This is a genomic window from Microscilla marina ATCC 23134 (genome assembly GCF_000169175.1).
Classification (GTDB): Bacteria; Bacteroidota; Bacteroidia; order Cytophagales; family Microscillaceae; genus Microscilla; species Microscilla marina.
On the sequence record NZ_AAWS01000019.1, the window covers coordinates 57,672 to 147,891 of the forward strand.

The window sequence follows — 90,220 nt, forward strand, 5'->3', positions numbered from 1 at the left end:
CGCAAAGTGGTGATCAGGTCATCCAGGCGAGGAATAACGCTATTTTCTATTGCCCAACGGGTATAATAAAAAGGAACTCCTGGAGCAGTGGCTATGGTGGCGTCTTCGGTGGTGAGGGTAGCCGTACATCCTGATACTGTAATGCTCTTGCCCGAACCCATGTATACCACTTCTGCATTGCCAATAAACATATCGCTTTGTGCACCTGGCAAGGGGATGACTCCGGAAGGAGTAGAAATGGCTTGATTAAAAGTAAGGCTGTAACTATTAGTGGTCTCTCCGCCAGAGGTAAACTCAAAGGTTCCTTCCCCCCCTTGCTCTAATTCTATTTCTACTGCTTTGTCAAGCGCTCCTATACCCCCTATATAAGTTTCTTTTGAATACCCATAACTGAATTTAGTAGCACTTTTTATATGTTGGTTGTCTCCAAAAGAAGTTTGGTAGTTGATCTCACTGCCCTTTGCCCAGGTAACACTGCTACCATCACCAGGAGGGTCATACAATACCTGCTTTATGCTGGGGTAAGTCAAGGTAAAGTTTTGGTTTTCGTCTTGTACGGTACCCGTTACCCAAGCCGTAAGCGAGGTGCTGGTATTTTGGTCGGTCACATTCACTCGTAAGCTACGAGTATGCTCTCCAACAAAATTAGGGTAGTTGGCCCATATCACCACGGTATCTTGCCCACTAGTCGAGGTAAATGGTGCATCAGGCGAACTCCCCACTACGTCGTCTTTGCCGTGGTACTGAGGCAAATCTCCTGACACATAATAGTTGGTACCAGACTTGTAACATTTACTGCTGCCATACTCCTCATAAAACTCCAGTGCCACCTGGTATTGGGTTTGTTGCTCCAAGGTGTAATGGTCGTTGCTGCTACAATACTGGTTGGTAGCCAAGTCTTGAAAGGTGTTATCTTCATCCAGTACTTTTATCACCTTGGCGGCTACTTGCAAGGGGCTGTTGTAAGCCACATTCATGGTGTTCCAGCCCTGGGTAATGTCTACCCCAAACTCTGTCTTGACAATAGAATTATCATCTTGATTGGTGAGCTCTACTTTATATATGCCAGGCAATAAGCCCTCTACAGTAAACACCGTGCCTTCGCTGTTGAAAATATCGGCAGCAGAGGGGGTAGTGCTTGCGGTAAATGTTTTTTGGTAAGCAGGTTGCTGTACATCAGTACGGGTGATGGTCACATCCCACAGCCCAATGTTGTTGTTGCAGGGAATGGTAATGTTGCCCGTAATGCCATAGCGGGTGTGGTTATAAAAATTAATACTCGATGCGGGCTCGGTTACATTCCATACCTGTTGCTCGGTTTGGGCATAGTTACCTTGTGCGGCGTACTCGTATTTGTACTGGCGTACATAAGGATTGATAGTAGTAGTACTAAACGCAGGCATGGTAGACTCATCGGATGGGTCAACCAGTCGGTTCAGGGCAAGGTCTTGGCTATCCGTCGTTTTACTCACCAACCGTAAAACCTCACTACCCGCCAGGTTTTCATCAAAACTAAACGATGCCACCAGCAGGGCTTCATCTCCGGCAATGTAGTTGCCTGCTTTCAAATCAGCCAAGTTACTCAAGCCATAAGCCTCGCTGCGCTGTTCTATCAAATGCAAATGCCCTTTGAAGTATTCGCTGCTGCCGTCTTTGGCTCCCAGGTAGATGTGCCCACCCAGTGCGTCAGGAGTCACAGTAGCAGAAGCAGTGGCCTGAAGGCTGGCATCGGCATACAACAACAACTGCTGGCTAGAGGCATTGTAGGTAAAGGCAAAAAACTGCCAGTCGGTGCTGCCGCCAAAAGCCACTTCTGCCAGAGAGGTATTGTTTTGGTACAGTGCCAGGTACGCATTGTCACGCAAAACCACCCGAATGTTCCCCGCTTGCAAAATGGTTTGCAAGGTAGGCACGGTAGTCCCACTAAAATCTCCTCGCTTGACAAAACCCGACCAGGTAATGCTGCGGGTGGAGGTTGACCAGGCATTGGCCGATTTTACATAATCGTTTTCGCCGTCAAATTGCAGGCTTTGTGCGCCAAACGTACGGTTGCGCAAGGGGTTGGCTACCCTAAAGTGCTGCAGACCAATGGGTAGGCTCAGGTTGTATTGACCAAAGGCATCGGTACCTACTGGGGTACTACTTCCATCATAAATGGTTTGGTAGTTACTGGCCGAGGGATTGCTGCCTGAGGCAAATTCAAACGTTTGATCTATGGGCACAGGGTACTCTACCCCACCTTCGTGGTAATATACATTGCCCGATACATTAAAATTAGACTCATCGGTAAAATCTATATCTTCCCTGTCGTGGTTATTCGACGTTTGCAGCGTGATGTTCTGATACGTTGGGTTAAAGGTATGGTTGGTTTTTATTGGCTCCACCTGTAGCGCAAGGCTTCCATTGCCAAAGTTGATACGCTCCATCGTATACTCACCTCCGCTGTTGGTATAGGCGACATATTTCAGTACAGGGACATCGGTGTCATTTAGATTGGCGCTGCTTGTAGCAGTATAGCCTCCCTGGGTGTCTTCTGCTTGGTTGTATACCTCCTGGCTGGTGTTGTCGCTCTTGAGTAAGTCAAACCGGTAATACAACAATAAGTCGTTGTAAGCAGTGTTGTTACCACTGATCATATATGCCCAATGCTTGTGTACCTGGGCATCCAAGCGTGCGTTTAGTTCATCGTCGGTTTCAGGGCGTTCGTTGCCGTCAATATTGACATTTTCACGGTTTACCGCCCATATTCTGAGCTCGTCCAGGCTGTAAGCCGATCCGGTAGCGGCGTTGATTTCAAACGAACTTACTGACCCAATGCCATTGTGGGTGTAGGTGGTAGCATTTGTTGCCTGGGCAGTAAGGATGGCTGCCGATCCGGTGCCTACCGTTTTGCCCTGGTCTACATAAATGCGTCCTCCGGTTTGGGCAAATACTATAGCGTAATGATGCCAGTTGTTATCGGTGACTGCATTGGTGTTCAGACGAATATACTCGCTTCCGTTGCCATGCAGGGCACGTATGGCACCCGTGCTCAACATTTGAATTTCTACATTGCCCGTCTTAAACACCGTATTGTTGCCGCCAGCGCTTCCTTTGTACCAAAACTCTACCATAAAGTCTTGGGCAATCCCTGCGTTTCTGAACACATCGGCATTGTTTACTATAAGGGGAGCCGAACTGTTATTTAATTGCAGGGCACTACCTGGCAAGGTTGGGTTGCCCATAGTAACCGCTACATTGGGGGTACCTACCTGGCTCGAAGACTGAATCTTACCCGATAGAGTACCGTTGTGAAAAACAAAGCCATGGTCGCTCCCCGTAGCGTCCACTCCTTGAGCCACTACTGTGTACAAAGCTACCTGACCGGGCACTATTACATTGGAGAGGCTACTTTGAGCCGCCACATCAAAGGTAAGCAAATCGCCCGGAGCCGTTGTCCCAGATGCCAGGCTACCTATGGGGGTACCATTTATCTGCACTGCATAACTATTTACCCCATCTATATGAGGCCAGGAAAGCACTACAGTATTGGTATGCGTACCTTTGGTGGCACTCAAAAACACGTTTTGATTTTTCAATATAGGATGTTCTATGTCGTTGCGTACTTCCATCAGGGTTTGGGTGTTGTATTTGTGTACCCCTGTGCCTCTACGGTTGGCATCGAGCAAATCGCCCCAGTGCAGCACCTCTAGTTGGGAGTTGATGGTGGCCGCAGCTGTGCTTGCTGTGCTGTGCTCTCCCAATAGGGCATGCAGCCCTTGGTTGCTTTTCAGGTCATTGAGTTCCGAAGTACTCATTTTGGCAAAGCTTCGCCAGTGATCGCGGGCAATCTCATTGTTGCTACGGGTACGGTTCCAGGCGCGTATTTCTGCTATTTCCAGTAGCTTGCTATTGTTGGCAAGGCGGTAAAAATACAGGTAACGGTGGGTTAATGTGGGCATAGTAGCTACAAACTCGCCCACTTTATTGCCGTTGAGGTACAAGCGTACCACCCCTGCCTGAAAGCTCATGGCCACATGGTGCCAGAGATTGTTAGTTACTCCAGTACTACTTATGTCTATGATTTTGTTCGTGCTCCCCAGCTTAAACTGCAGCCGATTGTTGCTGAGCGTTTTTAAGGTTAAAGAGCTGCTATTGCCCGACATATCGGTCAGTTCCCAATAGTTGGCATCATAGGTAGAGCGTACCCAAAACTCTATGGTGGCTTGCCCTGCAGTGCCTTGGCTAAGCGCCTGCTGCAGGTCTATTCCGGTATTAAAATGGGTGGCGTATTTTGACCCATTCATGCGAAGAATGCCGTATTCTTGCGCTTGGGCGTTGCTATACCCGGCTATAGAAAGCCAGGCAAAGAGCAACAAATATATCCTTGAAAATTTGAGATCTTTCATAAGAAATGTTACTTTGTGTATTATAATTTTAATAATTGTATGTGGTGGGAGAAATCAGTTTAGTCGCTTTATTTTTCCCACTTCTTTTTGTATGCTGTAATCCATACAGCCTGCACTGTTTATCTGAGTTGCACCTCCTTTCATTTTGATGTGATTTTTTGATATACCTTCCTTATAAGTAATGACAAGCCAGGCATTGCTCACCAAAGCCTCTGACAATACCTACTGGTAAACCAGTAAGAAGCACCTAAAAGACTCAGGTAGATAACCATAAAGTACTTGTTATTTTGAAAGAAGGTCTGCCTTGGTAAAAACTGTTAGGTTTTTACCCAATGAAGCATTGTGTATAACCGGAAGAGCACTTTAAATGTAGGCAATGGCTTAAATGCCCTGTAGGTAGTTCATGTAGACTTGCTTTGATAACAAGGGTAGGCATTGTTGCAAATGTCGCGAGTAGATTTATAAAACCAGTTGTTGTGTTGTGGTATAAATTTTTCATAAGACGATGATCTTTTAACTAAAAGCAGGTGTTGTGTTATTGTGTAGTACAAACATTGTTATTTACCTTCAATATTTTGCAATTATAGGTTATACAAAAGATATAAGCCCTTGTACAAAAAGTTAACAAAGTAGGTTAATGCACTATTAGTCAGTAGATTGTAGTTGATCTAATGGGTTGTGTAACCCTTCTGGTAATTTTACTGAGCCTGCTATCAAAGGTCAATGAAAAGAGGAATAGTTGTATATATTATGTTTGTGCAGCTATTTTATGTCCAATGCTTACCCTTGCTACTACCTGGTACTTTCAAGCTGGCAGGCAGGCAAGCTTGTCTGATAAATTACTCTCCCCCAAAGCAAGCATATCTTTTTGCAAGTAAGTGCTTTATGCCCGATTGTTGCCAAATTGTACTCTCCCCCCGCTTTTATGTAATGTCTTGCTTGAGGTGTTTTTAATTAATAAGTACCAAGTTGTATGCTACCTGCCAGTCAGGTAGCATTATTCAAATAAACCCTTACTTATTATGCAAGAACATATCAAACCATCACAAAACGAACATATTGGGGAGCAACCTAAACTGCCTCCTGTATTGCAAAAGGTCATCCACCCCACGCCCTTGCAGACAGGGCAGCAGCCTATTCAGCGTAAACACAACCAACTGGGTCCTATCCAGAGCAAACAAAGCAAACTAGGGGGACCCATCCAGAGCAAGCAAGGCAAACTGGGTCCCATCAAAGCCAAACAACGCCCCATTCAAAGGGCTACCCAAGGCACCTCCTCTAGCCAGTGCAGCTCTACCGAAAGTCAGCTCAAACACAACGTAAGTCAGCTGATGGGGGTAGATGTAACCAATACCCAGGTGCATTACAACTCTGACAAACCCACCCAACTCAAAGCCGAAGCTTATGCCCAAGGCAATGAGGTACACCTGGCACCCGGCAAAGAGCGCCACCTGGGGCACGAGCTCGCTCATATTGGGCAACAAAAACAGGGACGGGTAAAGCCTACCCTACAAATGAAGGGAGGCACCTCGATCAACGATGACCCCCAACTAGAGCAAGAGGCAGATAAGATAGGAGATAAAGCCCTGCAAATGAAACTCCCCCAAGGGAGCACTTTGCCTCTGCCGCAAAAAAGTACCCCAAGCGGAAGCAATGCCCCAGTGCAAAGGGTCATTAAAACCAAAGATGGTGAAAGTTATGACAAGCAGTATTTAAAGAAAACCGCCTATAGCCACCATGACAAGGTAAAAAAAATGATGCTTGGCTCTGAGACTTTTCTTATTAAAGGATTCAAGTCTGAATTACCAGAAGAACACAAAAGTGATCCGCATTATAAACTTGACAAACTGGAAGGGCGTCACGAGTTAAGTACCTTAGATGCTGCCTTGCATCAAAAAAAGTCCAATTACAGGAACATGGAAATACTTCCTCCAGCTCGTCACCTCATTGGGGAAGATCATAGTAAATCACAGTTTGCGCAAGCCAAAAAAGATTGGTGTGATGGCTGGGTTGGTGGAGGTGCTTTTCAAGGGCTGGAAACGTTTGAAAGCCATGGGCATGAAGATTTACAACTATGGGAAAAAAAAGAAAAAGATTCAAGATTGTTTCCACTGGAAAACATTATTGCCAAGTCATTTACTTCACTCTATTATGCGTTGCAACAAGTAGATACGTTTGAGAGCCAAAAAACATTCCCGACCAAATTTGATAATAGAAAATATAATTCTAAAGATGAACTTTGGATAGGTGAATTCAAAGATTTTTTTGTGAATTATATAAAAGGTATAGGTATAGTTCCAATCATGACGATGAAAGCATACCGCCTACACCAGAATGGCAAAAATATGAGCAAACAATTGAAGATAATAAACGATGCAAAGACAAAGTTTGATGCAGCCAAAGAACTTATAGAAAAAAACGTAAAGTTTGCAGGTTTAGGTTTTATGCAACTTAAGGGTGCCTTGGGACTATTACTTCCTGAAATGATGGATATTGTACAAACTGATCAGCCAAAAGAGTGGAAAAAAGTTAGTAAAGGCTTTGAAAAATCAGGCATTGATGAGCAAAATAAACGTGCCGATCAATTGCGTGAAATACACATGAAGCGCTATATCGCCAAAATGTCCAAACCTACCATTGTAAAAATCGGTTTTCAACATGTGAAAAACCTATATAACGATAAGGATTTTCTTCATGAGAATCACGTGGCAATGTACATGAAGTACAAGTATTTTAAGGAGGCTACAAAGGCCGAAGAGGTAATAAAGCGTATTTGATAAACCATTAAAAACCCGGCAAACAAGTAACACTTATTTGCCGGGTTCTATATGAAGGGAGAGGAGATTCATTTAATTGCCAGGTAGATTTAATTTTTACATTCTAAAACCCATCAGCAAAATGTCGTCCCTTTGCTCAGTGTGTTGCATATGCTTTTCCAAAAAATTCAGCAAAAACTGTTGTTGATTTGCCAGGGTAAGCGACTGCACATGTTGCAACAGCTGCAAAAACAACAATTGTCCAATCTTGTTTCTTTGCGCATCATTTTGATCCACATAACCATCACTACAGAGATAAAAAGTACTGCCAACCGGCAAGCGTACACACTGGTTGGTAAACGAAATATTTGTACGCTGAACTCCCCCTATAGCCTTAGGGGTACCCTTAAGTGTTCGAATATTTTGCTCGTGAGGGTGGGTATAGTATACTGAGTGTTTGGCACCAGCAAACGTAAGCAGGTTTTGCTCTGGGCTTATTTTCTCAAATTTGCAAATAGCTATGTCCATCCCACTCCGGTCATCAGACACCTCCTGGTGCAACACCCTTCTTACCTCGGTGTTGAGTGCTTCCAGAATTTTGGCGGGGTGATATTCACGTTTTACCTTCACAATCCGGTCGAGCAAAGTAGCCCCTACCAGGCTCATAAACGCCCCTGGCACCCCATGACCCGTACAATCTGCCACTACCATAAACACTTGGTTATCTACCTCCTCTACCCAATAAAAATCCCCCGACACAATGTCTTTAGGCCTGTACAACACAAAGTAGTCCTGGCATACCTGCTGTATTTCTTGCGAGGTAGGCAATATCACTTGCTGTACCCTTTTGGCATAGCGCAAATTGGCTATGATTCGTTCGTTGTATCGCCAAAGTTTTTTATGCGCCAAAGCTATTTCGTCTCGTTGTGCCAATAACGCCTGCTGGCTTTGCTTCAATTCGGTATTTTGAGTAGTAATTTCTACCTGTTTTGCTTTCAACAACCTATTGTGTTGCTCTATGTTTGCCGTTGCCTGTTTGAGTGCTTTATTTTGTTCATTGATTTTATTTTGCTTGATTTCCAACAATGAATTCTTTTGCTGAACTTCTTCATTCTTAAGCACCAACTCTTGTCGCTCGGCAGCTACTGTCTTTAGCTTAAGGCGCAACTCTAGTTGAGTGATCACTTGGGTAGCAAGGGTCTGAAGGGCTTGCTTTTGAGCCAAACTCAGTTGCCGGGGTTTTTGATCTATTACACACAAAGTGCCCAAACGAAAGCCTTCTGGGGTGGTAAGCGGCATACCAGCGTAAAAGCGAATGTCTGGACTATTGGTTACCAAGGGATTGTCCCAAAAGCGTTCATCTTTTGTGGCGTCTTCTATTACAAATAAGTTTGGGGTATGAATGGCGTGAGCGCAAAAAGCCTGACTTCGAGGGGTTTCTTGCATTTCTAGTCCTACTTTAGCCTTAAACCACTGTTTGTTTTCGGCCACCAATGAAATGAGAGAAATAGGTGCCTCGCAAATATAAGAGGCAAGTTTTACCAGGTCATCAAACTCTTTTTCAAAACCTGTGTCCAGGATATGGTAACGATGAAGTGCCTTTAGGCGTGCTGATTCGTTGATTGTTATAGGAGCTGTTTTCATGATAAGCTGTGTACGAAATAATGTTGTAAAGACTTTTGTTTTCTCAAAAAAGAAACAGAAGCCGCCTATTTATTCTCACCAGTAGTGAGTGGTATAACGACCTCTGTTTTATAAGACAGTACCTATAGAATAGGGGAGTATTCCTGGTAGACACTGTGTTTTGAGGGGTTGATCGGTATGGTTTTATTATGAGTAGCAGTTGACCTTAAGAGACCAGTGGCTTGTATAAATGTAACCAGCGGTTAATATCTGATGCCTGAGCAAAAACTGGGTAAGTTAAAGAACCTACATACTTTTTACCTTCCCCCATTTTCTGTAGTTTTATGCCTAGTGTGCGGTAAATACGGTATGCCAATGCATCTGACTCTCCTATCAGAATATTGTCATCGTGTTGAACCATTGCCCCAAACGATTGCTTCAATAGCTTGATAAGTATAGGCAAAGAAGAGCCTGAGAACCCAGCATTTGCAAGCACATGCTTATCGATGGCCAACCGCCCCATGTGCCATATATCGTTGACTGGAATGTTGGCTTGCTGGAAGTAGTTTTGCAAATTATAGCCAAACTCGGTCTCTATAGGAAACTGTAGGGAGGGACTTTGTTTGGTGATTTTTACCCCACCTGCCATTTCTCCGGTGTGGGTTCTGAATGCAAAATAATAAGATTGAGAAAACTGCTGAGCATCTTCTTCTTTCATGTAAGTCAGCTCTTCCTCGTCAGATTGCCAACCGTGTTTTTTACTGTAGTTGTCTACATATACATTATATACAAACTCTGTATATTCTTCCAAGTTTTTTTGTCCTAGCTGATAAAGTATCAAATGCTCTGAACATTCTATTACTCTATCTTCCTGAAGTATCTCTGACTTGGGTGCCTGATTGTCTTGCTTTGGGTTCATGATTTATCAATTTTTCTTATGTGGTAAACTAAACTATATTTTTAGAGTTGTGTATAGCACCTGTTACCAATACACAACACAGCAGTATATTCTTTTACAATGAAGGTCAGGGGGCTGTTTTATGGGTACAGCACCAATAAAAGCACTCAGTTTATGAAGCATCTCTTACTGAACCTGTAACCTGTTTAAAAGTAAATCTTGTCATTAATTAAAAAAGTTTGATCACTCAACTGATGATTAACTATTTATTTGAGAAGCTGGTGTTAAAGCTAAATATGCTGGTTTTTGATAAAAAGTTGAAGGATAAAACCATTGTTTTAGACAACATCTGTTATAAAAGCGTTTCTTTCATTTCTGGTTAAAAAAATTGATGGAAGTTGTTGGTTCCAGAGCCCCCATCAATTTGGTACAGTGTAAATCACTTCTATATGCTTATTAACTATTGACACAAATATGCATCAAGTATTCAGGGAAAACACAAAATAAATTACTACAAAAAGTCGTAATGGGTATACAAATAGTTAACAGATGTGTGTAAGTGTGTGTTAATTAGAAGGTTATGTGAATTTGCTGCTATTCCTAAAGCATTGAGATGAAGCCTTACCCCTATAGGAAGGGGTAGGGGGGAAGTGGGAGTTTGAAGCATTTTAATGAGCCATTGTTGCACTTTGACTGCCCATTTGTTGTGGCAATACAAGAGAGTAGCACCTTTATGCTACTGCGAACAAAACAACTTACGTTAAAAGTTGACTGTCAAAACAAGCTTCTGGTTAACTAATTTACTTTCAATAATAACAAAACCTAAACTCACAGTTTGTTTATAATTTGGACTCAACAGGAAAACCTAAGGAAATTTTGCGGCTTACAGGCTAACATCAATAATATGAGCACAATTATTTAATTTGAGCTGATTACTACAATACTCCGCAGTGATTTTAGTCAAAGTTGGTTGCTGTTTAACTTTGTTGAGCACCGATATACATCGGTATCTAAGGACTCGCCAGAGGCTCGGTTATCAGTTATTGATGAATTGAAAAACTATTTAATTGGGTGTTTAGGCATACAACCGAAACACTTTTAAAAATAAAGTGAGTACGCAATCTTAATATAAAATACTGGTTTACAGCATTTAACAAGGTGAACATTTACTCGAATGGACTATCAACTAAATACTTTTAACTACGCTTTTCATAAATCACTGAAAATCAACGTGATATAAAAGTGTAGTTACTTGTGGAACAGGGTCTAGTTTGCGACTTGTCGCTTAAAGCTTGCCCCCTGTCGGGGCTTTTAACTACACTTTTTGTAAGATACTGAAAATCAACGTGATACAAAAGTGTAGTTACCTGTGGAACAGGGTCTAGCTTGCGACTTGTCGCTTGAAGCTTGCCCCCTGTCGGGGCTTTTAACTACGCTTTTTGTAAGCTGCTGAAAATCAACGTGATACAAAAGTGTAGTTACCTGTGGAACAGGGTCTAGCTTGCGACTTGTCGCTTGAAGCTTGCCCCCTGTCGGGGCTTTTAACTAACAAATTCATAAACCACTGAAAATAAGTATACTATGATTTTGTTAGTTGTCTCTGGAACAGGAGGCAACTTGAAGCACCGATATACATCGGTATCTAAGGACTTGTTGCTTAAAGCTTGCTCCTGTCGGTGCTATGGACTATTGTACTAATGATCAAAAAAAAACGCCTACTTCATCGAAGTAGGCGTTTCCATTAAAAATAATAAAGTGTTAAACAGGTGTATTTGAATAAAATTCTTTTGTCACTTATACATTCTACCAAGAATGAAAAAGTAACCGGAATAATAAAACTATCTTAAACTTTTTTTGATAAAACTTATGATTTACGAGTTAAAACGTTGAATATCAATGCTTTATTTTTATAAAAAAAATCTGTTTTATTAGAAAAAAGATTCAAATAGAGATACAAACCTATTAAATTTTGTTTACAAACAGTTATACAACCTTTATTTTTGTAAAATATTTTTCTTAGCCTAAATTTTTTATACAGAAAATACTATTCCACTTTCTAAAGATTTTTAGGTAACATTTATAAATTTGCGAAAAATGAATAGCAGTATTGAGCATATTTGTTTGTATCAAAAATGTTGCTGACATCAAAAATTCAATCAATGTGGTAGCTTTCCTGATATATCAGGAAGATCACCATTTGGCAGGGAGCTGCCCTATGGAACACTTAATTAAAACAATTATTCAATACTCAAATGGTTAGTGAATATGAGCGTAGAAACTAAAAATCCACAGGCCACTCAGGTTCTTTCTGAAAGAATCAACCGTTTGGCAGAGTCTGCCACCATCGCCATGGCAAAAAAAGCCCGTGAACTGGAAGCTAAAGGGCAGGCTGTAATTAAACTTAACTTTGGTGAGCCTGATTTTCAAACCCCTGATCACATCAAAGCTGCGGCTAAACAAGCAATTGATGATGGTTTTACTTTTTATACGCCTGTTTCAGGGTATCCACAGCTTCGTCAGGCCATTGCCGATAAGCTAAAGCGAGACAATGGGCTTAAATGGGAAGCTGAAAATATTGTGGTTTCTACTGGTGCCAAACAGTCACTTGCCAACGTATTGATGTGCTTGCTTAATCCAGGCGATGAGGTAGTAGTATTTACTCCTTATTGGGTAACTTACCGCGAGATAATCAAAGTAGCCGAAGGTAAGCCTGTAATGGTGAGTGGAAGCCTTGAAAATAACTTTAAAGTTACTCCAGAACAGCTTAAAGCTGCCATTACCCCCAAAACCAAAGCCATTTTATATTCTTCGCCCAGTAACCCTACTGGTTCGGTATACAGCAAAGATGAGCTCAGGGCTTTGGCTGATGTGCTCAAAGCACATGAAGATGTATTTGTAATTGCTGATGAAATCTATGAGTATGTGATTTTTCAGGACGAATACGTAAGCATGGGGGCATTTGAAGATATGCATGACAGAGTAGTTACTGTCAATGGTTTTTCAAAAGGCTTTGCCATGACTGGATGGAGAGTGGGGTATTTGGCTGCACCTACCTGGTTAGCCAGTGCTTGCGACAAGCTTCAAGGGCAATTTACCTCAGGTACTTGTTCTATTGCCCAAAAAGCCGCGTATGCTGCCATTACTGGTGATTTGGCACCTAGCCACGACATGGCTAAAGCTTATTTGCGTCGCCGTGACTTGGTGCTTGATTTGATGAAAGACATCAAGGGTTTTAAAACTTATTTGCCTGATGGGGCATTTTACATATTCCCTGATGTGAGCTATTATTATGGCAAAAGCGATGGTGAAAATACGATTAATAACTCTATCGACTTGTGTATGTACATTTTGAACAATGCACACGTATCATTAGTACCTGGCGAAGCCTTCGGAGCTGATAACTGCTTGCGTTTTTCGTTTGCAGCATCTGACGAAGACTTAAAAACAGCCATGCAACGGATTAAAACAGTATTAGAGAAACTAAACTAGAAGTAAGCTGTTAGCCTCAGCGACAAGTTACAGGTTGCATTATACTACCTGTAGCTTGTACTTTGGCAAAGTAGGCTAAACAGCTCATTAAGATATGCAATACGACTCGATAGAAGCAATATTTGACGCTTTTTCTCAGCAAAGGATATTAATTATAGGCGATGTAATGGTAGACTCCTACCTTTGGGGAAAAGTTGAGCGTATTTCTCCTGAAGCTCCAGTGCCCATTGTGCAGGTTCAACAGCGCGAAAAAAGATTGGGTGGAGCCGCCAACGTAGCGATGAATATACAGGCATTGGGCGCTGAGCCTGTGCTATGCTCGGTGATAGGGAATGATGGCAGTGGTACCGATTTGCTCAATTTGCTTGATGCTCACCGACTACCCAAAGAAGGTATGCTACAAAGTAAAGAGCGCATTACCACTATCAAACACCGTATTTTGTCGGGGCACCAACACATTCTGCGGGTAGATCATGAACACACAACAAACCTTACTCCTACAGAAACCCACAGTTTGTTGGCGTTGGTTAAAAAACTGGCTGCCTCTTGTCAGGCCATTATTTTTGAAGATTATGACAAAGGGGTGTTGGGTGAAGAGTTGATCCAGGGGGTCATCGAATATGCCAATGCAAAAGGGATTCCTACCATTGTCGATCCTAAAAAGAAGAACTTTTTGAATTACGCTGGCGCTACTTTGTTTAAGCCTAATTTAAAGGAACTAAAAGATGGATTGAAAATTGAGTTTAACGCCAAAGATGCCAACGAATTAAAAGACGCAGTGGTCAAGCTTAAGCAAACACTTCAGGTAAAACAAGCCCTTGTAACTTTATCAGAGCTAGGCGTTTATATGGACAATGGGAAAGACAAAGTACACATCCCAGCACACTTGCGCTCTATTGCAGATGTATCAGGGGCAGGTGATACACTTGTGAGTGTAGCAGCCTTGTGTTTGGCATTGAATACCTCTCCTCGATTTACTGCTGCCTTGTCGAACCTGGCAGGTGGACTCGTTTGTGAACATCTTGGAGTGGTATCTATAGATAAGCAATTGTTATTGAACGAAGCAATCAAACATAATATACTCCAGCCATGAATCAAAGAGCAAGGTTTACAGAACAACTCAATCACCTGTTGTATAGTAATCAAGAGCGTATTGCCCATATTTTACGCATCATTAATAATGTCAACACCTCAGCCATTATAGTGTTGCTATTGTATTGTTATGGAGCAGACCTCGAAGCAGATGATATATCGTCAGTGTTTAACTGGCTGGAGTTGAACATTTTTGTCTATGCCTTGCACTTCTTAGTTCGTTGGCTATATGCGCTCAATAGGCGAGTATTTATTACAGGAAACCTCTTTGAAACCATATTAGTAGGTGTTTTCTTATTCGTAGGACTCACCAATGCCTTGGGATTATACCTGTTTTATAATATTTTTCTTTTACTGGAGTTTGCCGATTATCGGGTATTCTATGAATCGATCATTGCTACTTATTTGGTGGCATTGTTGTCTTACTCGGTGGTGCGTTCCAGTCAGGCAGTTTCTGACCTTAAAATTAACCCAGCCACCACCTTCATAGCAAGTTTTATTCTCTTGATACTGATAGGTACCGGCTTGTTGATGATGCCGGCAATGTCTACTGCTCCTGGCGGAGTCAACTTTCTGGATGCCTTGTTTACCTCTACCAGTGCTTCTTGTGTAACCGGGTTGTCGGTGATTTCGGCAGCATCAGATTTTAGCGTCAAAGGGCAAATCGTGATCCTGTTTTTGATTCAATTGGGAGGAATTGGAATTGTGTCGTTTGCCACTTTTTTTGCTACTTTTTTGAGCCAGGGAGTAGGTATCAAGCAGCAGGCGATCATTCAGGATGTGTTAAGTAGCGAAAACCTTTCATCGGCACGCAACCTTTTGAAGCAGGTAATTGTGCTTACTTTTATTATTGAGGTTTTGGGTAGTATTGCCGTGTTTATGACCTGGAACAAGGATGTAGTCTTTTACACCCCTGAATACAAAGAAGAATTTACCCTCAAAAAACCTTTTATTGATACTACAGGCACTGGGCAACCTGGCTTGGTAGATACAGTGAAAATTGATACTGCTGAGATAAACATTGATGAAGGTTTGCCTACTTTTGGCGAAGAAAAAGAAGTGACTCAAGTATCTACTGACAGCACCCAAAAAAACGACACTAATACAAGTAGTGTGGCAAGTACCGACCCCTCTAACACTGGAGTACCCGCCAATTTAAGAATCAACAATAGCCTGGGCAATAAGATCTATTTCTCTGTTTTTCACTCCATTTCGGCGTTTTGTAACGCTGGGTTTAGTTTGTTTCCTGATGGTTTGTACCAAAAAGGAGTACGCAGTAGTTATATTCTACATTTGGTGTTTGTGCTCATCATTACCTTTGGTAGTTTGGGCTTTTCAGCAATACAAGATATTTTTTCACCTAAAAACATGCGTGAAAGACTGGCAATGCCCTGGAAACAATGGTCATTGGGTACCCGTATTGCCGTAAACATGACCTTATTTCTAACTATTTTGGGGGCTGTAGGTTTCTATTTCTTAGAGCAAGGCAAACCAGCCCTTCAGGATAAAAACTTGCTAGAGTCAATCATTACATCTTTGTTTCAGTCTGCCACTACCCGTACTGCAGGTTTCAATACGGTTGAACTTGGACTGTCTACCCCTTCTTTACCCAGTTACATTATGATCATATTTCTGATGTTTATTGGAGCTGCTCCCGGGTCTACCGGAGGAGGAATTAAAACTACTACTTTTCTGCTTTTAATTATGTCGGCAATAGCCAATATACAAGGCAAGAAAACCGTAGATTTAGGGAGGCGCCAAATTGCTCAAGACGTCATTTCGCGCGCTTTCTCTATTGTGGCCTTTGCTATTACCTACAATTTTGTTTGTATGTTTATTTTGGCCATTACCCAACCCAATGCCCCTTTACTACAGCTGTTCTTTGAGCAAATCTCAGCATTTGCTACAGTAGGTTTAAGTACAGGCATCACAGGCAACTTAACCGAAGGAAGCAAAATTGTGATCATTACTAGTATGTATATAGGCAGGGTAGGAACATTGACGCTTGCACTTGCCTTAAGTAAAAAAGTAATTAGTACCTCGTATAAATATCCTACTGCACATGTAATGGTAGGTTAGAACGAACTCAACTTGAGTTAAACCCAATAAAAAAAAGCCTGTATTTTCAGTCAATTGTTTTGGCTTAGTTTGGTCATTCTGACTCAATGCTACTGCTTTGCCTGGTTTGAATTAGAAGGCATTTATTTTGTGATATTTCAAATATACCCAACGGCTAACAATTAGGTTGACACATTCCAGTTCAACAACATCTTTTAGTATCTAATAAGTGATCATTCATCTCAAAGGCTTCCTGCATCTTACTTGAGGTTATTACTAACTATCTACCAGCTTTCCAGCCCTAATAATGCATTGATGACCTCTTTGTTTTCCGGTAATTGTATAATTTGTTCTTGTATTAATCGTAAATTAATTAGGTGTTAAAACTTTAATGAGTCATGAAACATCGCATAAAAATAACCCCAATGCTTAAAAACGGCTAATAATTGTACCTTTAGTAAAACACTTAGACTTTTAAGAAGGCCAAAGTCAGTACTTTCAAGTGAGTTTACTCAAAACTCACGTTTTGCTAATTGTTTAGAAATCCATTGAATAAGAAAAATTTGTATATTTACCACATACTACTTAAAGGCTTGGTTAAATTCTGTTGCCAGTGGTAAAGTCATTTTTTTAGCCTGAATTGTAAGGTTTGACCAAATTTTAAAACATATAAGTACCAAGGCAGCATTAAACATACCTAAAGAGTAGGTGTAACTACCTTATGATGAACAAGTTGCTCTTACTTGTAGCACCGATATACATCGGTATCTAAGGACTTATAGCTAATTACTTGCTGCTACTTACTCCATATAACTTTTACTCAAAACAATGAATTCAGAAAATAAAAAACGCATTATTCAAACCAGTGACATAGCCAAAACTTACCATATGGGAAGTGAAGTAGTCAAGGCGCTTAAGTCTATCTCTATTGATATTTATCAGGGAGAGTATGTGGCTTTTATGGGACCTTCGGGTTCGGGCAAGTCTACACTGATGAATATTATAGGTTGTTTGGATACGCCCACCAGTGGCACTTATATCCTGAACGACAATGATGTAAGTGACTTGACTGAAAACGAGTTGGCAGAGATTAGAAATAAAGAAATTGGGTTTGTTTTCCAGACATTTAACTTATTACCCCGAAATACTGCCCTTGAAAACGTAGCCTTACCACTGATATATGCGGGCTATAATAAATATGATCGGGAGGAAAAAGCCTTGTCTGCCCTTACAAGCGTAGGTTTGGGCGATCGTTATCGGCATAAACCCAACGAAATGTCAGGAGGACAACGCCAACGGGTGGCAATTGCCAGGGCTTTGGTAAACGATCCCAGTATTATCCTTGCAGATGAGCCCACGGGTAACCTGGACTCTAAAACCTCTTATGAGATTATGGATTTGTTTGATGAGTTGCACCAAAAAGGAAATACCATTATCATGGTAACACACGAGGACGACATAGCCCATTATGCACATAGAATAGTACGTTTACGCGACGGGTTGGTAGAAACAGACATCATCAATACCAATGTTACTCGTCCCGAAAAACCTACTTCTATGCCTGAGTAGAAAATAAAAAAAGAAACATAAGAACGCCTGAGTTGAGATAAAATTAATAGCATTGAGTAGCATACCCAATACTCCGCAGTGATTTTAGTCAAAGTTGTTTGCTGGTTATCAGTCATTGATGAATTTAAAAACTATTTAATTGTGTGTTTAGGCATAAAACCGAAACACTTTTAAAAATAAAGTGAGTACGCAATCTTAATATAAAATACTGGTTTACAGCATTTAACAAGGTGAACATTTACTCGAATCAGCTATGGACTATTGACTAAATACTATGGACTATTGATACCTAAATAAGTAAACAAACTGATCAATTAATAGCACTATAAACATTCATGAGAGCATGCTGATGACCAGATGCTTATCAAGTATTATTAACCAATTATTACAATGACACCACTTGTTGCCGAATTACAGGATTTGGAGGTATTTGAACAATTTGTGCTGGATGAAGCCCATCACCTCGAAAAAATTGAGCAATACCTCAATCGTTTTAACTTGTTTGAAGTATTGGGGGTTGATACACAAACCCAACAGCATTCTAACTTTATTGCCTGGTTGCTTGATCCTAAAGGCTCGCATGGTATCGGGCAGTTTTTTTTGAAGCAACTTATCACTCACTTTCATTATTTGAGCAAACCTGACAAAATCAGGTATAGCTTGGGCGATTTTGAGAAAACCGAAATATTAAGGGACTATGAGGGAGTAGATATATTGGTGTTGAATGATGAAGTAAAGTTTACTATTTGCATCAAAAACTTTTTGGACATACCATTGTACAACGCTGAAGAGGTACTGCAACACAATTACAAATTGATAGAAAACCGATGGCCAGGTGATGAATATACCAATTACTACCTGTATATTACCCCCCGACATCCTTTGAGATTTATCAAACAAGAGGTTTATTTTCAACATTTGGCTTATAGTACCCTTAGGTCAATGATAAACCAGGTGCTGACGCATGCTTACCTGGACACTCAAGTAGCATTTTTTATACAGTCATACATTGATAGTGTAGATAAAAACATGATGGAGGACGACGAACACATTCGCCTGGCACAGCAAATTTATAAACGGCACCACAAGGCAATTGAGTTTATCATGCAGCATAAACCCAACCTGTCAGGAATATTTACGCAAGTAAGGCAGTATTTTCTTGCCGAACGCCATACCGAGTATAAGTTGCTTACGCCTAATGATGCACGGGTGATAAGAATATTGCCCCAGGAGGTGTACCCTATTTTTGTGCGCGAGCAATTTGCTTCATGGGAAGGCTCAGGAGCTATGTTTGCCATTGAACTATTTTTTGAAGCAGAGCGTATTTGGGTTCAATTCTGCTTTGGGGGTATTTGGGGGCATAAGAACAAACCAGAAGAAAAGCATCGCCTACAACAAATCAAAACCAGGTATTTTGATCGAATGAAGACTTTTTCTTCATTACAAAGTGCGTTGGTACGTGATGCAAAACCTACCTCTAGCTATCCATCCATTGCTAACTTTACTTTGCTTAAAGCTGAAGAACTTTCGTTAGATACCCCTGATATGTTTGATGTGTTTTTAGAACGTTTCAAGTACTTCGAGCAAGAGGTTATTCGGCATTGGAAACATGAAGTTTTGCTTCACTTGCCCTAATAAGGATTAAAGATTTTTTTTGCCAAACTTTATTTTTGTAAATATGGTGCTAAGCTTTCAAACATTTTGTACAAACCCAGGGCTTGTACAAAATGTTTTTTGAAATACAGATAGCCCGTTTTCAATGACTTGGGATGGCTCTAAGAGAATTGATATTTATAGTAGATATAGTTATATTTGTCTTGCAATTTAATAGGCTAAATGAAAATATATACCAAAACCGGAGACAAAGGAAAGACATCGTTGATTGGAGGAACCAGGGTGTCAAAATCGCACTTGAGAATAGAAGCTTATGGCACAGTAGACGAGTTAAACTCTTATATTGGGCTGTTGAGCGATCAGCCAGTGAATAAACCACATCTGGCAGTATTGAAGGAAATCCAAGACCGCCTGTTTACCATTGGGTCATCGTTGGCGTCTGATCCTGAAAAGTCTAAAATGAAAATTCCTGATTTGCTGGAAACGGACATTGCTTTGCTGGAAAGCGAAATGGATAAGATGAATGCAGTATTGCCTGAACTTAGGGCGTTTGTATTGCCAGGAGGACACTCATCTATCTCGTTTGGACACATTGCACGAACAGTATGTCGACGAGCAGAACGAATGGTCATTGCTTTGCAAGAAGTAGATTTTGTGGCTGATTTGGTGGTACAATACCTCAATCGCCTTTCTGATTACTTGTTTACTTTGTGTAGGGCAATGCACCAATACATGGAGATAGCAGAAACCCCCTGGCAGCCCCGGATGGCTAAAAAGTAACCCCGGGTAAAACCTGATAAAAAATGATCATTTTACAGGTAGACAACATTCCTTGAGTTGATATAAGTTGCGACTCTATTTTAGTAAGTGTTACAAAGTTATAACACAGATATTCACGTAAAAAAATCACATAATGACAGAGACAGTAGAAGAAAAGTTAAGCATTAGGACAGAGAAAGTAGAAAAGTCACGTTTGCCTGAAGTTGATTTTGAAAATTTACCATTTGGGCGTGTGTTTTCTGATCACATGTTTGTTGCTGATTATAAAGATAATGGATGGCACGACCTAAGAGTTGTTCCTTATGCCAATATATCTTTTAGTCCGGCAATGTCTACTTTGCATTATGCACAGTCTATTTTTGAAGGAATGAAAGCTTATAAGCGAGCCGATGGAGGGGTATACTTATTCAGGCCAGACGAAAACTTTAACCGTATGAATATTTCGGCAAACCGTATGTGCATGCCCGAAATACGCGAAGAAGTTTTTATGGACGGCTTAAAAGAGCTCATTAAACTTGATCAGGGTTGGGTCCCAGGGCAAGAAGGAAGCACGCTTTACATTCGTCCGTTTATGTTTGCAGCTGATGATTTTATTGGGGTGCGTCCATCAGATACCTACAAGTTTATGATTTTTACTTGTCCGGTAGCCAGTTATTATGCGGAGCCGGTGCGGGTGCGTATCGAAACTGACTATACCCGTGCTGCAAAAGGAGGGGTAGGCTACGCCAAAACTGCCGGAAACTATGCAGCATCTTTGTATGCTGCACGCAATGCCCAAAAAGATGGTTATCACCAAGTGATTTGGACTGATGGAGCCGAACACAAATACATTGAAGAGTCAGGAACAATGAACTTGTTCTTTAAAATAGATGGAACCCTTGTTACTGCGGCATTGGGCGATAGTGTTTTGAATGGAATTACCCGTAAAAGCATTATACAACTGGCAAAAGACTTTGGACAACCTGTAGAAGAACGTCGCATTAGTGTAGAAGAAATAGACAAAGCACTGAAAGAGGGGAGGGTAGAAGAGGCTTTTGGTGCAGGTACTGCTGCAGTAGTATCTTCTATTAAAACCGTAGGGCACCAAGGGACTGATTATGACTTACCACCAATGGTAGAAGGAACCTTTGCTTATAAGGTAAAAGAAACTTTGCACAACATTCGTATGGGCAAAGTAGAAGATAAACATCAATGGATGGTGAAAGTAAACTAAATAAAATCAACCATAAAAGACCACAAACTTGCAAGTTTGTGGTCTTTTGGTTTACAGGCATAAGACTTAAACGAATACAAAAAAACTGGCAAAGTACCTTGTTTTACGATCAGACTTTTATAAATTGTACACAGTATCTTTCATAAGGTGCTACTACTAAAATTACCAACCAAATATTAAAATAAAGGTAGTTGAGCTTGTTTCACAATCTCTAAATCACCTATTGTATGGTAGAAATAATCAGTCTTGAAGGAACCGAAGATACTCCAAAAATCGTTTTAGATCCTAAAAATGGAGTATTTGAATTTACTGGCAGGTCTTTACCAGAAGACGCCATGGATTTTTATGAACCAGTAGTAGAATGGTTTGGCAGGTATAAAAACAATCCCAATGCCCAAACCAAAGTAGTCTTTAAACTAGAGTATATCAACTCAGCTTCTACCAAAGCTTGTGTAGATGTACTGAAAGCCTTAGAACCTATCCCTCATACACAGGTGGTATGGGTCTATGACGACGAAGATATAGAAGACCTGGGAAAACAATTTGCCCGCTTGGTGGAAGTCCCCTTTCAGGTTACCCGAGAAGAAATGTAGCTGTAAACTGGCTGAATTACTCACAAAAAACTGCGATTATCCTTTAGGGTAATCGTTTTTTTGTTTTCATACAAAAAAAATAAAAATTTAAATAATTGATTTTAAGAGGGTTATATATTATTTGAATGTTTTCATACAAAAAAAAGCCAGGCTGTTAAACCTTTGCTCTACATTACACTCTAAGGGGCATAAGTTTATTAAAAACGAAGAACAAAATTTTTATCTTATTATTTAAAAATTTACACAAATGAAATTGACTAAATATTTTCTCGGATTTTTCTTGGCTTTTGCCCTTACTGTAGCGTTCAATAGCCAAACCCAGGCTCAGTCTACCCCCAAAGTAAAAAAGCGTCAGGTAAACCAAAAGAAACGTATTCGCAACGGAGTAAAATCTGGGGAGCTTACTAAAAAAGAAGCTGCCAAACTTCGCAAGCAACAAAGAAATGTCAAAGCCACCAAACGTGCTGCCAAAGCCGATGGTAAAGTGACCAGAAAAGAACGTAAACAAATTAAACGTAAGCAAAACCGAGCAAGCAAAAATATTAAACGTAAAAAACATAATAACCGCAAACGCAAAGGCAATTAAATCTTTACAGTTTGATTGATCAGAAGACCGAAGGTAACAGCTTTCGGTCTTTTTTTGTTTGTATGATATTGCCAAAAATGTGTAGGTAACCTTATTACCTGAAATAGGTAAGTGAGTTGGTTGGAAAACACGCTTTACCTTGCAATGCTTTAGAACGATGACAAACATTACCAGTGATTAGGTACAGGAAAGAACCAGTGTTTTAAGTATTTGAAATTGAGTATATGAATGTTTTTTTTTATGACTCTATAAAACTTATCATCCAATAACTTTCCTGGTTTTTTCTCTTGTAAACATAGTGTTAGCTTCTGTACCTAAAACCTGGCAATTTCGAAGGCAAAATTTAGATGAAAACTGCTTACTTTGCTGCAAGCAGTTTGAAAACAGGTTTACCTCACTACAAAAGGTTTACTTACATGTTGTTTATCTGTAACTACGTGTAAAATATACATGCCTTTGTGTTGCTGAGCATTATTCCAGGTAAAGGTTTGCTTACCTGGCAATAGCTTACCTTTGAACACCTGAGCAATTTTTTTACCTTCCATACTCATCACCTGTACTACCCCATAAGCAGCCTGTGGCACATTGAGTTGCAAATGAATGCGGCCTTGTGAAGGATTGGGGTACAACGTAGTGATAGTGGCAGTATTTTCGGGCGATAAACCTACCGGATCATCTTTACGGTATTCAAATGCCCCTATGTCAAAAGTGGCACTGTTGGGGCGGTTAAAACCACTAAAATCAGCGTTGACTCCAAAACTTTTAGCTGCATCCAAACCTGCATCTATTGCTTTAGACCCCTCCATTAGTTTAAAATTGTTGGCGTTGGCTTCTGGGTTTTTGGCATTGGCAAAATTTACCTCACTTATAGTAGGAGCAAAAATATTGTTTTTGATAAACTCTTTAGCAGCATCACGTAACTCTTTAGAATTAAAATCTATATAGTTCTCATCAAATCCCTTCCAGAACGATTCTTTTTCATATTTGATGTTAGGTGCCACAATCAAGTTGTTATAAAAAATCCGGCGCCAATCAGCTTTTTCGTCCTGTTGTAAGGCAGAAGAAGAGTTGTAAAAAATACCTGACACTCCTGCTCCAATAATGGTGTTGTTGATAAAGTAATAGCCCTCTCTGAAGTCAAGCCTATGCCTTGACAAACGGTTGTGAGCAAAAATGCCATGTCGTTCTGAATTGACAATGATGTTGTTATAAAAGAAGGTATCTTGATTAGAAATGATCTGCACTCCTGAGCCCTTGAGTTGATTGGGATCATTAGAGTTATTTTTGTAGGCACTGAGTTGGTAAATAAAGTTGGAGTAAAACCTGCCTTTGGTGCCGCCACCAATCGAAAAGCCAAAGTTTTGGAACAGTTCTTTTTCAGTTCCATAGCCTATCACTGTATTGTTGTATACCCTGGTATCTTGTACAGCAAGGTTGATTTGTATGCCATCCCAACCTGCCCTTTCTATCAGATTGTTATAAATATGTACTGATTTTAGCAAGTGGGCATACATAGGCTTGCCACTACAGTATTTGTTGGTATTTTCATAACCACCAGTATGACCAATATACATTCCTTCGCCTTCGGTATCGTGAATGTAGCAATCATGTATTTTAAGGTCTTGCAGCGTAAAATTAGGGCGCCAAGTTTCAGCTTTGTTACACTCAGGGTCAGTTTTTGCCATAATTCCGGCAAACCCAGTGTTTTGTACCTCCACATTTTCTACTTCTATATTGGTAGATAACCCCTTGATATCAACCCCTGTACCCACCGCTTTTTGTACTTTAAACCCATATTTTACCGAAGCATCACCTGCTCCAGACAACTTGACATAGCGACTGGCTAAAACCCGGATGCCATCATTTGTCACTACCTGCCCTCCACAGTTTTTAATAATCACTGGTGCACCATTGCCCCCTACTATATTAATAATCCGGAGACCGTTATACACCCCAGCTTCAATACACAAGGTGTTCCCTTGACGTATTTTGTCATAAGGAGGTTGAGTACCGTCTATTTGACTAAAACCATTGACAACATCACTGGGCTTAAACGTAAAGTCGCAACCACAGTCTTGTGCAAGGGTAGCCTGTAAACAAAGTAAAGAGAAAAGCGAAAGGAAAAAAAGACGTTGAACATTCTGTATGTGAAACATGACGTTTTCTTGATGCAAGAACTGCCAAACCACCTTATGTCATATTCTATACCTCAATATTGCTTAACAAAACACATAGCAATGCTATCTGGTGATAGTTTTCACTATTTTTGGTGCAGCAATATGTAATTAAAATTCAGGTAATTTTTTTTTGTGATAAATGCACAAAAAAAGAAGAGGTTTAATATAAAATTCATCAGGCGCAAAACAGTTCTTTTGTGATTAGGATACTTAAGTATAGTTTTAGGTTGTTAATTCTGCAAGCAATGTGTTTTCAACCAAAATAACGAATATAAGAGCAACTTGTTCTTAAAAACACTCCTAAATACTTAGAGATGTGCTTTTTTATGGCAGAGTGTATTACGAGGAGTGTTGGTTGTGATATATGACTACTTAAATCGTTTTTTGACGATGAAAATAGAGGTAAGGTGTGTGTCCGGTTGTGTATGAAAGCAAATAATTAGAAAGGTTAGTTCATCAACTTTATATTGATAAGCCCTATTATTGGGGTAGGGTGCCAGGCTTACTTTTAAACCGTCTCTCAACCTGATTGTATAAAAAGTAAATGAAGCAAATTTTTATAGCGTATTAAAGCTACCCCCCTAAACAGTAGAACCCCAACAGTACTCTACCCTACTATTTTTCACCCTGATTTGTGTCTCCACAACCGAGTTTACGAGTCCTTAGATGCCGATAAATATCGGTGCTCAGCAAAGCTAAATCAAACCATCCACAAGCCTAAAAAACGACTTATTTTAGAGTTTCGATCGGTTGGTGAAAACACCATAGCCGTCAGGTTAAGAGAAGTATAATAAAAAATGTAGAAAATTCACTCAAAAATACCGTCACCGCCTCAGCCAGTGTCCCCACGCGCTGATCGAATCGCCAAAACTTGGTCACTGAAAGATGTTTTACGGAGTGAAAAAAATAGTAGCCTGACGGCTATGGTGAAAACACACAACCGAGGCGAGGACGGTACTTTTTTAAAAACCGAAGCTACATTTTACTGTGTTGAGCTCAACGAAGTTAAAAGCTGGGTAGAGTACCCCAACAGTTGTAATGCATACACCCCAAGGAAGTTGTGTAACATTAGATCATAATAAATTTACTCGTATTATAGTTTCCTATTGTAACATTAATTCTATAAAATCCCCGGCGGGCATTATTCCAATTAAAAACACGTTGCCCAGCCCTTAAATAACCACTGAACAACTGGTGTACTTGCTGTCCACCTATTCTTTCTATCTTAATAAACCCTTTGCCTGATAACTTAAAATTACATTTAAAGCTTACTCTATTTCCTGCTTTGTTGGCAAAAATGAACACTTTTGCCTGGTTGCGTCCGCTGTACTCAAACGCCCCTGCATCAGGTTTTCCCCCTGTACCTCGACTTACCCCATTAAAGTCAGTACTAAACCCAAAGCTACGAGTATTGCCACGCCCAGCATTAATACCCTGAGCACCCTTTGTCAAACGGTAATTGTTGGCGTCAATGACCAGGTTGTTAGCACTGGCAAATCTTGCTTGTTGAGCACTTGCTATCAATACATTTTTTTGTATGCTGGCTTTGGCATTGTCTCGCATAGCCTTACTGTTGAAATCTATGTAATTTTCGTTCATTCCTTTCCAGGTACGGGTTTTATGGTGGGCAGCACGTGGGGCAACAACTAAGTTATTGAAAAATATTCGTTTCCAGTTGAGCTTTTCGTCTTTTTGGTTAGTAGATGCCGAATTATAAAATATACTTGACAAACGTGCCCCTACCAAGGTATTGTTCAGGAAGTAGTAGCCTTCCTTAAAATTGAGCATTCGACGAGACAAACGATTATGAATGAAAATAGCGTGGCGTTCAGAGTTTACAATCACATTGTTGTAAAAGAAAGTATCTCCGTTAGAAATAATTTGAATTCCTGAACCTTTGAGTTGGTAAGGGTTACGTGCCTGGCTTTTAAAAGAGTTGAGCTGATAAATAAAGTTCGAGTAAAACCTTCCCTTAGTACCACCACCTATCGACCAGCCAAAGTTTTGATGGGCTCTCTTTTGTGTACCATACCCTATCACTGTGTTACGATAGACCCTTACATCTTGTACTGCAAGATTTAACTGAAAACCATCCCAACCTGTGCGTACAATGATATTATCATAAATGCGTACTGATTTAAACAAATGCCCAAATATTTGACGTCCTCCACAACGACGGTTAGATTTTTCATACCCTCCGGTATACCCTATATACATCCCTTCACCGTGGGTGTCATGAATATAACAATCGTGTATCTTTAGGTTATAAAAGGTAAAGTTCTTACGCCAGGTTTTAGGTTTGTTACATTGAGGGTCTGTTTTTGCCATAATGCCGGCAAATCCGGTATTTTGCACCTCTACATTTTCTACCTCTACATCCGACGATAAGCCCTTGATATCTAGTCCTGTGCCTTTAGCCCGGTTGATTTTTATCCCATATTTTACCGAAAAGTGTCCAGCTCCCGAAATCTTAAGGTAACGACTGCTTAATACTGTAATACCGTTGTTGGTAGTTACTTTTCCCCCACAGTTTTTGATAGTAATAGGTTTACCTTTACTTCCCCTGAAGTTTACAAACCTCAACTCTTGATAGTTACCCGATGGAATACATAAGGTGCCCCCTGTGTGTAGTCGGTTATAAGGCGCCTTGCGTCCATCAAGAATATTTATTCCTCTTGGATTGTTGGTTTTAAAAGTAAGGGTACAGCCACAGTTTTGACCTCGCGAAGTGCTGTAGTTGATCATAGATAAAGTTATGATCAGTAATAGATACTTTGAAGCTTTGCAGTAATACATGAAACCTAGGGTTGTGAGTAAAATATAGTGGAAGCTGACTGTGAGTAGATATAAATGTGAATTTACGATTCATTTATGGATTTACGAACTTTTAGGAGGCTAAACGATGCTTAATCATTGGAGATGATGCATGATATTAAGACGAGGTAAGGGTTTTGGAATAGTCTGTTTATGGGTACTTTAGTAGAATGACTCAGGTAGGGGAGGGGCAACAAAAAAACCCGTTTGATAAAAACGGGTTTCTTGATAAAATTTTATACCGATTAATAGTTGAGTTTTTTCTCTTTGTGTTTTTTCAACTGTCTTCTAAGGCTTTCAACTGCCTGATCGGTAGCTGCTTCGAATGAAGTAGCGTGTTCTTTGGTAAATAGAATAGTTCCGGGAATATTCAGTTTTATCTCTATTACTTTATTATCATAACGGTGTTCATTTTTTTCCAGTCGAAGAAATACTTCACCGTCTATAATTCGGTCGTAAAAAGTTTCCAGTTTGTTGGCTTTTTGCTCTATAAATTCTGTGAGCTTGGGGTCCGCATTGAAATGTACGGAATGAAATTGTAGTTTCATAAGCTATTTGTTTAATTGTTAAACCTATGCTTTAGGGTGTGCTTGATTAAATATTTCTTTAATTTGATCAAGCGAATTATGGGAGTATGCCTGAGTAGTACTTAATGTAGTATGTCCAAGCATATCCTTTACTTCATGTAAATCAGCCCCTTTGTTTAGCAGATGCGTAGCAAAAGAGTGCCTCAGTACATGTGGACTCTTTTTTTCCTGATCAGTAATCAGCTGAAGATACTTTTTTACAGTACGATAAATTAACATAGGGTAAGCAGGCTTGCCCTCATCTGTAACCAATACGTGGTTATGTACTAGTTTGCCATAAGTTTGTTGCTTACTTTTTTCATATTGCTGTAAAAGGTCAAGCAACGGTTTGGCTACAGAAATGTTTCTCTCTTTCTCTTTTTTTAGATTATTTTTTTCTGGTATTCTAATCCTTAATTTTTGAAAGTCAACATGTTGAATTTGCAGGTTAATCAGCTCAGAAAGACGCATACCTGTGCCATAGAGTATTTCTATAGTAAACTTGTCTCGCAAACCTTCAATACCTGCGGGGTATTGTACTGTATTGAGTAACTGCAGCATTTTTTCCTCTTCCACAAAAATAGGTGCTTTTTTGGGCACTTTCATTGGTTTGAGGCGTTGTGCAGGATTTTTCTTAATAAATCCTTGATTTTGTAAGTATTTGTAAAATGATTTGAGGGTGGCAATTTTTCTATTGATAGAGGTGACGTTGGCTTTCTCTTCAGTAAGTTGCAGCACCCATGATCTAATCATGTTATGATCGGCGTGTTCAGGCTCTTCTAGCCGGTGTATTTCCTGAAGATAGGTAGAAAATTGCTGGAGATCGTGATTGTAAGAAGTAATAGTGTTTTGGCTATATCTTTTAGCTAATATATGCTTCAAAAAGGATTTTATCATACAAATCTATTGTTATCCCTGCGAAATCTTTCGATGACCCTATTACTAAGTATAGGTCATAAACCCCTTTCGGAAATTAGTTAAGAAAAACCTACATTATCCCAAAAATATCACATTAGGAACAATGTAGGTGACTTAACATAAACATAACAATAAAATTTTAGACTAGCAAGGAAATTACTAAGAATTATTTTCCTTATCAGCCATGTGTTGACGGTAACGAGCACGCAAAACTTCGTTGCGACGAGCCACAGAACCTTTTTCAAAATAGCTGCGTTTTCTGATTTCTTTAAGAACGCCTGTGCGCTCAAATTTCTTTTTAAAGCGTTTTAACGCCTTGTCGATAGATTCGTTTTCTTTAACGTTGATAATAATCATACTAAAATTATATAAAATGGTTGTTTTGGGTGAATCTCCAAAATAGAGGCGCAAAGATATAAAAAAACTATTTATTCCTCAATAGTCTTTCAGTATTATGTGGGCTAAATTACAAGAGATTCGTTTTTTTTATAAAAAAACGTCATTTATAAACTGTTTTGGAGATATTGAGCCTTGGAAAATTAATCATTACTTAAATAAGCAGCGTCATGAAAACACCTCCAACGATAATTTTAACGTCAGTAGAGCCTGGTTTGGCGTATGCCTGGGAGCAAATATGTGGTGATTTGAAAAACGTAGAAATAGTGCAAGGTTCTATTCTTAATGTCAACTGTGAGGCTGTAGTGAGCCCTGCCAATAGTTTTGGGTTTATGGATGGAGGGATAGATGCATTGTATACCCGATATTTTGGAGAACAGTTACAGGAGCGTTTGCAGCAATTGATTCGAGAGAAACACCATGGAGAGCTGTTGGTAGGCAGCGCAGCTATTGCGCCCACTCAAAATCAACAAATTCCTTATTTGATTGCTGCCCCTACCATGCGGGTGCCTATGGTACTCAACAATTCAGTAAACCCTTACCTTGCAGCCAGAGCTGTATTGTTGTTAATATTGAATGGTAGTTTTCCTGATGGACAACCGATTGCTGATGTAGTCAAAAGGATGGCGTTTCCCGGATTGGGTACAGGAGTAGGGCAAGTGAGTTTTAGTACTTGTTCTGCTCAAGTAAGACAAGCCATTGAAGAAGTATGCTTTGATAGGGGGCAGTTTCCTGAAAGTTGGGTAGAGGCAAGTCAGCGACATCAGGCTTTGTATGGTCAAAGCTTCAGAGATTTACAGCGAGATTAATAAAAAAATATTGCCGTATTACAGCATACGGCAATGTTAGGACTGACTCAAGGGTTGAAGTGGGAATAAAATTTATTGAAATAGTAGAATAGTTCAAGGCGCTAAAAATGAGCATCATTCGCTTTTTGAATTTTGTGAGCTACCTGAGTTTTTCGCAACGAATCAGAGCAACACCATTCCATAAATATATCCCTAAATTTGGCTTTGACTCAATTAATGGCGGCTAAAGTTGTACCAGGCATAGCGGCGTTTTTTTAGATCAATGTCTTTTTCACGTATTCGCCCATCTCTAAAAAAATATAATTCAACCCGTCGGGTATTTTGCATGTAATTGTTGTAATACACCCTGGCGCCTCTTGAGGTAGTGCGCGAATAGTGCAGGTTTTCGCTTACCTTTTGTCCATTGTTAAAAAACCAAGTGGCTTGCACCAATTTGTTTGACCTGGGCTGTACATTTACATAGCGTACATCATTTTGTTGAGTATAAAAATTACCACTGTATGGATTACTTTTTTTGCGTGGCTTTACTGTGTTGTAGCCCTTTTCTATAGCAGTTAAACGTTGGTTGCGTGGAGGGTGAGAGTGTGAGCCATAAGGGTTGGCAAGTTTTGCCATAGCTGCTTTTGCCTGGGCGATACTTGCTCCCATCTTGGCTAGTACATAGCCCGAAAAATAATCCGCTTCCAGCTCTTTAGAATGGGTACTGCCTTCCCGGTCAAGTACATGGTCGAAATAGTGGTGCCCTACTTCATGTGCCAGCACACTTACAGAAGCCCACTTTGTGCCTGTTTGATAATCCAGCGCCTCTACAAACAGGTTATCATAAGTAATAAACCGTTTGCCGTTTTGTATGTGTGCATACGCATTATTAATTCCATTGCGTTCTTGCAATACAAAATTTTGCTGCCAATCGGGTACTTGTTTTACAATACGTTTGATGTAGTTGGCTGCCTCATCTATCGAAATAAAACTGTTAATCGAGGATGGTTTGTCTTTAACTTTGTTGATAGATTTTTGAGAAGGAATGAGTATACCACAATGGTTGTATTGTGCCTGGCTTAACCAAGGCATAAGGATGAGTAGTGACAAAAGAATCTGTTTTTTCATAAGTATCAATGGTTATGTATAGTGGTGAATAAACGACAAAAGGAGTGTAGTAGTTTATAGCAACGCCATTCTACCAACACTCCTTCTAATATTTTTACCTGAGAGGTACTTAGTCTAACAAACCAAATACTCTCTGGAGCAAGTCATTGACCCTTGCCGTTACATTTTTGCGTATTTTTACTTCTTCTCCTTCTACTTTAAAAAATAAACCGTCCAAGGCTTTTCCTGTAACATAAGTGCCCAAGTCGGCAGGGATAGGCTTAGCCCCTAGTACTTGTACCAGAGGGTTACTGGCGTATTGGTTATAAGGAGTGGCAATTTGTGCCCATAGTTGGGTCAGTCCTACTTTGCTAAGTGAATTGTTGATTTTTGGTGCGTATAGACCTTGTAGTTGAGTAAAGGTGCCTGTTTTTAGAAAACTGGTGGCGGCATTGTCGGTGCCAAATAAGATGTTACGAGCATCAGTAAAGGTCATACCAGTAATGGCGTCTTTGAATATAGGGGCGGCTTCGTTGGCGGCATCCTCAGCTGCTCTATTCATTTTAAGCACTACTTCGGTAAGCAAAGTTTCAGAGCCAGGAACCGCCGTTTTTATAAAACTAGTAGCATTTTGAACCTCATCTGGTAATAAGATTTTGATTGCTTGGTTGGCAAAATACCCATCAGTTTTAATTAGCTCTTGTACCCCGTTTCCAATGCCCACATCTAAGGCAGATTTTAATCCAAGGGCAATATCATCATCTGAAACTCCTGGTTCGGCAGCTTTTTGTAGCATATCACAGGAGCTAAATAAGGGGGCAAGTCCAAGAAGAAAAATAAATGTGAAAATCTTTTTCATGAGTTGTACTATCTTTATAAAGGAAAATGAGGAATCTTCAAAGTTTATAATATTGTTGTTAACGAATGCGTCAAAGAGAGGTTGGTTGTTTTTAGAACAATGCCGTGAAAACATCGGATAAGCAATGGGTACTATATACAAAAAGCCAGAATTTACCTCAGTAAACCCTGGCTTTTTGTCTCTCTTAGGAATTGTTCAAAAATAAATTTACACTCTGAGAGGTGATTTTTCGCCTTGATACTTCGTTATTTTTTTTGCCCGTAGCACTGCTATGGGCAAAAAAAATAGCCTCGTCTCAAAACAAAACCTCTACCTCAAGAATAGCAATTTAATTTCTCGTCATTCCTTAGTGAAGAGCGTCTGGTGTTTAATTCTTTTTTTTGTCTAGTTCTCCAAATACCCGCTGTAGCAAACTTGTCACACGTGCTACCGGATTATCCCTAATCTTACCTTCTTCTTGCTTTACTTTATAAAATAAACCAGAAAGTGCTTTATTTGTAACGTAGCTACCTAAGTCGGCATTGATAGGCTTCACCCCTTTAATAAACCTACCTACAGTAGAGTTTGCAAACTTGTTGTACGGGTCAGCAAGTGCTTTCCAGGCTTGGGTAGCCCCTACTTTCCCCAGTGAACTGTTAATTTTAGGTGCATAAGCAGAAGTTAACCTGGCTTGGGTTTTACCTTTCAAGTAAGAAGTAGCAGCACTATCACTGCCAAACAAAATACCCTTGGCATCATTGATACTCATACCAGTAATTGCATCTTTAAAAATAGGGGTAGCCTCGTTAGCGGCATCTTCAGCAGCCCGGTTCATTTTAAGTACCAGGTTATCTAATAAGTTCTGTCCGTTGGGCACATGCTTCGTAATCAGGTTTTGAGCTTCTTTTACTTCTTTTGGTAAGAGTATTTTTAGTATGCTACTACCAAAGTATCCGTCTTTTTGCATTAGCTGTTTTACTCCATTACTAATACCTACGCTCAGCGCCTCCTTCAAACCTGAAGCAATTTGCCCCTCAGTCAGAGGTTTGGCTATAGCCCCACTTTTATTGATTGTATTGGCTACATTGGTCAATGTATCACACCCTTGTACAAAAGGAATTAATAGAATTAATCCCCAGAAGTATTGACGTAAAGTTTTCATTTTATCAGGAGTTAGATTTTAATATCTTGAACAAATAAATGTGGGGTAAGTTAAAATTATTCAATGAAGTATCCAACCTCCTTACATATTGAATTTACTATACATAGGTCATGAGATTATCAGAAAAAACGAAGCTTTATTGAAACAAACTCTATCTTTGTATTAAAATAATAGTGTTGTTATGAACTTAAAGGACAAAGTTAAAGAACTTGCGCAAAAGTATTCAAACGAAGTACTGAGTGATCGAAGGCATTTACATGCCCACCCTGAGTTATCCTTTCAGGAACACAACACTGCTAAATTTGTAGCGAACAAACTAAAGGCCATAGGGATTACACCCACTGAAAATATTGCTGGTACAGGATTGACTGCCTTGATTGAGGGCAAAAAGCCTGAAAGCAAAATAGTAGCTTTGCGTGCAGACATGGACGCCCTGCCTATTATGGAACTGAATGATGTACCTTATAGATCGACCAATAAGGGCATAATGCACGCTTGCGGACACGATGTGCATACATCGTCATTGTTGGGTACGGCAAGAATTTTAAATGATTTAAGGGAACATTTCGAAGGAACTTTCAAACTTATATTTCAACCAGGCGAAGAGGTGAGCCCAGGAGGAGCTTCTTTGATGATTAAAGAAAATGTGCTTAAGGCAAACTTACATAAGGTTGCTCCACGCAGTATATACGCCCAGCATGTAGCCCCCTTTATAGAGGTAGGCAAAGTAGGATTTAAGCCTGGACCTGTACTGGCAAGTTGCGACGATATATACATTACTGTAAAGGGAGCCGGAGGGCATGCAGGTACTCCTCATGAAGTAATAGATACAGTATTGATTGCTTCACAGATTGTAGTGAGTTTGCAGCAAGTGGTTAGTAGAAATATTCCGCCTCACATTCCAGCTGTGCTGTCTTTTGGCAAAATTGTAGGAGAGGGCTCTACAAATATTATCCCGGCAGAGGTGAAAATAGAAGGTACATTCAGAACGTTTGACGAAGAGTGGAGAAAAAAAGCCCATGAAAATATCGTTCGTTTGGCGAAAGCCACTGCACAAGGAATGGGAGGAGATTGTGAGATAGAGATAGAGGTGGGTTATCCTTATCTAAATAATGCCATTGATTTTACAGAACGATCTATGTTGTATGCCCAAGAGTTTTTGGGGCAAAATAATGTGTTGGTGTTACCCAATGTGATGATGGGAAGCGAAGACTTTGCTTTTTACTCTCATCATATAGATGCTTGTTTTTATACCCTGGGTGTGAAAAACGAGGCTAAAAATATTACGGCTGGTTTGCATACACCCCATTTTGACATAGATGAAGATGCGGTGGAGATTGGGGTAGGGTTGATGACATGGATGGGGTTGTGCGAGTTGAAACAATTATAAAATAAACACAGAACATTCAAATACAGAGAAACCGTCATGGAAGAGTTAAAACCTATAGTAAAAGAACTGGCTAAAAAATATGCAGAAGATATTCTGACTGACCGTAGGCATATTCATGCCAATCCAGAACTTTCTTTTGAAGAATACAAAACCGCAGAATATGTGGCCAATCGCCTGAAATCGTTTGGGCTTACCCCACAAGAGAAAGTGGCGAATACTGGGCTTACTGTATTGATAGAAGGCAAAAACCCTGAAAGTAAAACGGTAGCTTTGCGGGCCGATATGGACGCTTTGCCTATTACAGAAGCAAATGATGTTCCTTACAAGTCTACCAATGAGGGGGTAATGCATGCCTGTGGGCATGACGTACACACCTCGTCTTTGTTGGGCACTGCACGTATTTTGAGCGAGATGACAGATAGTTTTGAGGGAACATTGAAACTGATTTTTCAGCCGGGAGAAGAAAAAATCCCTGGTGGAGCATCTTTAATGATCAAAGACGGAGTACTCAAGGCTTTGAAGCATACACCAGCACCTAAAAGCATCATAGGCCAACACGTGATGCCATTTTTGCCAGTGGGTACCATTGGTTTCAGAGAGGGGTTATATATGGCAAGTGCCGATGAAATTTACATTACTGTAAAAGGGAAAGGTGGGCATGGAGCAATGCCTGAGAAAATTATAGATCCAGTGTTGATCAGTTCGCATATAATGGTGGCTTTACAGCAAATTATTAGTCGCAACTGTGATCCTAAAACGCCTTCTGTACTTTCGTTTGGAAAGGTAGAAGCCAAGGGAGCTACCAATATAATACCTGATGTGGTAAAGATAGCAGGAACTTTTAGAACTTATGATGAAGCTTGGCGGACAGAAGCACATAAACGCATGAAAAAAATGGGTGAAGGCATTGCTGAGGCAATGGGGGCTACTTGTGATTTTGACATTCATGTAGGTTACCCACACCTCAAAAACCACCCTGCGCTTACCCAACGTATGCGTCAGGCAGCCGAAACATATATGGGCAAAGAGAATGTAGTGAACCTTGATTTATGGATGGCAGCTGAAGATTTTGCTTATTACTCACAAGAAGTAGACGCTTGTTTTTATCGTTTGGGTACGCGTAATGAATCTAAGGGGATAGTCTCGTCAGTACATACACCTACCTTTGATATTGACGAAGATGCGCTGGAAATAGGAGCAGGGCTAATGAGTTGGTTGGCGCTCAATGAATTGAAAGGTTAATTAAAAAAGAATTGTATCCCCTGACAAATATGAAGAGTTTGTCAGGGGAATGAGTTCAAAGGCTTGTAATACTTTTATGTAAAGTGTTAGGCAAGGAACAAATAACGACTTTAAAGCAAGCGCTTACAAAAAGTAACATTTATCTTCACACAATAATTTACCGAGTCATTACTTTTTTGCATAATTTTGCAGCTTCAAAATGCTACTCAAAAAAAGCAGCATAGATTATCTGGTATTGCAAAACAGGGGAATGTCCTGCAATGCAAGTTAAACATTACTGTAGTAAGAACAAGTATGGGTCGAATTAACCAAGAGAAGTCAGGTGTTTTAATAGTGCAATTGCTAGGGCTTATTTTTACTTTCTTGCTGGCTTTGCAACTATTAATATTGGCGTTTGATTTGTTGGGGCAGCGTTATGTAGAGCAAATCATTGTGGCTACTTCCAACCCTTTTATCAACTTGTTTATTGGGTTATTGGCAACAGCTATTATCCAAAGTAGTTCTACCATTACCTCATTAACTGTAGTAGCAGTAGCGGCAAATACTTTGAGCCTGGAAAGTGCCGTGTTTATTGTCATGGGGGCAAACATTGGAACAACAGTAACCAGTACCCTGGCATCGGTAAGCCATGTAAGTCAGCGAAAAGAGTTTCGAAAAGCAATCGCTGCGGCAACATTACACGATTTTTTCAATATTTTTACTACCCTCATACTTTTTCCTCTTGAGTATTATTTTGGGGTGTTGTCATCGCTTGCCCGTACTTTATCAGCGGCTATTCAAGGAGGAGTTCCTGGCGACCATCATCACATTCCAAATCCGTTGGGGCGTCTGTTTACCCCCATCACCCAAAGTATCAATAGTTTTCTTGGCAACAATAGTTTTATTACGCTTATCACAGGCTCAGTATTATTGTTTGTAGCAATACGCACGATTTCTTATTTGCTGAAACCTAAATGGGAAAAGCAAACTTCTAATGTATTGGAGCAAAGTCTGTTTGGGCATCCATTCAAAGCATTATTGTCAGGTACTGTCATCACCGGTATTATGCAGTCTAGCTCAGTGGTGTCTACTTTGATTGTGCCTATGGTAGCTACTAATAAGCTATCGTTAAGAAGGGTATTTCCTTTTATTATGGGAGCTAATTTGGGGACAACCTTTACAGCATTGGTGGCGGCTTTTTCTAAATCTGAAACAGCCCTAAGTATTGCTTTTACCCATATTTTGTTCAACATTATTGGGGTCTTGTTGTTTTTTCCAGCTACTCCATTGCGCAATATACCCTTGTGGTTTGCCCGACGTTTGGGTAATGCTACTTTGCGTAATCGTTTGTATGGTTTTGCTTACATTATTCTTACCTTCTTTATCATACCCTTTTTTCTGATTTTCTTCTCACAAAAACCTGTTATCAAGCAAAAAAAACCACCAAAAACACCTGCTATAATAAAGGCAAAAGAGGTACAAAAAAAAGAAGGGAAGTCAACGGAGAATATAAAATAACTTGTAAGGAGAAAGTGAGAGGGGTATAAAATAGAGTAGGGATGTACAATGTACATCCCCACAATGAATCAATCAAAAATTAAACAATCTCTAAACTTAAAAAAACAAATCAAATCCACACTATTTGTGTCTTTTCGCTAAGTGATTCGCCGCGTTGGCGTCTTCCTGTAGCTTTAATAACTTTTGTTTACTTATTTGAGCAACTCCGCAGGCTTGAGATTTTTCGCCTTTTTGGTTGGAAGGAGTTACCCTGAAATACACCTGTTTATTTATATTTTTTAGCAATTCTTTGGTGGTACTTAACTCAAAAGTGAGTGGTACATTTTGCAAAGATGCTTTATATCCTTTCTGAATACGCTGGGTTTTTATATTTTCCCATTTTTTTCCATCTATACTCTGGCTTAGTATTACCTGAGTAGTGGTTTTATCAAGGCTTACCAACAAATGGAGTACAAAGTGGGTTTGCCCCTGATAGTCTTGTACTGTATCAAATTCCTGATAACTTCGGTTATAAGCCGACTGATACTTTCTTGCTTTATTTTGTGCTTGTATTGAGTAAAAATTGCCTGCCAGTAACAATGTTATACAGGTAATCCAATACGACTTGGTATTATTTTTTTCTATCATTTTTAGGCCATCATTTTTGTGAGCTCGTATAATTTCCGTTTGATCAATGCTTGGTTGAATATTTTCCTTTTGAATGTACATTTTTCCTTCAAGGAACATTACAAAGTTATGGGTTTAAATAGAAAGCAGGAAATTTTGTTTTATTGTTGTCTCGAAAGGCAAGTAAGAATTTGCACTAAAAAAATGCTTTTCAAAATTTGATGTGTTTATTTACCTTGAATCTGAAGCTTGAAAAAACAAAATAAATTACTGGCCGGGTAAAAAAAATACAAAAGCTTTTTGAAACCTCTTCTTTTTATTAAGTGTTTGATATATAGTGGTTTACTTGTTTTTTAACCCTTGCTTGGGTACATACTGTAGCCCTACAGTCCGTCGTTTGTTTGGGTAAGAAAAAAATAAAGCCGTTTTTAATTACACAAATGCTATTTTTTACAAAAAAATGATAAAAAACTCTGGTGAAAACCACACAAATAGGTCATTTCGTCTGATAAAACTTATTAAGCGTTGCTGGAGGTATCGCCTGATAAGGCTGCCATTACTTGGGACAATTGGAGCAATTGTGTTGTTTTTTATTCTACATTGGATATTCCCTTTGCGTGTAAAGATAGAGTACTCTCAATTGATGCTGGCAAAAAACGATCAGGTATTGCATGCGTTTTTAACCTCTGACGATAAGTGGCGGATGAAAACTGAGCTTGATGAAATTATTCCTAAACTCAAAAAAGCCATCGTATACAAAGAAGATAAATATTTTTATAACCATTGGGGGGTAAACCCCATCGCTATAAGCAGGGCGTTGTTTAATAACATATTACAAGGACACAAAACATCGGGAGCGTCTACCATTACAATGCAGGTAGCCCGGTTGCTCTCGCCCAAAAAGCGTACGTATGCCAACAAAGTGATTGAGATGTTCCGGGCGCTTCAGTTGGAGTGGAAATATTCAAAAGATGAAATATTGCAAATATACCTCAATCTGGTGCCTTATGGGGGCAATATAGAAGGAGTAAAAGCGGCCTCTTTGTTGTATTTTGGACGAATGCCCCACCAATTGAGCCTTGCCCAAATCACTGCCTTGGCGATTATACCTAACCGCCCTACCTCTTGGGTAATAGGGCGCACCAACGAAGCTATAGTCAAAGCCCGCAACAAATGGCTTAAGCGTTTTGGCAAGGCCAATATCTATGAGCCAAGGTTTATCAAAGCAGCACTGGAAGAGCAACTTCAGGCTACAAGAAGCGAAGCCCCACACGAAGCCCAACACTTGGCGTATCGCTTACGTAGTCGTTATTCTACTGAATCGATCATTCGAACTACTATTGACAAATCTAAACAAGATAAAATACAACAACTGGTAGCAAACTATGTACGTCGCCTTAAGGTAAAGGGTATTTACAATGCCTCGGTGTTGGTAATAAACAACCACACCAAGCAAGTAGAAGCTTATTTAGGTTCCCCGTTTTTTTATGATAAAAAACATGCGGGGCAGGTAGACGGAGTAAAAGCTGTACGTTCGCCAGGGAGTACCCTTAAGCCCTTGGTGTATGCCTTGGGTTTTGATCAGGGCAAGCTCACCCCTAAGTCTACAGTGGCCGATGTACCCATCAACTTGAATGGATACAGCCCCGAAAATTTTTACAAAAAATTTAATGGGATAGTCAATATAGAAACTTCTTTGGCAAACTCGCTCAATATTCCGGCTGTAAAAGCCCTTAAAATGATAGGGGTACATTATTTTATCAATAAGCTACGTGAGGCGAGGTTTGAACAAGTGGTAAAAGACGAGAAAAAGCTGGGGTACTCTATGATTTTAGGGGGATGTGGGGTTACGTTGGAAGAACTCACCAACTTGTTTTCGGTATATAGCAATGGTGGGCGTTATACCAACTTATGTTATCTCAAAAGTGATACAATTACCACCAACCGAAAGTTGATTAGCTCTGCAGCAGCCTATGTAATTACCGAAAACCTGACCAAAGCCAATCGTCCTGACCTGCCTTCATCGTTTGAAAACACTATTCGTATTCCGAAAGTAGCCTGGAAAACAGGCACCTCTTATGGGCGGCGCGACGCCTGGAGTATAGGTTATAATGCCGCATACACCGTAGGTGTATGGGTGGGTAACTTTTCGGGCAATGGAGTCAAAAGCCTGGTAGGAGCAGAGGTGGCTACCCCTTTATTGTTTCAAGTGTTCAACGCTATTGACTATAACTCTAAAAAGGAATGGTTTAAAGCCCCCAAAGACTTAAAGGTTCGTTGGGTATGTGCCGAAACAGGTTTACCACCTAACAGTTTTTGCGAAAGTCAAGTCATAGACTATTACCTGCCATTGGTGTCTCCTACGCAAAAGTGTGACCATTTGAAAAAGGTTTTTGTATCGATCGATGGTAAAGAGTCTTACTGTGTGACGTGCCGAACCGAAGGTAAATTTAAAACGGTGCTTTATCCAAATCTTGCCCCTGAAATGGTGGCTTTTTATAATATGGAAGGCATTGCTTACCGCAAAATACCCCCGCATAACCCAAGGTGTACCAGGGTGTTTGAACATCCTGCGCCAGTCATTAACTCTTTGTCGACAAATAAAGAGTATATTGTAGATCGTGATGATCCCCCTGAGCTAATGCTGACTTGTATAGCTCACAATGAGGTAAAAACTGTATATTGGTATATCAACGATCAGTTTTATAAGGCAGCAAGCCCCAACGATAAGGTGTTTTTTAAACCTACACGTGGTATGATCAAGGTATCATGCAGCGACGATCAGGGCAAAAGTTCCAGTATTGGTATCAGGGTTTTGTATGAGTAGCTTTAGTGGCTTTATTATTGAAAAGAGGGTAAATGTGACTGTATAACTATGATCAGCAATGGATGCACAAGAAAAGAAGAATCTGCAAAAGCTTTTGTTGAGCGATGACCCTGCCAATGTGTTACTGGCTGTTCATTTGCTCTACTCTTATACTCTAGACGAAGATTTGTGGGCGGTTTTATTGTATATCCGCTTGAGCAATGCTTATGATAAAACCCTGACTCAGGAATTGTGGCGGTTGATTGTGAATAAGATGCCAGCCAAGAAAGTAGAGAAAAACCTTCACTTTCAAATTCGTTTCCAACATGCCAGCGCCAATCACGAGCTAACTATGCTCACTACTTTTCATCAAACAATCCCTCTTAACCTACAACTATGCATTGAACTGCTGCTGGGCAATGCTGTCCCTGAACCCTCTCCCGTAAAACTGATAGAATACGCTAACTTTTGTTTAGAGCACAACTTAGCCCCTCAAAATATCCCCTCTTTTCAGAACTGTGTTTACCTAAGGTTATACAATCAATACCATCATAGTGTATATGCTCATTCGTTGGATGGGTTGACGGTATTTACCAATCTTAAAGAACTGACCATTAATAAAAGTGTAAAGCTCTACTTACCCGATCAGCTTGATCAACTAAAGTACTTGGAAACGCTCTACTTGAATAACTGCTCGATAGATGAGTTTCCAAAAGTGATTTCACGCATTACTTCCTTAAAAAAACTACAGGTATACCATTGTGCTTTGCCAAATATTGATGAGAATATCAGTAACCTGGTAAATTTAGAAGAGTTAAGGATTGCTTCGGCCAGGCTGACTCAACTGCCCGTTAGCTTGGGTAAGTTGCCAGCCATAAAGTATTTGGAGGTATCTGGGGCATTATTGACCACCTTGCCCAATATACTGGGGCAATGCTTTAGCTTAGATCAGTTAAATGTAGCAAACAATGAAATAAGGGCGTTGCCTGATAGCTTAGGGCAGCTTACCCAGCTAAAAACGTTGGATGTAAGTAATAACCTGCTCAATAGACTGCCCAATAGCATGACGGCTTGTAAGCTGCTTACAGTGCTTCATATTAAAAACAATCAGATAAAAACATTGCCTGCTGATATAGGTAAACTTGCTCATTTGACATCGTTCAATGTAGAGCATAATCAACTAGGCAGTTTGCCTGAGAGTATTGCAGAGATAAGCACGTTGGGCAACTTGTTTTTGAATAACAACTACCTCACAAGCTTGCCCAAACAATTGGGACAACTTAGTTGCTTGACCATGTTGTATGTCAACAATAACCAACTTACTCAACTGCCCGAAAGTATGGTGAGGTTGGTAAACCTCAGGTATTTGTTGTTAAAGAGGAATAAACTCCGTATGCTGCCAAAGAATATTGGACAGTGGCGAAACTTAGAAGTAATCAATCTTAATCACAACCAGTTTGATCATATACCCGAAACTTTGTTTGATTTGCCCAAGCTTCAGGGCGTAAATATTAGAAACAATCGAGTAGCCTTCATTCCTTCCAATGTAGGCAAGGCAACCAATTTGCGCAACCTGAACGTGAGTGAAAACTGTATAAGAGTATTGCCTGCTTCCATAGGGAAACTGGGTACACACCTGGCAAGTTTACACTTGGCTAAAAACCAATTGACTCAGGTACCTGAAGAAATTGGTAATTTGCTGCACTTAGTGACACTCGACCTAAGTCATAATCAACTTACTGAACTGCCAACAAGCATTACCCAACTAGAAAATCTACAGGAGCTTTATTTGAACAATAACCAGCTGAAGGCTTTACCTGCAGCACTTAGTCGGTTGAAAAACCTCCGGGTGTTGAAAGTAGACCATAATCAATTGAAGGAATTGTCTAAAGGTTTAGATCAATTACCTTTTTTAAAGATATTGACTGCTGCACATAATCAACTGGAGACATTGCCTGTAAACTTTACCCGTAGCAGCCAATTGCACCAGTTGGTGCTGTCACACAACCAGCTCAATGTATTGCCCAGTGATATGGGAGATTTGAATAATTTGGTTTTGTTAGATTTGCAGGGGAATGTACTGACTGACTTACCAGAAAGTCTGAAGCAGTGCCGAAAACTAAAAAAGTTATTGCTCAATGACAATCAGTTGAAAAGTATAAAGGTAGAGGGGTGGCAGGAGCTTCAGTACCTGGCATTGAAAAATAACCAAATTGCTGTTTTGCCCGAAAACCTGCACCAGTTGATAGGGCTTAGAACCTTGTATTTGAATAACAACCCCATTACAGCCATAGGAAAGAAAAGCCTACAGAAATTATTTAGAAAGCACACCAACGTATTGGTGTAAGAACATAAAAAAAGTGGCTAACTGTGCAGTTAGCCACTTTTTTTTATTTTTTCTTATCAAACTGTTTTTGTAACTTTTCGATGATTTTTTCTGATTTGGTCTTGGGCATTACCGGATCAAGCTTACGCAAAACACTAAATAGTTGCTGCAATGCTTTAGTATCTTTTTGCTTAAACGATTGTTCATATAAATTGTCTAGTATACCTACAGCTACATTAATGGCACGGTTGCCATATTCATCTTTGAAGTCTTGAGTATGGGCAAGAAAGTACTTAAACTCTCTAGACTCAGGGTCGCGGGTATAAGACGTCATAATTTTGAACACATTTTTGTCATACAGCAACTCTTTATCGGTTACTTTTTTGAAGTAATTTTTTGCTACACTTGCTTCGGCATTATCTACAGCAGCCAGGTATTTAGTCAAAAACTCCTTACTACGATCCCCTTTTGCAAATTTTTCGTGTAAAGCAGGAATCTCCAGAGCACTTTTACCTACTTCAATAAATTCGGTAGGTTTCATATACCCTAGTTTTTTGTACACCAATTTACCCTCACCGTCTACAAACAAGTAAGTAGGCATGGCAGTCACTTTGTATTTAGACGCAATAGGGCGTCCCGTCGTAGAGTCTACATCAATTTTTACTGGAATAAAATTTTTGTTGTAATAATCGCCTACTTCTTTTTTAGTGAATACATTTTTGTCCATCATTTTGCAGGGGCCACACCAAGTGGCGTAAGCATCTATAAAAAGTAATTTTTTTGTCTTTTTGGCTTTTGCCAAAGCTTCGTCCCAACTGCCTTTAAAAAACTGAATGCCTTGCTTATCTTCTGTAATAGGGTCTTGGGCTATAGCCAATTGGCTGACTGTAACCAAGACAATGACTAATAGGAGTGAGTTTTGAATAGTTCTTTTCATAATAGAGTAAAATTAAAAATATGCAACCAAATGCCTCACTTGAGTCTTTGGTTTTTTAACACTTTATTAATTATAAGTACCGGGGCAGATTGCTTGCGGCTACTTAATAATGATTATTTAAAAGAAAACGTGTATACGAAGTGCAAAAGTGTGGCTATCGCCAAACTATGCCTTTATTAATTTGATAAACAGACTTTCAAGACCTAAAGTTTAGGTAAGAGTGGCTAATAACATTTTATTAATGCTTTTTGGTGCGGGCAAAAGTTCGTTTGCGGACTTGAAACCAAACCAAACCAAACAATACGATCAACAAAGGGGGCACCAGCATATTGAACCACTGCCATTTAGTACCATCTTCTTCTATTCTTAGCTTGTCTAGCGGGCGCAAAGTGATTTCTCGGTTCTTGGCTTCAATCAGGTTACTCTCATTGACCATGTATTCTATCACATTGACCACAAAGTCGCGGTTTTCAAAGAATACCTTGTTTTTTCCTATATAACCTATCCCCAATTGAGTAGGAACTACTTGTTTTTTAGGGTTAATACGGGCGCCATTACGGATAAAGTCCCCATCACTACATACAAACACCTGGGTAGGTTGGCTCTGGTCTTTTTTTAGTTTTTTGTGTTTTTCCCGGTAGGGGTATTTGGTAGGTACTGGCTGTCCGGCAAACATAGATTTGAAGCTGCCCTCGAGCATATACGCTACAGGCAAGTGTTTTTGGGTATACTGGTTTGGGTCAGGTTTTTTTTGTGCCTCATTGTACACTATTAAGGCAGGAGTTTTTCGTGTCTTCGAGTATTTAGAGGTGAGCAATAAAGGCGTTTTCTTTATCCCGTTTGCTTTTACAGTGTCTATAGTACTGGCCATTTTTAGCTCTACCATTCCTATGTTTTTAGTCGCCAGGTGTTTACCAAACTGATTGATAAAAGGTTGGTAAGTCCAACGTACTGGTTGGAAGTTAGGACGATTGCCCATATTGCCTATATTCATAGGAATAGAACTGCTCTGTAAATCCATTATGAGGTCACTATTGAGGCGTACCCCGTATCTAAACAACAAGTCGGTAAGGTTATGTTTGTAAGGAAAAGTAAAAGAGCCAGTGCCTCTCATTACACTGTCCATGTGTACCCCCACGGCATCTACAAAAAACAAGGCTTTACCCCCGTTCATAATATATTGGTCTAGCTTGTACTTATCTACCCGCGAAAAAGCACTGTCTGGCTTTGCCAACACCACCGCATCCAGGGTAGAGTCAATTATCTCGCTGTAGGGCAAGTTTACCCGGTATATTTGGTAGTTTTTAAGCTTGAGCGCACTCTGAAGGTCAGCTACCCGCAAAGGATTTAGCTCGCCGTGCCCCTCAAGAAAACCTATACGTTTTTTGCGACTGCCTGTAATCTTTTGAATTGCCGATACCAGATTAAATTCTACATTTTCGATAGACTGCTTAATCATTTGTTGCTCTGCAACGGCGTTGCGGTTGCGGTGTTCATAAATATTTTTGAGCAGGATGGTACCCATTTCATACTGTTTGTAAAAAATCAACGCTCCCGGATACACTGCTTTTACAGTACGGGCATCTTTTTTATTGGCTTCTACTGAGGTAGGGCGTACTCCTTTTACTGCAAGGCTATCCAGAAAAGCCTTGCCTTTTTTGCGGTCGCTAAAATCAAATGGGTTTACAAAACGGTATTTGAGCTTATTGCCTGCATATATCTTAAACTCATTGAGTGTTTCACGAATAGCTGTCTGCAAGCGTTTGTAGTCAGGAGGAAGTTCGCCTTCAAGGTATACATTGATAGACACCTCGTCGGGTAGGTTTTTTAAAAATTTTTTGGTGGCAGACGAAATGGTGTACCGTTTTTCTTCGGTAAGGTCCAGGCGGAAGAAAAATTGTCCCGCAACCAGGTTCAATACCAGGATGACAGCCAACCCTATAGCAAATTGTATTAGATGTTTTGAACGCATACAATAATCTCAAACAATGATTTTTACATAAAGTGTTTTTGATAACGTGATCAAGCACTTTTTTGTATTTGTACAAATATAATCTTTTTTGATCTTGCCCTAAGAAACTGCCTTTTTTTTTAACAAATTTGTGTCAAACAGTATTCTTATTGAACATGTTTACGGTTTATGCTTTGAAATCAAAAATTTAATTTTTGATTTCAGGCGAGGCGTGTAAGACGGAGTTTAGCAACGCTAAATGAGTATTTACACAACGAAGCATGTAATCAAAAAGCTAGTTTTGAATCATTTGGAGAAACCTTAAACAAGCTCATTGTATGAAAACCCTACTATGTGTGGTTACTGGGATGCTATTGTGGAGCTGCCAGGCTAAAAAGCTGAGTCAGCGAGAGGTGACTATCTATCAAACCCTGCGTGAAGCTGCCCAACAACAACGCCAGGATGTACACTATTTTATCCGACAAGCCCCTGACTCGCTGGAGCAGGTATACCAATTAATTGTAAAAAAAGCCACTGCTATAGACCAGGCATTGGTAGCTTTGAACGATACATTGGTGCAACAGGCTGGCAAGGGAGTAGATGCCCAAACCCAAGCACCCAAACAAGCCTATGAAATCACCCAAACCCACCAAATACTTAAGCCTAAGTTGGGGCAGTTAAACCAAACATTGAGGCAGTATAATGAGTTTTTGAAAATGAAGGCAAAAGGGGTGCCTGTGCCCGATCTTAAGGTGTATGACGAAAAGTTGTACAGTCGTTATTTTGAAGGCGCACACTTGATGCAATGCTTGCATATGTTGCAGCAAATAAGAAATGATGTATGGTTTAACGCCAACCTGGTGAGTCAACGGTTGAGCTATTAACGAAACAATGAGCTATTTTTCCAGATGGATTGCCTGTATGTTGGGAGGGATTTTTTGCCTCAGTAGCTGCAGCAATGCCAACAAACCCTTGAACCCGGCACGGGAACAAAAAATACTCGAAACTTTGCAACAACGCAGTCATTGGTGGCACCAAGAGCACAAGTGGTTTGTAAACAATCTAAAACAGCACCCCAACCATCCGGCTAAAGCCCAACTACCTGCCATTGAGAAATTGCTGAATCACACCCACGAACTGGTAGAGTATATAGAGCGGGTAAAAGCCGATTTGGTCAGGGTGATTGGTAAAAATAAACACCCTGAAACCGGGTTGCCTGTACACCTCAACAAAAAACCTGAAGTAGGGCGTTTTTTCAAATACTTTGAGTCTGAGTTTCATGCCAACTATTCGTTGTATTATACCCAGCTCAATCAACAACTAACGGTTGCCCGTAAGCCTACAGTGGCCAATAGGTTTGGTGGGGCAAACGGGCTTGACAACTATGAAGCAGCCTTTGGTGATACTGCGCTTATAGAAGCTCTACAAACCTTGGTTTTGTTACAGATCAAGGCTTTCGAAGACGCACGCCTTTTATGGAAAGATGCCGGGTTTGATCACCGGAACTTTGAGCCTGCATTGTGAAACACTTTTAGAACAAGTTTTATGAAAAACACCCCCAAAAAACTACCTGTCCTGTGCATCGAGCAGTTTAAGAACGACAAGCCCTATTTGCCTTATTTTTATATCAAGAAGTTTGAAGAGCACGTGCGTGACTACGATTTTATCAGCAAGTCGCATCGCCACGACTTCTTTTTTATGGTCTACTTTACCCAAGGTACGGGTACTCATACCATCGATTTTGTAACTTACCCCATCCAGCCTGGTCAGGTGTTTTTTATGTCTCCAGCGCAGGTACATTCCTGGGAGCTCTCGGCAGACATAGATGGCTTTGTGGTGTTTTTCAGTGCTGAGTTCTACCTCAAAGACTTTGCGCAACACAAGTTATTTAATTTTCCGTTTTTTAATACTACCCAATACCAACCCTTGTTAGAGCTACCTGTTTCGCACACGACCATGGTTTCTCAAATATTTGAAGAAATGTATGTCGAGTTTAGACAACAAGCCAAACAAGTAGACGAAGCATTGCAGTCTTACCTCAATATTTTGCTGGTCAAGCTTTCGCGCATTTATCAGCAACACACCGCTTCCAACATTTCCGGACACTTGATGCATCAAATCAGGCAGTTAGAAATGCTCATCAATGAGCATTATATACAAGAAAAAAGTGTACAGGCTTACGCCAAAATGATGCACCTGTCGGTAAAACAACTCAACCACATCAGCAAAACAGCCCTCAATAAGTCTACCTCAGAGCTTATTCAAGACCGGGTGGTGTTAGAAGCCAAACGTTTGTTGGTGCATTCTGACTGGACGATTGCTCAGATAGGAGCATACCTGGAGTATTTTGACAATGCGTACTTTGCCCGGTTTTTCAAAAAAGTGACGGGGCTTACTCCTGACCAGTTTCGTAAAGCGGTCTGATTTGTACCACAAAAACCGCCATTTGTCCAGCCAATTGCCTCAGGCGTATCATTAACTTTGTAGCCATAAATATTAACAAACAGGAGCGCATTATGAACAAGTTAATAAATATGATCAAAGGCAACTGTCCACATTGTCAACAGGGCAAAGTTTTTACCCATCGGCAATTCTACCATCCTACCAGGTTTAGCGATATGCACGAAAAGTGCGCACATTGTGGAGGTTCATTTTTGCCCGAACCAGGATTTTATGTAGGGGCTATGTATGTGAGCTATGCATTGGCCATTCCAGTAGCTTTTTTGTTGGCAATGGGGTTATATTATGGGGCGGGCGTATCAGACGTGTCGGCCATGGTAGCCATGATTGTGGGCATTGTGTTGTTTACCCCCATTAACTTTCGCTTGTCGCGATTGATCTGGTTGTACTTGTTTGGTACGGCAAAAAAATACCAGGAAAAACCAACTATAAATATGTCGAAAGATCAATCATATTCATCATCACATCAGGCTAATTGATATACCTTAATCGATACATATAACTATGAAATGAGCTTTCAACCAGTGATCTTATGCGCTAATTATAAACATATTCTTATACAACAAAACCCCGGCAGAAAGACTACCGGGGTTGTTTTTTAAAAACTATAAAGTCTACCTAAATTTTACTGTTGTCCACCTTCAGGTTTGTTTGTATCGTTTAGGTCGTCCAGCGAAATATCTTGTACATCAGGCATCTCCTCTTTTTCCTTTTTATCATCGGCAAGCAACTCTGCCTCTAGTGCTTTCATGGCTTCATCATCCATTCCACCGCTGGCTGGTGGAGTACCCGATGTTTTCATTTTAGCGAGTAAAGCATCCATTTCGGCAGATGTATCCGGCGTTTCTTTAGTTTCGGGTGGTGTGCTTGTATTGGTTTCGGTAGCAGGGGTTTCCACTGTGGGTGTTTCTACAGTAGGGGTTTCCTCCTGTGGGGTCTCTACGGTAGGAGTTTCTACTACTTCAGGTGCAGGCTGACTCTCCGCTGCTTTTACCTGAGCAGCCAGTGCTGCTGCTTCAGCATCTGCTGCCACCTGCGCTGCTTTGGTGTCCAGTTGCCCCATTAATGCCTGGTTTTGTTCAGCCATTTGGCGCATGTGAAACACCGACCTGATAGACACTTTCTCAGTATTGAATGTATACAGTATTTTATAATACCCTACAGTAATGAACTTATAAGGTACTTTTTCGCCACTCAACAAAGGTTCAGGCTTGCCCGCTTGGTAGGTTTCGTGCAAGTTGTCGGCACCTGCTACTATAGTCTCAATAGTGGTTTTTGCTGCGGCAGGATCAACAGCTGCCAAACGTTGGTGAATTTGCTGCAAGTCTACTTTGGCAGCACCAGTCCAGATAGTTACCATGTTTGTACCTCCTCTTTAAAGTTCACGTGATTAATAACAATTCCTTGAGCTTCTGACAGGTTAGCGGCATTGATCTTTTTGTAAAAATCAATGACCGTAATAGGGCGTAAGTTTTGTTCGCTGGCACCCTCAACACCCGAACCAGTGATTTCGGCTTTGACAGGTGCTTTTAGAGGTTGCCCGCTTTCGTCGAGTGCTTTTACCGACGACACCGACCCCATGGAGCTTAACATTTGCACCAGGTTTTGTACGCTGTCGTAGGAATCTATATCGATTCTTAGGTTTACAATCATTGTATGTGTAGGTTATTTTGTTACAAAAAAAGTTGTTTGCTAAGTAACGTGTTCAAAATAAGTTTCTGGTTTTTAGGGCAAATACGCACGACTGACTGAGGCATTTTTTGCGCTCGTAGCAGCGCTACGGGCAATAAAAATAACGAAAGGCAGTAAAGCGGATTTATTCTAAAACGGACAGTTATTGCGAACACGTTACTAAGATAAAAAAATTGGAAGGTTTTAAAAATGGTTTGATAACTCTTCTACAATGTTTGCCCGTTATTTATGGTTGTTGTCCTGTGGCAAGACGCCAACTATCTATCAGTGTGGGTAGGTTCAAGCCCAAGATAGCTGAGATTTGCTTTTGAGCGTCACAGTGAAAACCTGAAAACTCTACAAGACTATTTCTTCCCTCCAGGACTATCTTCCAATAAACGCCCAGTAAGCAATAACACATTCATTTCGGCAAGTTTGGCTCTAAACTTAGCGTTGATCAGGTTTATCTTAGCCCTTACAAGCCCCAGTTGAGCTTCGCGAAAGGCAGTATTGGTAGCCTGCCCCAGTTTGTAAGAAGACTTTACCGCATTGAAGTTTTTCTGGGCAATAACCGCATTTTGTTGGTTGAGTTTCATTACATTGAGGTTGTTTTGGTAGTTGGCGTACGCATTGCTAATGTCGCGGTCTACCTGTTGTTTTACTTCTTCAAACTGTGTTTTGTTTACATCCAGCGATATTTTGGCATTTTCAATGTTTTTCTTGCGACGATTGCCGTCAAATATGGTGTAATTGATTGTGAGCCCGGCACTTAACCCCAAGCTTTGATTGACCAAAATAAACCCTGCTTGATTTTGGTTACGACTATAGCCATACGAAGCATTCAACGATACGGTAGGCAGGTTTTGCCCCTTTGCCAACCTTAAACTTACCTCTGACGAAAGCCTGTTCTGGCGAATATTTTTAAGTGCTACATTTTTATTATAAGCCTCTTGTTTGAGTGCTTCGAGGGTGGCAATTGCCTTAAACTCTCCAGGAGAATCTACGACAAAGTCTTGGTTGAGGTCACGACCCAAAAACACATTGAGGTTGCGTTTGGCGTTTTGTAATTGCTGCGCCAACTGTATTACCGTAAGGTTGTCGTTGTTGAGCGATACCTCGGCATTGAGCACATTTACACTGTTGGCCGATCCAAATTCTTGCCTGCTTTTGGCGCGTTCCAGGCGATCTTTCGATATTTTTACTGCTTCCTGGGCTACCCGGTAGTTTTCCTGTAGCTCGGCTATGTTATAATAACTTGCCACCAAACCCACCAGTACACTTTGTTTGGTTTGTTGCACATTGATATTACTTTGCTCGGCGGCTACTTTCAGGTTTTTATAATTGAGCTGATTTTGACCACCGTTGTACAACACATAGTTGGCAGCCACCGATGCGTTGGTTCCTACCGAAATGGCTCCATTTTGTGATTGGGTGTCGCCACTGGCAAACTCAAAAGTAGCGTTGTTGTTGCTATAACTGACGCCCCCTTGGGCAGTGACGGTAGGCAACAAACCAGCATTGCCTCTGTACACATTGTTTTGGGCTATACTGGCTTGTTGTCTGGCCCGCTTAAGACCCAGGTTTTGACTACTTGCCATTTGCATTGCCTGAGTTAAGGTGAGTTTTTCCTGTGCCTGAGCAGCACGGTGGGTAGTTAAAAGGCAAGCGATTACCCAAACAACTGCGTATATAGGTTTAATAGATTTCATGACGATGTTAATGGTGATTATTTGATATGGTAAGCAAAAATATATTGTTATACCTGACAGGTGTTAAAAACCCATCAGGTATGACTTACTATTAGTTTTTTTCTTTTTGATTCTCTTCCTGTTGGGCGAGTGGAGCAAGCGATGACGCCCCATTGGTGGCATGTTGTCCGTTGGTGTGTTGCCCATGGCCGTTGATAATATCGCCCTGAGCAATGGCTTCGCGTACAGCGGGTTCTACCATTTCGGCGCTGGGCTTTTGCCCTTCCCACAGCCATAGTACCAATACATTGAAGCTATTGAAGATGACCAACAACACCGGAAGCAATAACAGGGTAATAACAGTAGCTATAGCCAAGCCATACGCCAGTGAAATGGCCATAGGAATAAGGAATTGAGCCTGCATGCTTTTTTCAAGCATCAATGGGGCTAACCCGGCAATGGTAGTGAGTGAGGTAAGCAAAATAGGACGAAAACGCGACAGCCCGGCTTCGTATACGGCATCGAGGTATTTTTTACCTTCTTTGAGCGAGCTATTGACTGCACTCACAAACACCAGGGCGTCGTTAACCAGCACTCCAATTAAGGCAATGACCCCCAACATAGACAAAATACTGATGGCCATACCGTGGGCTACATGCCCCCAGGCTACCCCTACAAACCCAAATGGAATAAGTAGAATAACCGCCAGGGTTTGACTAGCCGAACGGAAGGTAAACATAATGAGTGCAATCATAATGATTAAAATAGGCGGCCCTGCCTTGCCAATTGACGCTCCGGTCTTTGCCGAAGAACGGCTTTGCCCTTCGTAAGACACTTGTACCGATTTATATTTGGCAAGAATTGGAGGTAAAATCTCGTCGCGTACTTTGGCTATTACATCAGTAACCGAATAATTGGGGTTAGACAAGTCAGCTTCTACTTTGATTTCTTTCTTGTTATCCAAGTGATTGATGGCAATCACGCCTCGTTTTACCGAAAAGGTAGCCAGATCTTTTAAGTTGTAGAAATTAAAAAGGGTATAAAAAATTGAATTCCAATTAATTATACCCATAATTCATTGCAAAAGGTTATTATTATATCTCCTAAAACATCATAATAGCTTTTACAATGAATATACATTTTAAAAAAACTTTCGTAAAGAACTATCCTCTTTAGTAAAAAAATATTTTCGTGGTCATTTTTGTGAGGAGGTCAACATATTTACTACCATTTCGGAAACATTTGATAAATCGTGTTTGAGTTTAGAGGAATGCACTAAACTAGAAAAGCTTCTGCAGGTTTTTTATTTGGGTCAATTGGTAGGTTTACCTACTTTGAACAGTATCTTAGTGAAGCATGGGGTTGTGAGCAATTCTGCTCAAATCAGCTATCAAAAGTTGGCTTCTAATTTATCTATTAGCACCATTCGGAAGCTATTTGAAGAGGTTTTTTCGGCTCAGTTGGGTCAGGTACTCCAAGAAATGAGTGAAAAAGATTCAAGTTGTTGGTCAAAAACAACGGTCACTGTTGTGTTGGATGATAGCGTGTTTCGGTGTTGGCTATCTTCTCAGAATCATTTGAAAGATTTTGAGGAGTGCTACGGGAAATTTTTTAGTGGTCAGTTTGGTACAAGTGTGTATGGTTTTCGGGTGTTGACCCTTGGGGTGAGCATTGATGGGGTATTTTACCCACTTTTCTTTGATTTTATCAAGAAGAAAACCTCCAACGCTTATCAGAAACCAGCAAAAGTAGCTCAAAAGCTTGTGAGGCGCTGGGGAGAATATCGCAAAAAGCTGACTAGAACTGGGTATGATTTTCCTACACTTCACCTGAGTTGTGACAATGGATATAGTAATGAGGCTTTGGCAGAAAGTTGTGCCCAAAATGGACTTTGTTACATCAGTGTAACCAAAAAATCTCATTATGTGGTAATAGAGGGTCAAAAGGTAAAGCTCTCTGATTGGATTGAGAAAGAATTTATCCCAGCAGAGCAAGCTCATCAAGCGAGTCAAAAAATGCTTCCTGAGGAAGATAAAACCACTTTTAAAAGGAGAATAAGTGCCTATTATTGTAGCAAGAAACAAGCTGTAACTTTGCTGTTTTTTCGGCTCAATGGATCAAAGAAAGTAAGTGTTATTTATAGCACAAGTAAACATATTTTCGCCAAAACCTTGCGAAGACACTGGTTTCAGAGAACTTATATTGAACAGTTTTTCAAATTACTCAAACATGTGCTCCAAATTGGGGAAGCCAGAACAAAAGACAAAAAAGGTTTTGAATTCAAGTTATACCGATTTTCTTATGTAGCCTTGCACGCACAAAAACTGGTGAAATGGATCAGAAAACAAATGAAGGGTTTTAACAAAAAAGGGTTCATTACCATACAGCGAACCCTTAATTCAGACCCGGATATTTTAGACCTTTTGCAAGAAAAATTAATAGCAAACATTTGTAAATCAAATAGTTATAAACAATGAAATAATTACAATTTAAGAAATACTCTTGCCCATTGACCAAACGAATGCGCATGTTTTCCAAGTCGCTCATCGACGAACGGTCTTGTTCGGCATAACGCACCCACACTTTTACTTCGTCTATGCCGCGCTGCAGGCGTTGTACCTCACTACCAAAGAAACCTTGTCGCACTTGCCCTAAAATGTCTTGTACCCTGAGCCCCAACTGGCTTGCCTTGTCTTTGAGCGATATATCGATCTCGCGTAAACCCTGTTGGTCGCTGTCTACTACATCCTTCAAAATCTTCATTTTTGACATTTCCTCTTTGAGCTCTTCTTTGGCAGCGTCCAGTTCTTTGCTGTTAAGCCCTAACAAAGCAACCGATACAGCCCGCCCAAAAGGAGAGGAAATATTGTAAGATACTTTCTCGGCAAGAGGAATGGCTCCTGCTTTTTTGCGAATGGCATTAGAGATGGTAAAACTCGCCACGGGTCGTTCTTCGCCTCCCAACAGGCTAATGTTTAGGCTGGCGTCGTAGGTGGTAGGTCCCAGGTTACGCTGAATTTTCACAATCATGTCTTTGCCATGCTTTTTCTTCAACTCTTTGTTTACCTCCCAGGCGGCATCTTCTATATGTTTGATCCACTTGCCCGTGATGTCTTCTCTGGTTCCGGCGGGCATGGTAATGCTCACTGTAAGGTCGTCGCGTTCTACAAAAGGAAAAAATGTGGTGCGAATGATACCTCCTTTAAAAGCCCCTAGGGTAACCAAAAACATGGCAATGAAAATAACTACTGTAAAGAATTTATTTTGTAACGAAAACCTGAGTACTGGGGCATACAATGTATTACGCAACCAGTTCATCAGGTTAGAGGTAAACCGTTCTACTTTGGTAGGCTCTTTGGTTTTGAGCGCTTTAGAATGCGATATGTGGGCAGGTAATATAAGGGCACCCTCTACCAATGAAAATATAAGGGTACAAATGACTACAAACGCCATATTGCTAAATATATCGCCGAGGCGACCTTCGATAAAATAAAATAGCGAGAATGCTACCACTGTAGTCAAAATGGCTGAAAATACCGCAGGCAATACATTCATAGTGCCATCTACAGCAGCCTGAGTGGGGTCTTTGCCCTTTTCGTACTCTTGGTAAATGCTTTCGGCAATCACAATACCGTCGTCTACCAGAATACCGATTACGAGGATCATTCCAAACAACGAGATAACGTTGATAGACATGCCCATAAATGACCCCAGGATAAACATACCCATAAAACAAATAGGAATGCTAATGGCTACCCAAAGCGCCAGGCGATAATGTAAAAACAAGGCAAGGAACACCACTACCAATATTGCCCCTACCAACCCATTGTTTACCAAAAGGTCTATCCTTTGTCGCAAGTAGTCAGACCCATCACGGATGATGGTAGCTTTGACTACCTCATTGTTGGCGTTGTACTTTTCGAGGTACTCTCTTACCTTTTCGGTAATATGAAAAATATCTTCGTTGATGGTGTTCTGTACCGTTACCACTACCGAAGGTTTTTTGTTGAGAAAGGTGCGGCTGGGGTCGCTAGATGCCCACTGATCTTTGATGGTGGCTACATCAGACAAACGCACCATTTTACCCTCAGGTGTATTTTTCAACACAATGTTTCGCAAGTCCTGGGCGTAGTAGTTTTTAGACTTGGCTCTGATCAAGAGTTCCTCTTTTTTTCCTTTTACTTTACCTCCGGTAATCTCCAGGTTGGTTTTACGAATAGCATCAGAGGCCTGGGCAAAAGTGAGTTGATAAGCCCGCAAATCGGCTTCACGAAAACTCACTTCTATTTCTTCGTCAGGAAACCCACCCAAAGACACCTTAGAAATACCATCAATTGCCCTCAACTCGTTTTCTACATCACGGGCAAACGTTTTGAGGGTTTTTAAGTCTACATTGCCACTGAGCGCAAAACTAATGGCAAGGCTTAGGTTTTCTCGTTTGTAAATAATGGCGGGCTCCATACCACTGGGGAAAGAGCTGATTCGATCTAACGAGTTTTTTACATCCTGTAGTATCTTATCGGTTTTGTAGTTAGAGGCTACTTCTACATTGACCGAGCCACTGTTTTCGCTCGACACTGACGATATACGCTCTATGCCGGTCAAGCCTTTTAGGTTATCTTCTATCTTGGTTACAATCCCCTCTTCTATTTCTTCGGGCGAAGACCCAGGGTATACTACTTGAATGCTAATGTTCTTGCTTTCGGTTTCGGGAAAAAAGGTAGAACGAATGTTCTTGAGCCCAAACCAGCCAAATAGCAAGATCAGCACCATGAGCAGGTTTCCAGTAATGGGGTATTTTATAAAATAAGTTACTATGCTTCGCATGATATGCGTTGATTTATTACGAATGAGAGAATTACGAATTATGAGTGCTTAGTGATGAGCACCTAATGGAGACTGTGCCAACCTCCCGCTTATAGAGCACCTGACCACGGATTTCTAGCTAATTAATTCATAACTAATTGAAAATAAGTATCCTATGAATTTATTAGTTGCCTATATAACAGGGTGTACCTAGAACTTTGCACTTAGTCCTTAGAACTTTGTCGGAGCTTCCACCTATATGTTTTGAAAACCATTGTGTCATAAAAATATGGAAGCATGTAGGGTAACCTTCAACTTGCTGTTTATCGCTTATGCCACCGATATGCATCGGTATTTAGTAGCTACTTATGGAACAGGACGAACCTAGCCCCTAGAACCCAGTCCCCAGCACCAACCCTTCTAAATCTACTGACTATGACTATCCGCTGCTTTGACCTTCATTCCCACAAAAGCCCCTGATACGGCATTTTTGGGCAATAAAGCCCCCTCTTTGAGCCCTTGTACCACTACATTGTTGCCTGTGTAACGCAGTATTTTCACCTCTTGCAAAGCAAGCGCCCCCTCTTTGATTACATACACTTGATTTTTGTTGACAATGAGGTTGCGTGACAATGCAACCGCCTCTCTGATAGTGGCAGCGTTTATTTCTCCTTTGAGATACATACCTTCCCGCAGGTTTTTGCCCGTGGTACCCACAAATACTTTAACAGTTTGAGTAGCAGCATCCATTTTATCACTAATTCTGCGTATGCGCCCTGTCCACTCTCCGCCAATGTCTTCAGAATATAACTTTACCTGATCGCCAATATTTACTAAGTCAATGTCTTTGAGACTCACGGTGGCTTCAAACTCAAAGTTAAAAGGGTTGATAAATTCGCCTAGTTTTTGCCCATTACGCACCAATGTGCCAGGGTAAATACTGGCTTCGGTTACTACTCCGGTAAAAGGGGCGTATACATTGTATTTTCTGAGGCGGGCTTCGGCACTTTTGATGGTATAGTATTGGTCGTAAATATTTTTTGCCAGAATAAAGTACTTTTCTTTGGTGCCCGATGTTTTAGGCAATGGCACAATGGCTTGCTCTATCTTGAAATCATCTATGTATTTTTGCCATTTCTGAAAAGCCTCCGGGTAGTCAAGTTTTAGATCGGGCAACAATTGAGTGATGGCATTGAGCAAACGGCTTTTTTGCGACAATATATTCAGGCGGGCTTCCTGGTCATCAATGCTTACCAGGATAGCACCTGCTCCAAATCGGTTGCCTTCGCGGAAACGGTTGCTGCTTTTGCGTAATATGCCCGAAACTTCGGCGTATACGTCCATTTTTTCATAAGACATAAGTTTACCAGTGACAGTAATAGGGGCTTGAATCTCCTGATTGCTCACCTTGATAGTTTCTACAGTGGGCATCACTTTTTTGGGTTTCCCCTTGCGACGCTTTTGGGGCTTGTTGTCGCTCAAAGATTTGTTGATTGCCACTGCTCCTCCCAGAATAACAAAAGCAACAATCACAATAATAATCTGACGTGTTTTCATGATATATATTTAGTACACTTTACCTTGGCGATAGGATGAAAAATATCTTTACCTACAGAAATGGTCTTTTGTTTTCTTGAAACACCATATCTTGTACAAACTACTTACTTTAAAGGTAAATGTGCCAGCGAATATTTTTTTTGTATAATTGTATTTTAACAAAACTATAACATATTAATCCTATAACCGATGAAAGGATGTTTTGTTAAACACAAGCTGGTTGAACGTTACAAAAGTAGGGCTTTGCCTGATGAATAAATACCCAAAAAAGTTTAGCTTATACCCAAAAACGACATTTTGAAAAAATCAACTAAAATAATTAGGTGTAGGCTTACAAGGGCAAGTACTCAATAAAGTTGAATTTAGGTAGAATTGTATTTTTTTAATAACTTAATTATGATAGATTGCTTTATTGTTCAATGGTTGGACAGTTCACGAAGCATTTTTTTTCAATTAAGAATGGGCGAAACCCTACCAGGGTTTGCCTTGAGTGTTGCACCAGGCAATATGAAACCTATAAACCCATAAAACCATGAGCCAACCCAAAACCAACCGTTTTTTTATAGCCCTTGCTTTTGCTTATTTATTGGCAAGCCTTTGTACCACTTATTTTATGATGGGTTTTGCCCAAAGCTATCAACAGCATAAAACCAGCTACACCGAAACCCTTAACTTTCAGGAACGATTGCTCAACGCCCGCGAATGGATGTTTGCGTCGGAGTGGGAGCCCAAGAAAGCCCAGGCTGCCGCTACCTTTAAAGAAGCCCAAGCCGATTTTTTGCGTGCCCAACGCTGGGCTTACCTGGGAGCAGCCCTGGCAGTTATCTTTATTATATTAGTGGTGGTGTTTTTTCAGCGGCACCCCTTATTTTACCAAAAACTCAGCTTTACTTTTATAGTCATTGCGTTGGGGTGTTTGGGGACAGGCATTTTTGCGCCTATGCTCGAAATAGAAGCTTTTTCGCAAGACCTCACCATTCCGCTAAAGACCCATGTAAACCTGGGCATTACCAAAGTAAAAGTTGACCTGTCGAAAACTTTTGATGGACGAATGTATTTTTATTACCAAAACAAATCTATCGTAGAATTGATCAAGCTTTTGTTCCAGAAGAAAAGCTTTTTGGTAGGCGGAGCCATTTTAGGTTTTAGTGTGCTGATACCCTTGTTCAAACTCCTGTTTTCTGTTTTATTGCTCTCGTCGGGGTGGGTGCGTCATACCACGTGGGTGCAACAGTTGGTGAGCGGTATAGGCAAATGGTCAATGGCCGATGTGTTTGTAGCCGCCATTTTTCTTGCTTATTTGTCTTTTCAACACATGAACGCGGGCATCGACACCGAAAGCAACCTCTTATGGGGTGCCTACTTCTTTTTAGCCTATTGCGTATTTTCTATTTCGTCTACCTACTTTATTAGCCAGGCTATCAAGAAGGAGCTGTTTTAGGTGTATAGCGCTGGTAGGGTTTGGGGGTAAGCTTAACGGCAACTAACAAGTTGATCCATTAAATGCGTGTAGTTTTATTAGTTACTGAAGTTACGCAGACCTCCCTATTTTGATGTTTATATGGCTTTATTGCTTAATGGTTGGGCGACACATTGCGCAACAATATAGCCATTCAACAATAAAAACATGTGATCTTCAGAAACCTGCGTAACTTGAGTTAGTGAGTACCTGTTTCTGTTAAAGCCTATTCAACCTTCACCAACTTGGGTTTTGATTGAGTTGTATTCATAAAGTAACAGGTGTTTAGTGTGCTTTTCTCTATTTACCGTACCACTCTACCTCTTCTTCGTACAAACGCTGACTTAAGTCTTTGCCTGCATGCAATTTTTTAAATAAAGTAACCTCGTGGCGACTTTGTGGTCCCCCACCAATACGCACCAATGAATCTATGTATTGTACAAACGCATTAGATTCATCGCCAAACTTTTCACCCACAATTATTTGTTTCTTTACAGGGTAAACCCCAGCACGTACTCTAAAAGCTTGACTTGCCGAAAATCCCACCGTATCCATCCCCAATCTATCAGCAAGCACATAGGCTAGTTGTGGCACCCCCATATTGGTAAAACCACTGACAAGTTCATAATTTTTATTTGGGTGGTTGGCTATAATTTGAGTGATGATTTTTTCGAGCTTTTCAGCTGCTGTTTTTTTATCAAACTGATTGCGGCTAAAGCCTACTACGCCTATGCTAAGCGTTTCACTTGCTACCTTATTTTCTCCCATACCTTCAATAACTTAACTTCTTCGGTTTCCCAATAAATCTCTGTTGTGTTTGCTTTGTGCTGGTAAAAATGTTGTTGACAGGCTTGCGACCAATATTGAGGAGCTACTGCCAAATGATCAAAGTCAAGCAATTGTCCAGCATCGTATTGTTGTATAAAACCTCTCCATGCCTCATTGGTTTGCACCAACATAGGCGTTTGCAACGCCACACACTCATAAAACTTGGTAGGAATCCGGTTTTTTACACTTTGATTTACCCGATAAGGCAACAACGCAAAATGGGCTTGTTGCAAGTGGGCAATAATGCGGGCATGAGGTACCGGAGTTCGACTGGTTGCTAACTGAATAAAGGAGTTTTGGGTAGCCAATTGTTGCAGTCGTTGCCAGTCTTGAGCCTTGGGGCAATGACCCACAATCACCAGTCGAATGGCAGGAACTTGTTGGTGCAAAGTTTTTGCCCACTCAATGGCGCTAAATACCCCATACCCCTCAGATACAGTACCCGAATAGACCAACAATCCGGTCGTTCGCTGACCATCCCTTACCTGCGTTAATCGGTTAATTTTATTGGCAACTACCGTACTTTTAGTTTGCACAAAGGGCATTTCGGTCAGGTAACAGGCTTCTGCCAAAAGATAATGCCTTATTTTGGGGTGCACCAGGCGTTCTATTGCCCGAATGCCCCACGCCAGCGGTAAGCGTAGCCACCAGGCAAAAACCTGGGTATAACGCACATTGCGGTAGTAGTTTTCCTGTACGTCGTATACAATGTGCACCTTGCGAAACCAACTGTATAGATACACAGGCAACAGCAACTCAAAAGTTGCCACGACTACTACCTGAGGTTTGAGCCGCCATAGTTTGCGTAAAAAGCGAATGCCCGCCCCCAGGCGTGTCCATGACAAGCGGTTAAACTTGTATAAAGGGTGAAAGTGTACATTTTTGGCAAGGGGTTGGGTGGTTTTTGCCGAACAAAAGCCGATGAAATGAAAGGTGTCTTGTGGCGAGTGTTGGGCAAGCGATTGTCCTATTTTCTGATACAACCGTACATCGTTTACGGGCTTGAGTATAGAGGCTAATACAATGGTACGAGACATATAGTGATACTTCAAACAGGGTAAAAAGTCAAATTTTCAGATGCATCGCCTCCGTAAGGTGGGGACACCTACGGATCAATACAAATAAGCTGTTGATTGTAAGCGATATACAAATTTTATAAGAAAGCTATAGTGCTCAAACCATTCAAACAATTGACTTTTAGATTATCTTAACTGAAAAATTAATAACTAATTGAAAATAAATATACTATGAATTATTAGCTACCTACAAACCGAATCTACAGCAGCTTGCTGTGATGAGCCCAACGCAGCTAAACAGGTAGTAACACCGATATTTACCGGTATCTAAGGACTTGCGGCTTGTCGCTTAAAGCTTGCCCCTATCGAAGCTTCTTACCATTCAACCTACATCAAGCAGCAGGCAATATAAACTTAAAACTACTCCCTTTTCCCGGTTCACTCTCTACCCATATTTTGCCCCCATTCTTTTCTACCAGTTCCTTACACAGCAACAATCCCAAGCCTGTCCCTTTCTCTTGGTGGGTGCCTTCAGTGGTAAAGTGCGAATCTACTTTAAACAACTTTCGGGCATTTTCCGGGGCAAGACCTACCCCAGTGTCTTGTACTGTTACTTCTACCTGGTGTTTGCCTATAGCCTGGCTATGCACCGTTATTGAGCCCTCACTGGTAAACTTAATGGCATTGGATACCAGGTTTCTTATCACAATATCTATCATTTGTGCATCTACCATTACCTGGCACGATGCATCCAGGTTTTTCACCAATTCAATCTTTTTGCTTTGGGCATTCAGTGCCAAGAGGTTAAACGTATCATCTACCAACTCGGGCAAATTTACGGATTGTACCTTCATTTTCATCAGCCCCATTTGCGACCGCGACCAGTTCAACAGATTATCGAGCAAATCGAGCGTACTTTTTACCGAATTGATCATCTGTGAAGTAAGCTCTTGAATTTCTTCGGGAGTCATTGCTTCTTTCTGCAGGCGCATCAAATTCAAAAAACCACTGACCGTATTGAGCGGTGAACGCAAGTCGTGGGCAATCACCGAAAACAAGCGGTCTTTCATACTATTCGACAAGTGCAGTTCTTCCTGCGATTCCTGTAATTGGCTATTGAGTACCCTTAGTTGTTGGTTGGCTTTGTGCTTAAAGTGATAGTTGTTGTACAACACAGTGGCGATTACAATGACCAGCAACAAGCCCATGAGCAACAGGGCTTCTATTTGAGAGTCTCGCCTTAGTTTTTGTTTTTGCAACTCATTTTGCTTCTTAAGCAAGGCTTTCTCTTTTTGAAGCACCACCACCTCTTTTTCCTTCTTTTGTTTTTCGTAGTGTTCCTGCATTGCTTTAATCTCTGCCACCGGGTCACGGTTGCCACCCAGCGAGTCGGTCAGTTGTTGGTGGAGCTTATAAAATCGGGCAAAATTTGCCTGGTCATTCAACTCAAGATAAGCATTGTATAAAAACTGATAAGTATCCATCATTTGAAAACGCTCTTTATCAGCAAAAGCTTTATTGAGCGCCTGTTGGTGAAACTTAAGTGCTTTGAGGTGATCGCCTTGTTGTGCATAAAAATACCCCAAGTCATTCAAAGTTTCCACTTCCTCACGCCTGGTGTTGAGTTGTTGGCTTATGCTGAGGGCTTTATTGAAAAAATTAAGTGCTTTTTTATAGTTTTTTTGCAATAAAAAAACTTGTCCCAAACCACGCAACGACCGAATTTCTGCTTTGCGAAAGCCAATGCCCTGTTTCAGGCGAAGCGCGTCAAAGTACAACTCCTTGGCTCTCTCGTATTGGCGCAACTCAGTATATACCCTTGCTTGGTCGTGCCAGGCAGTGGCTACTCCTTTTTTGTCTTGTAACTGCTGACTTATCTTCAGTGATTCTTCAAACGATTTCAAAGCCTGGGGGTAGTTATGGCTACGCAAGTGTAAGTTGCCCAAAGCATCTAATGACTTAGACACCTCGCGCTGATCGTTGATGGTTTTGCGTATCTCAAGGGCTTTGTACTGGTATTCAAGGGCTTTGGCATAATAATGCTTGCGCGCATATATAAAACTGATATTGCTCAAAATAGCCCCAGTTTCTTTGTTGTTTTTCAGGGCTTGTTCTATCTGCAAAGCTTTGAACTGATAACTCAAGGCAATATCGTATTGGTTCATGTGGTAACAGCTCACCCCTAGTTTGTACAGTGATTCAGCCGTAATGGCTTGATTTTGAATAGAATCGCCAATAGACAAAGATTGAAAGAACACCCGAAAAGCCTCTTTGTATTCGCCTTGGTCGAGATAATATTCGCCCACTTGGTTGAGCGAAGTAGAAATAAGGGTTTTGTCACCCAGTTGGTTGGCTATGGCCAAGGCTTGCCGGGCGTATTGCAGCGATTTAACGGCCGAATTAGACAGGTGTACATCGGCAAGAGCATTGAGCAAGCCTACCGTTTCTTTAGTATTGGGTGGAGTGTTTTGAAGGCGGGTATTGAGACTGTCGATAAGTAAAGTGTGGGTGGCAACCGATGCTTTTTGGGCAAAGCTATGGTGCAGGCTAGTAATAAAGATTAAAATAAGGCAATGGACACAATCCCTATATTTCATCGCTAAACACTTTGGCTAAAATTGTTGTGATATTTTTCTGACGATCTTCAAGATACACAAAAGCTTATGAATTTGCAATTAAGTGATAAGGGCTGTCAGACCAAACGCCCTATAGTTTTTACACATCTCTTTCACTTGCAGTAACTTATGCGCAGTACTTTGCGTTGCTTTGCTCGCGGGGAGGTGGTCAGCACCGCGAGGGCACTGGCAGGCGGGCGAGCTTATGCTGTCCAGGCTTTTTTCCTTTATTTTTTGGCCTCAAAAACCGCAGGGCGAAGCCCAAGCTCAACGTAAGTTAAATGAAGCCGCTGGAGGCAAATGTGGCAAATAAGCGATACATCAACTAAAAAATAAAGTAAGTAGATTGATTATAAGACTTTTACATAGTGCATTTAGTCTATAAGGGCTGTTTAGAGAAGCCCTCTCGACTTGTAGTGGTGGAAAGTTGAATGATAAAACAACATTGTTATACCAAGTCTGATTGAAAACCCATACAAACTCACTTTTAGTGGTCTTAATGGCAAAACCAACACAATGCACGTTCTTCGCTATCGTTACCCGCTCTCTTGGTCAGCTGCGCTTAAGACCAAGAGGAGGGGAGAAGCCCCTCTCAACTTGTAGTGGTGGAAAATTGGGTGATAAAACAACATTGTTATACCAAGTCTGATTGAAAACCCATACAAACTCACTTGTAGTGGTCTTAATGGCAAAACTAACACAATGCACGTTCTTCGCTATCGTTACCCGCTCTCTTGGTCAGCTGCGCTTAAGACCAAGAGGAGGGGAGTTGATAGTTATATTTCGCTTCTTATGAACATTTACCTTATTTGTCTACTTTTTAGGGATCGAAAAAGTAGGTCTTTCAAGGCAAGCGCAGCACTTGAGCCCCTCTGTCTTCTATGGGGTGCTATCATTGTTTGGGGCACCCCTATAAAATCCTCCTCAGCCAATAGCTACCCACATTTGATAAGAAATATAAAAAATTTTGCGAGTTTGTAACTATTTAGGTAACTTTGCGTCTTATCTGTTCACTTAAAGTGAGGGAAATTAACCATTTTCATTACTTTTTGAGACATATTCCGGGGCCGACTTGGAATTGACAGCTTGTGTATTGTAAGCGTAAGCACGTCGGGAGATGGATGCTCCTCCTGAAATTAATGCATTCACAATTATAATTGGCGAAAGAAATTACGCCCTAGCTGCCTAATTAAGAATTAGATAGCTTAGTGTCTCGCAAATCCTATCTTTCTGCAGGATTTGCAACCGAGGCATCACAAAGCAGAAATAGTCATTGTAAGGGCACGGTACAGTGGCGAAACAAAGTGTCTAAGGTTGAGTATTGGTTTGATATGCACCTGTCTCAACTCGAAAATCCAAGCATGCTCTAAACGTGTAGAAAGCTCTTGCTTTCCTTGTCTGGACGAGGGTTCAAATCCCTCCGGCTCCACAACTTTCAAGATATAACCCTTTGTAGATCATTGATTTGCAAAGGGTTTTGTTTTTTGAGGTGACAGTCCAACCTGTAGGCAATGAGTCTACACACACTTCCTTGGTTTCTCAAGGCTTGATAAAATCCTACTGCACCCCAAAGCGCACCACCCAACGGCTGGGGTACACGGCTTGCGCCAAAAGTTGTAAAGCAACAAGGTTTGCAGGCTCATTTTTTTGCCTAAGCGCACACTTTTACCCAGCAGGGCAACAAATACAATGTATAGGTAATATTTTTGATGCACAAATTCTCAATTTTGAGAATAGTTAAAAACCTTGTGATGCGGTCATTTTGAACACAGTGAAAATCTGGTGCGTAATTGTTTGAATTCAGACTTTTCACGTTGCCCAAAATACTTCTTTTATGTACAATCAAATCAATCGCTACACAGCTTGATGTGAACGTTATCTGCTCATCCCACCAACCCTTTCGTTTCTCCGAACCGAGCCAAGTTAAAAACTTGCCCTTATTTACTGGTGTTAAGTCTGGAGGCTTTTAACAACCGACCCCGATTCCAGCATCTGAGGGTGTTTTTCAGTATTCCGAAAAACGAGCGTAGAAGGTTGTATTGTCTAGAGCTTAAAATAGCAGTGTCAAAACCCATTCAAATGCCTTTTGTAGGGGCAATCCTTTATGGTTGCCCTAGTGTAGTAAATTTCATCGCTTGTCGCCCCTTAGTATTTTGAGAGGTTTTGCTACTCAAGTAAGTTTGGAGACTTCCATTCATCCAAGCCTTCTGCGGAAGGCTTTTAACTACGCTTTTTGTAAGCTGCTGAAAATCAACGTGATACAAAAGTGTAGTTACCTGTGGAACAGGGTCTAGCTTGCGACTTGTCGCTTGAAGCTTGCCCCCTGTCGGGGCTTTTAACTACGCTTTTCATAAATCACTGAAAATCAACGTGATACAAAAGTGTAGTTACCTGTGGAACAGGGTCTAGCTTGCGACTTGTCGCTTAAAGCTTGCCCCCTGTCGGGGCTTTTAACAACCGACCCCGATTCCAGCATCTGAGGGTGTTTTTCAGTATTCCGAAAAACGAGCGTAGAAGGTTGTATTGTCTAGAGCTTAAAATAGCAGTGTCAAAACCCATTCAAATGCCTTTTGTAGGGGCAATCCTTTATGGTTGCCCTAGTGTAGTAAATTTCATCGCTCTTAGTATTTTGAGAGGTTTTGCTACTCAAGTAAGTTTGGAGACTTCCATTCATCCAAGCCTTCTGCGGAAGGCTTTTAACAACCGACCCCGATTCCAGCATCTGAGGGTACTTTTCAGTATTCCGAAAAACGAGCGTAGAAGGTTGTTCTGCGATTATTAATGACGCATTGTCCAAGGCTTAATTTAATTCTAACAAACCTACTTCACGCCATAGAATAAAAGTTTATCAAGTTCCTGAACGGTCATTTTTTGGTCTTTAAAGATTTTTGGGTAATAAAAGTTTTTCAACTTTGCGTGAAACTCTTGCGCTTTTTGCAAGTAACGCTGCTGGGCTTGGTAGTCGGTTTGGGCAATTTCGTTGAGTTTTTCCTGCACCAATGCTGCGGGTGTTATCCACAACCACCGTTTGCTCAAAGCCTGACGTTTTTGCATTTGCTCTTTAAATTTTTGCTGAATTTTGTGGGCTTTTTCATCCATCAACAGATAACCCGCATAAAACCATTTATTAAAACTCAGGGTATCGCCATCGTTGTACTGAGGGTACTTAGGGTAAAAATCGTTGAATACCCAGCTTTTGGGGTTACCCCATTGATTGGTAAATTGGGTGCGAATCATATTGGTCATTTCATTTTTGGCAGGAGGCGGCGCCTGAATATTGATGATGATGTTTAGCAAAGCAGGCAACACCAAAGTAAGCACCAGGTACGTTCCCAAACCAATAATGGCATTAAACGCCGAACTTTTGCGTAAAAAAACCACCCCATACATCAGAGCAAACCAAAATACTATATAAACACTCACTACCCCCAGCCATTGGCCCACTTGAGCACTTACTGCTATACCATTGAGGAGCACTCCCAACAATGTGAGTAACAGTCCTAACCCCAGCACCAGCAATAATCTAAAGGAAAGCTTGGCTCCCATTACCTGGGAAACTTGCAAAGGTTGAGAAGCCAGCAAAGGAAGAGTGCCCTGCTCTTTTTCGGCGGAATAAATGTCATAAGTAAGCAAAATAATTACCAACGGAAACAGGTACACCAATACAAAAGCCAAGTCAAAATTACCCGTAAAAAGCTTCAATGGATTTTTGATTTCGCTGGTGTTGATTTGCTTGTAAAAAGCTGTAGCGTCTAAACGAAGATAATAAGGCTGCAAATCGCGCTGACCCAAAGATAGACTAGCCATTGGTGCTGGCGGATTGATGGCATACGTTTTTACAAAGCGATTGAGTTGGGCTGGATTGGTGGCCCGTTGAAACGCTGCTTTGTTGACCTGAATACTGGTATCGGCTTTCATCCGTTGTCGTATAGTATCAAGCCTTATCTGTTCTTGTTTTTTGAGATAGGCAATGCGCTGTTTTTGTTGCTTTATTTCAGACTGACCGTAATAAATACTGTAGGCCCCACTCATAATTAACAGCAAAAATATAAGCACCATTACCCGATTGGCGATCAGGTTCTTCCACTCAAATTTATAAATCAATAATAGTTTTTTCATGGCTATATTTAAGATTATACGATAGGTAAAAAAGAACTGCGATATACAATGAACAGAAAACAGCCAACCAGCCAAAACAGCAAAGCCCCGGCTCCCCACAGGTTTTGGCCCAAAACCTGGCTAAGTGAAGCCATTTGGTATTGAAAAGGAGGCAGTTTTCCCCAAAAATTACGACCTACATTGTAATCTCTGTAAGCGATGCCCGGTTTTTGATTTACCATCATGTCTTTATTGGCCATTTTCACCATTTTGCGGCGGTAGTTTTCAGCCTCGGTGGCAAACTGTACGTGGTGGTGATAATCGGTACCTGCCAACCCCATAGAAATATGACGAATGGCCAACAAAGGATTGATCAACCCGGCTATTTCTGACACTCGATTTTGCGCCTTAAACACCCCCTGTACTTTCTTAAACTCCCGGTCGTACACCTTATCGGTATATTCTTCTCCGGTTTGCATTGCCAGCCCACTAAAGTTAATCGGCAGTTGAGACAAAGAATCTACCCCGTATTTTTTCAGTGTTTTTTTCTTCAATGCCTCAAAACGTTGGTCAGAAGGATTGTGCCCGTCTATGCCCTGAGCTACTTTTTTCTTAATGATATTGTCAAACTCGTATTTGGCAGGAGATGCATACAAATTATCGGCTACATTGGCGGTAGCTTTGGGCATTAGAATACAGAAAAAAATCCATACTCCCAGCAATTGTACCAACGCCGTTCGGGAGGTTTTGCTAAAGGCCGATACCAACACCGCCAGCATAATAAAAATCGTGAAATAGAGCCAATAAGCCCCAAAAAGTGTAAGGAACTTTCCAGGCAGGTGGGTTTGCAAAGATGCCCCCGATTGGCGAAACAACAAGGTGCTGGCTATCAAAAAGGCGGGCAAAAACAACAACAGGATAATTAGGGTATAGCTCCCTATTTTATAAAGCAATATTTGACGGGTAGAAATTCCCTGGCTTACCATCATTTTCAAAGTACCACCTTCTCGCTCTTTGGTGATAGAGGCAAAAACCAGAAAAATAATCAGCAGCGGCAACAGCATTTGCAGTACAAAAGCAATGGTCATTTCTCCAAAACGAATTAAACTGTTGGAATCCTGGGCTTGACTATACAACACATCGTTTTGTTTGTGGGCTTCCAGGTATACCACCATGCCAGTGTAGGCATCCAGGCCAAAGTCCATAAAACTCAAGGTTGGCTTGGGCTTAAAGGCGATATGTCCATAATGAGCCGCCGAATGAGGGTGTTTGTCTTTTTGAGTAACCCACTCCTTTCGCACTTGTTTTTGGGCTTGTTTACGCATTTGCTGCAACTGGCGAAAGCCCTGATACCCCACCACAGTGGCGGTAATCAACAAGATAAAAACCAAGCCACCCATGACCTGAAAGCGGGCATCACGCAGTACTTCTTTGAGTTCTTTGACAAAAAAATATCTAAACATCGTTGTTTCAACTTTTAAAGGCTTAATTCATATGCTGTAAATACAGCTTTTCCAAATCAGAGTGGTTGATTTCCTGAGTAGTGAGGTGTTCTACCAATTGCCCTTCTTTCATGATGCCCACGTGGGTACCTGTTTCTTTGGCTCTAAACAAATCGTGGGTAGCCATCAGGGTAGCCACTTTTTGCTCTTTGAGTTTTTGCAATAATTTGGCAAACTCATTACTGGCTTTGGGGTCCAGTCCAGAGGTAGGTTCATCTAACAGCAACACCTCGGCATTTTTGGCCAGGGCAATAGCAATGCCTACTTTTTGGCGCATGCCTTTGGAGTATTTTTGCACCCGTTGTTTGTGAGCCGCATCTTGCAGGCCTGCCTCTTGTAAAAAGCCAATCAATTGGGCTTTGCTAAATTTTTTACCAGCCAACCCCGAAAAATAAGCGAGGTTTTCTAAGCCACTCAGATTGGCGTACAGCATCAGGTTTTCGGGAATGTAGGCCAGGTGTTTTTTGGTTTCTAATGGCTGCTTGGCTACGTTGATACCTTTGATGGAGACTTGCCCCTCGGTAGGAGTAATAAAATTCAAAAACAAATTAATAGTCGTGGTTTTTCCGGCTCCGTTGGCTCCCAGCAAACAGAAAATTTCTCCCGGATTGATGGCCAGGTTCAATTGATGAACCGCTACTTTGTCGCCATACTTTTTACTGAGGTTTTTTGCTTCTAACATAGAAATATGGTTTTTTAAAAAAAGCCTGCTTCATAACGCTCCAATGCGCTCAAAACAGGCCATACTTATTATTATTAGGCTGTTTTTCACAATGTATGATGGATAACTCATTGATAATTAGATCTATAATAATTACTTAGACTAGTTCCTAATATTTCTAATGTCTACCCAAGCCCTTTATGGGCGTCAGAGACTCAGTTAATGAAATTACTCTTCATCTAGTAAACATCTAACTCGCTTATTATTAGTAAGATACTCATCATACATTTAATAAAACAGCCTATTATTTTAAAGCAGAATGAATTCTTAGCTATTTTTTTAATACTTGCTCCGCATCCCTCAGAATATAAATCAAGAGATCAAGATTACTGTTGTTGAGCTCTATCTGCCCTTTAAAGGTCGCTTTGCCTGTATCGAAATTACTGCGCTTGGTGTATACGTTCGAGTACACTCTCCGATCCCGCACCCCCGCAGAAATAGCAACTTTTGAATGGCAAAGCCGACAACACCCAAAACTACCCTCCTCCATCATACATTTCGGTAGGAATCATGTAACCAACTAATGGTAACTGTTTTGCCTTTGAGCGCCAGGATGGCCTTGTTAAACTTGGGAGAAAGCACAGGCGCCTTGTATTTCTTCAACCAGGATATTTTCAGGAGTGTACGTCAAATGTCGCTGTTGCTCGCTTCCAGCTCCGAAAATCGCTCATAGCTCAACAGCGCGATATTGGCTCCACCTACTACAATTAAGCTCAATATGAGAAAGCCCTTTTTTATGAAAATTCAGGTTTGTGGAAAACAACGACATATGTTTATGTTATTTAACAAATATAAAAGATTGTATTAGTTTATGCAACAGTATTGCAAAAGTTAACAAGTTGCAAAAAATCATCATATACAATAAAAGCCTGTGTTGATTTGTGCTAAACACAGGCTTTATTTATTTACTTACTAATGAAAGTGTAAAATGAATGTATGTTGTCTCAAACAGCTCAAATATATCAAAAACTGTCCCTATACGCAACATTGATGCAAAAGCACTTAAGTTACTATAAAGCCTAAAACTTAAACAAGTTCATAATAAAACCAATCAACACTATGATCAATGAAAACAGAAACAACCCAGCTATATTATAAATAAACCTTGATGCTATCTTTGATTCATTGAATGTAAATTGAGGCCATTTATTGACCATTTCTTTAGTAAATTCTTTTTCGGCATAGACCATTGGGATAAAAAAGTCTTTCCATTTTTTAGTAAATCTACTGACACACTGTCGATAAGCTCTGTAATGATCGGTAGAGGTTTTTGCCAGTTCATTCAGTACGTCTTGCATCATAACAGATGGTGATAAAAAACGAAGTCTTCTTTCCAAGTGCTGTTGTTGCACCAGTTTTTGATCAAATTTTTTAAGCAAAGGCATCATTTGTTTTTCTACCACCTCTTTAGAAGCAAAATATCGTTGCCACCACCTGTAAGCAGTCCCTTCTTCAGCTTCTCTGCTCACCACAATCTCGGGGTGATCTCTTAAAAACTCATCTAGTATTTTATCTTGTGCTTTGTCTGCGGCTGCTTGTGCTTTTCTTACTTCATTGATCAAAATGGTTCTGGAGGGCATAGGGTAAATACTGGCAGACAATTGATTGATGACGGAGGGAACCATCAATACCAACAAAATCCACAGGCCAAGCAACGTAACCGCGTTTTTTTCGCTAGAATATCCAAACAGGTTTACTATAAAGCATAGGCCAAACCAAAAGAGTGCATAAAGCATGACCGCCAGGTAAAACTTGAAGGCGGTGTAGTTAAGTGATGCGCCGTTTGTTATCAGCGAAAGGGTGAGACCAGCCATAATAATAAGCGCCATGACCAAAAAGCGTAAGATGGTTTTTTGTAGAAGCCACTGGTGAATACGAACAGGGTTGGCTGCCACTACTCTAAAAGAGCCCGATTCTTTTTCAATACTTAATATGTTGTAGCAAAATGCAATAACAATCAGAGGCAATAAGTAAATAAGCACAAAAGACAGGTCAAAGTTTCCAAAAAGCAAACGCACCGGGCTGGATAGTTCTGTAAACGATAGACTAATAGCGTCGTCGTTGATGGTAGGTTTGACATAATGGGTAAAAATATCGCTTTGCCCAATCGCGATAAAACTCAAGTTAGCCGAGGGAAAAGCAGCTATCCGAGGGTTGTAGTTTCCAGTGGCGGTTGGCTGGGTAGGGTATTGCCAACTGGGTAGGTCTAATTTGTATCCTTTTTTGAGTGAGTCTAACCGAGCAAGCAATAGCTTGTCCTGCTGTTTCATTTCATTGATGGCCAATTTGATAGATTGGTCGCGTTGTTCTGTTCTTTTTTTTCCATTCCACCCGGCGTATACAAACAGAGCCAGTATCAAGCTGCTCAATACCAACAACCACTTGTTGCGATAAAGCTGCTTTAGTTCGGTGCGCATAATTATTAAATTCATTGCTTCTATATTTTTTTGGCTGACCATAAGAAGCCTGCCATTGATAAAATAAACCAGAAGAATAATGATATAATACTCCAGGTGTTTTTGCGGATGATTTGCCCTAGCTTAGGAGGCGAATAAGAAAACCTGGGAATTTTAGCCCATAACGATTTGTCGGCTTTATATGCCCAGTTGCCATAAGCGGAGTTTTTGGCAAAGTCGCCATTGAGAGTTTTCTGTAACTGAAGTCGGTATTTTTCAGCCGCATCTAAAAAATGCCAATGAGTGCCATAATCAGTGTGTGCCAAAGACATTGAAAGGAAACGAACCGGAAGGTAAGGAGATAAGACAGAGAGCCTGTTGTAGACCTTCTTTTGTTGTTGATAAGTGCGTCTGAGCGCCTTGTAATGTTCAAAATACACCTTGGCTTCGTGCTCTTCGCCTTTTTGCATACGATATCCATCATAATTAAAAGGTAAGTCCTCTAGCTTGGAAACCTTGTAGGCCTTGAGTGTTTCTTTTTCCAGTTTTTTTGCGGCAGCACTCCAGGGGGTGTGTCCGTCCAGGCCCTGCGCTTTGTCTTTTTCAATTGCCGCGGTAAACTGTTGTTGGGTAGGATATGGATGCAGCAAATCTGTAATAGTAGTAGAGGCTTTGGGCAAAGCAAGGCAAGTAATCATCCATATTGCCAAAAGGCTTACCAGTGAAAGGCTTGCGTGTTTAATATGAATTGAACCAATTAATACTATCGAGTTGAATATGGCATAATAGATTAAATATGTAAAAAACACCAGGCCAAAAGTTCCCCAGTCCAATCCAGTGAGTACATTGGTTTGACTTAGAAAAATTGTCAACATCAAAAATGTAAATCCAGTAATACCCAATATAAGGGCGTACATACCCAACCATTTGCCTGCCACCAGCGAGCGCATAGAAACTCCCTGGCTTTTGACCAGCCTTAGTGTTCCCTTTTCATGTTCTTTGCTTACCACATTGTGCCCAATCAGTATGATAAACAACGGGATCAAAAAGAGTAAAACAAAGTCGGGGGTAATGCTACCAAACCTAGATAAGCCGGTTTGGTCGGCAGCAGCCATAAACTGTGCTTCGTTGCGTTTATGAGCCTCGAGATATACCGAAATACCCAAATACCGGTCTACTCCCGGATCAATTAGCGACAGAGGATACTTGGGTTTAAAAGCATAGGTGCCATAATGGGCCGCACTGTGGGGGTTTTTGTTGTCTTGGTTTTCCCAAATACTGCGTTCACTTACTCGAGCACCTTCATACTGTTTGTTGGTCTGTTGATAGTGCCTGTAACTCAGCAGGGTAGCTACCATCATGAGCAGTAAGACAATGCCCAGCGAAATGGTGAACTGCCCTGATCTTGTGATTTCCCTGACTTCTTTTTTGGCTATTTTCCAGATCATAGTTTTAGGTAATTTTTCATGGTTTGCAAACGAGGCCTTGCGCCAGTCTTTTTCGCAAAAATGACCAAGACACAAGAGTTGTTGATCTTGAAACATTCCCCTTTTTTGGCCAAGGTTTTCTTATAAAAGAATCTTTAGGAGAATATACCCCTGAAAAACCATATTTCCGCCTCGGGCAGTGTCTCCACGCCCGATCGAAACCTTGTGCTTGCAAGCTTCAGAGAGGTTTCTCACTTTTTATAAGAAAGCCCTACTTTTTTGGCCAAACTACTGTCAAAAAAAGGGAATATTTTATTAGTGCTCACTTAAAAACTATAGTGAATCGAAAATAAGGTTCTGCGGGGCGGTTGTGGCAACCAAAAGTAACCAAACGAGTTAAAATAGGTGCGCTCATCAGTTAGGTTTTCAATATTGAATCGCAGCAGTAGCTTTTTGTATTGATAACCCACCATCAAAGACATCTTCGTATTGGCAAAATGGGTTTGGCCTTCGCTGTTATCTTTATCTCCAAAATACTGCGCCTGATAAAACACTCCATAACCAAGCGAAAGACCTTTTAGAATTCTCGAAAACTTATAATTAGCCCATAACCCAAGGCTATGGTTAGGGGCATTTTCTAACTCATTACCTTTTTTGAAAATAACATCATCAAGCAGGGAAGTTTGTAAATAAGTATAATTACCTGAAACATTTAATTCATTGGTGATCTTCCCGTTAAAATCAAGTTCCACCCCCTGGCTTCGTTGTGCATTTGAAATATACAAGATATGTCCATCTATGGAAACTTCGGCAGGGTCATAGCTTACCCCCCTTTCGTCGGCCAAGGTAGCTAAAATAAAACTGGGCTGGTTTTCTTTTCTGAGCGAAAAAGCCGCCAGCGTTATGCCCAGTTTTTCATTCAAAAGATTGGCTTTCACACCAGCCTCAAATTGTCTACCTAAAGTTGGATCTAAAAACTCTGTAGGTTTGTACCTGTGTCGGCCGTTTACCTCAAAACTCTCTGCATAAGAAGCATAAATTGAAATATTTGATTTTATCTTAAAAACCATCCCTAACCTCGGAATAACCGGATTATCTGTCACGTTTAAATAGTCATCTGGTCTTTCTGATTCATTGTCATAGTCTCTATCTCTTTTAAACCAGTTAAAGCGTACTCCCAACAAAAAGTGCAGTTTATCATTAAACAACATCAGTTGCTCTTGAATATTTAAACCGGTTCTTGTCAAAACATCCTTATAAGGGCTTGGTGTGGCGTTTAACTCTAGAATATTATTCATAATTGATGGATCTGGATTGTTGAAAGACCCAATAGAATTAGGAAAACGCTCATAAGTAATTCTATCGGTTGAATACGTATAATCAAAACCTACAAATACACTGTGGTTGATGCTTCCTGTTTTGAAGCTGTAATTTAATTCCAGCAGGTTAGCATAGTTATTTAGTGCATTAAATGTGGCAGAATTGCCAAACTCTATGATGGGTTCGTTTAGTACAATATCCTGATTGTTATTTACCAGTGTAACATCCAAAGCCTGTAATGAAGGATGGTTGGCCGGGTCATTACTATTGATCCCAAAACTACTTAATGCCACGGTATCTCCTACACTGTGTACCCAATTTTGCCATATGCCTCGATTAAGACGTGGAACAGATTGGTATTGATTGGTAAGTCTAATCTGAAGGTTGGCAAGTGGCTTCAACTCCAGCGTAGAAACCAGGCTTGTTTCGGTAAACTCATTACGGGCGGCGGGGTTTCCATAAAAGCGATTATATGGGATAGAACGTGCCTCTTCGAGGGTTACACCTGGCACAAAAATACCAGGGTCCTCCACACTCTTATCTTGTCTAAATATCCCCTCTACTGTCCAATTCACCTTGTTGTTGGGTCTATACAAAAATGATGGATTAAGCATAATATATTCATTCGTGACTCTGTCGCGGTAACTATTTGCTTTTTCATAAGTAGCATTTAAGCGCATAGCCATCTTTCCATCGGTATCCAGTTTTTTGTTAAAATCCAAAGAAGGTCTCACCAAGCCCCAAGAACCCATAGTTAAACGCAAATTGGTAAAGTCGGTCAATTGGGGCTTTTTGGTTACAAAGTTGATAACTCCTCCTGGCGATACATCTCCATACAACACTGAGGCAGGCCCTTTCAAAATCTGTACTTCCTCAATATGATCAGAAAAGTGATTCCCTTCGTTCATAATAAGCAGACCATTTCGTCTGTAATTGGCATCGGTTAATAAAAAACCTCTGGACGACACCGCAAGTCTTCGGGAACCATTGCCCCAGGCAGCCGTATTTTGAATACCACTTATGTTTCTAAAAACCTCTCTCAGGTTAATGATTTGTTGTTGCTGGATTATTTGTTTATCAATGACTTGCACTGCCATAGGTATATCCAACAGCTCCAGATTTGTTCTGGTAGCAGAAACAATCTTCTTACGTTGTCCATAAACGGCTATTTCATCCAGATTATACGTAGCTTCTTGCAGCGAAATATCTACCCTGGTTTTTTCATTTGCTTTTACACTTACGGGCAATCGTTGTTTTCCAAAACCCACCTTTGTAACCATCAAGGTGTAATTACCCACAGGTATATTTTCCAGAGAATAATTACCGTTGGCGTCAGAGGTAGTCCCAAGTGACGTTTTTACCAATAATAAGTGGACTCCCGACTGCGGTTTATTCGCCTTATCTTTTATGGTTCCGAAAATGCTACCCGTTTGACCAAACCCAATTTGAGTTATGAACAGGAAAACTAATATGAAAGTAATATTGGATCGCATAAATTACAGTATGTTTTATGATTGGATTAATAGATTGAATATGAATAGTGTCATTCAAATACTAGCAGGTTTTGATTTCTCCCGTACAGAATGAGTGATTGATAAAAGTCTGTTAAGCCAGCCAGGAACATATTAAAAGCAGGTGGATACAATAAAACTACCTGCGGAATGTTTTTAGAATTTATAAGCCAGTGAGTGATGCTACGGTTCTTCGAGGAAACTGAGGTACAGAGGAACCAACAATGAATCTTTGGAAAGTTTCAACATTGGACAAGTTTTGAATGTTGAGTTGAAACTTTAAATGTTTGTGTTGATACCCCATCATCACATCAAAGCGGGCAAAGACCTCCTCTATGATATTTACCTCCGAAGCCCGTGTTTAAAAATATAAGTCACCATATCCCATAATTTGTGTAAGTGGGACAAATAGTTTTTTCATTCGGAAAAGACACACTTCTCCGCTTTATTACAGCATTAAAAAAAGTAAATAGAATGGGTATGTAACGATGAGTAGCTACTCTTAAAGCCCTGAATTAAAGCAAGTAGTTTAGTACCTCAACCTCTAAATACCTGATACATTATTTCGGCGATATTTGCCCCCTGACTTTACTTAAAAAATATCGCGTAGCTCCGGTTCCGATATGCATCGGAATTGTAAACTAACTCTGCTCAATTAGCCGTTGGCAGAGCTCGGCACAGCAAAGCTGTAGCCATCGGTTTTTGAAGTTCATCAGAGAACAAATCTCATCCAAAATAAATGGTGCATTTACTTAGAGGATAAGGTACTAGATTGAAAAATTCGAAGCGAAGGTATAGAATTAATTTTAAATATGCAACATTGTTGCATAAGCAATGATGTTGCTGTTATTAGCCTGCTCTTGTTGCCTCATTTAGAATGTAAAATAAGTGCTCAGGGTTTTTAGTATTCAAGGTCAGTTTTCCCTTTATTTTCAGTCGTTTACCATCAAGCCGAATACCTTTGGGGCTGTTTGCCCCCACTATAGATTCGGGGCTAGCCGCTCCACAAAAAAAACATTGCTGAATAGGGAAATACGACAGCATGAAAAAGGGCTGATTTTTATCTTCGGGCAATGGCTGATCCAGGGAACGAGCCGTATCGGTGAGTTCAGTTTCATCGGACACCAACTCTTCGGTTTATTTTTGTCCAATTTTTTGCCCTTTACGAGCTTGCTCCACTCTTTTGTCAGTGGGGCGGTAGGCTGCCAGGTCTCGACTTCCCCGGTGGTGGGTAAAATTATCGATAATGAGCGCTACTACTAAAAAAACGGGTAAAATGTACAACCAATTTTCAGGCGTTCTCCAAACAAACTGATATTTAAAATGAGTAGGCTGTTTTCAGATTTTTGTGTGTTTAGACTTTTTAAATAGAAGCTAATCTTCTAACCAAACTTAATAGCTAAATTGATTAGAGTTAGTGTACTGTGATGCGGTCATTTTGAACGCAGTGAAAAATCTGGTGCGTAATTGTTTGAATTCAGACTTTTCACGTTGCCCAAAATACTTCTTTTATGTACAATCAAATCAATCGCTACACAGCTTGATGTGAACGTTATCTGCTCATCCCACCAATCCTTTCGCTTCTCTGAATCAAGCCAAGTTAAAAACTTGCCCTTATTTGCTGGTGTTAAGTCTGGGGGATGGATTTTGTCATTTTGAACGCAGTGAAAAATCTGGTGCGTAATTGTTTGAATTCAGACTTTTCACGTTGCTCAAAATACTTCTTTTATGTACAATCAAATCAATCGCTACACAGCTTGGTGTGAACGCTATCTGCTCATCCCACCAATCCTTTCGCTTCTCTGAACCGAGCCAAGTTAAAAACTTGCCCTTATTTGCTGGTGTTAAGTCTGGAGACTTATAGGTTTACCTCATAAATCAACGTTCCTCTTTCACTTGGAAGATTCCCTTCGCTAGGCATAAAACAAGTAATGACATATTCATTGCCCGAAAGATGGGTAATAGAAGGGTTGGCAAAAGAGGTAGCGTTGAGGGGAGTTTGGATATTTACTCTGGTATAAAAGCCTCCCTCACCCAACATTACATTCCAGGTGTCCCAACTGTTATAAGCCTTTTGGGCTTCCTGTAGGGTCAAGGTTTGCCCTTGGTATTGAAAGCTCTTGCGGCTTCCGATGTTTCCCCTAAAATCCATTTCACGCAGGTTGTAGTTGGCTATAGCATCTTGCCAACTATTCCACTGGCTGCCATTGGTCAATACTCCAAACGCCAGTTTGTCTACAGGTACCCCTTGTATTTGATCATAATAATGAAATCCTAAGGCAATAGAGCCATTCAAGGGAGAGGTGCCGCTCAATGCCCTGATGTCTGGAGTGCCTTCCACATTGTTTTTGCCTATTTGTCGTTCCAGTTTTTTGTCAAACGAGAAACGGTTGACCACTAGTTCTTCGTAAGAGTCATAATAACGCAGTCGAATGTTATTTGCCCCTTGTTGTTTGTCTTCTTCGTATGTAATCAGGTAACCATTGCCCCACTTTACTATGTCGCCCTGGTGGGCATTTACATCAATTTGTACCACCTTTACCCAGTTTTTCAAATCATTGGAAGCTCCCAATACCAGGTTAAAATTGTCTCCGTTGGTGTGCACATGGTAAGTGCCCAAGTACTTAAACCCATTCATCCCATTGCGTTCGGTGGCTACTATCTTCAACACATCCAAGCCCCTGTTTGCACTGTCTTTGGCGGCAAATAATGGGTCTTGAGTCGCATTTGCCAGCTTTGCCAGCAAGGGGGCGTGTGCCTGAGGCAAGTACCAACTATAACCCAATTGCACGAGTTTTTGTACAGGCATTTGTTGCAGAGCGGGTACCGAGTACTCTTCCAAACGAAGCGAGTTTTCAACGATGAGCGTATTTACAATATCGGGTAAACTCATCTCCTTAAGCGTCTGGGCACTTCTGATGCCCGCTTTTCTGAGCAAATCGTAGGCAAGGGCATAGGCTGCCAATTGTTGCTGGTTGATGTTTGTCAACGAAGCGATGTCGTTTGCTGTTCTTTTGTTCAGTTCTACAATCATCGTGTTTGCCATGTCATCGGTTGACATCTGGGGCAGTTCAAAGTAAGTACGCCACTGGGTATTGAGCAAGGTAGCCGCCAACATACTCTGTTGAGATATGGACGCAGTAGTACGGACATTACTACTTGCCAGTGCTTGAGGGTGCTCCTTTTGGGGTTGTATGTTGCTTCTCTTATGGCAACCAAACAAGGCGCCACAAGCAAGCAGGGCACAAATTACACGCGTATATAAATATTTCATAAGTATAATTTTTATGGTGATGATGTGATAGAGGTTGAAAAGTGATGGGTTTTATGTTAGAAGTAGTCTACCTTTTTTGGCAACAATTCATCATAAAATTTAAAAAAACAAAGCCTTAGATAAGTTCTAAGGCTTTGTCAAACTTTTGCTATTATTTTACTATCAACCTTTTTACAATGCGTACTCCACCACCTTTTAGTTCATAGGCATACATACCTGCATTCACAGGGCTGCCTTGTTGGTTTGTTTTGTCCCAAACAATGGTGTAGTTACCGTGTTTTTGCTTTTTTGATACCAACGTTTTCACTTTTTGACCTAATAAGTTATAGATATTGATTTCTATATAGGTATCTTCTGGCAAGTAATAGTCAAACTTGGTTGTGTTTTCTACCGGGTCAGGGTAGTTTTTCGACAATGTATAACCCTGTCTTCCTGTTGTGGCTGCATTTTCGGCCTTTTTAGAGGCAAAGGTAACTTGCTGAGAGTTTCGGGTAATTGTGCTCGACACTGTGAGTTTTACATGAAACATTTCTACACCATGTGGGGTGTGGGCTTTTACCCAATCTTCGTACACTCCGTTGGCAAGGTTTGCCTTTGTTGTCAAATTTACCAAGTGGCTAAACCCCGCAGGCAGGTTATATCCAGTATTCAACTGCTTGTTAGCCAAAGTAAGCCAATTGGGCAAGTGTTCAAATCTGTAGGTAGGTGTTAGAGCCCCGCTGTTCTGCAGGTTTGCCGAGAAACTGTAGGCTTGTCCTTGTTTTTGGGCAATTTCTATATTATTTATATCCCAGGAAACCTTATTTTTATTTACCAGAAATTTCCAGCTTTTGGCATTAGCCTTATTCCCAAAGTGATCTGTGGCTGCACCTTCGGCAATGTAAGCAGTAAGCAAGGCTCCTTCGAGATAAATATCAGGGAAGTTGCTCTTAGGTTCAATAATAATCTCCCGGTTACCAGAAAGGTGAATATCTATAGGTACACTTTGTACTACTTTATCCTTATCCATTGGTGCAGCATTGCTTCGGGTATCCCATGCCACACCTACTGCCTTTGTACCCATCGTTTTACCTGTAAAGTCACGCATTTTTTCTGTACCTAAGGCTATGTTGTCCAACACATAGTAAGCTCGCAGGTTGGCTTCGTTTCCGGTAAGCATTCGTTTGTAATCAGTCACAATAGCCGCTTTCGATCTGGCTACACTCCACACCCTCAGTTCGTCCAAAGCACCAATAAAAGCATCGCCATTCAACACTTTACCCACCGTTAATGGGGCATTGTTGATCCCGAATTTTAGTATACTTCCTTTTTCGGCTACCAGTTGTCCGTTAAAATACGTTTTTATATTTCGGTCACCGTCATATACAATGGCTACATGGGTCCATTTGGCTACTGTCAGCGACTGAGAAGATGACGATCTTGCGTTGTTTATTTGCCCGTTATTTCTCAGCGAAATTCTAAAGTTATTACCTTTCTCTATAATGGCTACCTGTTGTGTTGGTAAACGATCAGGTCTTACCCAAAACTCAATGGTATATGCGCCATTCAAATCTAGTGCGGCTTGGTCAGGCACCTGCAGATAGTCTGCCACATTATCCAATTTAACCGATGTGGGTACATACTCTTTGCCAGCCAATACCCCGCGCAGTGAAATATTGAGCGAAGTTAAACCATCTTGTTTGATGGCACGGTTAAGTTTTGCCTTAATTTTTCCGCTCTCCCATACACTACCATTACCTGGTGTAAGTTCAACAAATATGGGTTTTTGACGGTAAATATTACCCGATATCCACACAGTTGATTTTTGCTTGCGCCAGAGCTCGTTTCCAATGCCACACTGAGGAGTCAGACGTAGGTTATAAGCTCCATTGGGCAACCCGCTTACATCAGCTGAATATATATAATAGCCATCGGCTCTTTTGGTAAGCGTGGTCAATGGATTAGTTACTTCAGCCAATATTTCGGGTACGTTGCTTTGGGCAGTCGAATATTCAATAAAAAGTTTATTGAACGAATCTTCCGGATTGGCAACTTTAAAAATGAAATCTATCCGATTACCAGAATGACTGTTTACTACCCAGTTATTGGCAGGGCTTTGCAGCTCTATTTTCTCTACACAAGGGCGGTGAAATTCTGCTGATAAATACAAGGTATCAGCAAGCTTTACATGGGTTTTTGGTTTTACGTTGGCATCATAATAATTAATAGATCCGCTGGCGTTTTCGCACTGAGAATAAAAAACCACAGAAATGTCTTCGTATTTTACTTTAGGTGAAGCAGGATTACGCTCAATTGTAAGCAATCCTCTTTTTACATAATCTGGCTCTTCTGTATCCAGTATAATTACTTGTCCACCTTCGTTTAGCGGGTGCCCGTTGTATTTAACAGTTGCTCCATAGTTTTTATACACCTTTAGCATATAGGTTTTATCTTTGCCAGTACCTGTAGATTCGCTGGCTACTTGGGTGTTTTTCAAAGTAACATTAAAAGCCACAGCTTCACCCAGGTTGGCAGTTCCTGTTTGGGCATCAGATGTAATCTCTACACCTTCACGGGGTTGAGTACCTACTTCTACTGGGCATTTGCTTCTGCCTGCCACAGTTTTAAAAATAGGTGTGGCATATGCATGATTCACATCTTTTTTTATTAAAATGTCAAATTGGTCGCCCAAGTCGCTGTCTGCCAAAGAAAAACTATAAGTATCCTTGCGTGAGCCATCCTCATTCTTACTTTTTTCATATTCGTGGTAACCTGTTACTCCTGTGTTGAAGTTTATCAAGGTTCCAAAAATGTTAAATGATGTACCAAAGTTTTTGTTAATACTTGTTTTAGTTCCCTCTGTGTTGCCATCTCCCTCGCTGTTAGTATCGGTTAGCTCGTAAGATACATTGGCGCCAGCCGAAAAAGCCACTGATTCAGGAAAACTTTGGGTTCCAGCATTGTTCGATACTTGAAACTTAGCCAGCGAAGCAGCATTGGCGTATGCTTGTTCGTTTTGCTGAAGGATGGCATTCCAGCGGCTTATTTGTTTCTGATACATTTGTTTATCCCGTTGGCTGGTAGCCACCACCTTGGCTCTTTGCAGGTTGGGTATGGTCACATCTTTTATATGTTGATGGGTATGTACAAAGAAAGGTTTACGGTCTGGCTTAATTACGTTTACGTTTTCCTTAAAATCTGGAGTACAACCATTCATTTTCAGGGTTCGTCCTTTACCCATGTGAATCACGGGTGTATAGCCAATATATATGTCGCTGGCTATACCAGGCAAATCAGGGTCACTAGAAGTAGTAATGGTTTGGTTCAGGCTTACCTCTGCCCCCCTGGTATTGGCGTTTCCAAACTTAAAGTTTTCGGTAATTTTTATATTATTTTTGGTTTCTGTGTCTATTATTTTTTCCAGAAACAAGGCACCTCCGCCTACACCAGCCCAAAAACCAGTATAATACTCTTTATCCAACCCAGTCGAAAAGTCAATATCTATGTCGGCTCCTCCAGCATGCGATACACTTTCGGAAAAAGCAAAACTCACATTGCTCGACAACGAAGCTGAACTATTGCTGCCTGGAGGGTCGTGTACTACTGCTATAATGTTGGGAGGAGCTTCCAGCGTAAAGTCATTATTGTACTGGGTGGTTCCCGTCACAAAAGCTTTTACAGGAATTTGTTTTACTCTTTGCTCATGGGTAGCTGTTATGTTTAAAGTACGGGTATAGGGTGTTATAAAGTTGGGTTCCAGTGCCCTGAACAACAACGTATCTTGGCCGGTAGAACCTCCCGACTCAGCCACTTTTGTACCCAAATCGCCTGTATATTTATACTTTACACCTTTAGTAAAACATTTTTTTGTACGGTATTGCTCAAAGGCTTTTACTGTAAGTAAGTACCCCACCTGCTTTTCCAAAATATAGGCTTGTTTGTCGCTGCAGTATTCTTCTGGCTTTAGGTTTGTCAGTTTAGCTTTAATTCTCGACAAACCTGTTTGAGTATTCAGTGACTGCTCTGTATTGCCAACTTTGGCGATTATCTGTGCTTGTAATTGCAAAGGGTTGCGGTATTCGAACTGAAAGGTTTTCCAGCCCTTAGTCAAATCTATTACAGGCGACTCCAGTTGAATGGTTGAGTTTTCTTGGTTGGTCAGGTATACTTTGTACCTGCCTGGCATCAAACCCGGAAGCGTAAATACAGTAAAGTTTGTGTTAAACAAGGCTTTGGCAGCATTGCCTGTGTAGGTCTTTTCGTACCTGGGAGTTATTATGTCGGTACGTTTTATCCGTACGTTCCACAAGCCTATGTCACAACCACAGGGTATAACGATATTACCTACAAAACCAAAACGTGTTTTGTTATAAAACTTCAAATCGGTTATTGGGTCTATAATGTTAAAGTTATACTGGCTGGGGTTATTGGGGTCAATTAGCTTCTTAACATACTCCTCTTCTCCTCCAGCTTCATACAACTGCTTGGTCTTACGAGTATAGGTATGCAATGTCTGCTCGTCTCTTTTTAATCCGTTCTTTAGCTCAAGTACATAGTTTTGTGCATTGGGTAATAAGCTTACTGTACGCATAGTTTCTTGAGCAGTCTCGGTAAATCCATAAGAAATCTTCAGATTGTTTTGATCACTGGCTATGTAATCTCCATTTTTAATTTGCTTAATCAAGGCTGTGTTTGCCACCACGTTCCGATATTCTATCAGGTGCAGGTTTCCTTTAAAAAACTGACTGCGCTGATTGCCCTGATAGGTACCCAAATGAAGTTTACCCTGCATATTGATGCCTGCGGCTCCATCTTTGTAATGTGGTACATCTCTTACATACAATACAAACTGATTAGTAGCCTTGTTGTACGTAAAAGCAAAAAAGCTCCATTCGTTGCCTATGTTTTCGGCAGAAGTTTTCAGCACTGTATTACCTTTCATAAGCTGTAGCGAGGCATTGTTTTTCAGTACCAGACGTACATTACCTACTTGCATAATGGTTTGTAGTCTTGGGGCACCCTCCTGCCCAAAGTTACCTCTTTTTATCCAACCCGACCAGGTACCGTTTTTCTGAAAGTTATTTGCCTTTTCAGCTACTACATAATCGTCTTTGCCATCAAATGCCAGGGTTTGGGTGCCTGGCGACATTTCTTCCAGCGGATTGTATACAGCCACCGCATACCTGCCTACGGGTGCACCTATACTAAAAGCACCTGATTGATTAGTCTTAAAGTTGGGGTCGTTACCTTGGATTAGCCTGCCACCCAGTGTAAACTGTTGCCCAGCAGGTACTGGGTACAGCTTATTGTCAACCTTGTACAACACGTGCCCAGCAAGCGGGAAAGTAGACTCATCGATAAAGTTGGCTTCTTTGGTATACTCAGCCTTATTAAGACTTCTTCGCAAGGTTATTTGTCGGTATGTCGGGGCAAAGGTATGGTCAGGTTTCTGAGGAGTTACCCTAAAGTTTACCCCACTGGCTTGCGTACCAGTATGCATCATTGCCAGTGTATATTTACCCTGGTCGTCGGTAAATGTGCCATACTGCAAAGCTGCAGGTTGGGCGGTAGCAGCCAGCCACTGTACATTTTTGCCACTGCCTGTATAACTTCCCCGCTGGCCTTTTGCCTGGTTGTATACATAAGATGTCCCATTGTGGTTATGTCCCAGGTCGAAACGATAGTACAACAGCAAGGATGCTTCATTGCCTGAAATTACATGCTTATAACGTTCTTTGGTTTCAGTATCTAATCTTTTGCTATATTCCTGGTTAGTTTCCCATACCTGATTGCCCTGCTTAAGCACCTTTTTTTTCTGAGCGTTCCATACCCTCAATTCATCTATAGCATAAGGTTTAGAGATTTGCGCATTGAACGCAAACGAGCTTACCAAAGCCAGGTTATTGTAACGGTAGGCAGTAGCATTGCTTATATTGGCAGTAAAAGTCTTTTTTAGGTTAACAGTTACTTCCCTGCCTCCATCTACATAAATACGCCCTCCAGTTTGGGCAAAAGTAACGGCGTAGTGGTGCCATTTATTGTCGATTACCTTATTGGTATTCAATTTAATATAGTCGCCTCCAGTATGATGGGTAGCTTTTATACTGGCGCCAGCCACCTGTACTTTGGTGTTACCCAATGCAAAAATGGTATTGTTGCCACCCGAACCTTTGTACCAAAACTCTAGAGTAAAAGCAGGCAGGTTTCTGAACACCTCTATTTGTTTTACTGTAACCGGAGTAGTATTGGTATTTAATCTCAAGGCACGCCCATACAGACCCTGCGATACAGGCTTGGCAGTAATTGCCACATGTTCCATGAGCAATTCTTCTTTCGATTTTACGGTTCCAGTAATCCTTCCATTAGGAAAAATAAAGCCCTGATCAACACCCAAAGGTTTAAAACCTCCGTCTTCGTTTTTGTAGCCTTCTACCCTGTAAGCGTACATCTCCTGTGGTAAAATCGAAGCGTCATCGTAATGAATCTCGGTAGATACTGTGGTGCCGCTCACGGGTTTGTTTTCGATAAGGGTTCCGTTTTTATATATATTGTAACCATTGGCTCCTTTAATATGCAGCCAACGCAATTGTATTTTATTTTCGTACACCCCTTTGGTGGCAGTAAGCCGAATAATGTTGTTGTCCAGTATTGGGTGATTTACATCGGAACGGGTAATGGCAAGTTGCTCATTTTTGTATTTGGCTACAGCCTTTACTTTTGTGGCAAATCCTGGTACTGCATTTTGCCAGTAGCCAAGCGTAAGGTCGAGCAACGAAGGCTGAGGAACCTGGCTTTGCTGGTTAGTACCATACAAACATCTGAGCCCTTGACTGTTTTTCAGGGTTGTCAAATCTTCATTGATAAACGACTTCCATTGATTCTGAGCAATCTGAGCAGCAGTTCTTCGTCTGTCCCAGCCTCTTATTTCGGTCAGAAACATTTCCTGATGGTGTTTCTTGAGAAAAAATAACTTAGAAACACCATTACTAAAGGGAAACTGTCCTCTTTTTACTCCATTAACATACAGTTCGCATTGAGTAGCATTGGCAAACACTGTCAATGCGACATGGTGCCATAAGTTATGCTCTACATTGCCTGCGTTTATGGTTACCAATGGATGGTTTTTTACCTTTAGAGCCAATCGGTTTTTATTGTGCATATATAGTTTAAACTGGGTAGCATCGGTGCTTACATCGGTCAGCATCCAGTGGTTACCTGCTTGGGTAGACTTGACCCAAAACTCCAGGGTGGCTTCGCCTTTTATCCCCTGGTTTATAAAATTGCTCTGAAGGTTAAACCCCAGATTGGCGTGGGAGGCATACTTGTTTTTATGCAAATGTAACACTCCGGCTGTTTTTTGTGCTTGTATGCCTTGCCATAGCAATACAAACAGCAATAAAAACAGTGTTTTTTTTATATATAAATTAATTAATTTCATATCGTTTATTAAAAAAGCTTAAAAGGTGTTGAGAACTCTTTCGATTTTGAAGCGAAAATCGGCAGCTATTTTACTCCTGTTATTAGGCAACTGAGGGAGCGCATCAAGCCTGAACCTGCCCTGTGCCTGATCGTAACGAATGGCTCGGCTAGGATCACTAGCTCTGGCAATGACCAGGTACGGAAACCCTGCATACAATATTGTCCATTGAAAATCCATTGGTTTAGGATCATTACCTGGAATTTTTGTCAGGCTCAGCGAACCATCATTGTTTCGTTTCAAAAACAAATCAGGGTTTTGCGCAAACGCAATTAATACGTTATAGTTGTCGAGCTTTTTCATAATAAACAACTGGGCAAGCTGACTTTGGTGCACCTGTTTTGCTTCTTTGTTCAGGTTGCTGTTGCGTATAGTTAATACTTTATTGTCCTTTTCGGCAATAAACTTAAACGTGGTGTAGTTTTGGGCCTTAGCCATGCCACACAGGCATAGCAATCCCGCTAGCAAAATATAAGTGATATGCTTCATTATGATAAAATTACTTCTTCAATAAACTTTTGATTTCCTTGAGTTGGGCTTTAAAAGCGGCTATTTCGCCCTTCAGTGCTTTGATGTGCTTTTGCTGTGCTATAGTATGTAAGGTCAGTTCTTCTACCTTTTCTACCAAAATAGTATTGATTTGCCCTACGTCCATGCCGTTTTTCAATACTTGAGCTTCGCTAGGCATGTTAGGCAAATGTTTGTTGGCTTTGATGTAGGCTTCTACTTTTTCTAAAGGCATCAAGTCGTAGTCGTTTTCAAACACATAGTCGGGGAAACTGCCTATATCTAATTTTATCCGTTTGGCTATCACAGTTCCATCTTTCTCAATAGTTAAAAGCTTGTTTTCTCCTCTATAAAAACTAAACCTGTTACCTCCTTGGCCTCCAATTTGCATACGAACCTCTCCTGACGACATACCTAATCCATACCAGTCGTTGTTACTATCCCATAGTGCTATTTTTTTGAAATTATCCTGTTTCCCAAATGAAAGTTTACCATCAGAAATGTTCAAATTGGTGCTTGGGCGTAAGATCAATGATTTATAGCCATCTTTACTGTGCATAAAAGAAGCTAAAAGTGATCCTCTTACGAAAAACTTGATGCGCTCGTCAGCATCTGTTTTATCATTATTGGCTTCGAGTATAAGGTGTGCATTATTACTTAACCTGCTTCCATAAATTGACCCTAGATTTAACCTAAGGTCGGTATTCTCGTACAACTCAAATATTTGAGCTCTGTCGTCAATCATAAAAGATGCTAGTTGCTTGTCAGCCACAAAAAACTTGATACGTTCGTCGTTAACTATTCCATCACTATTGGCTCGGAGTTCAAGGTGTCCAAGACTGTTTAATTTACCTCCTTCAATTGAACCGGAATTAAGTTTCAAATTTGTAGAACCTAATAACTCTAGTACCCTATTTTCATTGTAATTGTTAATGGTTACGACATCCTCTTTTTTTACATTAAATGTAATAGGACGGTTCGAGACATTATCCCCATTCCAATTAGATTTGAATTTGAGCGAACCCAGATTAGAAGAGGCCACTAGATTACCATCATTCCATATCAGACCAGTTTTTTGCCCCTTCACCTCCGCAAAAAAACTCAAGGCGCATAGCCCTGTTATTAATAATGTAAATCTTAAAAATTTCATATTTTATAATTATTAGTAATCAAATTCCCTACTCTATTGCTAGGTTTTCGGAGTCCCCTGATTGTTTTTGTACAAAAAAAGCAAGAGCCGCAAGGCTTTCCTAAAACAGGGACGAAAAGGCAGTTTGGTGGTATATAAGGGGCAAGAAGAGAATTTTATTGTACTATTTCTTGAAATGCTGGTACTATGAAGGCTATTTGAGGAAGGCGAGGCAACTTTTTGAGGGATAAAGTGGGCAAGTTTTGGGACGATGTCATCGAATTTAGGGACAAAAGTAACGAATTGGTACTTTTTCCTACATACTGGGCTAAAACCAAGGGGTATCTATTAATTTTGCATTATTAGTTGATGCCTCAGCATAGAATTAGAGCTTGTTTAAATTTTGTTTTCAGAGTTAAAAATGATGAGTTTTTTGTGCTAATGAGATACATTTTTAAGCGAATAGCTAAAGCTATTGGCGCAAAAATTACCGAAGTTAACGCGTAAAAACTGTAAGTCCCGAACTTGTATTCGGGGACACTTTTTTAGCCTAGATCATTAATTTTAAACAAGCTTTTATAAAAGAAGAAGGAAGAACA

The 90,220-nt window shown here is 40.7% G+C and carries 56 protein-coding genes and 1 other RNA gene (1 of these 57 running past the window's edge); 23 read left to right on the forward strand and 34 right to left on the reverse strand.

The genetic code is table 11. From position 1 onward, the window contains the following. Positions 1-4,388 carry the 5' portion of a LamG-like jellyroll fold domain-containing protein gene (locus M23134_RS18415; RefSeq protein ID WP_045113841.1) on the reverse strand. 4,339 nt of this gene lie to the left of the window's left edge, so only the first 4,388 of its 8,727 coding nucleotides appear in the window; it begins with the start codon at positions 4,386-4,388; its stop codon lies off the left edge, out of view. Between the two features lie 1,022 nt (positions 4,389-5,410). Between M23134_RS18415 and M23134_RS38440 the strand changes: the two genes are divergently transcribed. Beyond that, positions 5,411-7,165, forward strand: coding sequence for an eCIS core domain-containing protein (locus M23134_RS38440; RefSeq protein WP_002698609.1), 1,755 nt, complete (start codon positions 5,411-5,413; stop codon positions 7,163-7,165). A 96-nt stretch (positions 7,166-7,261) separates the two neighbouring features. Here M23134_RS38440 and M23134_RS40545 read toward each other — a convergent pair whose 3' ends face one another. Together M23134_RS40545 and M23134_RS18430 are read right to left on the reverse strand one after the other, a co-directional pair. Further along, positions 7,262-8,788 (reverse strand): GAF domain-containing SpoIIE family protein phosphatase, encoded by a 1,527-nt coding sequence (locus M23134_RS40545; RefSeq protein ID WP_002698610.1) that lies wholly within the window; start codon positions 8,786-8,788, stop codon positions 7,262-7,264. Positions 8,789-8,993: 205 nt separating this feature from the next. After that, complete coding sequence (locus M23134_RS18430) at positions 8,994-9,686, reverse strand: hypothetical protein (RefSeq protein WP_002698611.1); 693 nt, start codon at positions 9,684-9,686, stop codon at positions 8,994-8,996. A gap of 2,244 nt (positions 9,687-11,930) precedes the next feature. Here M23134_RS18430 and M23134_RS18435 point away from each other — a divergent pair. The 9 genes from M23134_RS18435 (at position 11,931) to M23134_RS18480 (ending at position 22,659) form a co-directional block, all read left to right on the forward strand. Further along, a complete protein-coding gene (locus M23134_RS18435) occupies positions 11,931-13,154 on the forward strand; it encodes a pyridoxal phosphate-dependent aminotransferase (RefSeq protein WP_002698615.1) in 1,224 nt (407 codons plus the stop codon). A gap of 94 nt (positions 13,155-13,248) precedes the next feature. Beyond that, on the forward strand, positions 13,249-14,247 hold the full coding sequence (locus M23134_RS18440) for a bifunctional heptose 7-phosphate kinase/heptose 1-phosphate adenyltransferase (RefSeq protein ID WP_002698616.1): 999 nt from the start codon (positions 13,249-13,251) through the stop codon (positions 14,245-14,247). Beyond that, complete coding sequence (locus tag M23134_RS38450) at positions 14,244-16,325, forward strand: TrkH family potassium uptake protein (protein WP_002698617.1); 2,082 nt, start codon at positions 14,244-14,246, stop codon at positions 16,323-16,325. Before M23134_RS18440 ends, M23134_RS38450 begins: the two co-directional genes overlap by 4 nt. A gap of 807 nt (positions 16,326-17,132) precedes the next feature. After that, positions 17,133-17,873: an ABC transporter ATP-binding protein gene (locus M23134_RS18455; protein WP_002698620.1), complete on the forward strand. Its 741-nt coding sequence runs from the start codon at positions 17,133-17,135 to the stop codon at positions 17,871-17,873. Between the two features lie 390 nt (positions 17,874-18,263). Continuing rightward, on the forward strand, positions 18,264-19,508 hold the full coding sequence (locus M23134_RS18460; protein ID WP_002698622.1) for a PD-(D/E)XK nuclease family protein: 1,245 nt from the start codon (positions 18,264-18,266) through the stop codon (positions 19,506-19,508). Between the two features lie 201 nt (positions 19,509-19,709). Then, positions 19,710-20,267: a cob(I)yrinic acid a,c-diamide adenosyltransferase gene (locus M23134_RS18465; RefSeq protein WP_002698625.1), complete on the forward strand. Its 558-nt coding sequence runs from the start codon at positions 19,710-19,712 to the stop codon at positions 20,265-20,267. Between the two features lie 133 nt (positions 20,268-20,400). Beyond that, a complete protein-coding gene (locus M23134_RS18470; RefSeq protein WP_002698627.1) occupies positions 20,401-21,480 on the forward strand; it encodes a branched-chain amino acid aminotransferase in 1,080 nt (359 codons plus the stop codon). A 227-nt stretch (positions 21,481-21,707) separates the two neighbouring features. Beyond that, entirely contained in the window at positions 21,708-22,073 is a 366-nt protein-coding gene (locus M23134_RS18475) for a DUF1987 domain-containing protein (RefSeq protein WP_002698628.1), read from the forward strand. A 247-nt stretch (positions 22,074-22,320) separates the two neighbouring features. Continuing rightward, positions 22,321-22,659 carry a hypothetical protein gene (locus M23134_RS18480; protein ID WP_045113843.1) on the forward strand — a complete coding sequence of 113 codons (339 nt, stop codon included), beginning with the start codon at positions 22,321-22,323 and terminating at the stop codon, positions 22,657-22,659. A 389-nt stretch (positions 22,660-23,048) separates the two neighbouring features. Here M23134_RS18480 and M23134_RS18485 read toward each other — a convergent pair whose 3' ends face one another. From M23134_RS18485 to rpsU, 5 genes are all read right to left on the reverse strand, one after another. Next, the gene (locus tag M23134_RS18485) at positions 23,049-24,815 is read right to left on the reverse strand and encodes a choice-of-anchor Q domain-containing protein (RefSeq protein WP_002698632.1); all 1,767 of its coding nucleotides are present in this window, start codon (positions 24,813-24,815) and stop codon (positions 23,049-23,051) included. 1,089 nt (positions 24,816-25,904) lie between these two features. Then, on the reverse strand, positions 25,905-27,581 hold the full coding sequence (locus M23134_RS18490) for a choice-of-anchor Q domain-containing protein (RefSeq protein WP_002698636.1): 1,677 nt from the start codon (positions 27,579-27,581) through the stop codon (positions 25,905-25,907). Positions 27,582-27,895: 314 nt separating this feature from the next. Continuing rightward, positions 27,896-28,198, reverse strand: coding sequence for a ribosome hibernation-promoting factor, HPF/YfiA family (gene hpf, locus M23134_RS18495; RefSeq protein ID WP_002698638.1), 303 nt, complete (start codon positions 28,196-28,198; stop codon positions 27,896-27,898). Positions 28,199-28,222: 24 nt separating this feature from the next. After that, on the reverse strand, positions 28,223-29,113 hold the full coding sequence (locus M23134_RS18500) for a tyrosine-type recombinase/integrase (protein ID WP_002698641.1): 891 nt from the start codon (positions 29,111-29,113) through the stop codon (positions 28,223-28,225). Between the two features lie 180 nt (positions 29,114-29,293). Further along, positions 29,294-29,491, reverse strand: coding sequence for a 30S ribosomal protein S21 (gene rpsU / locus M23134_RS18505; RefSeq protein WP_002698643.1), 198 nt, complete (start codon positions 29,489-29,491; stop codon positions 29,294-29,296). Between the two features lie 209 nt (positions 29,492-29,700). Between rpsU and M23134_RS18510 the strand changes: the two genes are divergently transcribed. Then, on the forward strand, positions 29,701-30,339 hold the full coding sequence (locus M23134_RS18510; protein WP_002698645.1) for a macro domain-containing protein: 639 nt from the start codon (positions 29,701-29,703) through the stop codon (positions 30,337-30,339). 213 nt (positions 30,340-30,552) lie between these two features. Here M23134_RS18510 and M23134_RS18515 read toward each other — a convergent pair whose 3' ends face one another. The 3 genes from M23134_RS18515 to M23134_RS18525 form a co-directional block, all read right to left on the reverse strand. Then, complete coding sequence (locus tag M23134_RS18515) at positions 30,553-31,446, reverse strand: M48 family metalloprotease (protein ID WP_157558540.1); 894 nt, start codon at positions 31,444-31,446, stop codon at positions 30,553-30,555. Positions 31,447-31,555: 109 nt separating this feature from the next. After that, complete coding sequence (locus M23134_RS18520) at positions 31,556-32,284, reverse strand: DUF4197 domain-containing protein (RefSeq protein WP_045113844.1); 729 nt, start codon at positions 32,282-32,284, stop codon at positions 31,556-31,558. A gap of 367 nt (positions 32,285-32,651) precedes the next feature. Continuing rightward, entirely contained in the window at positions 32,652-33,425 is a 774-nt protein-coding gene (locus M23134_RS18525; RefSeq protein WP_002698649.1) for a DUF4197 domain-containing protein, read from the reverse strand. Positions 33,426-33,606: 181 nt separating this feature from the next. Between M23134_RS18525 and M23134_RS18530 the strand changes: the two genes are divergently transcribed. From M23134_RS18530 to M23134_RS18540, 3 genes are all read left to right on the forward strand, one after another. Further along, complete coding sequence (locus tag M23134_RS18530) at positions 33,607-34,815, forward strand: M20 metallopeptidase family protein (RefSeq protein WP_002698650.1); 1,209 nt, start codon at positions 33,607-33,609, stop codon at positions 34,813-34,815. A 36-nt stretch (positions 34,816-34,851) separates the two neighbouring features. After that, entirely contained in the window at positions 34,852-36,057 is a 1,206-nt protein-coding gene (locus M23134_RS18535) for a M20 metallopeptidase family protein (RefSeq protein WP_002698651.1), read from the forward strand. Between the two features lie 294 nt (positions 36,058-36,351). Beyond that, positions 36,352-37,554 carry a Na/Pi symporter gene (locus M23134_RS18540; protein ID WP_045113845.1) on the forward strand — a complete coding sequence of 401 codons (1,203 nt, stop codon included), beginning with the start codon at positions 36,352-36,354 and terminating at the stop codon, positions 37,552-37,554. A gap of 120 nt (positions 37,555-37,674) precedes the next feature. Here M23134_RS18540 and M23134_RS18545 read toward each other — a convergent pair whose 3' ends face one another. Next, positions 37,675-38,181 (reverse strand): hypothetical protein, encoded by a 507-nt coding sequence (locus tag M23134_RS18545; RefSeq protein ID WP_157558541.1) that lies wholly within the window; start codon positions 38,179-38,181, stop codon positions 37,675-37,677. 439 nt (positions 38,182-38,620) lie between these two features. Here M23134_RS18545 and pbpC point away from each other — a divergent pair, with 439 nt between their 5' ends. Together pbpC and M23134_RS38455 are read left to right on the forward strand one after the other, a co-directional pair. After that, positions 38,621-40,987 (forward strand): penicillin-binding protein 1C, encoded by a 2,367-nt coding sequence (gene pbpC / locus M23134_RS18550; RefSeq protein WP_082226593.1) that lies wholly within the window; start codon positions 38,621-38,623, stop codon positions 40,985-40,987. A gap of 58 nt (positions 40,988-41,045) precedes the next feature. Next, positions 41,046-43,313, forward strand: a complete 2,268-nt coding sequence (locus M23134_RS38455; RefSeq protein WP_002698659.1) for a leucine-rich repeat domain-containing protein — start codon at positions 41,046-41,048, stop codon at positions 43,311-43,313. A 43-nt stretch (positions 43,314-43,356) separates the two neighbouring features. Here the strand turns inward: M23134_RS38455 and M23134_RS38460 are convergent, their stop codons facing one another. Beyond that, positions 43,357-44,229, reverse strand: a complete 873-nt coding sequence (locus tag M23134_RS38460) for a thioredoxin family protein (protein WP_002698661.1) — start codon at positions 44,227-44,229, stop codon at positions 43,357-43,359. Positions 44,230-44,467: 238 nt separating this feature from the next. Next, the gene (gene gldG, locus M23134_RS18565; RefSeq protein ID WP_002698663.1) at positions 44,468-46,201 is read right to left on the reverse strand and encodes a gliding motility-associated ABC transporter substrate-binding protein GldG; all 1,734 of its coding nucleotides are present in this window, start codon (positions 46,199-46,201) and stop codon (positions 44,468-44,470) included. 317 nt (positions 46,202-46,518) lie between these two features. Between gldG and M23134_RS18570 the strand changes: the two genes are divergently transcribed. The 4 genes from M23134_RS18570 to M23134_RS18585 all read left to right on the forward strand — a co-directional run bounded on the left by M23134_RS18570 (position 46,519) and on the right by M23134_RS18585 (position 49,119). Next, on the forward strand, positions 46,519-47,064 hold the full coding sequence (locus M23134_RS18570; RefSeq protein ID WP_045113847.1) for a hypothetical protein: 546 nt from the start codon (positions 46,519-46,521) through the stop codon (positions 47,062-47,064). Positions 47,065-47,071: 7 nt separating this feature from the next. Beyond that, positions 47,072-47,704: a hypothetical protein gene (locus tag M23134_RS18575; RefSeq protein WP_157558542.1), complete on the forward strand. Its 633-nt coding sequence runs from the start codon at positions 47,072-47,074 to the stop codon at positions 47,702-47,704. A gap of 21 nt (positions 47,705-47,725) precedes the next feature. Beyond that, positions 47,726-48,604, forward strand: a complete 879-nt coding sequence (locus M23134_RS18580; RefSeq protein WP_002698667.1) for a helix-turn-helix domain-containing protein — start codon at positions 47,726-47,728, stop codon at positions 48,602-48,604. Positions 48,605-48,696: 92 nt separating this feature from the next. Continuing rightward, entirely contained in the window at positions 48,697-49,119 is a 423-nt protein-coding gene (locus M23134_RS18585; RefSeq protein ID WP_053337327.1) for a DUF983 domain-containing protein, read from the forward strand. 146 nt (positions 49,120-49,265) lie between these two features. On the opposite strand, the gene M23134_RS18590 is transcribed toward M23134_RS18585, so the two are convergent. The 4 genes from M23134_RS18590 to M23134_RS18605 all read right to left on the reverse strand — a co-directional run bounded on the left by M23134_RS18590 (position 49,266) and on the right by M23134_RS18605 (position 53,071). Beyond that, on the reverse strand, positions 49,266-50,000 hold the full coding sequence (locus M23134_RS18590; protein WP_002698670.1) for a type II toxin-antitoxin system RelE/ParE family toxin: 735 nt from the start codon (positions 49,998-50,000) through the stop codon (positions 49,266-49,268). Then, on the reverse strand, positions 49,994-50,293 hold the full coding sequence (locus M23134_RS18595; protein ID WP_002698672.1) for a hypothetical protein: 300 nt from the start codon (positions 50,291-50,293) through the stop codon (positions 49,994-49,996). The genes M23134_RS18590 and M23134_RS18595 overlap by 7 nt, the downstream gene beginning before the upstream one ends. Before the next feature lie 383 nt (positions 50,294-50,676). Continuing rightward, positions 50,677-52,020, reverse strand: coding sequence for a TolC family protein (locus M23134_RS18600; protein WP_002698674.1), 1,344 nt, complete (start codon positions 52,018-52,020; stop codon positions 50,677-50,679). 91 nt (positions 52,021-52,111) lie between these two features. Continuing rightward, the gene (locus tag M23134_RS18605; RefSeq protein ID WP_002698675.1) at positions 52,112-53,071 is read right to left on the reverse strand and encodes an efflux RND transporter permease subunit; all 960 of its coding nucleotides are present in this window, start codon (positions 53,069-53,071) and stop codon (positions 52,112-52,114) included. A gap of 262 nt (positions 53,072-53,333) precedes the next feature. On the opposite strand from M23134_RS18605, the gene M23134_RS18610 reads away from it, so the two are divergent. After that, entirely contained in the window at positions 53,334-54,476 is a 1,143-nt protein-coding gene (locus tag M23134_RS18610) for a hypothetical protein (protein ID WP_157558275.1), read from the forward strand. Here M23134_RS18610 and M23134_RS18615 read toward each other — a convergent pair. Together M23134_RS18615 and M23134_RS18620 are read right to left on the reverse strand one after the other, a co-directional pair. Further along, positions 54,394-56,826, reverse strand: coding sequence for an efflux RND transporter permease subunit (locus M23134_RS18615; RefSeq protein WP_002698676.1), 2,433 nt, complete (start codon positions 56,824-56,826; stop codon positions 54,394-54,396). The two genes, M23134_RS18610 and M23134_RS18615, sit on opposite strands and share 83 nt — an antisense overlap. Positions 56,827-57,231: 405 nt before the next feature. Then, entirely contained in the window at positions 57,232-58,362 is a 1,131-nt protein-coding gene (locus tag M23134_RS18620; RefSeq protein WP_002698677.1) for an efflux RND transporter periplasmic adaptor subunit, read from the reverse strand. Between the two features lie 532 nt (positions 58,363-58,894). On the opposite strand from M23134_RS18620, the gene M23134_RS38465 reads away from it, so the two are divergent. Further along, positions 58,895-59,803 (forward strand): paraquat-inducible protein A, encoded by a 909-nt coding sequence (locus M23134_RS38465; protein ID WP_002698679.1) that lies wholly within the window; start codon positions 58,895-58,897, stop codon positions 59,801-59,803. A gap of 318 nt (positions 59,804-60,121) precedes the next feature. Here M23134_RS38465 and M23134_RS18630 read toward each other — a convergent pair whose 3' ends face one another. The 3 genes from M23134_RS18630 to M23134_RS38470 form a co-directional block, all read right to left on the reverse strand. Continuing rightward, the gene (locus M23134_RS18630; protein WP_002698680.1) at positions 60,122-60,589 is read right to left on the reverse strand and encodes a hypothetical protein; all 468 of its coding nucleotides are present in this window, start codon (positions 60,587-60,589) and stop codon (positions 60,122-60,124) included. Beyond that, positions 60,571-61,686 carry a glycosyltransferase family protein gene (locus M23134_RS18635; protein WP_002698682.1) on the reverse strand — a complete coding sequence of 372 codons (1,116 nt, stop codon included), beginning with the start codon at positions 61,684-61,686 and terminating at the stop codon, positions 60,571-60,573. The genes M23134_RS18630 and M23134_RS18635 overlap by 19 nt, the downstream gene beginning before the upstream one ends. Before the next feature lie 371 nt (positions 61,687-62,057). Further along, positions 62,058-64,262, reverse strand: coding sequence for an ATP-binding protein (locus tag M23134_RS38470; RefSeq protein ID WP_002698684.1), 2,205 nt, complete (start codon positions 64,260-64,262; stop codon positions 62,058-62,060). 1,081 nt (positions 64,263-65,343) lie between these two features. Here M23134_RS38470 and ssrA point away from each other — a divergent pair. Further along, positions 65,344-65,712, forward strand: a transfer-messenger RNA (tmRNA) gene (gene ssrA / locus M23134_RS39930). A 1,388-nt stretch (positions 65,713-67,100) separates the two neighbouring features. Here the strand turns inward: ssrA and M23134_RS38475 are convergent. From M23134_RS38475 to M23134_RS38480, 11 genes are all read right to left on the reverse strand, one after another. Further along, positions 67,101-68,399, reverse strand: coding sequence for a DUF3526 domain-containing protein (locus M23134_RS38475; protein WP_002698691.1), 1,299 nt, complete (start codon positions 68,397-68,399; stop codon positions 67,101-67,103). Positions 68,400-68,413: 14 nt separating this feature from the next. Next, complete coding sequence (locus M23134_RS18655; protein WP_002698692.1) at positions 68,414-69,841, reverse strand: ABC transporter permease; 1,428 nt, start codon at positions 69,839-69,841, stop codon at positions 68,414-68,416. A 22-nt stretch (positions 69,842-69,863) separates the two neighbouring features. Further along, positions 69,864-70,562 carry an ABC transporter ATP-binding protein gene (locus tag M23134_RS18660; RefSeq protein WP_002698693.1) on the reverse strand — a complete coding sequence of 233 codons (699 nt, stop codon included), beginning with the start codon at positions 70,560-70,562 and terminating at the stop codon, positions 69,864-69,866. 1,058 nt (positions 70,563-71,620) lie between these two features. Next, positions 71,621-73,033, reverse strand: a complete 1,413-nt coding sequence (locus M23134_RS18665; protein ID WP_045113849.1) for a DUF3526 domain-containing protein — start codon at positions 73,031-73,033, stop codon at positions 71,621-71,623. 5 nt (positions 73,034-73,038) lie between these two features. Further along, positions 73,039-74,541 carry an ABC transporter permease gene (locus M23134_RS18670; protein WP_002698700.1) on the reverse strand — a complete coding sequence of 501 codons (1,503 nt, stop codon included), beginning with the start codon at positions 74,539-74,541 and terminating at the stop codon, positions 73,039-73,041. Between the two features lie 209 nt (positions 74,542-74,750). Then, a complete protein-coding gene (locus M23134_RS18675) occupies positions 74,751-77,237 on the reverse strand; it encodes a TonB-dependent receptor (protein WP_075164041.1) in 2,487 nt (828 codons plus the stop codon). Positions 77,238-78,104: 867 nt separating this feature from the next. After that, positions 78,105-78,380: a hypothetical protein gene (locus M23134_RS18680; protein ID WP_157558543.1), complete on the reverse strand. Its 276-nt coding sequence runs from the start codon at positions 78,378-78,380 to the stop codon at positions 78,105-78,107. A 733-nt stretch (positions 78,381-79,113) separates the two neighbouring features. After that, positions 79,114-80,529, reverse strand: a complete 1,416-nt coding sequence (locus tag M23134_RS18685) for a hypothetical protein (protein ID WP_002698706.1) — start codon at positions 80,527-80,529, stop codon at positions 79,114-79,116. Between the two features lie 151 nt (positions 80,530-80,680). Next, positions 80,681-87,946, reverse strand: a complete 7,266-nt coding sequence (locus tag M23134_RS18690) for a LamG-like jellyroll fold domain-containing protein (RefSeq protein ID WP_002698708.1) — start codon at positions 87,944-87,946, stop codon at positions 80,681-80,683. An 18-nt stretch (positions 87,947-87,964) separates the two neighbouring features. Continuing rightward, positions 87,965-88,474, reverse strand: a complete 510-nt coding sequence (locus tag M23134_RS18695; RefSeq protein WP_045113850.1) for a hypothetical protein — start codon at positions 88,472-88,474, stop codon at positions 87,965-87,967. Between the two features lie 10 nt (positions 88,475-88,484). Then, positions 88,485-89,642 (reverse strand): hypothetical protein, encoded by a 1,158-nt coding sequence (locus tag M23134_RS38480; protein WP_053337329.1) that lies wholly within the window; start codon positions 89,640-89,642, stop codon positions 88,485-88,487. Positions 89,643-90,220: the final 578 nt, after the last annotated feature.

What these genes read in the sequence shown, in the direction of transcription:
- M23134_RS18600 (WP_002698674.1), bottom strand. Translation starts at nt 52,020, where the DNA reads ATGAAATCTATTAAACCTATATACGCAGTTGTTTGGGTAATCGCTTGC.
- M23134_RS18620 (WP_002698677.1), bottom strand. Translation starts at nt 58,362, where the DNA reads ATGAAAACACGTCAGATTATTATTGTGATTGTTGCTTTTGTTATTCTG.
- M23134_RS18675 (WP_075164041.1), bottom strand. Translation starts at nt 77,237, where the DNA reads ATGCGATCCAATATTACTTTCATATTAGTTTTCCTGTTCATAACTCAA.
- M23134_RS38475 (WP_002698691.1), bottom strand. Translation starts at nt 68,399, where the DNA reads ATGAAAAAACTATTATTGATTTATAAATTTGAGTGGAAGAACCTGATC.
- M23134_RS38470 (WP_002698684.1), bottom strand. Translation starts at nt 64,262, where the DNA reads ATGAAATATAGGGATTGTGTCCATTGCCTTATTTTAATCTTTATTACT.
- M23134_RS18475 (WP_002698628.1), top strand. Translation starts at nt 21,708, where the DNA reads ATGGTAGAAATAATCAGTCTTGAAGGAACCGAAGATACTCCAAAAATC.
- M23134_RS18440 (WP_002698616.1), top strand. Translation starts at nt 13,249, where the DNA reads ATGCAATACGACTCGATAGAAGCAATATTTGACGCTTTTTCTCAGCAA.
- M23134_RS38450 (WP_002698617.1), top strand. Translation starts at nt 14,244, where the DNA reads ATGAATCAAAGAGCAAGGTTTACAGAACAACTCAATCACCTGTTGTAT.
- hpf (WP_002698638.1), bottom strand. Translation starts at nt 28,198, where the DNA reads ATGAAACTACAATTTCATTCCGTACATTTCAATGCGGACCCCAAGCTC.
- M23134_RS18545 (WP_157558541.1), bottom strand. Translation starts at nt 38,181, where the DNA reads ATGATAGAAAAAAATAATACCAAGTCGTATTGGATTACCTGTATAACA.
- M23134_RS18455 (WP_002698620.1), top strand. Translation starts at nt 17,133, where the DNA reads ATGAATTCAGAAAATAAAAAACGCATTATTCAAACCAGTGACATAGCC.
- M23134_RS18540 (WP_045113845.1), top strand. Translation starts at nt 36,352, where the DNA reads ATGGGTCGAATTAACCAAGAGAAGTCAGGTGTTTTAATAGTGCAATTG.
- M23134_RS18695 (WP_045113850.1), bottom strand. Translation starts at nt 88,474, where the DNA reads ATGAAGCATATCACTTATATTTTGCTAGCGGGATTGCTATGCCTGTGT.
- M23134_RS18660 (WP_002698693.1), bottom strand. Translation starts at nt 70,562, where the DNA reads ATGTTAGAAGCAAAAAACCTCAGTAAAAAGTATGGCGACAAAGTAGCG.
- M23134_RS18470 (WP_002698627.1), top strand. Translation starts at nt 20,401, where the DNA reads ATGACAGAGACAGTAGAAGAAAAGTTAAGCATTAGGACAGAGAAAGTA.
- M23134_RS18585 (WP_053337327.1), top strand. Translation starts at nt 48,697, where the DNA reads ATGAACAAGTTAATAAATATGATCAAAGGCAACTGTCCACATTGTCAA.
- M23134_RS18515 (WP_157558540.1), bottom strand. Translation starts at nt 31,446, where the DNA reads ATGAAAAAACAGATTCTTTTGTCACTACTCATCCTTATGCCTTGGTTA.
- M23134_RS18460 (WP_002698622.1), top strand. Translation starts at nt 18,264, where the DNA reads ATGACACCACTTGTTGCCGAATTACAGGATTTGGAGGTATTTGAACAA.
- M23134_RS18690 (WP_002698708.1), bottom strand. Translation starts at nt 87,946, where the DNA reads ATGAAATTAATTAATTTATATATAAAAAAAACACTGTTTTTATTGCTG.
- M23134_RS18590 (WP_002698670.1), bottom strand. Translation starts at nt 50,000, where the DNA reads ATGGTAACTATCTGGACTGGTGCTGCCAAAGTAGACTTGCAGCAAATT.
- M23134_RS18485 (WP_002698632.1), bottom strand. Translation starts at nt 24,815, where the DNA reads ATGTTTCACATACAGAATGTTCAACGTCTTTTTTTCCTTTCGCTTTTC.
- M23134_RS18520 (WP_045113844.1), bottom strand. Translation starts at nt 32,284, where the DNA reads ATGAAAAAGATTTTCACATTTATTTTTCTTCTTGGACTTGCCCCCTTA.
- M23134_RS18575 (WP_157558542.1), top strand. Translation starts at nt 47,072, where the DNA reads ATGAGCTATTTTTCCAGATGGATTGCCTGTATGTTGGGAGGGATTTTT.
- M23134_RS38460 (WP_002698661.1), bottom strand. Translation starts at nt 44,229, where the DNA reads ATGAAAAGAACTATTCAAAACTCACTCCTATTAGTCATTGTCTTGGTT.
- M23134_RS18510 (WP_002698645.1), top strand. Translation starts at nt 29,701, where the DNA reads ATGAAAACACCTCCAACGATAATTTTAACGTCAGTAGAGCCTGGTTTG.
- M23134_RS18530 (WP_002698650.1), top strand. Translation starts at nt 33,607, where the DNA reads ATGAACTTAAAGGACAAAGTTAAAGAACTTGCGCAAAAGTATTCAAAC.
- M23134_RS18595 (WP_002698672.1), bottom strand. Translation starts at nt 50,293, where the DNA reads ATGATTGTAAACCTAAGAATCGATATAGATTCCTACGACAGCGTACAA.
- rpsU (WP_002698643.1), bottom strand. Translation starts at nt 29,491, where the DNA reads ATGATTATTATCAACGTTAAAGAAAACGAATCTATCGACAAGGCGTTA.
- M23134_RS18500 (WP_002698641.1), bottom strand. Translation starts at nt 29,113, where the DNA reads ATGATAAAATCCTTTTTGAAGCATATATTAGCTAAAAGATATAGCCAA.
- M23134_RS18635 (WP_002698682.1), bottom strand. Translation starts at nt 61,686, where the DNA reads ATGTCTCGTACCATTGTATTAGCCTCTATACTCAAGCCCGTAAACGAT.
- M23134_RS18685 (WP_002698706.1), bottom strand. Translation starts at nt 80,529, where the DNA reads ATGAAATATTTATATACGCGTGTAATTTGTGCCCTGCTTGCTTGTGGC.
- M23134_RS18570 (WP_045113847.1), top strand. Translation starts at nt 46,519, where the DNA reads ATGAAAACCCTACTATGTGTGGTTACTGGGATGCTATTGTGGAGCTGC.
- M23134_RS18490 (WP_002698636.1), bottom strand. Translation starts at nt 27,581, where the DNA reads ATGATCAACTACAGCACTTCGCGAGGTCAAAACTGTGGCTGTACCCTT.
- M23134_RS18535 (WP_002698651.1), top strand. Translation starts at nt 34,852, where the DNA reads ATGGAAGAGTTAAAACCTATAGTAAAAGAACTGGCTAAAAAATATGCA.
- pbpC (WP_082226593.1), top strand. Translation starts at nt 38,621, where the DNA reads ATGATAAAAAACTCTGGTGAAAACCACACAAATAGGTCATTTCGTCTG.
- M23134_RS18665 (WP_045113849.1), bottom strand. Translation starts at nt 73,033, where the DNA reads ATGAATTTAATAATTATGCGCACCGAACTAAAGCAGCTTTATCGCAAC.
- M23134_RS18480 (WP_045113843.1), top strand. Translation starts at nt 22,321, where the DNA reads ATGAAATTGACTAAATATTTTCTCGGATTTTTCTTGGCTTTTGCCCTT.
- gldG (WP_002698663.1), bottom strand. Translation starts at nt 46,201, where the DNA reads ATGCGTTCAAAACATCTAATACAATTTGCTATAGGGTTGGCTGTCATC.
- M23134_RS18655 (WP_002698692.1), bottom strand. Translation starts at nt 69,841, where the DNA reads ATGTTTAGATATTTTTTTGTCAAAGAACTCAAAGAAGTACTGCGTGAT.
- M23134_RS18430 (WP_002698611.1), bottom strand. Translation starts at nt 9,686, where the DNA reads ATGAACCCAAAGCAAGACAATCAGGCACCCAAGTCAGAGATACTTCAG.
- M23134_RS40545 (WP_002698610.1), bottom strand. Translation starts at nt 8,788, where the DNA reads ATGAAAACAGCTCCTATAACAATCAACGAATCAGCACGCCTAAAGGCA.
- M23134_RS38480 (WP_053337329.1), bottom strand. Translation starts at nt 89,642, where the DNA reads ATGAAATTTTTAAGATTTACATTATTAATAACAGGGCTATGCGCCTTG.
- M23134_RS18525 (WP_002698649.1), bottom strand. Translation starts at nt 33,425, where the DNA reads ATGAAAACTTTACGTCAATACTTCTGGGGATTAATTCTATTAATTCCT.
- M23134_RS18630 (WP_002698680.1), bottom strand. Translation starts at nt 60,589, where the DNA reads ATGGGAGAAAATAAGGTAGCAAGTGAAACGCTTAGCATAGGCGTAGTA.
- M23134_RS38440 (WP_002698609.1), top strand. Translation starts at nt 5,411, where the DNA reads ATGCAAGAACATATCAAACCATCACAAAACGAACATATTGGGGAGCAA.
- M23134_RS18605 (WP_002698675.1), bottom strand. Translation starts at nt 53,071, where the DNA reads ATGGGTATAATTAATTGGAATTCAATTTTTTATACCCTTTTTAATTTC.
- M23134_RS18670 (WP_002698700.1), bottom strand. Translation starts at nt 74,541, where the DNA reads ATGTTTCAAGATCAACAACTCTTGTGTCTTGGTCATTTTTGCGAAAAA.
- M23134_RS18435 (WP_002698615.1), top strand. Translation starts at nt 11,931, where the DNA reads ATGAGCGTAGAAACTAAAAATCCACAGGCCACTCAGGTTCTTTCTGAA.
- M23134_RS18615 (WP_002698676.1), bottom strand. Translation starts at nt 56,826, where the DNA reads ATGCGAAGCATAGTAACTTATTTTATAAAATACCCCATTACTGGAAAC.
- M23134_RS18580 (WP_002698667.1), top strand. Translation starts at nt 47,726, where the DNA reads ATGAAAAACACCCCCAAAAAACTACCTGTCCTGTGCATCGAGCAGTTT.
- M23134_RS18465 (WP_002698625.1), top strand. Translation starts at nt 19,710, where the DNA reads ATGAAAATATATACCAAAACCGGAGACAAAGGAAAGACATCGTTGATT.
- M23134_RS38465 (WP_002698679.1), top strand. Translation starts at nt 58,895, where the DNA reads ATGAGCCAACCCAAAACCAACCGTTTTTTTATAGCCCTTGCTTTTGCT.
- M23134_RS38455 (WP_002698659.1), top strand. Translation starts at nt 41,046, where the DNA reads ATGGATGCACAAGAAAAGAAGAATCTGCAAAAGCTTTTGTTGAGCGAT.